The 115343-nt window shown below is 39.1% G+C and carries 79 protein-coding genes, 4 tRNA genes and 2 pseudogenes (2 of these 85 cut by a window edge); 32 read left to right on the top strand and 53 right to left on the bottom strand.

Features of this window, described 5'->3' with window-relative positions; translation table 11 throughout:
• A protein-coding gene (locus AAC388_RS04305) for a YaiI/YqxD family protein (protein WP_080649425.1) crosses the window boundary here: on the bottom strand, nt 1-118 show its start. Its footprint begins 371 nt before the window's first position; the window shows 118 of its 489 coding nt (coding positions 1-118); its start codon is at nt 116-118; its stop codon lies off the left edge, out of view.
• A 245-nt stretch (nt 119-363) separates the two neighbouring features.
• On the opposite strand from AAC388_RS04305, the gene AAC388_RS04300 reads away from it, so the two are divergent.
• Complete coding sequence (locus tag AAC388_RS04300; protein WP_002118998.1) at nt 364-1305, top strand: hypothetical protein; 942 nt, start codon at nt 364-366, stop codon at nt 1303-1305.
• A gap of 238 nt (nt 1306-1543) precedes the next feature.
• Here AAC388_RS04300 and serC read toward each other — a convergent pair whose 3' ends face one another.
• A complete protein-coding gene (gene serC / locus AAC388_RS04295; protein ID WP_005067728.1) occupies nt 1544-2623 on the bottom strand; it encodes a 3-phosphoserine/phosphohydroxythreonine transaminase in 1080 nt (359 codons plus the stop codon).
• 385 nt (nt 2624-3008) lie between these two features.
• Between serC and AAC388_RS04290 the strand changes: the two genes are divergently transcribed.
• From AAC388_RS04290 to AAC388_RS04275, 4 genes are read left to right on the top strand one after another with little or no spacing between them, the layout of a single operon-like run.
• Nucleotides 3009-4496, top strand: coding sequence for a TolC family protein (locus AAC388_RS04290; protein WP_327741833.1), 1488 nt, complete (start codon nt 3009-3011; stop codon nt 4494-4496).
• A gap of 12 nt (nt 4497-4508) precedes the next feature.
• Nucleotides 4509-5630 carry an efflux RND transporter periplasmic adaptor subunit gene (locus AAC388_RS04285; protein WP_342371244.1) on the top strand — a complete coding sequence of 374 codons (1122 nt, stop codon included), beginning with the start codon at nt 4509-4511 and terminating at the stop codon, nt 5628-5630.
• 3 nt (nt 5631-5633) lie between these two features.
• Entirely contained in the window at nt 5634-6764 is a 1131-nt protein-coding gene (locus tag AAC388_RS04280; protein WP_180752373.1) for an ABC transporter permease, read from the top strand.
• Nucleotides 6761-7858, top strand: a complete 1098-nt coding sequence (locus tag AAC388_RS04275; RefSeq protein ID WP_342371243.1) for an ABC transporter permease — start codon at nt 6761-6763, stop codon at nt 7856-7858. Before AAC388_RS04280 ends, AAC388_RS04275 begins: the two co-directional genes overlap by 4 nt.
• A gap of 44 nt (nt 7859-7902) precedes the next feature.
• Here the strand turns inward: AAC388_RS04275 and gyrA are convergent, their stop codons facing one another.
• The 4 genes from gyrA to xerA form a co-directional block, all read right to left on the bottom strand.
• Nucleotides 7903-10617, bottom strand: a complete 2715-nt coding sequence (gyrA, locus tag AAC388_RS04270) for a DNA gyrase subunit A (RefSeq protein WP_032007057.1) — start codon at nt 10615-10617, stop codon at nt 7903-7905.
• A 365-nt stretch (nt 10618-10982) separates the two neighbouring features.
• The gene (locus AAC388_RS04265) at nt 10983-11915 is read right to left on the bottom strand and encodes an FAD-binding protein (protein WP_002118921.1); all 933 of its coding nucleotides are present in this window, start codon (nt 11913-11915) and stop codon (nt 10983-10985) included.
• A 17-nt stretch (nt 11916-11932) separates the two neighbouring features.
• Nucleotides 11933-12682, bottom strand: coding sequence for an electron transfer flavoprotein subunit beta/FixA family protein (locus tag AAC388_RS04260; RefSeq protein ID WP_002118903.1), 750 nt, complete (start codon nt 12680-12682; stop codon nt 11933-11935).
• Between the two features lie 461 nt (nt 12683-13143).
• Nucleotides 13144-14031: a site-specific tyrosine recombinase/integron integrase gene (gene xerA, locus AAC388_RS04255; protein ID WP_080631163.1), complete on the bottom strand. Its 888-nt coding sequence runs from the start codon at nt 14029-14031 to the stop codon at nt 13144-13146.
• A gap of 165 nt (nt 14032-14196) precedes the next feature.
• On the opposite strand from xerA, the gene AAC388_RS04250 reads away from it, so the two are divergent.
• Nucleotides 14197-14820, top strand: a complete 624-nt coding sequence (locus tag AAC388_RS04250) for a LysE family translocator (RefSeq protein ID WP_342371242.1) — start codon at nt 14197-14199, stop codon at nt 14818-14820.
• Between the two features lie 45 nt (nt 14821-14865).
• On the opposite strand, the pseudogene AAC388_RS04245 reads toward AAC388_RS04250, so the two are convergent.
• The 6 genes and pseudogenes from AAC388_RS04245 to AAC388_RS04220 all read right to left on the bottom strand — a co-directional run bounded on the left by AAC388_RS04245 (nt 14866) and on the right by AAC388_RS04220 (nt 21272).
• A pseudogene (locus AAC388_RS04245) lies at nt 14866-15471 on the bottom strand (alpha/beta hydrolase).
• 101 nt (nt 15472-15572) lie between these two features.
• A complete protein-coding gene (gene dapF / locus AAC388_RS04240; protein WP_068930106.1) occupies nt 15573-16418 on the bottom strand; it encodes a diaminopimelate epimerase in 846 nt (281 codons plus the stop codon).
• Between the two features lie 5 nt (nt 16419-16423).
• Nucleotides 16424-17674, bottom strand: coding sequence for a diaminopimelate decarboxylase (gene lysA / locus AAC388_RS04235; RefSeq protein WP_032007053.1), 1251 nt, complete (start codon nt 17672-17674; stop codon nt 16424-16426).
• A 22-nt stretch (nt 17675-17696) separates the two neighbouring features.
• Nucleotides 17697-17918 carry a lipoprotein gene (locus AAC388_RS04230; protein ID WP_002118887.1) on the bottom strand — a complete coding sequence of 74 codons (222 nt, stop codon included), beginning with the start codon at nt 17916-17918 and terminating at the stop codon, nt 17697-17699.
• 140 nt (nt 17919-18058) lie between these two features.
• Entirely contained in the window at nt 18059-19465 is a 1407-nt protein-coding gene (locus AAC388_RS04225; protein WP_086376989.1) for an amino acid permease, read from the bottom strand.
• 313 nt (nt 19466-19778) lie between these two features.
• Nucleotides 19779-21272, bottom strand: coding sequence for an alanine/glycine:cation symporter family protein (locus tag AAC388_RS04220; protein WP_049069154.1), 1494 nt, complete (start codon nt 21270-21272; stop codon nt 19779-19781).
• A 342-nt stretch (nt 21273-21614) separates the two neighbouring features.
• Between AAC388_RS04220 and radA the strand changes: the two genes are divergently transcribed.
• Both radA and AAC388_RS04210 read left to right on the top strand, forming a co-directional pair.
• Nucleotides 21615-23003 carry a DNA repair protein RadA gene (gene radA / locus AAC388_RS04215; protein WP_005073053.1) on the top strand — a complete coding sequence of 463 codons (1389 nt, stop codon included), beginning with the start codon at nt 21615-21617 and terminating at the stop codon, nt 23001-23003.
• Between the two features lie 82 nt (nt 23004-23085).
• The gene (locus AAC388_RS04210) at nt 23086-24057 is read left to right on the top strand and encodes a Tim44-like domain-containing protein (protein ID WP_032007052.1); all 972 of its coding nucleotides are present in this window, start codon (nt 23086-23088) and stop codon (nt 24055-24057) included.
• 58 nt (nt 24058-24115) lie between these two features.
• Here AAC388_RS04210 and epmA read toward each other — a convergent pair whose 3' ends face one another.
• From epmA to AAC388_RS04185, 5 genes are all read right to left on the bottom strand, one after another.
• On the bottom strand, nt 24116-25090 hold the full coding sequence (gene epmA / locus AAC388_RS04205; protein WP_206218227.1) for an EF-P lysine aminoacylase EpmA: 975 nt from the start codon (nt 25088-25090) through the stop codon (nt 24116-24118).
• Entirely contained in the window at nt 25087-26154 is a 1068-nt protein-coding gene (locus AAC388_RS04200; protein ID WP_342371241.1) for a 4-phosphoerythronate dehydrogenase, read from the bottom strand. Before AAC388_RS04200 ends, epmA begins: the two co-directional genes overlap by 4 nt.
• A gap of 106 nt (nt 26155-26260) precedes the next feature.
• Nucleotides 26261-26653 (bottom strand): DUF1232 domain-containing protein, encoded by a 393-nt coding sequence (locus tag AAC388_RS04195; protein WP_342371240.1) that lies wholly within the window; start codon nt 26651-26653, stop codon nt 26261-26263.
• 119 nt (nt 26654-26772) lie between these two features.
• Nucleotides 26773-27564 (bottom strand): formate dehydrogenase accessory sulfurtransferase FdhD, encoded by a 792-nt coding sequence (gene fdhD / locus AAC388_RS04190; RefSeq protein WP_342371239.1) that lies wholly within the window; start codon nt 27562-27564, stop codon nt 26773-26775.
• 77 nt (nt 27565-27641) lie between these two features.
• Nucleotides 27642-30050 (bottom strand): FdhF/YdeP family oxidoreductase, encoded by a 2409-nt coding sequence (locus AAC388_RS04185; RefSeq protein WP_342371238.1) that lies wholly within the window; start codon nt 30048-30050, stop codon nt 27642-27644.
• A gap of 399 nt (nt 30051-30449) precedes the next feature.
• Here AAC388_RS04185 and AAC388_RS04180 point away from each other — a divergent pair, with 399 nt between their 5' ends.
• On the top strand, nt 30450-31607 hold the full coding sequence (locus tag AAC388_RS04180) for a glycerate kinase (protein ID WP_342371237.1): 1158 nt from the start codon (nt 30450-30452) through the stop codon (nt 31605-31607).
• On the opposite strand, the gene AAC388_RS04175 is transcribed toward AAC388_RS04180, so the two are convergent.
• On the bottom strand, nt 31604-32170 hold the full coding sequence (locus tag AAC388_RS04175; RefSeq protein ID WP_342371236.1) for a TetR/AcrR family transcriptional regulator: 567 nt from the start codon (nt 32168-32170) through the stop codon (nt 31604-31606). The two genes, AAC388_RS04180 and AAC388_RS04175, sit on opposite strands and share 4 nt — an antisense overlap.
• Nucleotides 32171-32292: 122 nt before the next feature.
• Between AAC388_RS04175 and AAC388_RS04170 the strand changes: the two genes are divergently transcribed.
• A complete protein-coding gene (locus AAC388_RS04170; RefSeq protein ID WP_342371235.1) occupies nt 32293-33075 on the top strand; it encodes an SDR family oxidoreductase in 783 nt (260 codons plus the stop codon).
• Between the two features lie 37 nt (nt 33076-33112).
• Nucleotides 33113-33718 (top strand): nitroreductase family protein, encoded by a 606-nt coding sequence (locus AAC388_RS04165; RefSeq protein WP_032057642.1) that lies wholly within the window; start codon nt 33113-33115, stop codon nt 33716-33718.
• Between the two features lie 100 nt (nt 33719-33818).
• On the opposite strand, the gene AAC388_RS04160 is transcribed toward AAC388_RS04165, so the two are convergent.
• The 6 genes from AAC388_RS04160 to greB form a co-directional block, all read right to left on the bottom strand.
• Nucleotides 33819-34373, bottom strand: coding sequence for a helix-turn-helix domain-containing protein (locus AAC388_RS04160; protein ID WP_342371234.1), 555 nt, complete (start codon nt 34371-34373; stop codon nt 33819-33821).
• 861 nt (nt 34374-35234) lie between these two features.
• Nucleotides 35235-37751, bottom strand: coding sequence for a hypothetical protein (locus AAC388_RS04155; protein ID WP_342371233.1), 2517 nt, complete (start codon nt 37749-37751; stop codon nt 35235-35237).
• A complete protein-coding gene (locus tag AAC388_RS04150; protein WP_342371232.1) occupies nt 37748-40708 on the bottom strand; it encodes a hypothetical protein in 2961 nt (986 codons plus the stop codon). Before AAC388_RS04150 ends, AAC388_RS04155 begins: the two co-directional genes overlap by 4 nt.
• Before the next feature lie 326 nt (nt 40709-41034).
• Nucleotides 41035-41913 (bottom strand): MetQ/NlpA family ABC transporter substrate-binding protein, encoded by an 879-nt coding sequence (locus AAC388_RS04145; RefSeq protein ID WP_002118503.1) that lies wholly within the window; start codon nt 41911-41913, stop codon nt 41035-41037.
• Nucleotides 41914-42359: 446 nt separating this feature from the next.
• A tRNA-Ser gene (locus AAC388_RS04140) sits at nt 42360-42449 on the bottom strand.
• Between the two features lie 89 nt (nt 42450-42538).
• Entirely contained in the window at nt 42539-43033 is a 495-nt protein-coding gene (gene greB, locus AAC388_RS04135) for a transcription elongation factor GreB (protein WP_002118865.1), read from the bottom strand.
• Nucleotides 43034-43404: 371 nt separating this feature from the next.
• Between greB and AAC388_RS04130 the strand changes: the two genes are divergently transcribed.
• Nucleotides 43405-44517 carry a transglycosylase SLT domain-containing protein gene (locus AAC388_RS04130; RefSeq protein ID WP_342371231.1) on the top strand — a complete coding sequence of 371 codons (1113 nt, stop codon included), beginning with the start codon at nt 43405-43407 and terminating at the stop codon, nt 44515-44517.
• A 90-nt stretch (nt 44518-44607) separates the two neighbouring features.
• Here AAC388_RS04130 and AAC388_RS04125 read toward each other — a convergent pair whose 3' ends face one another.
• Both AAC388_RS04125 and ttcA read right to left on the bottom strand, forming a co-directional pair.
• Nucleotides 44608-44991, bottom strand: a complete 384-nt coding sequence (locus AAC388_RS04125) for an SCP2 sterol-binding domain-containing protein (protein WP_002118641.1) — start codon at nt 44989-44991, stop codon at nt 44608-44610.
• A 204-nt stretch (nt 44992-45195) separates the two neighbouring features.
• On the bottom strand, nt 45196-46101 hold the full coding sequence (gene ttcA, locus AAC388_RS04120; RefSeq protein WP_002118895.1) for a tRNA 2-thiocytidine(32) synthetase TtcA: 906 nt from the start codon (nt 46099-46101) through the stop codon (nt 45196-45198).
• Between the two features lie 504 nt (nt 46102-46605).
• Between ttcA and AAC388_RS04115 the strand changes: the two genes are divergently transcribed.
• Entirely contained in the window at nt 46606-47466 is an 861-nt protein-coding gene (locus AAC388_RS04115; protein WP_032012689.1) for a lytic transglycosylase domain-containing protein, read from the top strand.
• A gap of 258 nt (nt 47467-47724) precedes the next feature.
• Nucleotides 47725-48630 (top strand): protease HtpX, encoded by a 906-nt coding sequence (gene htpX, locus AAC388_RS04110; protein WP_002118851.1) that lies wholly within the window; start codon nt 47725-47727, stop codon nt 48628-48630.
• A gap of 49 nt (nt 48631-48679) precedes the next feature.
• Here htpX and AAC388_RS04105 read toward each other — a convergent pair whose 3' ends face one another.
• Entirely contained in the window at nt 48680-49255 is a 576-nt protein-coding gene (locus tag AAC388_RS04105; RefSeq protein WP_342371230.1) for a DUF4112 domain-containing protein, read from the bottom strand.
• Between the two features lie 70 nt (nt 49256-49325).
• Nucleotides 49326-52421, bottom strand: a complete 3096-nt coding sequence (locus AAC388_RS04100) for a multidrug efflux RND transporter permease subunit (RefSeq protein WP_342371229.1) — start codon at nt 52419-52421, stop codon at nt 49326-49328.
• Nucleotides 52422-52684: 263 nt separating this feature from the next.
• Here AAC388_RS04100 and AAC388_RS04095 point away from each other — a divergent pair, with 263 nt between their 5' ends.
• Nucleotides 52685-53827 carry a glycerophosphodiester phosphodiesterase gene (locus tag AAC388_RS04095; RefSeq protein WP_017385784.1) on the top strand — a complete coding sequence of 381 codons (1143 nt, stop codon included), beginning with the start codon at nt 52685-52687 and terminating at the stop codon, nt 53825-53827.
• A gap of 44 nt (nt 53828-53871) precedes the next feature.
• Here AAC388_RS04095 and AAC388_RS04090 read toward each other — a convergent pair whose 3' ends face one another.
• On the bottom strand, nt 53872-54834 hold the full coding sequence (locus AAC388_RS04090; protein ID WP_342371228.1) for an MBL fold metallo-hydrolase: 963 nt from the start codon (nt 54832-54834) through the stop codon (nt 53872-53874).
• Nucleotides 54835-54940: 106 nt separating this feature from the next.
• Between AAC388_RS04090 and AAC388_RS04085 the strand changes: the two genes are divergently transcribed.
• Nucleotides 54941-55315 (top strand): diacylglycerol kinase, encoded by a 375-nt coding sequence (locus AAC388_RS04085; protein WP_002118962.1) that lies wholly within the window; start codon nt 54941-54943, stop codon nt 55313-55315.
• 174 nt (nt 55316-55489) lie between these two features.
• Here the strand turns inward: AAC388_RS04085 and groL are convergent, their stop codons facing one another.
• From groL to AAC388_RS04060, 5 genes are all read right to left on the bottom strand, one after another.
• Complete coding sequence (gene groL, locus AAC388_RS04080) at nt 55490-57124, bottom strand: chaperonin GroEL (RefSeq protein WP_002120607.1); 1635 nt, start codon at nt 57122-57124, stop codon at nt 55490-55492.
• A gap of 58 nt (nt 57125-57182) precedes the next feature.
• Nucleotides 57183-57473 (bottom strand): co-chaperone GroES, encoded by a 291-nt coding sequence (locus tag AAC388_RS04075; protein ID WP_002120604.1) that lies wholly within the window; start codon nt 57471-57473, stop codon nt 57183-57185.
• A 240-nt stretch (nt 57474-57713) separates the two neighbouring features.
• Nucleotides 57714-67616: a biofilm-associated Ig-like repeat protein Blp1 gene (gene blp1 / locus AAC388_RS04070; RefSeq protein ID WP_342371227.1), complete on the bottom strand. Its 9903-nt coding sequence runs from the start codon at nt 67614-67616 to the stop codon at nt 57714-57716.
• A 314-nt stretch (nt 67617-67930) separates the two neighbouring features.
• Entirely contained in the window at nt 67931-68689 is a 759-nt protein-coding gene (locus tag AAC388_RS04065) for a metallophosphoesterase family protein (RefSeq protein ID WP_342371226.1), read from the bottom strand.
• On the bottom strand, nt 68670-69608 hold the full coding sequence (locus tag AAC388_RS04060) for a diacylglycerol kinase family protein (protein WP_017480495.1): 939 nt from the start codon (nt 69606-69608) through the stop codon (nt 68670-68672). Before AAC388_RS04060 ends, AAC388_RS04065 begins: the two co-directional genes overlap by 20 nt.
• A gap of 391 nt (nt 69609-69999) precedes the next feature.
• On the opposite strand from AAC388_RS04060, the gene AAC388_RS04055 reads away from it, so the two are divergent.
• Nucleotides 70000-71832: a phosphoenolpyruvate carboxykinase (GTP) gene (locus AAC388_RS04055; protein WP_002115528.1), complete on the top strand. Its 1833-nt coding sequence runs from the start codon at nt 70000-70002 to the stop codon at nt 71830-71832.
• A 41-nt stretch (nt 71833-71873) separates the two neighbouring features.
• On the opposite strand, the gene glpD is transcribed toward AAC388_RS04055, so the two are convergent.
• The gene (glpD, locus tag AAC388_RS04050; protein WP_342371224.1) at nt 71874-73391 is read right to left on the bottom strand and encodes a glycerol-3-phosphate dehydrogenase; all 1518 of its coding nucleotides are present in this window, start codon (nt 73389-73391) and stop codon (nt 71874-71876) included.
• Nucleotides 73392-73545: 154 nt separating this feature from the next.
• Nucleotides 73546-75054, bottom strand: coding sequence for a glycerol kinase GlpK (gene glpK / locus AAC388_RS04045; RefSeq protein WP_017399637.1), 1509 nt, complete (start codon nt 75052-75054; stop codon nt 73546-73548).
• Nucleotides 75055-75426: 372 nt separating this feature from the next.
• On the opposite strand from glpK, the gene AAC388_RS04040 reads away from it, so the two are divergent.
• Together AAC388_RS04040 and AAC388_RS04035 are read left to right on the top strand one after the other, a co-directional pair.
• On the top strand, nt 75427-76758 hold the full coding sequence (locus AAC388_RS04040) for an MFS transporter (RefSeq protein ID WP_079284087.1): 1332 nt from the start codon (nt 75427-75429) through the stop codon (nt 76756-76758).
• A gap of 117 nt (nt 76759-76875) precedes the next feature.
• Nucleotides 76876-77298 (top strand): hypothetical protein, encoded by a 423-nt coding sequence (locus AAC388_RS04035; RefSeq protein WP_002115580.1) that lies wholly within the window; start codon nt 76876-76878, stop codon nt 77296-77298.
• Nucleotides 77299-77320: 22 nt separating this feature from the next.
• On the opposite strand, the gene AAC388_RS04030 is transcribed toward AAC388_RS04035, so the two are convergent.
• Together AAC388_RS04030 and folD are read right to left on the bottom strand one after the other, a co-directional pair.
• Nucleotides 77321-77989 carry a 50S ribosomal protein L11 methyltransferase gene (locus AAC388_RS04030; RefSeq protein ID WP_206260422.1) on the bottom strand — a complete coding sequence of 223 codons (669 nt, stop codon included), beginning with the start codon at nt 77987-77989 and terminating at the stop codon, nt 77321-77323.
• 271 nt (nt 77990-78260) lie between these two features.
• Nucleotides 78261-79109: a bifunctional methylenetetrahydrofolate dehydrogenase/methenyltetrahydrofolate cyclohydrolase FolD gene (gene folD / locus AAC388_RS04025; protein ID WP_002115552.1), complete on the bottom strand. Its 849-nt coding sequence runs from the start codon at nt 79107-79109 to the stop codon at nt 78261-78263.
• 152 nt (nt 79110-79261) lie between these two features.
• Between folD and AAC388_RS04020 the strand changes: the two genes are divergently transcribed.
• Both AAC388_RS04020 and AAC388_RS04015 read left to right on the top strand, forming a co-directional pair.
• Nucleotides 79262-79335 (top strand) — tRNA-Cys (locus AAC388_RS04020).
• 11 nt (nt 79336-79346) lie between these two features.
• Nucleotides 79347-79432 (top strand) — tRNA-Leu (locus AAC388_RS04015).
• A 105-nt stretch (nt 79433-79537) separates the two neighbouring features.
• Here AAC388_RS04015 and AAC388_RS04010 read toward each other — a convergent pair.
• On the bottom strand, nt 79538-81301 hold the full coding sequence (locus tag AAC388_RS04010) for an alkaline phosphatase D family protein (RefSeq protein WP_342371223.1): 1764 nt from the start codon (nt 81299-81301) through the stop codon (nt 79538-79540).
• Nucleotides 81302-81497: 196 nt separating this feature from the next.
• On the opposite strand from AAC388_RS04010, the gene AAC388_RS04005 reads away from it, so the two are divergent.
• Both AAC388_RS04005 and AAC388_RS04000 read left to right on the top strand, forming a co-directional pair.
• Nucleotides 81498-81583, top strand: a tRNA-Leu gene (locus AAC388_RS04005).
• Nucleotides 81584-81659: 76 nt separating this feature from the next.
• Nucleotides 81660-82001, top strand: a complete 342-nt coding sequence (locus AAC388_RS04000; RefSeq protein ID WP_199982841.1) for a hypothetical protein — start codon at nt 81660-81662, stop codon at nt 81999-82001.
• Here AAC388_RS04000 and AAC388_RS03995 read toward each other — a convergent pair whose 3' ends face one another.
• The 4 genes from AAC388_RS03995 to rlmE all read right to left on the bottom strand — a co-directional run bounded on the left by AAC388_RS03995 (nt 82002) and on the right by rlmE (nt 86119).
• The gene (locus tag AAC388_RS03995; protein WP_005067609.1) at nt 82002-82316 is read right to left on the bottom strand and encodes a DUF5713 family protein; all 315 of its coding nucleotides are present in this window, start codon (nt 82314-82316) and stop codon (nt 82002-82004) included. It lies immediately after the preceding gene.
• A 132-nt stretch (nt 82317-82448) separates the two neighbouring features.
• Nucleotides 82449-83303, bottom strand: a complete 855-nt coding sequence (gene folP, locus AAC388_RS03990; protein ID WP_342371222.1) for a dihydropteroate synthase — start codon at nt 83301-83303, stop codon at nt 82449-82451.
• A 136-nt stretch (nt 83304-83439) separates the two neighbouring features.
• A complete protein-coding gene (gene ftsH, locus AAC388_RS03985; protein WP_005803954.1) occupies nt 83440-85335 on the bottom strand; it encodes an ATP-dependent zinc metalloprotease FtsH in 1896 nt (631 codons plus the stop codon).
• A 133-nt stretch (nt 85336-85468) separates the two neighbouring features.
• Nucleotides 85469-86119 carry a 23S rRNA (uridine(2552)-2'-O)-methyltransferase RlmE gene (rlmE, locus tag AAC388_RS03980; protein WP_000235573.1) on the bottom strand — a complete coding sequence of 217 codons (651 nt, stop codon included), beginning with the start codon at nt 86117-86119 and terminating at the stop codon, nt 85469-85471.
• A gap of 199 nt (nt 86120-86318) precedes the next feature.
• Between rlmE and yhbY the strand changes: the two genes are divergently transcribed.
• Together yhbY and AAC388_RS03970 are read left to right on the top strand one after the other, a co-directional pair.
• Nucleotides 86319-86642, top strand: coding sequence for a ribosome assembly RNA-binding protein YhbY (gene yhbY / locus AAC388_RS03975; protein ID WP_002115576.1), 324 nt, complete (start codon nt 86319-86321; stop codon nt 86640-86642).
• 16 nt (nt 86643-86658) lie between these two features.
• Nucleotides 86659-87195, top strand: a complete 537-nt coding sequence (locus tag AAC388_RS03970) for a DOMON-like domain-containing protein (protein ID WP_002115550.1) — start codon at nt 86659-86661, stop codon at nt 87193-87195.
• A 60-nt stretch (nt 87196-87255) separates the two neighbouring features.
• On the opposite strand, the gene AAC388_RS03965 is transcribed toward AAC388_RS03970, so the two are convergent.
• A complete protein-coding gene (locus AAC388_RS03965; RefSeq protein WP_014207459.1) occupies nt 87256-87843 on the bottom strand; it encodes a hypothetical protein in 588 nt (195 codons plus the stop codon).
• A 29-nt stretch (nt 87844-87872) separates the two neighbouring features.
• Nucleotides 87873-88031: a hypothetical protein gene (locus AAC388_RS03960; RefSeq protein WP_002115567.1), complete on the bottom strand. Its 159-nt coding sequence runs from the start codon at nt 88029-88031 to the stop codon at nt 87873-87875.
• 124 nt (nt 88032-88155) lie between these two features.
• Between AAC388_RS03960 and carA the strand changes: the two genes are divergently transcribed.
• The 3 genes from carA to greA all read left to right on the top strand — a co-directional run bounded on the left by carA (nt 88156) and on the right by greA (nt 93105).
• On the top strand, nt 88156-89295 hold the full coding sequence (gene carA, locus AAC388_RS03955; protein ID WP_005067597.1) for a glutamine-hydrolyzing carbamoyl-phosphate synthase small subunit: 1140 nt from the start codon (nt 88156-88158) through the stop codon (nt 89293-89295).
• 14 nt (nt 89296-89309) lie between these two features.
• Nucleotides 89310-92540 (top strand): carbamoyl-phosphate synthase large subunit, encoded by a 3231-nt coding sequence (gene carB / locus AAC388_RS03950; protein ID WP_005067595.1) that lies wholly within the window; start codon nt 89310-89312, stop codon nt 92538-92540.
• 88 nt (nt 92541-92628) lie between these two features.
• Complete coding sequence (gene greA / locus AAC388_RS03945; protein ID WP_002115570.1) at nt 92629-93105, top strand: transcription elongation factor GreA; 477 nt, start codon at nt 92629-92631, stop codon at nt 93103-93105.
• Nucleotides 93106-93173: 68 nt separating this feature from the next.
• Here greA and AAC388_RS03940 read toward each other — a convergent pair whose 3' ends face one another.
• A complete protein-coding gene (locus AAC388_RS03940; protein WP_068531181.1) occupies nt 93174-93773 on the bottom strand; it encodes a TetR/AcrR family transcriptional regulator in 600 nt (199 codons plus the stop codon).
• Between the two features lie 138 nt (nt 93774-93911).
• Between AAC388_RS03940 and AAC388_RS03935 the strand changes: the two genes are divergently transcribed.
• Nucleotides 93912-94304: a RidA family protein gene (locus tag AAC388_RS03935; RefSeq protein WP_005067589.1), complete on the top strand. Its 393-nt coding sequence runs from the start codon at nt 93912-93914 to the stop codon at nt 94302-94304.
• A gap of 111 nt (nt 94305-94415) precedes the next feature.
• On the top strand, nt 94416-95045 hold the full coding sequence (locus AAC388_RS03930) for a CatB-related O-acetyltransferase (RefSeq protein WP_068531185.1): 630 nt from the start codon (nt 94416-94418) through the stop codon (nt 95043-95045).
• On the opposite strand, the gene AAC388_RS03925 is transcribed toward AAC388_RS03930, so the two are convergent.
• Together AAC388_RS03925 and AAC388_RS03920 are read right to left on the bottom strand one after the other, a co-directional pair.
• On the bottom strand, nt 95040-95735 hold the full coding sequence (locus tag AAC388_RS03925) for a hypothetical protein (protein ID WP_342371221.1): 696 nt from the start codon (nt 95733-95735) through the stop codon (nt 95040-95042). The genes AAC388_RS03930 and AAC388_RS03925 overlap by 6 nt on opposite strands.
• Entirely contained in the window at nt 95728-96471 is a 744-nt protein-coding gene (locus AAC388_RS03920) for a P-loop NTPase fold protein (RefSeq protein ID WP_342371220.1), read from the bottom strand. Before AAC388_RS03920 ends, AAC388_RS03925 begins: the two co-directional genes overlap by 8 nt.
• A gap of 188 nt (nt 96472-96659) precedes the next feature.
• On the opposite strand from AAC388_RS03920, the gene AAC388_RS03915 reads away from it, so the two are divergent.
• Nucleotides 96660-97097: a universal stress protein gene (locus tag AAC388_RS03915; RefSeq protein WP_017385767.1), complete on the top strand. Its 438-nt coding sequence runs from the start codon at nt 96660-96662 to the stop codon at nt 97095-97097.
• A 40-nt stretch (nt 97098-97137) separates the two neighbouring features.
• On the opposite strand, the gene AAC388_RS03910 is transcribed toward AAC388_RS03915, so the two are convergent.
• Nucleotides 97138-97887, bottom strand: coding sequence for a hypothetical protein (locus AAC388_RS03910; RefSeq protein WP_068531190.1), 750 nt, complete (start codon nt 97885-97887; stop codon nt 97138-97140).
• A gap of 25 nt (nt 97888-97912) precedes the next feature.
• Nucleotides 97913-98242 carry an MGMT family protein gene (locus tag AAC388_RS03905; RefSeq protein ID WP_206260429.1) on the bottom strand — a complete coding sequence of 110 codons (330 nt, stop codon included), beginning with the start codon at nt 98240-98242 and terminating at the stop codon, nt 97913-97915.
• 81 nt (nt 98243-98323) lie between these two features.
• On the opposite strand from AAC388_RS03905, the gene AAC388_RS03900 reads away from it, so the two are divergent.
• A complete protein-coding gene (locus tag AAC388_RS03900) occupies nt 98324-99040 on the top strand; it encodes a metalloprotease (RefSeq protein ID WP_342371219.1) in 717 nt (238 codons plus the stop codon).
• Here the strand turns inward: AAC388_RS03900 and AAC388_RS03895 are convergent.
• The 3 genes and pseudogenes from AAC388_RS03895 to AAC388_RS03885 all read right to left on the bottom strand — a co-directional run.
• The gene (locus tag AAC388_RS03895; protein WP_342371218.1) at nt 99037-100767 is read right to left on the bottom strand and encodes a CapA family protein; all 1731 of its coding nucleotides are present in this window, start codon (nt 100765-100767) and stop codon (nt 99037-99039) included. The two genes, AAC388_RS03900 and AAC388_RS03895, sit on opposite strands and share 4 nt — an antisense overlap.
• Nucleotides 100748-102430: a poly alpha-glucosyltransferase gene (locus tag AAC388_RS03890; RefSeq protein WP_342371217.1), complete on the bottom strand. Its 1683-nt coding sequence runs from the start codon at nt 102428-102430 to the stop codon at nt 100748-100750. Before AAC388_RS03890 ends, AAC388_RS03895 begins: the two co-directional genes overlap by 20 nt.
• A 145-nt stretch (nt 102431-102575) precedes the next feature.
• A pseudogene (locus AAC388_RS03885) lies at nt 102576-115343 on the bottom strand (BapA/Bap/LapF family large adhesin) (it continues 10891 nt past the right edge of the window).

The following is a 115343-nucleotide window of genomic DNA, read 5'->3' as shown; positions in this document are numbered from 1 at the left end:
AAATGACTTCTAATTGATAACGATCTGATGCGCGTAAAATCACTTCACGTAAAATTTTCGGTAAGGCGTCTGCGTCTACCCATAGCTTAAATGGCAGCACGTTATTCTCTATTTCCACTAAAAATATTAGTCTAACAGATGCTTTTCTAAGGTGAGTAGAAATAAACATTAAACTTATTTTTAATTTCAACATTGAAGTTTTTATAGATTAGGTTTGTTTTTAATTTATCAATAAAAGTAGCATTTCTCTTTAAATGACTAAATACGCGCTTTTACAAGAGAATTTACATATGGTGACTTGAAAAATAGCAAACACCCTCGATTTAATATAACAAGTAATGTGAACCCAACAGCATCGTGCTTATGAAAAATCAAAACAGTCCAGAAGTTATTAAAGTAAATGACCAAAATTTTGGTAGTCATGGAGAACATTGGAATCTATTGACGTCCCATCCCGAAACAGATGTACCAAAATGGTTAGGACTGGCACTTGATGCACCTGTAATGCCAATGGGTTTGTGTGAACATGAAGAAGACATGGATCAATCTTTTTGGCTCATTCAAGGTCCACAAGACCAAAAAGTTACCATCAATCAAATTATTGCTGTTGAAAATCAAAAACCTCGTGCTCTTAAAACAGCCTTCCCAAGTTTTGAAAGTCCATATCAATATAATGCGAAAATTGAACGCATCATTACTTGTGACTCTGCTACACAAGCCGTGTTGAGTTTAAGACTAAATAAAAATACAACCGTTTATGCATTTGATAATTTATTTAGTGTTAACTACTGTCAATATGACAAAAATCAAAACTATCAAGTCCAATTTAATGCATGGGCTTATGAATTAGAACCTGTTCCAGCAGGTGAAAAAATCATTGTTGATGACCCCGCTTCTATTAAACATCACCGTGCATTAAATGCAATTTTAACTGAACATAATGGTGTTGCTCCTGAAAACTTACAGGAACTCATTAATGAATGGCAACCAAAAACTCCAGAAGATCAAGAACCTGTAACCGTTGATTTTTCTAAAATGGTCGCTTATTTATATGGCGAAAATCTTGGTCAAGAAGATGAAGCATGGTTCCAAGGTAATATTGTTGGTAAAACTTCTATGACATTTATGGGGGCAGAATATACCCTTTATGATGTCACTTTGGTTTTAGAAGATGATCTTCCTGCCATATTAGTGCGCATTGCGACCAAAAACGATTTGTATAAAAACTTTAATATTGGCGAATATATTCGCGGTAATATCTGGATTCAGGCGACTATTTGTGCTAAAAAGGGTGAAACTAATTGAATTTCACTAATATTTTAATAATTAGGTTATTGAATGAAGATTATACCCGAACAAACTACCAGCCTCATTCAATCCAGTAGCCTGCGCGTAAAGGTCGATACTGGTGCGTTTTGCTTTTTTGTCTTGGGTATGTTCTTAGCTGCCATATTCATGCACCAGTTTGGTTTAGTGCCTTTTTAATTTATAACTTATTCAATAAATAAAGCCCTCCTTTGAGGGCTTTATTTATTTGATTTGCTTAACCATTACGCTTTGCAAAATCATCCATAAAGTTGATTAAAGCCTGTACGCCTTCTAATGGTACGGCATTATAAATACTTGCACGCATACCGCCGACAGAACGGTGGCCAGCTAAATTTAACAAGTGATTAGCTTCCGCTTCTTTTAAGAATTGCTTTTCTAAAGCTTCGTCTGCCAAGGTAAACGGTACATTCATAATTGAGCGGTTTGGAATTGCGATCGGGTTATTGTAGAAATCGCTTGAGTCGATATAACCATATAACAACTGAGCTTTTTCAAGGTTCACTTTATGAATAGCCTCTACCCCACCCTGCTCTAGCAACCATTCAAATACCAAACCAGACAAGTACCAGGCGTAAGTCGATGGTGTATTTACCATAGAACCATTTTTGGCTTGGTCGCCATATTTTAAAATACTTGGAATTTCTGGTTTAGCCTGATCAAGTAAGTCATCACGAATAATGACAATTGTTAAACCAGCAGGACCAATATTTTTTTGTGCGCCAGCATAGATTAAACCAAACTTAGTCACATCTAATGGAGCAGATAAAATACTTGATGAATAGTCACAAACAAGTGGAGCTTTTACATCAGGAATTCCCGCGAACTGTAAGCCGCCAATCGTTTCATTATCCGCATAATGTACATATGCTGCATCATCAGATAAATTCCATTCGCTTTGTTCAGAAATTGCGAACTTGCCATCTACTTTAATGCCAGCTTCTACAACATTAATATCGCCATAACGTTTTGCTTCTTTTAACGCTTTTTCAGACCAGATGCCGGTGTGAATATAATCGGCTTTACTGTTCTTACCTAAAAGGTTTAAAGGAATAGCAGAAAATTGTAATGACGCACCGCCTTGTAAAAACAGTACTTTATAGTTTTCTGGAATATTCATTAACTTGCGTAAATCTGCTTCAGCTTTTTCAGCCACAGCAACATAGTCAGCACTACGGTGACTCATTTCCATGATGGATAGACCTTTACCCTGCCAATCCAACAATTCTTGTTGAGCTTTTTCTAAAACGGCAGTAGGTAATGCAGCAGGACCAGCACAGAAATTGTACGCGCGCATGATTTTTCCCTTGTATAAAGTCAAACACAATAAAAATGGCATTTAACCACAGATTGCTTAAGCTTGCAGCAGCTTCTCAAGTAAATATTTCAATGCTGGACTGTATTTAGGTTTATTTTTTCAATTATTGTTGTCTTTATTTCTTTAGTTTTAATAATCAGCTTCCCCATTTAAAAAAATTTTTAAGTAAAAAGATCAACTTGACTTGTGATTATAATTTCACATACCTTGATAGCTATTACAAAAATATTGGCTTAGTAAATTCAATAATTAAAGGAGCTAAAAACCACCATGTTTTTATACAAATGTATAATAAACAAGATGATAATTGAATTTAATAACAAGAAATTTAAACTATAAGGGATGCCAAAAATTGTTATTTAAAATGCCAACACATCGATATAGACATTCTATTTTTCCCTTTTCATTTAAACCAAAACATCTTGCTTTGGCTTTAGGCTTTTTTTTCACTAATCATTTATACGCTGGAAGCTTAAGTTATGCCGAAGCAGAACAACAAGCTTTAAAAAGTTCATACAGTACTCAAGCCAACCAAGCATTACAGCAAGCATCTCAATTAGAAGCTGAAGCAGTAAAGGGCCTCGGATTACCTAGAGTTGATTTGAATGTCAGAGCCTACGCTTTTCATAGTGAAACAGATGTACCTCTTGGGGCTTTTAAACAAAAACTTGAAAATGATTTAAGCCAAGGACTCAACGATAAACTTTCACAGTGGAACAATGTCATTCCATCAGATGTGCTGGGACAAGTTCAAGAAGGCGCAAACCAAACCATACATGATGGTATAAATCGCTTTCCTGATTATGCGAATCTGACTATCGAAGATCAGGTGGTACGCCCTTCGATTTCAGTCGTAATGCCACTCTATACAGGCGGCTTAACCAGCAGCGCTAAAAAAATAGCTAATATACAAGCACAGCGCTCTGAGCTTTCAAGCCAACAACAGCAAGATATACAGCGATTTGAAGTAGTACAAAGTTACTTTAATGTGCAATTACAGCAGCAGCTGGTCGCAAGTAGCTTATTTAACTTTAATGCGATGCAAAAACATTACAGCAATGCCCTAAAGCTGGAACAACAAGGATTTATTAGTAAAGGGCAACGCATGCAGTTTGAAGTCGCGCGTAATAATGCAGAACGTACTTTACAAAATACTCAAGCCAACTTAAACGCCAGCCGCTTTAGCCTTAATAATCTTTTACATCAACAAAATAATGTCGATTTAAGTACACCGTTATTTGTAAATAACACTCCAAGCCAGCCTCTAGAATCACTTTTAACCAGTTATTCGCAAAAATCTAGCCTTGTACAAAAAATGCAGATGGATACTCAACTGGCTAATGTCAATATTCAAGCTCAACAAGCCGCAAAAAAACCAAGTCTATTTGCATTTGGTGAATATGCGCTTGATGAAAATGAAAACTGGATTGTCGGTGTAATGGCAAAATACAACCTATTTTCTGGGGTAGATAAAAATAAGAATATTCATGCTGCCGAATTAAAGCGCTACGCTTCTGAACTCATGACTGAACGAACTAAACAAGAGATTGAAGCACTTTTGAATAAATCATATAACGAGCTTAACTCTGCTCAACAAAGTCATCAGCTTTTACAAAGAAACGTAAATGCTGCTCAAGAAAACCTACGTATTCAAGAACTTTCTTTTCGTGAAGGAATGGGTACAGCAACCCAAGTGATTGATGCGCAAAATGCATTAAGTGCCTTAAAAACTGAAATGGCTTTAAATGCTTATAAATATGTCATGTCACTCGCGACTTTACTACAAAGTCACGGCTCAATTGACCAATTTAAAGCTTATGTCAATCAACCACATACCGACTATATTCGTTAATAGGAGTATAAAATGAATCAAGACTCAGCTCATTCAGAACAAGATTCTCCTGTTGCGGATACGGCAGAAACCAACCAAATTAAAAAAGATGATCAAGTTAGTGACCATCAAGAATCAAACACAAATAAAGATGATTCAAAACCACCTAAAAACTCTAAAATTAAACTGATTATTGGTGTAATTATTATTGCCCTATTAGGTTTAATTATTTTTGGTTTGTGGAAAAGCTATCAGCCGAAACCTATTGAACTTCAAGGCCGAGTTGAAGCTGAAACTATTCACGTAAGTACAAAAGTTCCAAGTCGTATTGAAGAAATTTATGTACAAGAAGGCCAGAAAATTTCCAAAGGTCAGCCCCTTGTTCGTTTGGTTAGCCCGGAAATAGAAGCTAAAAAGCAACAAGCCTTGGCTACCTTACAATCGGCTTTAGCATTTCAATCTACGGTAGATCGAGGTTCTCAACAAGAAAATATCGATACTCTCTATGCCAACTGGCAAAGCACGAAAGCTCAAGCAAACCTTGCAAAAACCACTTACCAACGCGGTGAAAATTTATATAGACAAGGCGTCATTTCACGTCAAAGACGAGATGAAATGCTTGCAGCACAAACCTCTGCTCAAGAATTAAGTGAAGCCTCTTATCAGCAATATGCTCGTGCAAAACGTGGCAGTACCAGCCAACAAAAATCTACAGCAGATGCACAGGTTGAAATTGCAAAAGCTGCAGTAGCTGAAGCAAAAGCTTTAGAGGAAGAGACACGCTTACTCTCTCCGATTTCAGGCACAGTTTCAAAAACTTATGGTAAGCCTTCTGAATTAGTCGCTATGGGCGTGCCTGTTGTCAGCATTTTAGAAGATGATGATTTATGGGTGAGTTTAAACGTGGGTGAAAATCAATATGCCTCTGTTTATAAAAATAAAACCCTTGAAGGATTCATACCTGCTCTTAATCAGAATGTGAATTTTAAAATCAAGAATATTGATGCTGAAGGTGAATTTGCCACCATTAAAACGACTCGCCAAACTGGAGGCTATGATATTCGTAGCTTCAAATTACATCTGGTACCTGAAAGTCCTGTAAAGGATTTAAAGGTTGGTATGAGTGTTCTATTTAAAATTAAAGAAGAAAAATAAAGCATGTTTGCCAGTATATTACGGGAACTAAACTATCTAAAAAGCAATAAATGGGATTTGTGTATGGTGACACTTATCCCTGCTTTTATCATTTTCATGTTTAGCAGCATGTTTTACGCAGGTAAAGCTGAACACTTACCAATTGCAATTATTGATCAGGACCAAAGTGAACTCAGCCGTAATATTGAAAAGTATCTTTCGTTGAATCATACAGTAGACATTAAAACAATTACGGCAAGTTCTGCTGAGGCTGAACAACTACTCAATGAAACCAAAATATGGGGGTATGTTTTTATTCCAGACGGTGCTGAAAAGCGCTTCGTTAAAGCACAAGATGCTCAAATCAGCATTGCATTTAATCAGTCTTTTTTTAGTGTCGGAAACACCATTTCTTCAGCAATGCTGGTCAGTACCCTCAATGCTTTAGCAGACTATGCTGGTCAAAGTTATCTTGTAAATAGTATTCCCTATTTAGATGTTCCTACGGCTCATGTAAAAATCTCAACGCTTTATAATCCAAGTATGAGCTATGAATTTTACTTAGAACCTTTCATGGTTCCTGCTGTATTGCACTTATTGTTATGTTGCTGTGTTGCCTTTGCTATTGGACAAGAACTTAAACGTGGCACATTAACAGCATGGGTAAACCGAGAAAGTTTTATTCAAGGCTTATTGGCCAAAAATCTGCTTTATAGCCTTATATTTTGTGCATGGACATGGGTATGGATGTTTTGGCTAGTCGAAATCCGTGGCTGGTTCGTAGCAGGTTCTCTTAGTTTATTGTTATGTGCACAGTTTTTACTTTATTTTGCCTATGCTTTGATTAGTAGCACCGTCATTCTTGCAACCAAAAATTTAAGTAAGACTTTTGGCTTTATCGCAGTATATGGCGGCTCTTCTTTAAGTTTCGCAGGCGTTACGTTACCTTTAAATAATGCCCCTATTTTCACCAAGTTTTGGTCACTCATTATTCCTTATACTCCTTATGCCAAGCTTCAAACCGAACAATGGGTGATCGGCAGTCCAGTTTTCATTTCAATGATTCCTTTTTTAATACTCATCGGTTATTGCCTGATTTACTTCTTTTTAAGTTGTCTATTGCTTAAAAAATTAGTTCGAGGGGCAACGCAATGAAAGAATTCTTTAGGGCTTATGGGCAAACATTTAAAGACATTGTAAGTAATAGCTCAGTTTTCACAACGCTAATTTTATCGGTCATTCTTTATAGCTTTTTTTATCCTACCGCCTATAAAGCTGAGCGTGCAGAATCTATTCCAATCGTGATTGTCGATGAAGAGCAAAGCCTCTTAACTTCTCAATTGATTGGCCAAAGTGCAAATAGCCCCCATGTTCATATCGTTACCGTTACCAGCAATTTTTTACAAGCTGAACAAATGGTACGTGAGCAAAAAGCTGATGGTATTTTACTTTTACCAAATAACTTAACCCAAAGCCTACGCCGCGGAGAAACAGGTGGAATAGGCTTATACTTAAGCACAACCAACTTTTTAAAAACTAAAGAAATTGGTTTAGGTCTGGCAACCTCGATAGAAGCTACATTAAAAGAATATATTGAAAAATTTGGACAACGCACACACTTCCAGCCAGCGCTTTCTATTCATCAAGTGCCGTTATTTAATCCCCTTTCAGGATATGGAAGTTATATTTTTCCGGCTGTTGCATCTTTAATTATTCATCAAACGATTGTGCTAGGTTTGGCAATGTTAATAGCTAGCTATCGGGAGCAACATGAAAAAATTACAGCTGTTCGTTTTGCTGGAATCTTCGCAAGTATATTTACCATTGGCTGTTTAGGATGTTTTTATCTTTTCGGTTTTACCTTGTGGTTCAATGACTACCCACACGGTGGAAACTTCACTGGTTTACTAGTTGCTGTTCCTATTTTTATTAGTTGTGTGATTGGATTAGGTATGTTGATCGGATCACTTTTGGATATGCCGGAACGTGCCGGACATATTATTGTGTTTAGCTCTGTACCTTTATTCTTACTAACTGGAGCTGCTTGGCCTCATCAAGCAATGCCTGAATGGCTACAATGGTTTGCGTGGTGTTTACCCTCAACACATGCGGTACAAATGTTTGTGCAACTTAATCAGATGGGTGTTCCATTAGCCACGGTTGTACCAAAACTGATTTTTCTTGGAACCCTTGGATTAATATTGGTGGGTTTATCTTATTATCGGCTTGTTAAAAAATCTTCTTCATAAAATAAAAAAGGAAGCTTATGCTTCCTTTTTTATTTAAGTTTTACTTAGTCTTCAGAAGCATCTTCATTATTTGATACAGCTTCTTCGCTATCAGTTTCAGTAGTATCTACTTCGCCTTCGAGAAACTCTTCTTCATCTTCGACAGCTTCAATAGACACAACGCCTACTAGAGTTTCTTCTTCGCTTAAGCGAATTAGACGTACACCTTGTGCATTACGACCAGTCATTGCAACTTCTGCTGCACGGGTACGAACTAATGTACCGCCATCAGAAATAAGTAATAATTCTTTGGTTTCGTCAATAGACACTGCACCAACAAGCTCACCGTTACGTTCGCTTGTCTTAATCGCAATGACACCCTTACCGCCACGTTTCTTGGTCGGGAAGTCATTTACTGGAGTACGCTTACCGTAACCATTGGCACTTGCACACAGTACTTCACCTGTTTCAGGTACAACTACAAGCGATACGATACGACTTACTAAATTTGAATCTGCTGAATCGTCATTGTCATCTGATTCATCATTTTCAACATCTGCATCTTCTTCACTTAAAGTACTGCTTGCAAAGCTCACGCGCATACCACGAACACCTTTTGCAGTACGACCCATTGCGCGTACGTCAGTCTCAGCAAAACGGATTGCCTTACCTTCGTTCGAGAACAACATGATTTGCTGATTACCATCAGTAATAGCAACACCAATTAAGGTATCTTCTTCATTGAGCTCAATTGCGCGTAAACCATTTGAACGGATGTTAGCAAATTGCTCTAAATCAACACGTTTAACCGTACCTGATGCTGTCGCCATAAATACGTAATGGTTTTCTGGGAACTCAGTCAAAGGCAAGATAGCTGTTACTGTTTCATTCGCATCTAAAGGTAACAAGTTCACAATCGGACGGCCTTTCGCACCACGTGATGCTTGAGGCACTTCAAACACACGAAGACGATATACTTTACCTACGTTGGTAAAGCACAGCACAGTCGCATGGTTTGAAGCTACAATGAGATGTTGAATAAAATCATCATCTTTCATTGAAGTTGCCGACTTACCACGACCACCACGGCGCTGAGCCTGATAGTCTGAAAGTGGTTGAGTTTTTGCATAACCTGTTTGTGAAACCGTTAATACAACTTGCTCTTCAGGAATTAAATCCTCACGACTAAAATCAATACGTGATTCAATAATTTCAGTGCGACGCCCATCACCATACTGTTGTAGTACCAGTGCCAACTCTTCGCGAATTACAGCCATCAATAAGTTGAAATCATTCAAAATCGCAGTAAGTTCAGCGATTTGACCTAAAATTTCAGTATATTCTGCATGTAATTTGTCTTGTTCAAGTCCTGTTAAACGATGTAAGCGTAATTCTAAAATTGCGCCTACTTGTGTTGGTGATAAACGATAAATCGATTCAGTTAAACCAAATGGACGATTTGGATCTTCACCTTCGATTTCATCTGGACGAACAGAAATTGCGCCAGCTTTTTCAAGCAATGAAACGACACCACCACCTGCCCACTCACCTGCAAGTAAACGCTCACGCGCTTCAGCAGGGTTAGCAGAAGTTTTAATAGTCTCGATAATTTCATCGATATTGGCTAAAGCAACGGTTAAGCCTTCTAAGATATGACCACGTTCACGTGCTTTACGCAGTTCGAACATGGTACGGCGTGTCACAACTTCTTGGCGGTGACGGATAAATGCCGCAATAATATCTTTCAGATTCATCAACTTTGGTTGTCCGTTATCAAGACAAACCATGTTGATGCTGAATGAGTTCTCAAGCTGGGTATTTAAGAATAAGTTATTTACAACGACTTCCGCGTTTTCACCACGCTTTAAGTCAATTGCAATACGCATACCTTCTTTGTCAGACTCATCACGAAGTTCTGAAATACCTTCAAGTTTTTTCTCTTTCACTAACTCAGCAATACGTTCAATCACTCTTGCTTTGTTTACTTGATATGGAATTTCAGTAAAGACAATCGTTGTACGGCCTGTCTTTTCATCTTCTTCGAAATGGTACTTACCACGAATATGTAAGCGGCCCTTACCTGTACGGTAAGCATCAACAATACCTGATTTACCGTAAATAATACCGCCTGTAGGGAAGTCAGGACCAGTAATATATTCCATCAATCCTTCAATCGAGATATTCGGATTGTCAGCATAGGCTAAGCACGCATTCACAACTTCTGTCATGTTATGCGGTGCCATGTTGGTTGCCATACCTACGGCAATACCAGCAGCACCATTAATTAACAAGTTAGGAACACGTGTCGGAAGTACTTCAGGAATACGCTCAGATCCGTCGTAGTTATCTTCCCAGTCAACCGTGTCTTTTTCTAGATCTGCAAGAAGCTCGTGTGCAAGTTTGGTCATACGGACTTCGGTATAACGCATTGCAGCTGCGCTATCGCCATCAATCGAACCGAAGTTACCCTGACCATCTACCAATAAATAACGTAAGCTAAAGTCCTGAGCCATACGTACAATGGTTTCATAAACAGCTGAGTCACCATGAGGGTGATATTTACCGATTACGTCCCCAACAACACGCGCAGATTTCTTGTAGGCTTTGTTATAGTCATTGCCCAATTCGTGCATGGCATAAAGCACACGACGGTGAACAGGTTTAAGACCGTCTCTCACATCCGGCAATGCACGAGATACGATTACACTCATCGCGTAATCTAAATATGAATGCTTGAGTTCGTCCTCAATGGCAATCGGTCGGATTTCCGATACGCTCATGCATACTCCTTCTTACAGATAGAAATTTCCATCTGCTTATATGTCTTGATCTTGCAAAAAATTTAGTTCCGGAAACTGAACTAAAATCGAAAAAAATATAGCTGTATACTATAGCATAAAAGCACTTTGTAATGTGCGGAATCTACACCGCTAATCTGGTGATATTTGTATAATTTAATTGCATATTATTCTTATCATATCGCTATAACTAGCACGTTCTATTCTTAATAAAACTATGTGATTTTTATTCTATAAAAATCAAACCTCAAATGAGATAAAATTCTCAGTTATACATTCCATGTCACTATCCACAATAAAAAACCCCTAGTAAAAACTAAGGGTTTTTTAACTTTAATCGGTAAAGATTAAAGTTTAGATACCAATTCTGGTACTACAGTGTTCAAATCACCAACTAACCAGTAGTCAGCAACACTGTTGATTGGTGCTTCTTCGTCTTTGTTGATTGCAACAATAACTTTAGAATCTTTCATACCAGCTAAATGCTGGATCGCACCAGAAATACCTACAGCAACATAAAGCTCAGGCGCAACGATTTTACCAGTTTGACCAACTTGGAAATCGTTAGGTACAAAGCCCGCATCAACTGCTGCACGTGAAGCACCTTGTGCTGCACCAAGCTTGTCAGCTAATGGATCAAGTACTTTATGATAGTTCTCACCAGAACCTACACCACGACCACCAGAAACTACGATACGAGCCGCAGTTAATTCTGGACGATCAAGCTTAACGATTTCTTCAGATACGAAGTGAGAAATACCCGCATCTTTTACTTCGCCAACTGTTTCAACAGCAGCTGAACCGCCTTCCGCAGCAACTGGATCAAATGCTGTACCACGAACGGTACCAACAATGATTGCTTCGTCAGATTGAACAGTTGCAATCGCGTTACCTGCATAGATAGGACGCTTGAATGTGTTCGCAGATTCAACAGAAATAATATCTGTGATCATGCTTACATCAAGAAGAGCAGCAACACGTGGAAGAATGTTCTTACCAGTCGTTGTAGAAGCAGCTAAAACGTATTTGTAACCTTTAGCCAAGTCAGCAACTAAGCCAGCTACGTTTTCAGCTAATTGGTTTGCATAAGCAGCGTTGTCAGCAAGTAAAACTTTGCTTACACCAGCAACTTTAGCAGCAGCATCAGCAACTGCTTGAGCACCAGAACCAGCAACTAATACAGTAATATCACCACCGATTTTTTGTGCTGCAGCAACAACGTTTAAAGTAGCACCGTTAAGTACTTGGTTGTTGTGGTCAGCGATAACTAAAATACTCATGATTTTATCCTTCCGTATTAGATCACTTTCGCTTCATTTTTCAATTTTTCAACAAGCTCATCTACAGATTTCACTTGTACGCCAGCTTTACGTTCTGCTGGAGCTTCAACTTTAACAGTTTTAAGCTTAGTACCAGCTGTAACGCCATAATCCGCAGGAGATTTTGTATCAAGTGGCTTCTTACGAGCTTTCATGATGTTAGGCAATGCTGCATAACGTGGCTCGTTCAAACGCAAGTCAGTCGTGATGATTGCAGGAAGTGTAAGTTCAACAGTTTGTAAACCACCGTCAACTTCACGAGTCACTTGTACTTTACCGCCATCAACTTTCACTTCAGAAGCGAATGTACCTTGACCAGCACCTAATAATGCACCAAGCATTTGACCTACTTGGTTAGAGTCATCATCAATTGCTTGTTTACCAAGAAGGATAAGTTCTGGTTTTTCAGCTTCAACAACACCTTTTAAAATTTTAGCAACTTCTAAAGCGCCAATTTCATCAGTAGTTTCAACCAAAATACCACGGTCTGCGCCTAGAGCCATTGCAGAACGGATTTGTTCTTGAGCTTCTTTAGGACCAACAGAAACAACGACGATTTCTGATACTGTTCCTTTTTCTTTTAAGCGAACCGCTTCTTCCACTGCGATTTCACAAAATGGGTTAATTGACATTTTTACGTTGGTAAGGTCAACCCCACTATTGTCCGGCTTAACACGAACTTTAACGTTGGCATCAACCACGCGTTTTACAGCAACAAGAGCCTTCATGTAATCCTCGGCTGTTCTAGCAAAAGTAAATGTTGAGAAAAGTATATTAACTCTTCAATTAAAATTTTTTAGGTACCCTATCTTGCAATGTGTTTGGCATTTCGGTCAAGTCACAATTTTCTGGAACAGCACAAAAAAAATGAAATCATCAGTTCATAAAAAAATTTTAGACTGCTATGAAGGCCTATTTTATTCTTTTTAAACTCTATTTTATACATTGATTTTTATTATCTTTTTATCTTATTTAGCATATTAGCTAGAAACATAAGATTACTTTTAAAAACCATAAATCCGACGTTTTTTAGACCCAGTCGTCCACAAAATACCCAAAGATCAAAATGGTCAATTTGGCTGTTTTGACTATTTCTCTTAAACAAATTTGTAAAAAAATACAAATGATCTCTACATTCACTTAAAACTTCTCAATTTAATTATCTATTTATTGAGTCTATTTTTAACTTTTAGCTTTTATGTGCCCTTGGATGAGCTTGATCATATACTTGTGCCAAATGATCGAAATCAATATGCGTATAAATTTGTGTCGTAGATAAATTACTATGGCCTAGCATTTCTTGTACTGAACGCAAATCACCGCTACTCGATAGCATATGGCTAGCAAAACAATGTCTGAGTAAATGTGGATGTAAATCGACATTTACACCTGCTCGTTGTGCTTGAAGCTTCACTCGTTTTTCAATTTGCCTTGGAGTGAGCGCTCCTCCTCGTAAGGAAATAAAAACAGAATCATTTTGATCAAAATGTCCTTTCCAAATTTTGTAAACTTTCAACCAATTCAATAGGCTTTCTTTTGCTTTTTTCCCAAATGGTACTATACGGGTTTTATTTCCTTTACCTGTAATACGAACAAGTTGGCGATTAAAATCTACATCCTTAACTGTTAAACCCTGTAATTCAGCCAAACGTAAACCACTTGAGTAAAGTAACTCGAGCATCGCTTTATCTCTTAACCACAATTGCTGATCAACCGGTTTTTCTGGCATAGGTTGATCCAAAATTTGATTAACTGTTTCTATGTCGATCATGCCAGGCAAAGGTCTAGGTTGGCGTTTTAACTTAAAATCGTCGGTAGGATTAATTTCTAGATATTTACCTTGTTCAGCCCACTTCATAAATTGACGAATTGAGGTGAGATGGCGTTGCATGCTACTTGAACTTAACTGGTCCTGTTCGACACGCTGCGCTAAGTACTCTCTTAAATCTGAAGCTTCAATATTTCTCAAATCTAGTTGTTTGTGCTCGCAGAACTCAAGAAAGCTTTTAACATCTCGTTCATAAGCAGTAATCGTGTGCTCAGATTGATTCTGTATTTTTCTTTCTTTTAACCACATTGAGAGCAGTTGTAATGCAAAATCCAAATTGCTCTCCATTTATTTGCTCATTTTTTTGAGTGTACCAAAAACTATGTGATCATGAAAATTTGATACCGCACAACCTAATGCTGATCTAATTTATATATTACAATTTAAACCAAGTATTCATTGGACCTTGCTGCCATGACCACCATACTCATCCCTTATTTAATTGCGATTACCTTACTTACACTGACCCCGGGTTTAGATACGACTTTAATTATTCGTACAGCAACACTTGAAGGTAAATCGAAAGCGTTTCAAGCAGCGGTCGGCATTAGCCTTGGCTGTATTGTATGGGGAATTATGGTTGCCTGTGGTCTAGGTGCTTTGCTCATGGCATCTGATCTCGCTTTTAATATTCTAAAATGGATGGGAGCAGCTTATCTAGCATGGTTAGGTTTAAATATGATTTTAAAACCACGTAGCCAACTTGCAGATATTCAAGAGAATAGTTCAAATACCTCTCCTTCACAAAATTGGTTTATTAAAGGCTTTTTGGGTAATTTACTTAATCCCAAAGTTGGTATTTTTTATATTTCATTTCTTCCACAGTTTATTCCACCACAAGCATCAGCAGTTACTTGGGTGATGGGACTGGTAATGATTCATGTCGTCATTGGAATGTTATGGTCAACTTTATTAATTTTGGCTATGCAGCCACTGTCACGTTATCTTAAGCAACCCAAATTTATGAAATATATGGATCGGATTACTGGCAGTATTTTTGTGTTGTTTGCTTTGAAATTAGCTTTGAGTAAAAGATAAATTTTTAAAAGCGTGCTAACACAGCACGCTTCCGTTTTTAAAAACTTACTTCATCTTTTTTAAATAATCTTTAATTTGTGTGGCCACTTCATCAGCATGTTTTTCTGCCAACTGATGATCTCCACCTTTAACAATATGCAGCCTTGAATTTTTAAATATCTGATTTAATTATGTTCCCACTTCAACTGGACTCACCGGATCGTTATCGCCCCAGATTAATATAGTTTCAATGTTTATATCTGATAAAAACTCTTCGTAGTTAACATTGGTAGTAATAAACCAATCAGGATATTTTAAAAATGCTTGGCGGTATGCTTCACGCCAGTCTTGCACATTAAATCGTTTAAGGTTGATTCCACCAGAAGTAGCAATTAAGACCAGCCCTTTCACCAAATGAGGTTTTTTTAGCGCTGCGGCAACGGCAAAAATCCCACCCATTGATTGAGCAACAATTACAGATTCTTCATTAATTTGATTGACCACATAATTTGTTAGGTCTTCAAAACTTTTGACTTCTAAGGATTCTGGTGTATCTCCAAAACCCGGATAACCAATAATTTTTGTACGATACTGCTGAGGTAATTTTTCAATTAAGGGATGCCAAAATGTCGTACTGCCTGATGCACCGGGTAAGAAAATTAAATTATTTATATTTTTATAAAGTAATAAAATTAAAAAATTATTGTACATATAAAAGAAAGCCTCTTTTATCACTTTAGCTGATGAAAGAGGCTTCTATTTAGGTAATGCTATTAGCCTTGGAAATAACGTAAATCCAAACGTCCATCATAAACATGAGTTGTTGGACCAGTCATCCAGACCACATCGCCTTCTTGCCATTCAATTTGTAACTTACCGCCAGCAAGCTCAACTTCAACTGAGTTCGCAAGTAAGCCACGGCGCATACCACTTACCGCAGCAGCACATGCCCCTGTACCACAAGCTAATGTTTCACCAACACCACGTTCAAATACACGTAAGCGAACATGTTTTTCATCAATTACTTGCATAAAGCCAGCATTAACACGCTCAGGGAAACGTTTATGTGACTCGACTTGTGGGCCAATGCCAGCAACATCTGCAGTTAATACATCTGGAACAATAGTGACAGCGTGAGGATTGCCCATATTGACCACATCAATATTAATGTTCTGGTCGTTAGCTAACTCAAGTGTATATAAAGCTTCTGCTTGTTCTGCAACGAATGGAATTTCATTCGGCAAGAACTTTGGGTAGCCCATATTGACGCGAACCCAACCATTTTGTCCCAATTCAGGTTTTACAATACCTGCTTTGGTTTGGACAGTAATACTCGTTTTGGTTGTTAAATGACGCTCATGTACAAAGCGAGCAAAACAGCGTACACCGTTACCACATTGTTCAACTTCAGAACCATCAGCATTAAAAATACGATATTTAAAATCTGCTTCCGGTAAATCTGGTGGTTCAACAATTAAAAGTTGATCAAAACCGATGCCAAAATGACGATCGGCTAAACGTTGAATTGTTTCTGTATCCAAATAGGCTCGTTGGCTAATCAGATCAACCACCATAAAGTCATTGCCTAGGCCATGCATTTTAGTAAATTCTAACAACATTTCATTTACTCCTCAGGCAACAAGCGTTCATTTTCCCACAGGGATTCAACCGTTTCACGCTCACGAATCAAATGGGCTTTATCGCCTGATACCATCACTTCTGCGGCACGTCCACGTGTATTGTAATTTGAACTCATTACAAAACCATAAGCGCCAGCGCCAAGAACAGCTAACAAGTCATTTTCTTTTAAAGCCAATGAACGATCTTTACCAATGAAGTCACCTGTTTCACAGATTGCACCCACAAGATCCCAAGTTTTTTCTTCAGTATCAGAACTTGGCACTACAGGTTGGATATCCATCCACGCTTCATATAAAGCAGGACGAATTAAATCATTCATTGCAGCATCAATAATGGCAAAGTTACGGTGGCTCGTTGGCTTGAGCAAATCAACTTTTGTTAAAAGCACACCTGCATTTGCACTAATGCTACGACCCGGCTCCATATAAACCTTGAGACCTAACTTTTCTAAAGCAGGTTTCATTGAGTTGGCATATTCTTCAACACTTGGCGGTGTTTCATCTTTATAACAAACACCTAAACCACCACCGATATCAATATGTTTAAGATTGATACCAAGTTTTTTCAATTCTTCGATCATCAACATGACACGATCTAAAGCGTCAACAAACGGTTTAGTCTCGGTCAATTGCGAACCGATGTGACAGTCAATTCCAATGATTTCAAGGTTTGGCAAAGATGCAGCATATTGATAAGTTTCATAAACGGTATCACTTGGGATACCAAATTTATTTTCTTTTAAACCAGTTGAAATATAAGGATGAGTTTTTGCATCTACATCTGGATTTACACGTAAAGAAATTGGCGCTTTTTTGCCTAGACGAGCTGCAACTTTTTGAAGGCGGTCTAGTTCTGCATAAGACTCTACGTTAAAACAAGCAATGCCTACATTTAACGATGTTTCGATATCGGCTTCAGTTTTACCTAACCCAGAAAAAACAACTTTAGATGCATCTCCACCTGCTTTTAAAACGCGTGCAAGTTCACCACCTGATACGATATCAAAACCAGCACCAAGTTTTGCCAACACATTCAGAACAGCTATATTTGAGTTAGATTTCACCGCAAAACAGATTTGATGATCAATAAAATCAAAAGCACGGTCCATATCTAAGTAATGTTTTTCAAAAGCTGCTTTTGAATAAACATACAAAGGGGTGCCAAATTGCTGCGCAAGCTGCTCCATAGAACATTGCTCTGCATGCAATACTCCATTAATGCGAGTGAAACTCATGAATGTGTCCTTATTTCAAAGCTTAAGGTGAAGTTGTTTGGGTTGGGGCTGATGATTCAACTGGCTGTTCAGCCTGCTCATCCTGTTGAACAACTTGTTTCTGTTCTTTATTACGGTAGAGCAAGTATTTCGCACGTTTGTCATAATTCGGATCAGAAGGTAGCTGTAATGCTCCTGACTGACCGCAAGCGCTTAGCAAAATACTGCTGCTCAATAAACTGATGAGGCAAATGACACGACGCATCTGAGCACCTGATTTAAACAATTCGATGCAGTATACCGTGATCATGCAGACGGCTAAAGAGTAAACTTAAAGAGAAAAACAATATGCATAAAAAACGCCAGCTTTTCAGCCAGCGTTTGATCATAAACAAATAAATTTAATTACTTTTTATGACGTGGTTTATAGAAGAAGAAATAACCAATGATCAAGATAACAAACCAAATTGGGCTGACTTTAAGCGCTTTGAACGTATCTGGTTCCAACGACAACACGTAAATCATACCAATAAAGAAAATAATCGTGATCCAACATGTAAATAGACCGCCCGGTAATTTAAATGTTGATTTGGCATGCAGCTCAGGACGCGTAGTGTAATAACGGATATAACTCCAGATAATAAGTAACCACACGCAAATGAACAGAATCGTTGAAAGTGTCGTTGCAAGCGTAAATGCTTCAACTGTATTTGGTACAAAATACTGTAATGCTGCACCTAACAATAAACAGGCAGCAGAGAAATACAAGGCATTTGCTGGTACTGCACGTTTGTTTAATTTACCAAAAGCTTTTGGTCCTTGATCTTCACGAGATAAACCAAATAACATACGGCTTGTTGAGAAGACCCCACTGTTCATTGACGACATCACTGATGACAATACAACCAAGTTCATCAAGATCGCAGCTGCTGCCACGCCTGCTTGACTAAACAAGTTTACAAATGGGCTGATTGCTGGATCAATTTTATTCCATGGCGTTACAGACATCACAATCAATAATGCCAATACGTAGAAAATAATGATACGGATTGGAATTGAGTTAATTGCTTTTGGTAAGTTACGTGCTGGATCTTTCGTTTCCGCAGCCGTTGTTCCCACAAGTTCCACACCAACGAAGGCAAAGATTGCGATTTGGAAGCCTGCCAAGAAGCCATGCACTCCTGTTGGGAAGAAACCACCATTCGCCCAAAGATGAGTAAATGAAGCAACTTCACCTGTACTTGAGGTAAAGCCTGTAAAGATCATCCATAGGCCCACAGCGATTAAAATAATAATCGCAAGAATCTTAATGAGCGCAAACCAGAACTCTAACTCACCAAACAAGCGAACTGTTAACAGGTTTAAACCCATAATAAATACAATCGCGGCAACACTGATCATCGCCCCTTCGACTGGCGAGAAAGGCAGACCATTATTGAAGAATTGTAAGTAGTAGATAATTGCAGAAAGGTCAGCGATACCAATGGTGATCCAACATAACCAGTATGTCCATCCCACAAAGTAACCCGCCCATGGACCGATTAAATCTGTGGTGAAGTCAATAAATGATTTATAGGCAAGATTTGAAAGAAGTAATTCACCAAGCGCACGCATGACAAAAAACACCATCACACCAATAATCAGGTAAATGAATAAGATTGATGGACCAGCAAGGCTAATTGTTTTACCTGATCCCATGAATAATCCGGTACCAATTGCACCGCCAATCGCGATCAGCTGTAAATGCCGATTTGAGAGGCTTCGATGGAGCTCACCTTGTTCATGAGGCTCGCTCAGATTTTGATTCGACATTTTATAAATACACTCCAGTAATTTTTTTAGTCCGTTAGCTAAATTCAAATCAAAAAGACGATATCGCACCATTTGCAGGTATCTTTTAAATGTATATTTTTTGACAACTTTTCAGCTAACCAATTTGTCTGTATTGCTGATGATTCCAAGCTACATACAATTAAATCCGATAATACGCACAAGCCTTTTGCAATACAACGGACTCTCAAGTCAACTTTTGCCGTACTTGTTTAACTTCCGCATATATAAAAAGACTACCAGTAAGGTAGTCTTTTCGATTAAGGATCAGGAAATAAATTTATATTTTGAAAATTTACTTTTGCTTATTCTTCAGTTTTTCTTCCCAGAATGTCGCATTTTTAATTCCTAATTTCACAGGGTCAAATGTGTACTCTTTTACTCCAGCTTTTTGCTGTGCTTCATAATCTTTCAGCGCTTTAATCGTTGGCTTCCATACAAAATATGTCACGATAATACCAACGATATTAATCCACGCCATTAAGCCCACACCGATATCACCAATTCCCCATATATAGCCAGTTGCACTTAATACTCCATAAGACACAGATAGAATAATAAAGCACTTCGTCACAAACAATAATGATGGAGATTTTGTAATATAACTTAGATAAGTAATGTTAGTTTCAGCAATATAGTAATACGCAACAATCGTTGTGAAGGCAAAGAAGAACACAGCTAAGGCAACAAAAATTTGGCCAAAATTACCAAACATTGTACTTACTGCCATTTGAGTAAATGCAGGAGAGCCAATTTCAACAGTAGCCCCAACATTCTGTACAATAAATTGGCCTGCTTCTAATGTACCTTGTACGTTATACATACCTGTAATTAAAATCATGAATGCTGTTGCAGAGCAGACGAATAATGTATCGACATAAATCGAGAATGCCTGCACAAAACCTTGTTGAGCCGGATGTTGAACTTCCGCTGCGGCAGCTGCGTGTGGCCCTGTTCCTTGCCCCGCCTCATTTGAATAAACACCACGTTTTACCCCCCAACCGATCGCTGCACCAAGACCCGCCATAGGAGAAAAAGCATCTTCAAAAATTAATTTGATTACTCCAGGTAATTCATGAATATTCGCAATAACAATCACAACAGCCATTAGGATATAACCAGCTGCCATAAAAGGAACAACGAATTCAGCAAAGCGTGCAATCCGTTTAATTCCACCAAAAATAATGATGGCGAGTAAACCCACAATCACTACAAGTGCTACAAGTTTAAATAAACCAATATCACCAAAAATAATTGCCCCTTCGCCTGTAATCTGGGTAAATGCCTTACCTACCGCATTTGCTTGAATGCCTGGTAAAAACAAACCACAGGCTACAATTGCTGAAATTGCAAATAAAACCCCTAACCAACGCTGACCTAAACCTCTATCAAAATAAAATGCTGGGCCACCGCGATATTGTCCTTGATACTCAACTTTATAGATTTGACCTAAAGTTGATTCTACATATGCCGTGCTTGCTCCTAAAAATGCAACCAACCACATCCAAAAGACAGCACCTGGTCCACCAAAACCAATTGCTGCCGCCACCCCTGCAATATTACCGACCCCAACTCGACCTGATAATGAAACGGCTAAAGCCTGAAAAGATGAAATCCCTTGTTCAGAAGAAGTACCTTTTATTAATAGTCTGGCCATTTCCTTCATTTGACGTACTTGAACAAACCTTGTCAAAATAGAAAAAAATAAACCCGCGCCTAAGCACAGGTAAATAAGTCCTTTACTCCAGATTATGCTATTTATCCAATCAACAATTTCTGCTGCACTCATAGATATCAACCTTTTGTATTTTTAAAATACAATACTCATATTATTTTGTTCGTTTTTCACTTCAGCAATATCTATGCCATATCAATAATAAACAGTTAGATACATACCTCAGTAAAAACACCTTCCTTGGGGATAGCTTAGATTTTTTATATCCACTGAAAACAAACTCTATCTGACTTGTAAAAATCCTATATCGTGTTATTTTTGGTGTCTTTCCCTTATTAGTTCCTTAGAAGCTCCCTTCAAATTCCTCATTATCTCTTATGAAAATTTTAGGAAACAAGAATGAAGAACTTCCTAAGAACTATATTTATATAATATCGAGCAAAATTTCAATTTTTTATGAGCAAAGTCAAAACTGTTTACCGTTGCGAGCAATGTGGTGCCGATCATCTTAAATGGGCTGGTCAGTGCTCAGAGTGTGGTGAATGGAATTCTCTGACTGAAGTTAAACTTGAGCCAACCACTGCTCACCGTGCACGCCCTAAAATTGGTGGCTATGCGGGTCAAGTTGCTAATATTACAACGCTAAATAAAGTTTCAGTTTCGCATGAAACCCGTTTACCTACAGGCATTAGCGAATTTGACCGAGTGCTTGGCGGCGGTTTGGTGACAGGTTCTGTGGTGCTGATTGGTGGTGACCCCGGTATTGGTAAATCAACCATTCTTTTGCAAACTGCGACCCATATGGCAAGCGCAAAAAGCTCCGCGCTTTATATTACCGGTGAAGAATCTTTATCTCAGGTAGCGCTTCGTGCGCAACGTCTTGATCTACCAACTGACCAATTAAAAGTCATGGCTGAAACCTGTGTAGAACGCATTTGTGAGGTTTTAGAACAAGAAAAACCTGTAGTCGCTATTCTAGATTCGATTCAAACACTTTATACAGAAACCCTCCAGTCAGCTCCGGGTGGTGTTTCACAAATTCGTGAATCAGCTGCTTTATTAACCCGTTATGCAAAAAATAGTGGCACAGCGCTATTCATTGTTGGCCATGTGACCAAAGAAGGTGCACTGGCAGGTCCGCGTGTTTTAGAGCATATGGTGGACTGCGTACTTTACTTTGAAGGTCAATCAGACTCTCGCTATCGCATGATTCGTGCTGTTAAAAACCGTTTTGGCGCCGTCAATGAACTTGGCGTATTTGGCATGACTGATAAAGGCTTACGTGAAGTTGCTAACCCTTCTGCTATTTTCTTAAGTCGTTACGATGAAGCGATTCCCGGTTCAATTGTCATGATTAGCCGTGAAGGAACTCGCCCTCTTTTGGTCGAAGTGCAAGCTTTAGTTGATGATGCTCAAGGACAACCACGACGTGTTGCACTTGGTCTGGAACAAAACCGTTTGAACATGCTGCTTGCTGTAATGCATCGTCATGGCGGCGTGCAAACCACTGGACAAGATGTATACGTCAACATTGTAGGTGGCTTAAAAATTACCGAAACAGGTTCTGATTTGGCTGTCTTATTAGCCTGTGCTTCAAGTTTACGTACTAAAGCATTACCTCAACAACTTGCAGTTTTTGGTGAAGTTGGTCTCTCAGGTGAAATTCGTCCTGTTCCTAATGGTCAAGAGCGCTTAAAAGAAGCAGCAAAACATGGCTTTAAATATGTCATTTTACCAAGAGGAAACGCCCCTCAAAAGGCAATTCCGGGCGTACAAGTCATTGCTGTTGCTCGATTGCATGAAGCCTTGACCGAAGCCATGCAACTCAGCGATGAATTGACATAAAAAAACATACTTTTAAGGTTGAAATTTAAGGTAAATACCTGCATAAATACTATTTTAAATTAACTTTAAACAGGAATTTCCTATGGAAGTACACCAGCGTGGCTTGATTACCGGTATTTTAATGGCTGCTTTAGCAATTTCGCCTCTTGCTGAAGCTAAACGTGCAGGTGGTGGTAAAAGCCACGGTATGGCACGATCTACCACTTCAAGCCAGTCTTATCAACAACCTCGTCAAGTGACTCCAGTTCAACAAACTACTACAGCGCCTCAGAAATCTGGTCCAGGCGTTGGTTCAATGGTTGCAGCTGGTGTGGCTGGTGCTGCCGTAGGTGCTGTTGCAGCAAATGCTTTAGCTGATGACAAACCAACATCTACTGAACAACAAGCAACACAGGCGCAAGCACAAGAAGAGAAAAAAGGTGGTATTCCAAGTTGGATTTGGGTATTACTTGCAGCAGCTCTAGCTTTCTTTGTATTCCGTAAATTGGGATCAAAAAAAAAATTAGCAGCTAATAATCCTTACGCACCAAATAATGGCGGTCAAAACCCATTTGGCCGTTCTGCTGCACCACAAGCAACTCCACGTAATGCTGGCGATAATACAAATATCTTTGGTCAATCTGTGGGTGGCGGTGCAGCAACGCAAGCGCCTTTTGGCGGTGTTACAACGAGCAATGGCAATCAACTTCCAGATGGTAGTGAACCAGCTGCGTTCTTACGTATTGCACGTCAACGTTTTAATCACATCCAATCGATGAATACTGCAAGTAACATTGAAGAAATTCGCCGTTACTTAACACCTGAACTTTATAGTTCTATGTATAACGACATCATGGCAAACCAAGATCAGGATGTTGCTGAATTTAGTAACTTGAATGCGATGGTTGTAGACAGCGCGACTGAAAATGGTCAATACGTAGTAAGCGTACGTTTTACTGGTACAGTAAGTGAAGACTTAAACAGCTTGCCACAACCGTTTACCGAAATCTGGCACTTTGTTAAACCTGCTGGCTCTCAGCAAGACTGGGTTGTTGCAGGTATTCAACAAGCTTAAGCTAAATAAATCCTAAATAAAAAAGCCACAATATTGTGGCTTTTTTATTTGTCAGCGTTTAAGCAATTTCTGCTGGAAAGGTCACTACTTTTTCAATTTTGACCTGATCCATTGCAACCATGAGTAAACGGTCTACACCTAAAGCGATACCTGAGCATTCCGGCATATGAGGCAACGCTGCTAACAGATGCTCATCTAAAGGCATAACATGAAGCCCCTGCTTAGCCCGCTCTGCATTATCTGCTTCAAAGCGTGAACGTAACACATCCGCATCGAGCAATTCATCGTAGGCATTGGCTAGCTCTAAGCCTTCAATATAAACCTCGAAACGCGCCGCGACCTCTTCCCCATCTTCATCTACTTTCACTTTTGCCAAAGATGCCATTTCTGGTGGAAAGTCAGTTAAAAAAACTGGAGCATCAAATCCTAAACTAGGTTCAACAAAATGAGAAAATAACAAATCCATGTAAGCTAGACGATCATCGCCCAAATCAAGATTTAACCCCACACGATTTGCCGTATCTTTGAGTTGTTTCAAAGTTGCCTGCAAAGGGTTGATATCTAAACGGTCTTGAAAGGCATGTTTATAACTTAGAATAAACGGACGAACTTCGCCAAAACGATGCTGCAAACAGGTTTGTAATAAGTCTGCTGTTTCATGCATCAACGCTTTTAAGTCCAGACCCGGACGATACCATTCAAGCATGGTAAATTCACTATTGTGTTTACGCCCGTGCTCATCATCTCGAAAAACTTTACAAATTTGATAAATCGGCCCACTACCACTCGCCAATAAACGCTTCATGGCAAACTCTGGTGAAGTCTGTAAATATTGCGTTTTCAATTTGCCATTAATATGGCGCAAAGCCTGAACCGAAGCTAAATGCACATCGGTGACACCTGCTTGTGAAACGATCGGTGTCTCGACTTCCATGACACCACGTTCAGCAAAAAACTGACGAATTTGGGTATAGAGCTTGGCACGTGCTTTTAAGGCATCAATTGAACAAGTAGGTTGATAACTTAAACTCATGCCTGTGGTCCCCCATGTGCTGCCCATTCACGGCGCAGCGGATAATTCTTACGTAATAAATCAAATGCTTTTTGCTCTACTTTTCCGTCTTTAATACAGGCACGAATGTTGGCATCATCTTGAGCAATATCATAAATTTGAGATAGTTTTTGCTTTAATACAGCTTTTAAATCATGTCCCGAAAAATAGTCTTCGCATGCAGGTAGCTGAGTTTCAAAACACTTATTAATGTCGTATCCAAATTTTTGGCAAAACGCTTCATAAATCATTTGTGTACCGCGGGCTTTTCCTTCAAGGCTATAACCAGCAATATGCGGTGTTGCTAAAGCCAACATGTCTATGAGTTCTTCTGATATGACGGGTTCATGCTCAAATACATCAAGCACTACTTTACGCTGTGTACGTTGAATATCTTCCATTAAAGCGGCTTCTTTCACGACTGGACCACGTGCACTATTAATTAAAATCGTGTCAGGTTGAAGCGCTGTAAAAGCTTTTTCATCAAACAAATGATATGTCGGATGTTGACCGTTTTTTGTAAGCGGCACATGAATTGAAATGGCATTGGCTTGTTGCAACAGAGTTTCTAAGCTTACATTTTCAATTGTGTCTAGTTTCACATATGGGTCAAAGCCAATTACATTCCAGCCAAGTAACTGAGCCATATAAGCCAAGCGCTTACCAACGTTGCCAAGGCCAACAATACCTAGGGTAAATTTTTCTTGTTGTTCTAAAAGGTTTGCATCTAAATGAAGTAAAGCAGTAATGACATATTCAGCAACCGCTTGCGCATTACAACCAGCCGCATTTGCCCATGTAATTCCTTGTTTTTCTAACGCCGCAATATCTAAATGATCGGTCCCGATTGTGGCACTGCCCACATATTTTAATGCTGTGTTTTCAATTAAACTTGCGTTAACTGCAGTAACCGAACGAACCAATAAAGCTTCAGCATCTTTTACATCTGCATGGGTTAAAGTGCGCCCTGCTTTGTGTTGAATATCGCCAAACTCAGAAAAAAAGTAATCGGTAAATGCCAAGTTTTCATCTGCGACGATTTTCATTGTCTGCAACTCATAGCTTATAAAAACGTTATTATCCTTTGAGTTGTAGCAAAGCACAATGTTAAGGCCTTTAAATTCACGATTCTAAACTTTGACGGTTTGCAAATTACAAGCCACCACCAAAGTAGAAATAGGCCATCAAGGCCAGTGTGATCCAAACTAGAATAATCAACACAGCAACCAAATAATTTTGAGGTCGACGCTCCTGTTGATCTAGCCATTCTTCAGCTTGTTGTTCCGCATCTAAAATGACTTGTTGAGGTGTAAAATGAACAGCTAACCAAATCAGCATCGGTAGAATGATGGCCTCATCTAAAAGGCCTAAAATAGGAATAAAATCTGGAATTAAATCGATTGGACTAAAGGCATAAGCCACAGCCACCACAGCAATAACTTTTGGGAACCATGGCATTTGAGGATGCTTTGACGCAAACCAAAGCATAATAATTTGTTTTTTTAGACGTTTTGCCCATTCTTTTAGTGATTGTAACCAAGACATTTGGACAGACTCTGAACCTTTAGAGTTTTATAATAATCCATAAAACCTATCCTTAGCTTAAAAGCCAAAGAAATGTCAGATGAGCTCTATTTTAGGTTCATCATCTTGAACAATATATTTTAAATTTCTGTATATAAAACAAATCTATCTCCCCTACAAAAACTCGCCAAAGTCAGGCCAGATTGTTTGGCTAATTGAATAGCCATACTGGTAGGTGCTGAAATTGAAGCAAGCAAGCTAATATTTAGCTGGGCACATTTTCGTATCAGCTCATAACTTGCCCGGCTGGTCATCACCACAAAACCTAAACTGGTGTCGTAGTTTTCTTGCGCTAAATAACCTATTAATTTATCTAAAGCATTATGGCGGCCGACATCTTCAAATAAAGCGGCGATATGACCATCAACCACCCAAGCTGCGGCATGTGCGCCACCCGTTAAAGCGGTAATTTCCTGTTGGGCTTTTAAGTGAGAAATGGCACTCGGAATTTGCTCAAGCCATATTTTTGATGCATGCGTTGTAATTTTAGGAACATCTAACTGAAACTGCTCTAAGCTTTCAATTCCACATAAACCACAGCCTGTACGACCGATCATCATTCGGCGATGTTCCTTTAAGGCAGCAAACGCTCTAGATGAAATGGTCATTTCCACCGTAATACCCAATTCATTTTGATGTACATCAAGCGCATATAGCTCTTTTAAGCTTGTTAAAATTCCTTCCGAGAGACTAAAACCTTTAGCAAATAAATCAACATCAGTCGGTGTCGCCATCATCACCGCATGCGAAATACCGTTATACACCAAGGCGATTGGGTACTCTTGCACAATATGATCTAAAACATTTTCAGAGTCGGTTTTGTTAAACCGCTGTACTAGTAATGTTTCAACCCCATAAGAATGTGGTGTCAAAATTATTTCCTTTATTTCAAAATGGCGCTTGTTTAGAGCGCCATTTGTTTGGATGATATTTTTAATATTGCCTTTGATTAAAGGTTGCTTACTTTCTTATCGGCATCTTCAGGGGCTACTGCCGTTGCCAAGTTAAAATGCTCTGGCGCATTTCCGGGATGCAAAATCACAGGAACACTTTTTGAAGCAGGAATCTTGGCATATTTATCATGACTGCTTAATGCCACCAAAGGATTAGTTTCCGGATAGTAAGCGGCTAAACTGCCTCGCGGAATGTTGTACGGCACAATACGGAAACTATGCACGATACGTTTTACACCGTCCGAGAAAACACTTTCAATATCAACCCATTGGTTTGCTTCAAAACCAGCCTCATCAATATCAGCTTGGTTCATAAACAACACACGGCGCTGACCGAACACTCCACGGTAACGGTCATCTAGACCATATAGAGTAGTGTTGTATTGGTCATGAGAACGAGTGGTCATTAAGGTATAAACCTTACTGTCCGTATATGCGGCAGCGTACTGATTTTCTTTATCGGCATAGACTTCACTCAGCGGTGTAATCATAAACTGCGCTTTACCACTTTTTGTATTCCAGATGTGCTGATTGGCTGGATGTTCGAGGTGGAAGCCACCCGGCTTATAGACACGTAAATTAAAGTCATGGAACTCATCAAAGACATCGGCAATAGAGTCACGAATACGGTCATAGCTTTCGATATACCATTTCCATTTAATCTGACTGTCTGGAAGCACTGCTTCGGCCATTCGGGCGACGATATCTGGTTCAGACAAAATATTGTCAGAAATTGGAGCGTTACGTCCTGCTGACAAATGAATATTACTCATCGAATCTTCGACTGAAATTGCCTGTGGGCCATGAAGCTGCTCATCAATTTCGGTACGGCCTAAACATGGCAAAATAAGAGCATCTTTACCACACACTAAATGGCTACGGTTTAACTTAGTTGCGACATGAACAGTTAAATTACACTTTCTAAGTGCTTCTTGGGTATACGGCGTATCTGGCGTTGCAACTGCAAAGTTCCCACCTAAACCAATAAAGACTTTGACCTCGCCTTCAGCCATGGCTTTAATGGTTTCAACGACACCATGTCCATTTTTTCTCGGTGATTTAATTCCAAACACGCGATCAATGTTGTCGAGTAATTTAGGGCTAGGCAGTTCATTAATGCCCATGGTTCGGTCGCCTTGCACATTACTATGCCCGCGAACTGGACATAACCCTGCACCTGGCCTGCCAATTTGACCACGTGCCAACAATAAATTTGCCAGCATGTGTACGTTAGCAGTTCCGTGACGATGCTGGGTAATACCCATTCCCCAACAGAAAATTGAACGCTCTGATTCTAAAAAAAGTTTGGCGAGTTTTTCTAAATGTTCAGGCGATAGGCCTGAGTGTTTATAAAGATCTGCCCATTCAGTTCTTTCAACCTCAGCAATCATTTCATCAAAACCAACGGTATTAACCGCAATAAAGTTTCGGTCAAAAACGCTTGGTTTACCTGAGGCAAGTGCTTTTTTATCCCACTCATTTAAGTGTTTTAACATACCCAACATGAGTGCATAGTCACCACCAATTTTAGGTTGGAAATAATAGCGACTAATTGGTGTACTGCCGTTAGTCATCATTTCAAGCGGTGCTTGCGGGTCTTGGAAACGCTCAAGACCTCTTTCTTTAATTGGGTTAATCGCAATAATGTTACCGCCGCGTTTAGATACTTCACGTAAAGTACCTAACATACGTGGATGGTTGGTGCCGGGGTTGTGCCCAAAACTAAAAATTGCATCGGCTACGTCAAAGTCTTCTAGAGTGAGTGTACCCTTTCCTAAACCAATCGAGTCAAGTAAGCCAACACTTGTGGTTTCATGACACATGTTCGAGCAGTCTGGAAAGTTATTGGTACCAAAGCTCCGCACAAATAATTGATATAAAAATGCAGCTTCGTTACTGGCACGGCCAGAGGTATAAAATGCAGCTTGGTCTGGGTTGTCTAGCGCATGTAAATGTTGAGCAATGAGTTTAAATGCACCGTCCCATGAAATAGGCACATATTTATCGGTTGCAGCATCATAGCGAACTGGGTCTGTTAAGCGGCCTAAGTCTTCGAGGAAAAAGTCACTTTGTTCTGATAACCAACTGACGGTATGTCCTGCGAAATATTCAGGAGTCACTGTTTTACTGGTTGCTTCAAAGGCAACTGCTTTTGCACCATTTTCACAGAAGTTAAAGGCATGAGCATCTTTCTTTTCTGGCCATGCACAGCCGGGACAGTCAAAACCTGTAGGCTGGTTAATATTGAGTAAGGTAATTGAACCTTTACCTAAAATATCTTGTCGCTTTAAGTTTCGAGCAACACTTAGCAGTGCGCCCCACCCGCCAGCAGGATGAGTGTATGGCTCAATTCGCGCAAAACCGTTATTTTCCTGTATATGCTTTTGTTCTTCTGAATTATCCACTTTTTCATCCTCTTATTTCTTCTTAGGCATTCAACAGATCCAATAAAACCACAATTTAATTATGCTTATATTAAGAATCGCTGCTGTCTATCTTATGGGCAGAGTCCGCTTGGTATGTTATTCACCATATTTTAAAAAGCTGGCTCAACTGTTCTTATAATATGTGCCATATTTTTTACAATTACAATCATTTAGGCCAACGGCGCTATTTATAGAAAAACATATAAAACAATGAGTTAAAAAGATAGAAACTCCGCCTTTTACAGATCAAAACATTATTGGCTTTTATTTTTAACAGATTGAAAGCCTTTTAAAATTGATGTTTACATGTCTTTATCTATGTTTTTTTCGCATTAAACAGTATAAAACAATTAAAAATCTATCCATATTAGAGCATTTATGAAGGTTGTGATCGCCCCTGATTCATTTAAAGACAGCTTATCTGCTTTAAACGTAGCTCAGGCCATTGCCAAAGGATGGCAAGAAGTTTTTCCTCATGCAGAAACGATTTTATGCCCGATGGCCGATGGCGGCGAAGGAACTATTGAAGCAGTGTTAGAGGTCTGTGAAGGTGAATGGCGTGAAAAAACTGTAGTCGGGCCATTAGGTCAGCCTGTTCAAGCCAAATGGGGATGGTTAGAAAAACCAAAAATCGCCATCATTGAAATGGCTCAAGCGAGCGGCATACAGTTAGTCCCACCGTCAGAACGTGATGCTTGCCACAGCACAACGTTTGGAACAGGTCAGCTCATTCTGGATGCTTTAGATGCAGGCGCAAAAGACATTATTTTAACTGTGGGTGGTAGTGCTACTAATGATGGCGGCACAGGATTACTGAGTGCTTTAGGTGCTGTTTTGCTCGATGCCAACCAAAAGGTTTTACCCACAGGTGGCCTCGCTCTAGGCAACCTATCAAAAATTGATTTAACACATTTCGACTCTCGTATTCAGCACACGCGGTTTTTACTAGCTGCCGATGTGACCAATCCACTTTGCGGTCCAAACGGCGCATCTCATATTTTTGGCCCACAAAAAGGGGCTTCCCCTGCTCAAGTACAACTGCTTGATGCAGCGCTTGCTCATTTTGCCGATGTCTCTGCGCAACTTTTAGGTTTCGACAAACGAAATGAAGCAGGTTCTGGTGCTGCTGGTGGTTTGGGCTTTGCAGCCAAAAGTTATTTAGATGCAGATTTTAAAGCTGGCGTTAAAGTCGTGGCGGAGCTGAATCAGCTTGAGCATAAAATTTCTAACGCAGATTGGGTCATTACAGGCGAAGGTAAATTTGACCAGCAAACCTTAAGCGGTAAAACCGTTTTTGGGGTAAGCCAAATTGCAAAAGCTCATGGCATCCCTGTCATTGTGATTGCAGGAACTTTAGGCCAAGGCTATCAAGCACTTTATGAGCACGGCGTTACGGCTGCATTTTCACTAGCAAATGGCCCCATCACATTAGAACAAGCCTGCGAACATGCGGCAGAACTCATTTATGAGAGAACAGTGGATATTGCGAGGTTAATTCAGTTTAGCCAAACCAGCTTAAATGATAAAAAAGTTTAATCGGCTAACTTTAAAAGACTCTCTCTACAGCTTTCCAAGATTTCATCGCTAAGCACAGATTGGTCTGGGCATGCGCGAGACAAGGCAATTGCCCCTACAGACTGAGCAAGAATATTAATGGCTTGCTTTCTTAACTCTGGTGTTTCCAAAGAAACTTGTTTTGCTCGTTCATTCATAATGAACTGGATAAGTTGCTCAATGCCCTCTTCAAATTCGACTTTTACTTCGTCTGGCTGTCTTGCGGCATCACAAGATAATGCTGTTAGTGTGCAGCCCAAATCTCGGTTATCTCGATGGGTACGGGATACATAAAGTTGAATAAATTGAGCTAAATTTAAACCTTCTATTCTTTTTAAAACCTGCTCAAGCCCATGTTTAACAGTAATTGAGACAAGGTCTGTTTTCGAACTGAAATGTTTATAAAACCCACCATGAGTAAAGCCTGCGCTAGACATTAATTCAGCAATGCCGACACCGTCGTAGCCTTTGTTACGAAACAGTTGAGTCGCCTTTTCAACAATTTTATCTCGGTTTTCTTTTACCTGAGTTTTACTGACTTTCATGTTGGCCTACCCACTTTTACTCACCCTACTCGTCATAATTATACATTGATTATGATTGACATCAAAAATTATATATTTTAGATTATGATCATCATCTAAAAATTAAAGCGTGGAGAGATCACATGTCAGCTCAATCAAAAGTACTTATTACAGGAGCTTCGTCAGGAATTGGTTCTGTCTATGCAGACCGATTTGCTCAACGTGGCCATAACTTAATCTTGGTTGCACGAGACACAAACCGCCTAGATAAAATCTCAAAAGATCTTCAAGAAAAATACGGTGTACAAGTTGAGTTCATTCAAGCCGATCTATCAAACGATCAAGACATCAGTAAAATTGAAGATGTACTCAAAAACGATGCTGATATTGAAATTTTGGTAAATAACGCTGGTATCGCACTAAACGGAACCTTTTTAACTCAAGATATTAAAGATATTGAAAAACTCATTAGTTTAAATATGACTGCGGTTGTTCGTTTGTCTCATGCAATTTCGCAATCACTTATACATAAAGGTAAAGGTGCCATTATTAATTTAGGCTCCGTGCTTGGATTAGCTCCTGAATTAGGTTCTACCATTTATGGCGCAAGTAAATCTTTCATCCAATTTTTTAGCCAAGGCTTATATTTAGAATTAAAAGATCATGGCGTGCACGTTCAAGCCGTATTGCCTTCTGCTACTAAAACCGAAATTTGGGAACGTTCAGGCATCGACTTAAGCCAAGTTCCACCATTAATGGATGTCAATGATTTGGTCGATGCCGCTCTGATTGGCTTTGACCGTAAAGAAACAATCACAATTCCTGTGCTGAAAGACGAAAATCAATGGAATAATTTTGAAAAATCACGTATCACATTACTACCAAACTTTTCTTCGGCTGATGTAGCCCAACGTTATAAAAACTAACGAGTACCGCTACCCAACTCTTAAGTAGGAAAATCTTATGAATGTTATTGATGCCATCCGTAACCGCCGCGCAGTTAAACGCTTCGACCCTGCTTTTCAACTCTCTGACGATAACAAAAAGCAGTTATTACAAGAAGTTTTAGCAAATGCGCCAAGCGCTTTTAACTTACAACATTGGCGTCCAGTCATCATTGAAGATACTGAGTTAAGACAAAAAATTCGCACCATTGCTTGGGATCAACCACAAGTTACAGAATCATCATTACTGATTGTGTTGTGTGCAAAAGTAAATACATGGGAAGTTGATGCTAAGCGTGTGTGGGATGGCGCGACTCCAGAAGTACAAAATATTATGGCTGGCGCAATTGACCAATATTACCGTGACCGTCCACAAACCCAACGTGACGAAGTTATGCGTAGTGCTGGTATTTTTGCTCAAACCTTGATGCTTCTTGCTCAAGAGCATGGTTTAGACAGTTGCCCTATGGATGGTTTTGACTTTGACGCGATGGCGAAGCTCATTAACTTACCTGAAGACCATGTGGTGTGTTTAATGATTGCGGTTGGTAAGTCGGCTTCCGAGCCGTACCCACGCGTGGGCAAACTTCCTTACGACGATGTCATTATTCAAAATACATTCTAAGTTTTTAGTCAGATTTTAGGCTTTCATACTATTTGTTCTTTTTTTATAAATAGATGGAAGCCTTTAATTTGGCATGCATTTTAAATGCGGACTTTGAATCCTATTTAAACTGCTTCAAAAAACATTCTAATATCATTTCTCTATCCCCTACTTGAGCCGAGCTTAAAAGCTGAATAATGGTTCCTTCAATCATATATAAAAATAATTTGGCGTCCTGAAAGGAAACATCTTTTTTTAGTTTTATTAACTGACTATAGATTTCATTAAGCAACCATGTTCTATATCTCATTGCGGTGATATAAGCTTTTGGATAGGTCAGTTTGATTTCAAAAATTGCTTTAAATAATAGATAGTAAAGCCCCTCCAAATCGGTGTGTAAGGCATAAATTTTCTTAAGTTTATCCACCACACTTGTTTGACTGGTGTACTCAACCATTGAAACTACTTTTTCTTTTAAACGTTCTTTTTGCACGATCATGCAGATTTCAATGAACCGTTCTTTAGAGTGAAAATAATGATAAAAAGTCGCTTTTGGAATTTGAGACTCTTTCACGATTCTGTCGATTCCAACCGTATGAAATCCGTGATGGTGAAACAGATCAATTGATTTATTTACGACTTGGATGGCACGTGGGGAGATCACTAAATTTGGCATAGTTTTACCGTTATAAAAATTCTTGTTGTATGTAAACGAGATACTTTTTTGGGAGAAAAAAAGGCATAGCAAAGCCGTTAAGACTGTGTTTTGCACATCTCAAGTTTTATTGTTGATTAAGTTTTTGGTCGCGACGAATTAAAGCCTGAAAGCGCTAATCGCTATCAAGCTGCGTATAAATTTAAGTCGTGTCGATATAGACTTTGGCAAAGGCTGCCAAGAAATTAAGAATGTGCAAAGCCAACTCCTTTTTATTGGGAGTTCTGCCAGACATTTATAGAATTATGGTGGCAGAACGAAAGGGGGTTAGCAGACTGGCTCAAGACCCAGCACACCCGAAGGTGTCCCCCTTCCGTCCTACCGCTACAAAAAGGGAGACGAACGGGTCTACATCAAAAAAATGAATTTTTTCAATGTTCTTGAGCACGGTCTGCTAAAACCGGCTGGCAATGTGGCCAGCAGGCAAAGAATAGTGCCCTGTTCTATTGCAGTCAAGCACACAAAATGACATTTGTTTTAATTTAGACCATTAAAAAGTAAGGATAAATAATGAGATGATTATTGTTTAAGTGGGGTTTATAAAAGGGGGTTTAATTTCGGTTATTCAGAATAGATCAGTGCTTAATTAAGACACTATTAAAATGGGTAAAGCAGCTTACATACATAAAACCTATCCTACCAACATATAGAAATGATAATAATTTGAAGGAAGTGTTGGAATATCTAAAGTAACACTTTCAAACTTGTCAAAGTGTAGATACTGCTCTATATAAAACAACAAAGACAACTATACAATTTATATGTCAGATCTCATCTCAAATATTTAAATAAATTTTTTTATAAACATAATTACAGCTCATATTATCCAAACAATTCTGGATCATGAAATCGATATAATTTGCCACGTTCATTAACCTCGCGAAGTTTTTGAATGGCTTCACAATCACTCAACCCTTTCTCTACCAATACCGCATATAAGTGATAAAAATCACTAACTATATCATTAGAAAATATACCTGGATCATCAGAACCCAAAGAAACAGCAATTGTAGGATCATTTGGCTTTTGAAAGCCTTCAACTCTCATCCAACGTAATGCGTGATGATCTCTATAATGTTGGTATTGACTGATGCGAACGTTACTTGTAGGTAGTGTCTCTATTACAATACGTGCTTCTGCAAGCCTACGCAGTGTGGACTGCTGTAATAAGATTAATGTTTCTATATCTAAATAATTTGTATCAACATTAATATGTTCTTTACTCTTCATAATTACATTAGGATCACGCCACCATTTGACTAAAATATCTAACTTATTTTTTTTCAAAACTTTTGCAACAAGGTATGCTTCTTGTCTCCAAACATCATTAAATGTTGATGTTTGCCAACACCACTCATCTTTATTATCAATAGCATTAAATACATATTCAGGAAGTAATCCACGATATTGCATTTGCATTAATAGTGTTTCAGGCTTGATCTCCATATCATGCTGAAATATATCACTAATAAGAATATTGATGTCCTTAGTTATCTTTTGTGTTGCTTCATAGCACTCAGGTTTTGATTTTAAAATATCCCAGATTACCAGCAAATCAAGAAGCCATTCCCCACGTTGAATGACAATTTGTGAAGGCATACTATTTATCCATATCTCAGGATCCATACCTATAGCCGTGCCATGACCTATACGATCCCCCACCTGAAAATCAAGTAAGTCCATAACATCAATAATCTGTCGAATACCACTAATTAAATGAGGAAAATCTTCACCTACATGATAACTTCTATGTAATATTCCATATTGCTTAGCCGCCCTATAGAATGGTGCAAATATTTCTGGTGGGGCATGTAATTCATTTGAAGCAGCGTCAATGCCACGAATCCATTGAGAGAGCCGAGGCCAGCGTTCTAAAGTTTTTTGTAAAATATCACATTGGTTTTTTAGTTTTAACCTTAATTTTTTATGTCGATAATCTTGTTTTCCAATTTCATATTTACATTCTTCTTTAATAAAATGTACGACTAAAGTTAATTTAAAATATTTTCTCGAACCTAGTGGACATGCGAGTTTTACTTGATCATTAAGTTTTTCAAGTATCTGTGAAAGTTCCCAGTGCTGATAGTCATTTTCAATACTTGATGAAAGATAAAAAAGATAGCCTTTTAATATACTACTTAGTATTTTTTCATTCTTTTTCAATTCATTCTTAGGGGCAAAACGTCCTTCAAGCCAATTTATATTACTTCTCTGTGGGTTTGCTCCGCTCAATTGCAGGAAACGATAAAGATATTTTTTTTCAGATGCTTCCCTTAAGTCAGTAAAAGTATATTTTTGAAACTGATCAAATCCATACATATCTTCACGTTGTACAACTAATTGTAAATACTGATTTTGAATTAATATATACAAATGAAGTAACCGATCTGTTAATTTGGAAGGTTTATCATTAAGTTGCTTAATAACTTCATATAACCATTGAACTTCTTGTTCAATCAAAGAATTAATATTCCCAAATAAAGGAGGTGAACTATCGAAAAATGGAAAATCACGATCTGATAATAGTAGACTCGATATATCATGAGGCAATGAAATATTTTTATAAACAGAATCTAAATTTTGTTTTATTTTTTTTGAATATAATTCTGCACGTCCATCAGCAATTGCTATTAACCAACAACGTAACAATCTAGCTATTTTTAACCACTGATTTAAAGAGCTAGGATTTAAATCAGGATTAATTGAATGACAAAGTTCTCTCACTAAATGATTTTTTTTATATTGATCACAAAATTCATTTAATTCTTTTTTTGGATTATATAAGGCTCTTAACCAACACCATTCAGCACTTGTAGTACCATTTAAGTGTAAATGAGTTTCATGTAATCCTTCATCTGAAATATAAGAGTCTACTACTGGTTCATAAGGATAAATAGGTGTAAAGATTCCCTTATAGTTAGATAATGGCACTTGCCTCATACGATTTTTAACTGAAGGTATTGAATAAGCAGCAATACGAATTGGTAGAGCTGAAATACGACTTAATAAATTCTGCCAATCGCCAAATAATGAGAGTTCAACATGAATTTTATCACCGCGAAAATATATGTATTGGTCAGATAACAGCTTTAAGGAGCTATATATCCAACCTTTACCACTAGATTTTTTTTCTTGTTTTACTAAAGACCAATGTGATCTAAATACATGGTCTGGATAAGAGGTGCGCCAAGGCTGATAAGCTAAATAAATTACCTCTTCAAGACCTTTTTCATTAATCTCATTTACAAAAGGTAATTTCTCTAATTTTTTAAGTAAATGTGTATTAGCAAGAAAAAATGGCGATAAAATTGTATTAGGTTTTGGGTATTTTTGAATCACGTTATTCTCTCATTACTTTTTAATTCTCTAATTTTAGAGGTCAATTCACGAATTTCTGAATTTATACTACGCATTGAAGAGTTTAAATCTTTCAATATTTCATTATCCATTTCCATATCTTTCTTAAGACTTTCTTTATTTTTTTCAAGGTTAATTAATTCTTGTTCTCTATTTTTAATTTGATCTCTAATTTTATTTACCTTACCAATAGAATCCACTTCAGAATTTAACTCAAGTAGATTACTCTTTAAAGACTCCAATTCCTTGATAACAATATTTATTTTATCTTCATTTTCTGCCATCATTTCATTAGCTAGATGCAATCTAGTTTTTCTCAGATGTATTAAACTTTCAAGATTTTTACGATTAGTTTGTAAATTAGTTCTAGACTCACTTAATATCCTTATTTTATTATCTTCTTCACTATTTATATCGACACCAGAAATCGATACATTACTAATAATAGGAGGAAGCCTAGAAACAAAAGTACTTTCATTAATATAGTCATCCTTACTTTTCATTATTAATCCTTGAATTATAGGACAGCTAGCAATCATTTTAGTTAATGGAAAATATTCAAAATCAATATTTTTTAATTGCTTTAATTTATCATTTACTGGTTTAAGAGCAGTTTTAGGATTTTGTCTACTCATTCTTTTTGTTGGCAATACTCCTTCGTTAAATGCAGAAGCTTTAAAGTGATGATCCTCCTCTTCCACCAAGAATGCATTTATTAAACAATGAGTATATAAAGAAATAATACTCCCTAAATTATTCCAATTATCCTTACTTTCAGCTACGCTAATTAAGCTAAAATATAATCTAATCCATACTTTACCAAGAAATATAGAGGAAGGTTGTATTTTCACCAGATCTTTATGAGAAATAATTAGCCATTTACAAATCGCAGAAACCCATTCATCAATATATTCTTTATCAATATTATCAATTTCTTTATCTTCTAATTCAGAAGACATATCATTTGAAAAATCTGACCAATTTGGAGCAGAGATACCTAGCGTAGTTTCTAGTTTTCGCAAACAATTAGTCACATTCTCTCGCAATTTTGGTGCTACTTCTGATATATCAATATTCTCATCAATTTTATTAGGAATTTTAGATGCATCAATAAAATTTTCACCGATTTTAAGTAATCTTGTCATTACGCCCAACACGTTAAAAATTGAAAAATATAATTGTTTTTTACTCCCTACTATCTCAATTAATCCTAAATTAAAAGGCAACGATACAGCTCTATTTTTCTTGATAAATTCATATGCTGTAATATTTCTTGAATCTTTTTCACTTCTTATTGGCGTTGATTTAAGTTTAATAATACCAGCTTTAATAGAAGCAGAGGATTTTTTTGAAATTAGAACGGCAGTTGCATGCCATGCCCAATTTAATGCATCTTCATGTTGGCCAATACCACAATAACGTTTAAATTGTAATAATTGTAAAGACTCGTCTGAATGGTATCTTTTTAACTCATCCTTTATATAATAAAATAAACTAACGCTTCCAGAACATTGCAACATATAATTAATCGCAGATGAAGCCTTACCATGTGTAAATTCAGCAACACTAGCGGCTAATGCTACAAATGAATTTCGTAAATTATCTTCAATAGCCTGAGGTCTAAGATAACATCCTGTATCTTGTCCACCATCTTGGGTAACTGTATCAAATACACTTTCAATTAAAGTATTTTCATCACCATTATTTAACTTCTCTACCTCTACTTTTGCAGCATAGAGACTGCTTAAAAAAGTATCTCTAAAGCTCTGTGCAACTTGCGGAGTAAATTTAAATAAATTCTCATAATTAACTTCTTTAGAATAAATTTCCGAACTTGATTGCAATAATTGTAGAACCGAACGCAAAGGCTGTTGTAGTAAAAAATCACGATAAGTTTGAATATTAGAAGAACCCTCAACATGAAAACCAAATTGGATTAACTTATCAATAGAATCCTCTATATTTATAGTTATATTATTATCTTCTGTATTCTCAGAACTAGAAAAGCTAACTTTGTAATCTGCCTCTTTAACGAGCTTATTTAAAGGATTAAGTGAAATTCTATTTTGTATAGGAAATATTTTTTTTAAATATTGATCTTCCATATGATCTAATAAATCACTTCGCTCTCTAGTACGATTTTGATCATACTTATACAAATTTTCACTCATATTACCCAAATATAATCCTCTCACTACATTTGAATAAAGTTTTAAATCTCCAGCCATCATGACAATAATTTGAGGAATATCTAAATAACGTCTTACCATTTCTAAGACTTGTTCACCTTTTTTAAAATGAGTATCAGCATCATCTATTAATATAATTAAGGCATTTTTGTTAAGAATTTTACATGCATGTTGGATCAAATCTACAAAAGCTGAATGCAATTGCATTGCATCCTCTGCTCGATCTAGGCCCCAGTCCAAGAAAACGTCATCATCAATTAAATCATAAGGATTCTTACCGCTATTAAGTAATCTTAAGCCCCCAGCTAGTTTTTTTAATTTTTTTCGCCATAATTCATATTCTGCATCCATATCATCAGAATGGTGAATATGCATATTCCTTCTACTTTTTATTACTGTTTGGTTTAATTGAGCTATCAAAGTCAGAAAAATATGCTCATTCAACTCAATTTTACTAGGGTCAATATAAATTAACTTTTCCAATTTATATTGATTTATAGTGATCAACTCTTTAACTATATTTTTTAAAAATGTGCTTTTTCCTGCTCCACGAGTACCATCAATAAATATAGAAAGATTTGAAGTATTTGTAGATGGATATTTTTCAATTTTCTTAAGATGCTCCCAAACTATTTTTTCAACTTTTCCATAAGCTTGGTAGTGGATGAGCTCCTTTTTACCTAACTGAATATGATCACCATTACTATTAGATAAATCTATTATAATTTCTTGATGTAAACGCTCAATCATTTCAAAATATTCCTTAACGTACTTTTAAAATTTACTGTGTTAAATAAAGTAATTTTTTGTATCTTTAAAAAAATTAAATAATGCCAATTAATTAGAATAATTTCCAGTATAAGTTTACAAATTTTTAGATCATATTTTATGTACTAAACTTCAATTTCCACTTTTAGATATTTCATTTTCGAAGTCTTATTTCTCTCTACTGATCTTTAAATAAGAGCTCTGAGAGTTAAAAGATAATTTAAATAAAAAACTGGCTCAATAAAAAAGCTAAGCCCCGATTACCGAGACTTAGCTTTGAAAAAATAACTTTTAAATTAAAAAATTATTTATTTGATGTCTGCAAATTCAGAAACAGGCTTGTTCACTTCAACTTTTGTGCCACCGAATTTTTCGCTCACAAACTTTTGAACTTTAGGTAAGTGGTAAAGTTCACCAAGTTTTGTATAGATCGGGTCGTTTTTGTTCGCTTCAGCAACACCTAACAAATTCACATAAAGCTTCGTAGACTGATCAATAGGCTCACGGAAGATAGAATCTTTCATTACATTGAGGCCACCCTCAAGTGCTAATGTATTACCCAACACAATCGCGTCTACATCGTTTTTAACACGAACTGCTGTAGTCATTTGAATTGGTTTTAATTGCAAGTTTTTAGGGTTTTCAACGACGTCATTGGTCGTCCCTTTTACAGGGTCAAAGTCTGGTTTGAGTTTAATCAGTTTAGCAGACTGTAATAATGTTAAAGCGCGCGCTTCGTTAGCAGTATCGTTTGGAATCGCGATAGTCGCGCCTTGTGGGAATTCTTCAACAGATTTAACTTTATTTGCATAAATACCCATTGGCTCTAGATAAGTTGTCGCAACAGCAGCAACTTTAGCTGTATTTGAAGAGTTATAAGCTGCCAAATAGTTAAATGACTGGAACGCATTTACGTCTTGTTCGCCACTTGCTACAGATGTATTCAATACAACATAGTCAGTCAGGTTAGTCACTTCGAGTTTAATGCCCGCTTGAGCAGTTTCAGGAAGCGTTGCAACGTATTTCCATACGTCAGTGTCTGAACCTGTTGAAACCAATTTAATAGTTCGAACTGACTCAGTTTTATCTTTAGCTGATGCTGTATTTTCAGTTTTTGCAGGTTCTTTATTACATGCAGTCAGTGTTAGAACAGATGCGCTGAACAGAACACTAAATAATTTTTTCATAGATACATCCTAAAATAGGAAACGCCTATCTTACAAAAGAGTCAGGCATTGCCAACCAATGGGTCAAAATACAATTTTGGGGCGGAAATAATTTCCAGATATCGGGTTTAGAAAACTGAATTCAGCATCATTCCTTCCTTGAACTTGCTCGCTGAACAATAGAATTATGTTTTGAAACAGTTTCTAAATATTGGCTCATCATATATCAATAAATGAATATTCTACAAATAACTTGTTCGATTCTGTTATATAGAAGCTTAATTGATAAGATGTTGAAAATAAAAAATATATTATATAAATATAATAATTTTGATTAAAATATATACTTGTTTGATTTATATGAAATTTTCAGGATTTATTAGCAGTATTTAAGCTAAATCTTACTGTAATGTAGACATTAGGCATAAAAAAAAGCCCTTGTCATTAACAAGGGCTTTTTAAGAATCTGGCGGAAGCGGTGAGATTCGAACTCACGGAGGACTCACACCCTCGTCGGTTTTCAAGACCGGTGCATTAAACCGCTCTGCCACGCTTCCAACGAGCGCTATAATATAAATAAAAATTGAAGTTGGCAAATCTTTTATTTAATTTTTAATTCAACCGCTCAAAATAAACACAAATCTATTTAAATTTCTGAGTTTTCTGTCTTTTCATAGCGAATTGTATTGATATACCACAGCTTTTTTCCTGATGGCGTGTGTACTTCAATCTCATCATCGACTTCTTTGCCGAGCAATGCGCGAGCCATAGGTGACTCAATCGAGATATGTTGAGGGTGATGATCATAAATTTCATCAATTCCCACAATACGTAAAGTTTTTTGCTCACCTTCTTCGTTTTCAATCTCGACCCAAGCACCAAAGTAAACTTTGCCGTCTTGCTCAGGTGAGTAATCAACGATTTTTAATTCTTCTAAGCGTTTTCCTAAATAACGTACACGTCGATCAATTTTTCTGAGGAGCTGCTTATTATATTGATAATCCGCGTTTTCACTGCGGTCACCTAAGCTTGCAGCCCAGTTTACTTTTTTGGTAATTTCCGGTCGTTCTTCATGCCAAAGTTGTTTTAATTCAGCAACTAATTTGTCATGCCCTGACCGAGTGATTAAGTTAGATTTCATGATAAAAAACCACTGTTCAACAACATATCGCTTACAAGATGTAGCATTTTATACCCTATTTTCTCACATCAGAAGTGTATAAATTTTCTTCCTTAAGAAATTCATGTGTTTATGATGATATATCGAAGTTTTAATTGTACAAAATTTGACATTACTTTTTTTCAATATTATGATGCGCGCAGTTTAAATGTTGAGCATTTTTTAACCCACTCGAAAACTATGTAGATTTTCTACACAGTTTGTTTTTTCATTTCATGTCATTTTGAATGACGTCATGACTGCCCACCCCTTATTGAATTTATCAACTTTTAGAAGTTATGGCAGCTTTTTGTCTGACTTTTAGGGCATAAATTATCTGTAGCGGAGACAACATGCACAGTAATTCAAGTTCTGGGTCGAGGCTTTGCCTTAACTCTTTATTTTCTTCTCTCCCGTTAAAAGCTCTTGCACTCAGTACTATACTTCTCCCATTTCATAGTCTTAATGCAGGAAAAACCCTACAGTACAATACTGTAGTTAACACAAACACTTTAACTGTTGTTGCGGTAGAAAGTCCGACAACCGTTTTCAAAGAGGATCAGTTTTTACACGGTTTTGGTTACGACTTAGCACGTAACTATGCACAGAACCTAAATGTAAAGCTGGACTTTAAAATCGTGGCAGACAATGCCACTGCACTTAGATGGGTTCAGCAAGGTAAAGCAAACTTTGCGATGACTACAGCAGGTTTAAGCACAATCGAAAACAAAGGTTTAATGTCGTTTTCTGCAAGTTGTGGTGACACAGCAAATTTGCAAAAAAATGGCTTAAATCCTGAGTTGAGTTGGGTATTTAAACAGGCTGATGACCCACTCACACAGACCGCCAGCGGCTTTGTATGCCAAAGTAAGCAAAATGGTGTGACTGAGCAGCTTGCCTCTTTTTATAACCGCAATGTTGTGAAACCAGAAGCATGGTCAACCATTCAACGTGACTTAAGCACACGTTTACCGATTTACAAAGCGAGCTTTAAGCAAAGCGCAGCGAAGTATGATCTAGATTGGCATTTACTTGCTGCAATTGGTTATCAAGAATCATATTTAAAGCCAGAATCTGTTTCTCCCACAGGTGTTCGCGGCTTAATGATGTTAACCAATAGCACTGCTCGAGCAATGGGTGTAAGCAATCGTAGCGATCCTGCTCAGAGTATTCAGGGCGGCGCGAAGTATTACGATCTGATGCTAACTGAATTTGATAATATTCCGTTCCCTGATCGGAACTGGTATGCGCTTGTGGCCTATAACATGGGACCGGGTGCGGTAAGTCAGATTCAAAAGCGCTTGCAGTCTCAAGGGAAAGATCCGAACAAATGGGTCAATCTCTATGACTATTTGCAAAGTAATAAAACGCGAAATGGTCGATATAAGCAAGCAGTTCAATATGTCACTCGTATCCGTGCTTATCTTGAACATATCAAAACGGCGCAAACACGAATCAATATCTAATTTTTATTTTTAAAAGTTGATAAATTCATTGTTTGTACATATAAAAAGCTTACCTCTTTGGGTAAGCTTTTTATATGAATTCTTTTAAGTTTAAGCAGTATGCTCTAATACTTTCTTAAACAAATCTTTTTGTTCTTGGCTTGGCTTAGCTGTTTGTAAAGCCATTAATTGAGACATGTCGCCTTGAACTTTAATTTTACCAGTCATGAATGCCTGCATAGCAGCAGCCATATCAAACTCTAAGAACACTTTACGTAAAGTCTCAGCATCCATATTTAAAGTTGTTTTGGCATTTGAAGACAAACCTTTTTGGATTTTACCCCCATCTAAAGCTAATTCGGTATTTCCAGAAGCATCTGTAACTACTAAATTAATTGCCAAGTTCGCAAGAGCGGGCGGCAAATTAAGATCACCTGCTTCAGCAGTTAATTTTTCGACAGTCGCAAACCAATCTTCAGTTAAAAATGCAGGCATGATTCTTCCTCAAATTTATTTGTTCAATTTCTCTGGTTGTCTATCCAGACAACATCATGTGAAGCAATTCTGCTTGTGGCTTGTTATAGCATGTAATTTAAATTTTGGGCTATGACTTTTTGTACGGAACATTCATTTTTTAGTATTTTGATACATTAAAGGCACTTGTTTATAAAGTGCCTTTAACATTTTTTATGCTAGCGTTTATTCAGCAGCAAAGCTTAAGTTCACGACATCTAAACGGTTCTTAAGCTCTTCCGGATCTTTAATATCCAACTCGCGCTGAGAATCTAGGGCCTCGAAGTCAAACAATTCGCGGTCTGCTAACTGAGACGGAGATACGTTTTGTAATGCCCCGAAAATGCTGTGTAAGCGCTTCGGATATTGTTTATCCCATTCACGTAGCATTTCATTAAGCATGGCACGCTGTAGGTTTTCCTGCGAACCACAAAGATTACATGGAATGATTGGGAACTGACGAATCTCGGCATATTTAATAATGTCTTTTTCTTCAACATATGCCAAAGGACGAATCAAAATGTTCTTTTTATCTGACGATAAAAGCTTTGGAGGCATCGCCTTTAAGCTACCGCCATGGAACAAATTCAAGAAGAACGTTGCAATGATGTCATCACGATGATGACCTAAAGCAACTTTAGTCGCACCAATCTCTTGTGCAAATCCATATAAAGAACCACGGCGTAAACGTGAACACACTGCACAGTAGGTTTTACCTTCAGGTGTTAAGCGTTTAGTAATGGTATAGGTGTCTTTTTCTAAAATGTAATATGGAATGTTGTTCTCTTCCATATAACGAGGCAAAACATCTTCAGGAAAGCCTGGTTGTTTTTGGTCGAGGTTAACCGCAACCACCTCAAAATTGATTGGTGCAATACGCTTAAACTGCAACAAAATATCGAGCAAGGTATAACTGTCTTTACCACCAGACACACACACCATGACCTTATCGCCATCTTCAATCATATTGAAGTCACGAATAGCATGCCCAACTTGACGGCGAAGCTTCTTGAGCAAACGGTAATAGGCCGAGCTTGTTGGAAGTTCAGGCTTAAAATTAAATCCCTGATTGGACTCAACTGGCGCGTACATAGACGAGATATACCCATAAATAAAAATACCGCGCAATTTTATATGATTCAGAAGAGAATCGCATCAAAAGAATAGTTTCAATTCTTGAAGTCGTCACATTGCTCGTGCATGATGCAAAACACATGCTCTATTTTGACTGAAGCGTTCAAAATTTGTGCAAAATGCTTACTTTTTGGACTTTTCCACAGTTTTCCACAAAACCTGTGGATAAAATTGTGGATTTCTTCGTACTTGACAAACTGTTTTGGCCTTCTGTTAAGGGTTTTCTTTAAATTGATCATTTTTTAACCAATGTTTTTTATTATTAACAATCAACAAGTTAACCATGTCAATAGAATCATTTTAAAAAAATTTTTTAATTTTTTTTGATGAGCATTCGAACAAATCAGCTTGATTTTTTGAAAGAGTCGAAATAAAAAAAATTACACAAATCTTCTTTAAGTAATATTTTTTGATAAACTCTTTTCCAAGTTTTGAGTACCTAAAAATTGTGAATAACATAAAATGAAAAATTCGGTTCAATTTCTTGTTTCTTGTTTGCTGGGGATGACCACTTTTACGGTCGGTACAACTTCGAGTTCAGCGGGTCAAATGTATATTTACCAAGATAAAAACGGTAGTACATTACTCACCAACCGAAAAAGCTATGACCACTCTCTTAAAAAAGTAAAAGTGACCTATTATCCTGATAGTAATATTCACAGTTATACAAACTGGGGAGCATCAGAAGCTTCTGTTCTGCCAAGCTACAATAAAAATAAGAATGCTTTCGACCACATTATTAGACAAGCTGCACAACAACATGGTGTTTCAGAAGGTTTAATTAAAGCCGTTATGCACACCGAGTCAGGATTTAACGTAAGAGCTCGTTCGCCAGTAGGTGCTCAAGGCTTAATGCAGTTAATGCCTGCGACTGCACGTCGTTTTAATGTCTCTAACGCCTATGACCCGCAACAAAATATTTTTGCAGGCGCTAAATATTTAAGCTGGTTACTCAAGCGTTTTAATGGAAACACACAAATGGCGCTTGCGGCTTACAATGCCGGTGAAGGTAATGTCGACAAATATGGCGGTATTCCCCCTTTTCGTGAAACACAAGATTATGTGCGCCGTGTAACAAGTCGATACCAAAACCTATATGCATCGGGTTCAGGTTTTTCATCTTTTACTAATGCTTCAGTACAAACCGTTTCACATCCTTCTAATTTGGCAGAAAACACAACAGCTCAAATTACGACTCAATCACCTAAATATTCATCTTCTCGTCAAATCGTGACTTTATCTGACGGTACCTATACCGATGCACCAACAGGCACTTATGTCACCAATAATGCCACCGCAATTGCCCATATACGAATTGAATAAACAGTAAAGAAGAACGGCGGCTCGCAGTTCTATTTAGGTAAGTTCAGATGTTTTAAATTGTAATGATCTATTACCTGATCTTTACCATTTTGACGAATTTAGCCAATTATTCTTTAAATTTAGGCACATTCTGCTAAATGAAAGAATGTATCAATTCCTTATTTTTTTCTTGAATTTTTCCCCCAAGCCCCGCATATTAGCTTCATGATTTCGAATTTGTAAATCAGATAACATTTTATTTATAAGAGGATTTTCTCAATGATGCGGATTGGTTTGTTTTTGCTTACCAACCTCGCGGTACTGGTTGTAGCTGGCATTATTTTGTCACTCTTCGGTGTCGGTAGTTACCATGGCGCGGGTGGCTTGAATCTAGGCAACCTTTTAGTGATCTGTTTTGTGTTTGGTATGGTGGGATCTTTAATCTCGTTATTCATGTCAAAATGGATGGCTAAGAAAACGACCGGTACAGAACTGATCGACCCGAATGCTCCTCGTAACCAAGCTGAAAGCTGGTTATTGCAAACAGTCGCTGAACTTTCTCAACGTGCTGGTATCAACATGCCAGAGGTTGGTATTTTTCCATCATATCAATCCAATGCCTTTGCAACAGGCTGGAACAAAAATGATGCCTTAGTTGCCGTTTCATCTGGTCTACTTGAACGTATGAACAAAGATGAGCTACGTGCTGTGCTTGCGCACGAGATTGGTCACGTTGCGAATGGTGACATGGTTACCCTAGCGCTCATCCAAGGTGTTGTGAACGCCTTTGTTATGTTCTTTGCTCGTGTAGTTGGTGACTTTATCGACCGTAATGTCTTTGGTCGTCAAGACGATGAAGCCCCGGGTATGGGTTACTTCATTATTACCATGGTATTGGATATCGTCTTTGGTATTCTCGCTTCTGCCATTGTGATGTGGTTCTCTCGTTATCGTGAATACCGTGCTGATGAAGCAGGTGCACGTTTAGCAGGTAAACAAGCAATGATTTCTGCATTATTACGTCTCCAAGCTGAGACGGAAATGCCAGATCAAATGCCAAAAGAAATGAAAGCCTTCGCAATTGCGGAAGGTAAAGAACAAGGTTTCAGCTTAGCTGCTTTGTTCCAAACCCACCCAACAATTGAACAGCGTGTGGCAGCTTTACATCAATTAGATTGCCCATAAAACATTTAATGTAAAAATAAAGCCTCCAAATGGAGGCTTTATTTTTACATTAAATGGTTTGATAGAAACTCCAAAGATAGCTTGCGCCCCACCAAACAGCTAATCCAATTAAAAGCAGTACAAGCGCACCTACTAAATCGGGAATATGCAACCATAACCAACTGACAACAGGATTTCGCCAGAAAGCTGAGTTCTGCTGCTTCTTTTCGAGCTTTTCATGTAAGTATGGATGAACGACATGAATATCACTCTGAATCGCATATTCTTCGCGTATATGCGTATGAACTACATCTAGTGCTTTTCGACTGGGTCTTATAAAAATATCAAAAATAGTCCCAGCCACAGGAACAAAGCCTACTACAGCATCTACAACAGCGAGTTTGATGACTGGAGTCAACTTATGTTGAGGCACACCAATTTGTTTAGCTTTATAGATGGCATAACAGGTCAATGCAAAACCAGCGACATCACCGGCAAACGGAATAGTACTCAGTGCAGCATCGGCACCAATGCCCTGCTTTGTAAAAGGAATGCGAACCGCACTGTCCATCATGGTTGCAAACTTGGCCAGATCTCGTTCTAGTGCGATGACCTGTTGCTCTGTTAATTTTTTTTCTTGAGGCATTTAAATCAAATATATGAAGAGTAGTTAATCTTAATATACTTGATTTAATACCTGTTTTTAAATTATTTACTTAACGAGTAGCTTTCGATCTAAACAAGGAACGCAGCAACACGTACATGACTGGAATAAAGAAAAGAACCAGTACTGTACCAAACATTACGCCACCTAAAATACTAATACCGATTTCTTGACGGCTTACAGCCCCTGCCCCTTGCGCAAAGACAAGAGGAATCACACCTGCACCAAAAGCCAAAGAAGTCATTAAAATCGGTCTTAAACGTAAGCTCGCGCCTTCTAAAGCTGCTTCAATTGCATTCTTCCCTTTTTCTTGAGCCAAGGCGGCGAACTCAACAATTAAAATTGCATTTTTACAAGACAATCCAATTGTGGTTAACAGTGCAATTTGGAAATACACATCATTTGGGAGGCCAAAAATATAAGAGAAAATGACACTTCCTCCGACCCCTAGCGGAATAGAGGTCATCACGGCTGCAGGAATGCTTAAGCTTTCATAGAGTGCGGCTAAACATAGGAAAATAAAGCCTGCCGAAATTAAATATAACCAGACGGCCTGATTTGTCGACTTCTGTTCTTCAAAAGATAAACCTGTCCATGCCAAGCCAACATCCTTTTGCTGATTTACGAGTTGTTCAATATCTTTCATTGCCTGACCTGAACTGCTGCCACTTGCAACATCTGCTTGAAGCTGTAAGGCACTATACCCCATATAACGTTTTACAATTTCAGGAGCACCGCCCCAACTGAAGTTAGCAAATGAGCTAAAAGGTACCATTTCATTTTGGTTATTACGTACAGACCAATTATATAAATCTTCCGGTTTTGATCTGAACTGGGCATCACCTTGGATCATGACACGCTTGATACGACCACGGTCAATAAAGTCATTCACATACGTTCCACCCCACGCACTCGACAAAGTGTTGTTAATCGCAGGAAGCTCTAATCCATTTGCTAATGCTTGTTTCTGGTCAATTTTGATATTGAGGTTTGCTTTACTGTTAGTAGATTGCTTATCAAAGTTTTCAAAACTTGAATAGTTTTTGCTCTGTGTTTGCAACTGGCGGAAGGTGTTATCTAGAAAATCTTGCCCTTGACCATTTAAATCTTGAATCCATAAATCCAGACCATCTGTTTGACCCAAACCATTGACCGAAGCAGGTAATGTCACATTAATTTGTGCATTCCTAAATTGACTAAAATATTTCATCGCACGCTTTTGTATAGCGTCAGCTGAATTTTCTTTTCCAGTACGCACATCCCAAGGTTTTAAGGCAATAAAGCCTTGAGCCAAGTTTTGGCCTGTACCAGAATAATTTCGGCCATAGCGGATCAAAACCAAATCCACATTCTTATCTTCTTGAGTTAAGAAATATTGGCGGACTTGTTCTCCAATTTTTTGACTTTGTGAGATCGGGGCACTATCAACAAGCTTAATTTGAACACTTAAAATGCCTTGGTCTTCTTTAGGAATAAATCCACTTTTTAAACCACTATAGAACAGTGCAAAAACAGCAATCAAAGCCACAAAAATCACGATAACCGATTTACTGTATCGAATGCTTGTCTGGACGATTTTTATATATTGATTTTTAAGTTGATCAATTTTTTTGTTAAACCAAATTGCCCAGCGCATAGGCTCTGGATTCGGTTTTAAAATTAAGGCACATAAAGCGGGTGTTAATACTAATGCTACCACGAGTGATAACGCCATAGCGGCAACTAAAGTAATGGAAAACTGACGGTAAATCACGCCAATTGAACCACCTAAAAACGACATTGGAATAAAAACAGCAGTTAAAACCAATGTAATTCCGACTAAGGCACCACTAATTTCTCCCATCGACTCAATGGCTGCTTCTTTCGGCGTTAAATGCTGTTCATGCATGAGCCGTTCAACATTCTCAACGACCACAATCGCATCATCTACTAGCAAACCAATGGCGAGCACCAATGCAAACAGCGTCAAGGTGTTAATACTAAAACCGAGCACATATAAAACAGCAAAAGTTCCTAAAATAACAACAGGAACGGTAATACTCGGAATGAGTGTAGCGCGCCAGCTTTGCAAGAATAGGAACATCACCAAAATAACTAAAATAATGGCTTCAATAAGCGTCTTTACAACTTCTTTAATAGACTCTTGAACAAACGGCGTATTATCTCGTGGATAAACAATTTTATAGCCAGCAGGTAGCTTGGTTGTAAGCTGATCTAGAGTTTGATGGATGAGTTTAGAGGTCTGAATCGCGTTTGCACCAGAAGATAGTGAAATGCCTAAACCAGCGGCCGGATAGCCATTAATAGTGTTAAAAGACTGATAATTTTCTGCACCCAACTCGACTCTAGCAATATCTTTTAAGTAGACATAGCTCGCTGTTTGATTTGCTTTCACTACAATATTTTTAAAATCTTCGACTGTTTTTAGTCGAGATCCTGCGGTGACTTTCGTATTTAAATATTGTCCATCAATGACAGGTAAATCACCGATTGCACCTGCGGCAACTTGTGTATTTTGAGCAGTGATTGCATTCGCTACATCACTTGGCATTAAATTATATTGTTTTAATTTCTCTGGATTTAGCCAAATTCGCATCGCATATTGCGAACCGAAAACATCAGACTCACCCACCCCTTCAATACGGTTCAGGTCATCTACCACATGCGTAGTTAAATAGTCCGATAGCTCAATATTGCCCGATTTACCAGTTGAGTCATATAAGCCTACCACCATAAAAGTATCGCCGAGTGACTTACTCACGGTCACCCCTTGGCGTTGTACTTCATCGGGTAAACGTCTTATGACCCCACTAATACTATTTTGTACTTGGACCTGTGCTGTATCTGGATTTGTTCCATTATCAAAACTAATGGTAATTCGGCTACGTCCTGATGAATCACTGGTAGAGCTGAAATAAAGTAAATTATCAATACCTTGTATTTGTTGTTCTAAAATCTGAGTAACACTTTGCTCAACCGTTTGTGCATCCGCACCACTATAACTTGCCGAGACTGTAATTTTAGGAGGGGCAATATCAGGATAGCGCTCTACGGGTAAATTCAGCACCGAGAAAATACCAAATGCCATAACAATAATTGCGAGTACACTGGCAAAAATGGGACGCTGAATAAAAAATTTAGATAGCATGGCTGCTCAGAATTAGGTCGTCAATTAACAAATGGCAATACCAAATTTGCCCTCTTGATCATCAACGAGCGATATAAAAAAGACAAGTAGAATTAACACAATAAATGCAATTAGAACAAAAACAAAGCAAGAACTGGCATTTCCTACAAACCCATAAACAAGGTTTTAACAAGTGTCACTGAAAATTCATGAATTCTTCATGATCACGTCAAGTTCAATCATCAGACTAAATACGTTTCAACTAAAACAATATGAGTAGAATTATGTTTAAAAGAGCACTTTTATGCTTAAGTTTAATTAGCTTGGTTGGTTGTAATGATGACGATAAAACTGAAAACTCACCAACCACACCAGAATATCAACTTCCTAAAATTTTAGTGGTAGGACATCGCGGCGCGAGCGCTTTGCGTCCTGAACACACATTAGCTTCATATCAAAAAGCGATTGATGATGGCGCAGATTTCATTGAACCTGATCTAGTCTCTACAAAAGATGGCGTATTGGTTACTCGCCATGAAAATGAGATTGGTGGAACAACCAATGTAAGCACTTTAAGCCAGTTTGCAGATCGTAAAACAACAAAAAATATTGATGGTAAAGACTTAACAGGCTGGTTTACAGAAGACTTCACTTTAAGTGAATTACAGCAGCTTAAAGCGCGTGAACGCATTCCAGAGTTCCGTCCAGCAAACACAGCCTATAATGACCTTTACCCTGTTCCGACGCTAGAGCAAGTGATTGAACTGGCTGAAGCAAATTATAAGAAAACGGGAAAAATTATTGGTTTATATATTGAAACCAAACATCCGACTTACTTTAAAAATCAGAAACTGGCAATGGAAGATACCCTTCTTAAAACCTTAGCCAAATACGAATATACACGTGATATTGCACCTGTCTATTTACAGTCTTTTGAAGTGAGTAATCTAAAATATTTAAAAGATCAGCTCGACCTTCATAAAACGATTAAACATGCACAAATCATTCAATTATATGACGCTAAAACCTCTCAACCAGCCGACTTCGTTGAATCTGGCGAAACTAAAACTTATGCCGATTTAGCCACAGCACAAGGCTTAAAAGACGTGGCTAAATATGCAAACGGTGTAGGGCCAAGCAAAGGCTATATTCTTAACTTTAATGACAGTGGCTCAGTTCAAACAACTTCGTTTATCACTGATGCACATACAGCTGGGTTAAAAGTACATCCTTATACTTTCCGCCCAGAAAATTATTATTTACCAACGCATTTAAAGTGCAGTCAAGATAAACCAGCGGAGCGCTGTCCATCTGGTGCTTTAAAAGAGTTTGAAGCCTATTTTAAAGCTGGTGTTGATGGTGTCTTTACAGATGACCCAGCACTTGGCCGTGAAGCCGTTATTAATTTTGAAAAAGCTGCAAAATAAATAAAGTTTCTAACAAAAAACAGGGCAATAAATGCCCTGTTTTTTTATTTCTCTACAACATTATCAAAATAAAGTGGGATCCACTGATATTGCTCAGCATTTACTTTATAAACATGGCCAATGCCCGGAAATGGTAAATGTGGTGCGGCAACCCATTGTTGCTTATTTGAAATTTCAGCAAACATTTTTAAACGTGTATTAATCGCCTGCTCAGAATTCACATCAAAATCTACCCCAGTTTTTGGAGCATCAAATTGCAATGAATGTGAGTGGACAATGTCTCCAACAAAAATGATTTGCTGATCATTACTTTTTAAGCGGAAGCTATGATGACCTGGTGTATGACCACGAGTATCGATTACCTCAAAACCTTGAATGACATCGCCGTCTTTAAATGTCTTGAATGCTTTTTTTGCTTGGTATGGAGCAAGAGCAGTTTTTACGTTTTTAACAGTACCCAAATAATTTTCTTTTTTGTCTGCTGGTACTGTTTTTTCAGAAGCTGGATTTAACCAGTAATCAGCTTCACGCTCATGTGCATATACAGTTGCATTTGAAAATACGGCTTTTCCATTTTGAGCAATACCGCACACATGGTCTGGGTGTAGATGAGTAAGTAAAACAGTTTTTACATCAGCAAGCTTATAACCAGCCAATTCAATATTTTTTGCAATCGAGCCAAGTTGCGGGCCAAAACAACTTGCTGCACCACTGTCTACAAGCGTTAAGCTTTTTCCATCATCAACTAAAAATGCATTTACCGAGGTTTGAATCCCTTTCTCATTAACAGCAGCATATTTCGTTAAGATTTTAGTTTTCTGAGCCTGATTTAAGTTTTTGAATAAATCAGGATTTAAATAAATCGTACCATCAAGCAAAGAAGTTACGCGGTAGTTTCCAAATTGATGGTGATAATATCCTGGTACTTGCGGGGTTGCTGTTGGCTCAGCATAACTTGCATGGATGCTTCCAATTGCAAGGCCCAACGCTACACATAATTTTTTCATCTTTTCTTCTCTATTGAGTTATAAAGTCGAAATCTTTAAAAAAGATTTAATAATTTTTTAAGACCCAAATTATATAATGCATGAAAAGTGTCAGAAATATAAGTATATGAATAGCTATTCTCCCTATAAGGGTAAAAGCGGTCTTAAGCGCATATTAAATGCAACGGGCTACTCTATTTCAGGATTTAAAGCAGCTTATAAAAATGAGGCAGCTTTTCGCCAAATTGTTTTGATTAATATTATTTTGATTCCGGTTAGTTTTTTTCTTGATGTGAGCCGTAGTGAGCATGTGTTACTGATTATTGTATGTCTTTTTGCAATGATCGTTGAGCTATTCAACTCGGCTATTGAGGCTGTGGTTGACCGAGTCTCACTTGAAAAACATCAGCTTTCTAAAAATGCAAAAGATATGGGAAGTGCTGCCCAATTTGTTGCACTCTCTATCATTGCTATTACATGGTTAATTATTTTATTAGGCTAAAAAAAACCATGCCTACAAGTAAATAAGCATGGTTGTAACAAAAGAGGAACTTCTAGCTGCTGTTCCTGTTTTTAATATAAATAATGGAACTTAATTATTTCTTAAAATTATGTGAAAAATAAAAAAAATCCCTGCATAAGCAGGGATTTTTTTGGTTAAAGCGTTGATGCGTTATTACATCATGCCGCCCATACCACCCATACCGCCCATATCTGGAACAGCTGGTTTATCTTCAGGAATGTCAGTAATCATACATTCTGTAGTTAACATTAAGCCAGCAACAGAAGCTGCATGCTCAAGTGCAGAGCGAGTTACTTTAGCTGGGTCAAGGATACCCATTTCTAACATATCGCCATATTCACCAGTTGCAGCGTTGTAACCAAAGTTACCTTCACCACCTTTAACTGCATTGATCACTACAGATGGCTCATCACCAGCGTTTGCAACGATTTGACGAAGTGGAGCTTCGATCGCACGACGTAAAATGTTGATACCTGCTGTTTGGTCTTCATTAGCGCCTTTTAAGCCATCTAATGCATTAACCGCACGTACTAGAGCAACACCACCACCAGCAACAACACCTTCTTCAACTGCTGCACGAGTTGCATGAAGCGCATCGTCTACACGGTCTTTCTTCTCTTTCATTTCAACTTCAGTTGCTGCACCGATTTTAATTACAGCAACACCGCCTGCTAATTTAGCAACGCGTTCTTGTAATTTTTCACGGTCATATTCTGAAGTAGATTCTTCAATTTGAGCACGAATTTGTTGAACACGCTCAGCAATACCAGCAGCATCACCAGCACCATCAACAATAACAGTGTTTTCTTTAGAAACAGTGATTTTGTGCGCAGTACCTAAATCTTGAAGAGTTGCTTGCTCTAAAGACATACCAACTTCTTCAGAAATAACAGTTGCACCAGTCAAGATTGCGATGTCTTGAAGCATTGCTTTACGACGGTCACCGAAACCAGGAGCTTTAACAGCACATACTTTGATAATACCGCGCATGTTGTTTACAACAAGTGTAGCAAGCGCTTCACCTTCAACATCTTCAGCGATGATAAGAAGTGGTTTACCAGTTTTTGCAACTGCTTCTAAAACAGAAATCAATTCACGGATGTTGCTGATTTTCTTGTCTACAAGAAGAATGAACGGGTTTTCAAGTTCAGCAGTTAAAGTATCTTGTTTGTTTGCGAAGTACGGAGAGATATAACCGCGGTCAAACTGCATACCTTCTACAACGTCTAACGCATCTTCGAAGCCAGAACCTTCTTCTACAGTAATTACGCCTTCTTTACCTACTTTTTCCATCGCTTGAGCGATAAGTTTACCAACAGTAGTATCAGAGTTAGCAGAGATAGAACCTACTTGCTCGATCGCTTTAAAATCATCAGCAGGTTTTGCATTTGAACGGATATTTTCAACTACAGTTTTTACTGCGATATCGATACCACGTTTTAAATCCATTGGGTTCATGCCTGCAGTTACAGATTTGATCCCTTCATTTAAAATTGCTTGAGCAAGTACAGTTGCAGTTGTAGTACCGTCACCAGCGATATCGTTAGTTTTGCTAGAAACTTCACGAACAAGTTGAGCACCCATGTTTTCAAACTTGTCTTTTAATGAAATTTCTTTAGCAACAGTTACGCCGTCTTTAGTGATGTGCGGAGCACCGAAAGAACGGTCAATAACTACGTTACGACCTTTAGGGCCTAAAGTCACTTTAACCGCATCTGCAAGTACGTTTACGCCTGCAATCATTTTTGAGCGAGCTGAATCACCAAATTTTACGTCTTTAGCTGACATATTAAACTCCGAATCTTTTTAAATACTGAATCTGATAATGAATTGAGTTATGGATTGATTAGCCTTCCAACACAGCTAAAATGTCTGACTCTTTCATGATTAAGAGTTCTTCACCACTTACTTTCACTGTTGTACCTGCATAAGTACCAAACAATACTTTGTCACCAACTTTAACATCCAAAGCACGTACGCCATTCTCAGTGATTTGACCATTACCTACTGCAATTACTTCACCTTGAGATGGTTTTTCAGCAGCAGAACCTGGAAGTAAAATACCGCCAGCAGTTTTGGTTTCTTCTTCTACGCGACGAATTACAACGCGATCATGTAATGGACGAATGTTGCTCATAATTAACTCCATCAGACTAAGTCTTTTTGATTAATCGTTATTGCTTTAATCCAGAGCAATAACAAAATATTTAGATGTCACTTTTGTGGGGATGAAAAAAAAGGCTTCAAGGGGAAAATGAAAAAAAACTTATCTTTTTTGGTCATTTTTTAACAGGTTGTGAAGAGTTTTTATTAAATTTAAAGCACAAAATAAAAGAGGCTATTTTCATAGCCTCTTTTATAAAAATAAATTTTAATGTTAAACAAAGAGTTGCTGATTATTCAACAATTCATCTAATGTTGTATTTACCTGATTTAAAGTTATCAATGACACACTACTAAACATTGTACCTTCACCATCTCGGTCAAGACTAATAGTCGTGTTTCCAGCATCTTGTTCTACGCTAATAAATTTCGCTAATGTGCTCACATCTTTAGAATAGTCAATTAATAGTTCACTTAAATCAATTTTGTCAGCTTGAGCATCGGTTCCTACTTCACCTAAAGTAAAATCTAACACCGTGTCATGTCCATTTCCGCCAGTCGCATCTTGGCTATTTAACAATTGGAACAGAATGGTATCAGTACCTTCATTGGTGATATAAGTATCGTTACCTTCACGCCCATTCAAAACGTTATTCCCAGAGTTACCTGTTAAAAGATTATCTAAAGCATTGCCTGTTGCATTTAGATGAGCAGAGCCAACTAACTCCAAGTCTTCAACATAACGACCACTTTCTATATTTGTCGACCAATCAGAATATCCAACCAGACTATAACTCACAGAGCTAATTATTTTATCGTGTCCACCAAAATCCGTATCTTTAAGTTCAGACCCAACTATTTGTGTTTCCGAATAACCACTTTGAACCCAAACACTTTCGTAATGACTCGTATCTACCCAAGCCTCTTCATTATGACCATCAAACACATATTGTTGCTCATAATAACCTTGTTCAATCCATTGAGATTCATAGTGCCCATCTTGAACGAGTTGTTGTTCAAGATGTCCAACCTCTAGAGTATTAGGACCTGATAGTTCATATCCTGACTGCCATTGATTTAAATTATAATCATAGTACGTATTCACATATTGATTATACGAACCATCATCTGAATAGTAATTTATGCCATTTGAGTCCATGTAGACGTCTATTACGCCATCAACGACCCATGTATCTTGATAATAGCTTGTATCAATCCAAATATCTTGGGAGTAACTTGTGTCAATCCAAACATTTTCAAAATGGCTTGTATCTACCCATATATTATCAGTATAACCAGAAGCTACCCATTGCTCCTCATAATGACTTGTATCTATCCAGACATCCTGAAATACATTAACAGTAGCAACGCCATATTCTTGAACAAAATCACTTATATGATCAACTACATACGTATTATCCGTAGCATCACCTTTAAACTGATCAACAGTGATTGTAGTTAAATCATTAATTGCTTTACTGATAGTTTCACTACGATTTCCAGCACGATCAATAACGGTAAGGTCAAATGACGTTGCAGTCCCATACACATAAGTAGAGAAAGTTCCATCTGCCATGACCGTAGTACTCGTTACAGAAGGTTCTTGATCAGCAAAATAATAAGTGACTTCAACAGTAGCATTACTTTCGGCTTGCCCTACCAGCCAATTACCCCATTCATTTATGGCAAGCTGGGTGACCACTTTCGGTGCTGTTGTATCATTTGTAGCAATAATCGTTGTACCTACACTCACATTTTGATTGGCATCAACTACTTTTACCGTCAATGTTTCTCCATGCCAATATTGTGACCATAATTGTGTTAAGAAACTACCTTCACTTCCGACAGTAGTCTGACCAACTAAATTATTATTAGCATCAAAAATATTAACTGTTGAATATGCTTCCGCTTGTCCTGAAAGTACATTTCCATCTTCTAAGACAAGCTGAGTTGCTGCATTTGGCGCGACGATGTCTATAGGCGCGGTAATTTCGGTGTAAGCGCTTTGATAGCCATTTTGCTCCACAACAACGCGTAAAGTTTGCCCATTCGCCTGAGGTGAATATAACTGGATATTAAAATGCTCTGTTTCGTCTACAAAACCACCGCCAATATAATTACTATACACATCATAAATACGCACCACACTATTTGGTAAAGCAGTTCCCTCAATAAACAAACCATTTTCAGATACCACAACATGATTTGCTGAAGGTGGTGCATTAATATCTGCATTAAAAGTAATATTAAATGGGGTACTTATATTTTTGGCTAAATCTGTTGCCGTGATAAATAACTGCTCTCCACGTAATAGTGGTGGATAAATACTAGCATTGAAATATCCTAATTCATCCGATTGAGATTCTGCTCTTAAATTCCCATCCGCATCCATTACCTGAATGATTGCTTTTGAATCAGTGTATCCAGTAATGCTATAACCATCATTGTTAATTACCACATCATTAATTATTGGAGCAATATTGTCTAAAGGCGCAATAATTTCAGAGATTAGGCTATATTGATTCGTATTCTGATCATAAACTCGAACTTGTAATGTCTGTCCCTGTAGATAGTAATCATTTAACTGAATAGCAAAACTACCATCTTCATTCACAGCATTATTCCACCCTCCGTTAATGGTCTGACCATCAGTAGATGTAACAACAACCGACATTCCTACTGTCGCCTTACCTGTCAGAATATGGCCATCTATATCCAGTTTTAGCTCTGTTGCAGCAATTGGTGAATTCGAAAATACAGGTACTAACTGATGAGCAACTTCGCTTCGGTTACCTGCAATATCTTTGACAACAATACTCAAATTTTGTGTCTGGTATTGACTCAGATTAATCCATTGATAAAATTTTCCATCATATCCAACATAAGTTGTTGTGATTACTGCACCATATTGATCAATAATTTCAACAGTTGAGTTTGGCTCCGCCTCACCAAAAAGCAATCCGTCTGAGGTTAATGTAATATTTGCTGCAGCTGGCGGTGCGTCATCATCAATTAAAGCATTTTGCTTAACTTCAACACTTCGGTTACCAGCTATATCTACAACGATGAAAGTTAATTCCTCTCCATGTAAATAAACCTGATTGAAATAACCTATCACGTTACCTTGGCTATCAACATATCCCCAACCAGCGCGGTTGCCAAATTGATCTAGTACTTCAATTCGAGTATCTGCTTCAGCACGCCCCGTAAAGTACTGACCATTTACATCAAAAACAATATTCTCAATTTGATTTGGCGCAATATCATCAATCAAAGCATTCTGCTTGACCTCTGTACTGCGGTTACCTGCTCGGTCAACTACAACAAAAGTAAGCTCTTCTCCATGTAAATAGACTTGATTAAAAGAACCTGACACATTACCAATACTATCTACATAACCAGAACCTACGACCTCACCCGCAGTATTTTTAACTTCGATTCGGCTATCGGCTTCTGCTTGCGCTGTAAAGTTTTGACCATTTTCATTTAAGACGATGTTTTCAATCGGATTTGGTGCAATATCATCAGTTAAAGCATTTTGCTTAAATTCAATACTTTGATTACCTGCTTTATCTATAACAATAAAAGTGAGTTCCTCACCTTTTAAATAAACCTGATTGAAGTGACCTGACACATTACCAGTGCTATCGACATAACCATAACCGACAAACTCACCCGCAGCATTTTTGACACCAATAAAACTATTGGCTTCTGCTTGTGCCGTAAAATTTTGCCCATTTTCGTCAAAGATGATGTTTTCAATCGGATCTGGCGTAATGGTATCCACTAAAGCATTTAACTTAAGTTTGATACTGCGGTTACCTACTCGGTCTATAACAACGAATGTTAATTCTTCTCCATGTAAATACACTTGATAGAAGTAACCTGTCACATTACCAGTGCTATCTGCATAACCATATCCTATAGATTCACCAGCAGCATTTGTGATTTCTATCCGACTATTTGCTTCCGCTTGTGCTGTAAAGTTTTGACCGTTCGTATCAAGTACAATATTTTTAATCGGATTTGGCGCAATATCATCAAATGGAGCCTTAACTGAAACAGCTTCACTCACATTTCCAGCTCGGTCTTTAACAGTGACTGTGAACTCTTCACCATGTAAATTGTAAGTACCGAAAGAAATAGTGAATGTACCATCAGCGTTTACACTATAATCCCACGTATTCATCTGCTGACCATTTTGATCAAAAATCTGGATGAAGGTATTCGGCTCAGCCACACCAGAAAGGGACGAACCATCTTCATTGAATGTAAGATTACTTGCAGCCGCGGGAGCAATATCATCAAGCGGTGCTTTTACAGTAACCCCACTACTCATATTACCTGCTCGATCTACTACAACCACTTTAAACTCTTCACCATGCAAGTAGTTACTGTCTAAAGAGATGTTAAATGTTCCATCCCAATTAACATTATTATTCCAAAGATTTAATAATTGACCATTCTGATCAAATATTTGAATCGTAGCATTTGGCTCTGCCATACCAGTTAGATATGAACCATCTTCGCTAAATATTAAATTAGTCGCATTTTCCGGTGCGGTATTATCAAGAAAGGCTGTTTGTTTTACTTCAACGCTGCGATTGCCGGCTTGATCAATCACAACAAAAGTGAGCTCCTCACCTTTTAAATAAACTTGATTCAAGTAACCCGAGACATTACCAGCACCATCCACATAACCAAAACCTACAACCTCACCCACAGTATTTTTAACTTCAACTTTGCTATTTGCTTCTGCTTGCGCCGTAAAGTTTTGACCATTTTCATTAAAGATAATGTTTTCAATCACATTCGGAGCAATGTCATCAATCAAGGCATTCTGCTTGACCTCTGTACTGCGGTTCCCCGCTTTGTCAACTACAACAAAAGTGAGTTCTTCACCATGTAAATAGACCTGATAGAAGTAACCTGAAACATTCCCCATGCTATCGGTTGAGCCAGATCCTATGACTTCACCAGCAGCATTTTTGACTTCAATTTGAGTGTTTGCTTCTGCCTGAGCTGTAAAGTACTGTCCGTTCGCATCAAGTACAATATTTTCAATTGGATTTGGTGCAATATCATCAGTTAAAGCGTTTTGCTTAACTTCTGTACTACGGTTACCAGCTCGGTCAACGACAACAAAAGTGAGTTCTTCTCCATGTAAATAGACTTGATATAAATAACCTGACACATTACCAGCACCATCTACATAACCTGAACCTATGGCCTCACCCATTGCATTTTTGACTTCAATTTGAGTGTTTGCTTCTGCTTGCGCCGTAAAGTTCTGTCCGTTTGAGTCGAATACAATATTTTCAATTGGATTTGGTGCAATCTCATCAATCAAAGCATTCTGCTTAACTTCTGTACTACGGTTACCCGCTCGGTCAACGACAACAAAAGTAAGCTCTTCGCCATGTAAATAGACCTGATACAAGTAACCAGAAACATTGCCTGTGCTATCTGCTGATCCATAACCAATAATGTCACCATTGGTATTTTTAATTTCAATCTGACTATTTGCTTCAGCCTGAGCTGTAAAGCTCTGTCCATTGATATCTAATGCAATATTTTCAATCGGATTTGGTGCGATATCATCAGTTAAAGCACTCTGCTTGACCTCTGCACTACGGTTACCCGCTCGGTCAACTACAACAAAAGTAAGTTCCTCACCATGTAAGTAAACTTGCGGGAAATAACCAAATACATTACCTAAACTATCGGTATAACTAGTAGTAATCTTATTTCCAGCCTGATCTAATATTTCAATAGAGCTTCCAGCTTCTGCCTGAGCTGTAAAGCTTTGGCCATCTTCGTTGAAGATGATATTTGCAATCGGATTTGGTGCAATGGTATCAATTAAAGCATTTTGCTTAAATTCGATACTACGGTTACCAACTCGATCTATGACAACAAAAGTAAGCTCTTCACCATGTAAATAGATTTGATTGAAAAAGCCTGAGACATTACCAGCACTATCTGTAGAGCCCCAACCCGTCTGATTACCTAATGAATCAAAAACTTCAATCTGACTATTTGCTTCTGCTTGTGCTGTAAAGTTTTGACCGTTTGCATCAAGTAAAATATTTTTAATTGGATCCGGTGCAATATCATCAAGTGGAGCATTTATTGAAACAGCTTCACTCACATTTCCAGCTTGGTCTTTAACTGTGACCGTGAATGCCTCTCCATGTAAATTATTGCTACCTAAGAAAATAGTAAATGTACCATCTGAGTTTATGGTGTTATTCCATATATTCACGAGCTGACCATTATGATCAAAAACCTGAATCGTAGTATTCAGTTCTGCTACGCCTGTAAGATATGAACCATCTTCTGAGAAAACTAAATTGCTGGCTGGTGTAGGAGCAACCGTATCAGCGGTAATTACAGTATCGGTGCTTACTTGCCCACGAGCATCCTTAATTGATAAGAAAAACTGCTCACCATTAACAAGAGGGCGGTCAAGCTGGAGTTTAAAATAACTTGATCCATTCCAACCGTTATCTTCACCGACTTTAATTTCAGCTACGACTTCACCTTTGGCATCTTTAACAATAAGAGTACTATTATTTTCAGCTTGTCCACTTATCACTCCGTCCGAAGTAAAGCTATCTACATGGGGGGCAAAAGCATAATTAGGCGCCTGTATCTGCGCTGCTAAACTTACATTTCCATTCACATCGGTAGCCGTGACATAAACCGTCTCAGCATTAGTTAAAAACATACCTAGTTCTATCGAAAAACTTCCACTCTCATCAGTCCAGTTATTCCAGAACCATTTATTAAGAATGTTTCCTTGCCCATCTTTAACTAAAATTTCAGAGAAAGGTTCTGCATGGCCATAAACTAAATCACCAGCATCATTGAAATTTAAATCTGTTGGAACAGGTGGAGGAGTCAGATCTACAATGATATTCTGCTCAGGACTCATCAACCCTTTATTATCAATAATTTGAACGGAAATTTGCTCTCCATCAATTAAAGGTCGGTTTACACTCAAGCTAAAATGACTAAATTCATTCCAACTATTGTCATCACCTAATGTAACCTTTCCTAATTCATTACCGTCAGCATCACGCACGATTACTGTACTATTATCTTCAGCAAACCCAGAAATTAAGCCTTCTTGTGTAATACGTTCAACATATGGAATATAAGCAAAGTTTGGAACTTCGATTAGGGCTTCACTCGTATTTTGATTTTTATCTACTACTTGTACGGTAACCGATTCACCTTCTTTTAAAAATTGGAACACCTGTAAACTTGCAAAGCCTTGTTCATCGGTAAAACCTGTAGCAATTAAATTGCCCTCTCCAGAAAATGCACGAATAAAGCTGTTCGGCTCATTAACATGTACTGATAAAGTTTCACCACTGATATCAAACTGTGGAGTTTCTAAAAATACTGCGGGCGTATAGTCTGCAGTAATATATTGTGGATGGCCTGAAATATTATCTTTATCTGTAGAAATAATAATTTGAGTACCTTCCTCCAAAGGTTGGTCGAGAGACAAAGTAAATGGTCTGACTTCACCTAATGCCATTGCATTAAAAGGCGTAATACCTGAACCCTCAAATGCAATGGAGTTAAACTCTTGCAGAATATTTCCATTCTGATCTTTTACAATAAAATGACTGCCTTCGGTCGCATAACCAGTGATCACACCTTCTGGACTAATTCTTGTAATACTAATTGCAGGAACTTCAGTAACTTGGCCAATTGACGAATTTTCACTGCTGTATCCATTATAAGTAGCGACAGCATAAACTTCTTGATTTGAGTTAATTGAAAGGTCTTGTAAAGTAAATTTACCTTCGTCATTAGTTATGGTACTTGCAAGCCAATCACCACTTTTATTGTAAATATCAACTTTACTTCCTTTATATGCGCTACCTGAAATGATAGCTCCATCTATATTATTGAAAGTTAGTGAATCTAGAGTTGGCGAATTTGGAGTATGATCTACATTATAATTTTGGGTCTGTTTAATAATGGCTGTATTGCCAGCTTGATCAGTAAGACTAATATCAATTGATATATTGGTTTGCGATTCTTCTGACCACAAAAACTCTGCTGGAATTTCAGTAACCCACTCTTGGGTAACTTCATCAAAATGAAAGTTATACACAACATCGTTTAGAGTCGTATTTACTGATGTCAGTGAGCTATTTAAATCTGTTGGTAGATTATCTACTTCCAGTCTTATAGAAATAACTTGATCTTTTTCAGCTAGGCTTATTGTATTGTCTTCAGTAATCGACTTTACAGTTACTGTAGTTGATTCAATATTTAAAGAATTATCTATAATTACCTTTTCCACACCAGTTTCTGATGTGTTGCCTGCAAGATCCGTTACTACGGCTTTATAGAGATAACTACCATCAGCTAAATCTTTTTGTTCAGCTGTTGTCTCCTGCCAAGTTTTTCCTTCATCGGTAGAGACTTCATAGTGGTCTAATAAAGCAGCTTGCTCTCCGATTACAATCGGTTGAGCTAGCTTCAAAGTAAAATTATTATCTTGCGTAATTTGATCGGTTGCTGAAACACCTGTATCACTCAAATCAGATAAAGTTAGTTCACCTGCTTGTGGTGCGGTAGTATCTACAACGACTTTTTGTATAGCGGTTTCTGATGTATTACCTGCAATATCTGTAACTATAGCTTTATATTGGTAAACACCATCGGTTAAATCTTTTTGAGCTACTGTTGTTTCCTGCCACGTCTTTCCATCATCTTTCGATATCCAATAAGTGATTTGGCTATTTACTTCTTGTCCGCTAATCTTTAAATCAAAAATTTTATCTTGCGTAATCTGATCGGTTGCCGAAACACCTGTATCACTTAAATCAGATAAACTCAGTTCACCTGCTTGCGGCGCTGTTGTATCCACAACGACTTTTTGTATAGCGGTTTCTGATTTATTTCCCGCAACGTCGGTTATTACAGCTTTAAATTGATAAATACCATCAGTCAAATCTTTTTGAGCAACTGTTGTTTCCTGCCATGTCTTTCCTTCATCTTTAGATATCCAGTAAGTGATTTGGCTATTTACTTCTTGTCCGCTAATCTTTAAATCAAAAGTTTTATCTTGCGTAATCTGATCGGTTGCCGAAATGCCCGTATCAGCCAAAGCAGATAAAGTCAGTTCGCCTGCTTGCGGTGCTGTTGTATCGACAACAACTTTTTGTATAGCGGTTTCTGATGTATTTCCCGCAACGTCGGTTATTACAGCTTTAAATTGATAAATACCATCAGTCAAATCTTTTTGAGCAACTGTTGTTTCCTGCCAAGTTTTTCCATCATCGATAGAAACTAAATACGTTACTCGGCTGCCACTTTCCTGTCCTTCAAGCTTTAAATTGAAGTTTTTATCTTGCGTAATTTGATCGGTTGCTGAAACACCTGTATCAGTCAAATCGGATAAAATCAGTTCACCTGCTTGTGGTGCGGTAGTATCTACAACGACTTTTTGTATAGCAGTTTCCGATGCATTTCCCGCTCGGTCCGTTACTACAGCTTTGTAGAGATAAACACCATCGGTTAAATCTTTTTGAGTTACTGTTGTTTCTTGCCAAGTCCTACCATCATCGGTAGAGACCAAATACGTTACTCGGCTGCCACTTTCCTGTCCCTCAATCTTTAAAGTGAAGTTTTTATCTTGAGTGATCTGGTCTATTGTATAAGAACCTGAATCCAAAAGATTTTTTAGATTCAAAGTACCTGGCTCAGGAGGCGTCGTATCTTTAGAATCGTTCCGAGACAATAAAGCAATTGTTCCTGCTCCTGCTAAAGCGCTGACTACCCACGACCAGAGGGGCACAGAAGATGAACTATCAATAAGCTTTGGCGTATCTTTTAATTCTAAATAATTAACAGTGGTCTGTCCGCTAGCATCTTCTCCCAGATTAGCAGCCCAATAATTCTGCCCTTCATTTAAAAGAATTTGCGGGTTTTCGCTAATAAAATAGTTTTCTAAAACAATTTCAGTTCCATCTTTTAGATGAACAATTGCACTGTTTCCTTCTCTTGTTATTGAAGAAATTTTTTCTGGATTTATATCGATTTTTGCGACTTCTTTAGGATTTACTACAATATTTCTTGTCTGGCCTACATTAATATCAACTGTATTATTTTTTGAAGCATTATTTGCCATTAATGATACTTGTACCATTTTTCCACCATGAAATTTTAAATATTATTAAGTTATTCTAAAATATTAAGATAAATAGATACTCATTTTAATTAAATATTATTAACTATCATAAAACACTAAACCCTTATTGTAGCTACTTTAAATCGCGGCTTTTTATATAGTTAAAAATTTTTTATGTATCCATTAATATTATTTTTAAAATGATAAAACATTTAGAATGTTTTCCTATTCCCCATATATAGAATTTAAAGCTTAGGCATTGTAATGGATAAAATTTTATCAATCTACTCTTAAGTTAAATGTCTTATAGAATTTTTATAAATTAAATTAAATTAAATTAATTGAAAAATCTTTAAATCGTAATTAAACCAATAATGATTAATTTTTCCTTCATTTGAAATGACATTAAAACTATTCGGAACATGATAATGCAAACGGCTAGAAGTCGCTGTTCCTGCATGAATATCATAAATAGGATGATCTATCTTTAACTGATAAATTTGCGTTAAATCATATACAGCGGTTTTATGTAAATGCCCATGTAACATTCCAAATAGTCCTGTTGTACTCCATTTTTCGAGTGCCATTTTTCCTAATACAGGACAATCTTTAATACCATGCTCATCATCAGGTGGAGTATAAAAAGGCTGATGGAAAACAACTAATTTGGTTTTATCAGCTGGCCCTTGCTGTAATCGCTCATATGTAGTTTGAATTTGCTCAATCGAAATATGTCCACGAGTATGATAACGACGACGAATACTATTCACACCAACAATATAAAAATGTTCAGTTTCTAAAGTGGGTTCAAGCTGGCCAAAAAAATATTGGTAGCGAGTAAATGGTGAGAAAAAACGGTTCCAGACATGGTACAACGGAATATCGTGATTACCAGGCACAACAAGATAAGGAATATTAAGGCTATCTAAAAACTGACGGCATTTATAAAACTGTTGATATCGGGCACGTTGAGTAATATCACCACTCACCACAATGACTTCAGGTTTATGTTGAGTGCAAAAAAGTCGGATTGCATCTAAACATGCCTCAACTTCTGTTCCAAAATGCAGATCAGATAGGTGTAACAACATTTGGCACCATAATATTTAAAGCATTCTTTTCTACAGAGAAATTTAAAGGTGCTTTCATCTCTAATATTTCACCATCTAAAGCTACTGTAAGTTTTGACCTTTTTGCACAATCTACCACCACATGATCTGCACAAAAACTATAAACATCTTGTGTCTCTTCTACTTTACCTTGAATCCACTGCCACAACATGTTTAATAAACTAAGCCTATCACTTTTCGTAATGACCACTCCAGCGACCCGACCTTGTGCAGCACATTCGGCAATTCTTAGTTTCATATCACACAACTGCAACTGGTTATTACCAAAGAAAATTAGAGGGGTTTTGACTGGATATTTCTTCCCATCAACTGTGACGGAAAGTTTCATGGATTTATTTTCTCTTAATAAAACATCCAGAGCTGAGGTATAGGCATGTAAAGGTAAGCGTCCTAAATATTTATTATAAAGCTCACGTTTCTTTATAAATAATGGATAAAGTCCTAGACTCGCATTATTTAAATAAACATGGTCATTAATTGTCGCAATATGTACAGAGCGTGGTGTACCTGTAGCGATGACTTCAGCAGCTTCTAACAAATCTAAGGGAATATCTAAAACTTTAGCGACATAATTAAAAGTTCCCAAAGGTAAAATTCCCATAGGGATATGAGTATGTCTAAGTTTTGATGCTACCGCATTTAATGTTCCATCCCCACCCGCTGCAACAACAACACCTAAGTTTGCATTTTGGCTATGCCGATGAATCACTTGACTCATCAAATCATCAAAAGAAACATCTTCCGCTAATTCAAAAACTTGTATTTCAAAACCAAATTCGGTGAACACGGTCATTAACTGTTCATACATATCTTCATGTTTTGACGCATGAAAACCCGACTTTTGGTTATAAATGATAGAGAGAGGTTTTAAAGTCCGCATTTTTATTATCTTAGAGGGATTCATCCTGAATATTGTATATAAAAACGCCTAATAAAAGTCTCTTTATGTAAATTTTGAATGAAGATCATTTGTTTAATCAATAATAATTCTCAAGAAAAAAATAAGAATCAAGTTATTGATTTTTAAGGAAATAAATAATATAAATAACATACATACAACATAAAAATATTGAGAATAAGATATTGTAAAAAACTACAAGTTAATGATTTAAATGAGAAAAATATATAAAAGTAAAATATCTATTTCTTAGTCTTTAGTCTTATTTTTTTTATGATTTTGTGCTTTAATACAGCCACTTTTTTATTTGATCTTTCATTGTACCTCTCAATGAATGACTTGTACGTTGTACATATTTTGAATAGGCCTCACCATGACCACAGTGAACGCACCAGAATTCGTTCGTCATCCTAAGCTTATCGCATGGGTTGAAGAAATTGCAAACTTAACCAAACCAGCAAAAATCGAATGGTGTGACGGAAGCGAAGAAGAGTATCAACGTCTAATCGACTTGATGATCGCTAACGGCACCATGCAGAAATTAAACCAAGAAAAACATCCTGGTTCTTATCTTGCAAATTCTGACCCATCTGACGTTGCACGTGTTGAAGACCGTACTTACATCTGCTCTCAAAATAAAGAAGATGCTGGTGCGACAAACAACTGGGAAAACCCAGCTGTTATGCGTGAAAAATTAAATGGTTTATTTGAAGGCTCAATGGAAGGCCGTACAATGTACGTTGTCCCTTTCTCAATGGGTCCTTTAGGTAGCCATATTGCTCATATCGGTATTGAGTTAACTGACTCTCCTTACGTTGCTGTTAGCATGCGTAAAATGGCACGTATGGGTAAAGCAGTTTATGACGTATTAGGTACAGACGGCGAGTTCGTTCCTTGCGTACATACAGTAGGTGCTCCACTTGCTGAAGGTCAACAAGACGTTGCTTGGCCATGTAACCCTGAAAAATATATCGTTCATTACCCAGAAACTCGTGAAATCTGGTCTTTCGGTTCTGGTTACGGCGGTAACGCATTACTTGGCAAAAAATGTTTAGCTCTTCGTATCGCTTCTGTCATGGGACGCGAACAAGGTTGGTTAGCTGAACACATGCTTATTCTTGGTGTAACTAACCCTCAAGGTGAAAAACACTACATCGCTGCAGCATTCCCGTCTGCATGTGGTAAAACAAACTTTGCTATGTTAATTCCGCCAGCAGGTTATGAAGGTTGGAAAATCGAAACTGTAGGTGACGATATTGCTTGGATCAAACCAGGTGAAGATGGTCGTTTATATGCGATTAACCCTGAAGCTGGTTTCTTCGGTGTAGCTCCTGGTACAAATACCAAGACTAACCCGAACTGTATGGCAACTCTTCACAAAGATGTTATCTATACAAACGTAGCAGTAACTGAAGATGGTCAAGTATGGTGGGAAGGTCTTTCTAAAGAAGTTCCAACAAACTTAACTAACTGGAAAGGTCAACCTCATGTAAATGGTGAAAAAGCAGCGCATCCAAATGCTCGCTTCACTGTTGCAGCTGGTCAATGCCCTTCTATCGATGCTGACTGGGAAAATCCAGCAGGCGTTCCAATTTCTGCATTTATCTTCGGCGGTCGCCGTGCAGATACGGTTCCTTTAGTTTCTGAAGCTTTCGATTGGGTTGACGGTGTATATAAAGCGGCAACTATGGGTTCTGAAACTACTGCTGCTGCTGTTGGTCAACAAGGTATCGTTCGTCGTGACCCATTCGCGATGCTTCCATTTGCTGGCTATAACATGGCTGACTACTTTGATCACTGGTTAAGCCTTGGTCAACAAGTAAGTACAAAAGCTGAAGCAGCTGGTAATAAATTACCAAAAATCTTTAATGTAAACTGGTTCCGTCGTGATGCTGAAGGCAACTTCGTATGGCCTGGTTTCGGTCAAAACATGCGTGTTCTTGAGTGGATCATTGATCGTTGTGAAGGTCGTGCAAACGCTGTTGAAACACCAATTGGTCTTGTTCCAACATATGACGACTTGAACTGGGAAGGTACTGAATTCTCTAAAGAAGAATTTGACCTAATCACAGCTCAAGATAAAGATCAGTGGATTACTGAAATTGAAAGCCACACTGATTTATTTAATAAACTCGGTGATCGCTTACCGAAAGCATTAAAAGAACGTCAAGCAGCTTTACTTGAAGCTGTAAAAACTGGCTTCTAATTGCTATATATAAAAAAGGTCGCTATATGCGACCTTTTTTATTATGCGGCATCATCTTTTTGTCGACGCTCAGATAAATAAACTTCTAATACTTTTATTTGTTTTTCATCAAATGCCAGACCTAGTTTTGTTCTACGCCACAATATATCCTCAGCAGTAGTTGCCCATTCATATTCACATAAGTATTTGACTTCGCATTCAAATAAATCATGTCCAAAATTCTGGCCTAATTGCTCTATTGTATTTCTCTCTCGAACCATATTCCAGACTCTTGTGCCGTATGCATGCGCCCAACGGTTGGTAAGTGACTCAGGAACTCCACTTACACGTGAATGAATCTGATGCGTTAAATCATCTAATGTTGTCCAGTTTTCAGCGCCAGGTAATGGCTCATCTGCAGTCCACTCTTCTGCCATATCATTAAAAAATGCAGACAGATGATCTAAAGCAGCTTCGGCTAATTTTCGGTAAGTTGTGATCTTGCCACCAAACACAGATAACAAAGGTACTTTTTTATGTTCAGCCTGTAATGCCAAGGTATAGTCACGTGTAATCACTGAAGGATTATCAGACTCATCATCACATAAAGCACGTACACCCGAGTATTGACTTACAATATCAGCTCGAGTTAACTGCTTTTTAAAATGTGAATTGGCCACTGTTAAGAGGTAATCAATTTCTACCTCTGTGATCTCTACCTTTTGTGGATCACCTATATATTCCTGATCTGTCGTACCAATCAGTGTATATTTTTCTAAATAAGGAATGGCAAACACGATGCGTCGATCTTCGTTTTGCATAATGAAGGCTTTATGACAGTCATATAATTTTGGCACAACAATATGACTTCCTTGGATCAGCCGAATTCGATAGGGCGATTTTAGCTTCAGATTTTCACTAATAATTTCTTCAACCCAAGGACCAGCTGCATTCACTAAAGCTCTTGCACGTACCTGATAAAACTCTGCTCCGCTCTGTAACTCCAGATGCCACAGCTCTTGTTCCCTATAAGCTTTAATACAACGCGTACGTGTTGCGACTTTGGCACCTTTCTCTTTGGCCTGTAATGCATTTAACACTACAAGACGTGCATCATCTACAGTACAGTCAGAATATTCAAAGCCACGTGTGATGGCTGGTTTTAAAGGACTATCTTCTTTGAAGTAAATAAGATTTGATCCTAATAGTTTTTCTCGTTTTCCCAAATGATCATAAAAAAACAAGCCCGCCCGAATTAACCACGCAGGACGTAAATGTGGTCGATGAGGCATAATAAAGCGCATTGGTTTAATAATATGTGGAGCTTTAGCCAACAACACTTCACGCTCTGCTAGAGCTTCTCTAACCAATCTAAATTCTTTATGCTCTAAATAGCGTAGACCACCATGAATTAATTTACTGCTAGCAGATGAGGTGTGACTAGCTAAATCATCTTTTTCACATAAAAATACCGATAGTCCACGGCCTGCAGCATCATTAGCAATACCAACACCATTAATACCGCCACCGATCACGGCAATGTCATATATTTTTGAATAATCATTAGGCTGTATTTTCATTTCTCATTTTCTTTTTATTGTTGATCTTATAAAAATTAAAACATCAAATTGATGAAACAACAATCAAAAAAGTAGAATAATCAATTTTAAATAACTAAGTGTTTAACCGTTAATTGATTACCCTACTAGTGAATTCAACCAGTTAAAGAACGAACTAATCCTCAGCCCAACTTTGACTACGTTTAACTGCCTTGAGCCAACCCTTATAAATCATCTCAGATTGCTCAGAAGACATTTTTGGCTCAAATACCTTTTCTATGGCAGATTTATTTCTTAACTCATGTAGATCTTGCCAGAAACCCGTCGCCAGCCCAGCAAGGAAAGCTGCACCCAAAGCAGTAGTTTCTTTCATTATTGGACGTTCTACTGGTGTCGCTAAAATATCAGCCTGAAATTGCATTAAGAAATTATTTTCCGTTACTCCCCCATCAACCCGGAGTGTACGGAGCTCTTCTTCTGCATCTTGCTGCATTGCATCTAAAACATCTCGGGTTTGAAAAGCAATAGACTCTAAAGTTGCACGAATGATATGTTCAATACTAGCCCCACGAGTAAGTCCAAAAATAGCTCCACGCGCTGTTGGGTCCCAATATGGTGCGCCTAACCCTGTAAAAGCAGGTACAACATATACACCGTTACTGTCTTTCACACGTGTTGCATAAAGCTCAGAGTCTTTAGCATTCTTAATGACCTTTAATTCATCGCGTAACCACTGCACGCAAGAACCACCATTAAACACGGCGCCCTCTAAGGCATAGTTCACCTCACCACTCGCACCACATGCAATAGTAGTTAGTAATCCATGTTCTGACCGGACAATCTTCTTACCTGTGTTCATTAATAGAAAACAGCCTGTGCCGTAGGTATTTTTTGCCTGACCAGACTCAACACACATTTGACCAAACAGTGCGGCTTGTTGATCACCTGCGATTCCTGCAATGGGGATACCAACTTCTTGCCCACTGATGGTATGTGTATATCCATAAACCTCAGATGAGCTACGCACTTCGGGTAGCATTACTCGAGGAATATCTAAAACTTGTAAAAGTTTTTCATCCCATTCAAGTTTTTCGATATCAAAAAGCATAGTTCTTGAAGCATTGGTAAAATCAGTGACATGGACTGCGCCATTGGTTAGTTTCCAGATTAACCAAGTGTCCACCGTACCGAACAATAATTCACCTCGCTCAGCACGTTCACGACTTCCTTCAACATGGTCTAATATCCATTTAATTTTTGTGGCCGAAAAATACGGATCAATCACCAAACCCGTTGTTTTACGTATGTATTCTTGCAATCCTGCTTTATGTAGTTGATTGCATATCTCAGTCGTTTGTCGACTTTGCCAAACAATCGCATTGTAAATCGGCTTGCCCGTTTTTTTATCCCAAACAACTGTGGTTTCCCGCTGATTGGTAATCCCAATTGCTGCAACTTGTTCACTCTTAATGCCTGCTTGAGCTAATGCTTCTACCCAAACAGCACTTTGCGTAGCCCAAATTTCCATAGGGTCATGCTCAACCCAGCCAGGCTGAGGATAAATCTGAGTAAATTCTTTTTGAGCAATACTTACAACGTTAGCATCATGGTCTAAAACAATTGCTCTTGAGCTTGTTGTTCCCTGATCAAAAGCAACAATATATTTTTTCGGGCAATTTGACATCTGAATGTCCCTTTCATTATTCACATACATCTAGTCCACAATGCCAAGACATCATGCCTAACTATATTTACTTAAAATTTTCTTTGGAATATATCATTATTTTTAAGGGGTATAGGTTTTCTTCGCCCAAACTCTACTCATTCTTTATCAATTTTTACTACTTGGAAAAAATAATATACCAAAGATCCCAACAATATTATAAACGTGAGCTGATCGGCTAATTTGAAATCACATAAATATTCAACTTATTCCTTTGCTTAAATAATAAACATTGTTTTACAGACATAAAAAAAATAAAGTGAAATACTCCTCTAGAAAATATGTAAAAACGGAATAAACCTTCTCTTTTTTAGCATTCAACCCAAGCGAAACATGGAGCGACTCATGGTTGATCAACCTTCTACCGCAACAACTCCACATTCTAATTTAGATACAAAAACTCGTCTAAAATCAATTTTGGGCGGTTCTGCCGGTAACCTTGTCGAATGGTACGACTGGTATGTATATGCCGCATTTACGCTCTATTTTGCTCATGCTTTTTTTCCAAAAGGTAGCCAGACGGCTCAGCTCCTTCAAGCGGCCGCAATTTTTGCTGTAGGCTTTTTAATGCGCCCGATCGGTGCATGGATTATGGGTATCTATTCCGACCGTAAAGGACGTAAGGCGGGTCTTACCCTTTCCGTCACTTTAATGTGTATAGGTTCTCTTCTTATTGCCGTGACACCAAGTTATGAAAGTATTGGTGTATTTGCCCCTCTTCTTTTAGTTGTCGCTCGTTTAATTCAAGGCTTAAGTGTAGGAGGAGAATATGGAGCTAGTGCTACCTATTTAAGTGAAATGGCTGAAAGAAATCGACGTGGTTTTTTCTCTAGCTTCCAATATGTAACATTGATTGCTGGTCAGCTCACAGCCCTATGTGTTCTATTAATATTACAAATGGTATTAACTGAAGAACAATTACATGATTGGGGATGGCGTATCCCATTCTTTATCGGGGCTTTACTCGCGATTGTAGTTTTCCGTATTCGACGTGGCCTACTAGAAACCCAATCTTTTAAAAATGCTCAAACTGAAACAGACCAGCCTAAATCAGGCATGTTTGCTTTATTTAAACATTATCCGAAAGAAGCGTTCACAGTATTGTTTTTAACAGCTGGCGGGACTTTAGCTTTCTATACTTACACGACTTATCTGCAAAAATATTTAGTGAATACTTCTGGATTTACTAAACCTGAAGCTACCCAAATTACAACTTTAGCGCTATTTATTTTTATGTGTCTACAGCCGGTAGCGGGAGCTCTGTCGGATCGCATTGGTCGAAAACCGCTTATGATTTTCTTCGGAATAACAGGTGTTTTATTCACTTACGTTTTATTTGATGCACTCGCAAATACACATAACTACTGGACAGCTTTCTGGTTATGTTTTGGCGGTCTTGTAATGGTGACTGGTTATACTTCAATTAATGCCGTAGTTAAAGCTGAGCTTTTCCCTGCACACATTCGCGCTTTAGGTGTTGCATTACCTTACGCAATTGCTAATACGTTATTTGGCGGAACAGCAGAGTTCTTTGCTTTAAGTTTTAAAGAAGCTGGGCATGAATCTTGGTACTTTATTTATGTAAGTATTATGATCTTCATTTCTCTCATTATTTATATTTTTATGAAAGATACCAAGCATCATTCAAAAATCAAAGAACATTAATACTTTACTAATAAGGGCTAATATCGTTCGCCGATGTTAGCTCAAATCATGAGATTAAGCCCTAACAACCTTTGTATTTTATGAGATACTAGCTATAAGAAAATAAGGACGATACTGATGAATAGAAGTATTTTATGCTTGGCATTAAGTAGTATGTTTGTTTTAACTGCTTGTCAGACTACCCCTCGACAATATAATGGTTCAACTGGATACCAGATTGAAAACCAAACAAAAACTTCGGCGACTTTAGCTTACACTTTAGCGGGTCGTAATAACCAGCAACTCGATGAACGTAAATTACAACGCGCTTGTCAGAATGTGCTAGGTGCTCAGAAAGTTTATAAATTATCAATTTTGAGTATCAATGAAATTCCTAATCCAGCGAAAGATGAGCATTATGGAATTCAACTCGGCGAAACTCGTGCTTCTTTTGGCTTATCAAATACACCTAGCTTAAATAATGGTGAAGACTATGCGACTCGCCAAGCGCTTGAAGCACGTCCAAGCACACTAAAAGTTGTTCGTTATACTTGTTCATAAAATAAAAAAAGACGCTGTTCTTTTACAGCGTCTTATAAAAACTTACATTTCTAAACTCTTTAGCTTCATCCAGATCAGGCCATGTAGAAGCACTTCTTTCATCAATCTTTTGATATTTGGGATGACTAAAGTTTTTAACACGACTATCAGCCACCCAGACTTCTGGTGCAAACTTTAAAAATTCATCTAAGAAAAAGCGGTTACATTGATCATATAAAACATCAGCTGCTAGCAAAACATCAACTTGCTCAGCTTTATATAAATCATCTAAATATTCTAGCTCAACATTATTAAGTAAAGCGTTTTCTCGGCAAGCATTCAAACTAACTTGATCGATATCACAGCAGATGACTCGTTTCGCTCCTGCCATTTTTGCTGCTATTGCAACAACACCAGAACCTGCTCCGAAATCTAACACCACTTTATCTTTAACATGGTGCGGCTCTGCAAGTAACCACTGTGCCATTGCTAAACCCGATGCCCAACAAAAAATCCAATACGGCGTGTCATTCCAAATACGGCGAATAACTTCATCATCTAAGCGATCAGTTGGAAAAACTGGTGGAATCAACCATAAAGAAATAGGCGTTTCAGGCAACTGTTGTGCCATCAATTCACAATTGGGAATAACTTCATTTAGTGCTTGAAGTAATTGTTCAGGGGCTTTAGACAGTTGAAAAGTGCAGCTCATCAGATTTCTTTTAATTCATTTTTATAACAAGCATAACAGAGTCATTCCATTATGATTTGAATTTTTAGAATAACCTTTGGTTGGACCTGAGAAGCCCTGCTTCGCAAGGCTTTCGTGAAAATGAAGTCCAACCATTGTCATCCGCAAAACTCGGCAGATACTCTCTAGAATCGAAAGCATCGCAGAAACATTAAATTTTTAACGTATTTCTGCCTCAAACAATTGCGGATGACGGTTACGCGTATCAAATAACAGCCTAGCGTTAATTAAATTAACCTAAAGCTTTTTCAGCAGCTTCTACAGTTTGACGAATCAAAGTTGTAATAGTCATTGGACCAACACCACCCGGTACTGGTGTGTAAGCAGAAGCAATTTCTTCAATACCTTGTAGTTGAATATCACCTACACCACCGCCATCACGAGGATGAAAACCAGCATCTACAACCACTGCACCTTGTTTAATCCAATCTTTTTGGATAAGTTCAGCTTTACCAACTGCACCCACAATAATGTCAGCTTGCTTCACAAGCTCAGGTAAGTTTTGTGTGCGTGAATGGCAAATCGTTACTGTTGCATTGGCTTGCAAAAGCATCATTGCCATTGGTTTGCCTAAAATTGCTGAACGACCAACCACAACCGCATGTTTACCAGCAATTTCGATATTGTTTTCTTTTAAAATGGTCATGATGCCCGCAGGAGTTGCTGAACCATAGGCAGCTTCGCCCATAGCCATACGGCCAAAACCAAGACAAGTTACACCATCAACATCTTTAGCTAATGAGATAGCATCGAAACATGCACGCTCATCAATTTGCTCTGGAACTGGATGTTGTAAAAGAATGCCGTGTACATCTGGGTTAGCATTAAGTTTTTCAATTTCAGCTAATAATTGTTCTGTTGTCGTTTCTTGTGGCAATTCAATTTTTAAAGAGTCCATGCCTACTCGACGGCAAGCATTTCCTTTCATGCGTACATAAGTTGCAGATGCACCATCATCCCCAACTAAAATAGTCGCCAAAATTGGGGTACGACCTGTTTTAGCTTTTAAAGCTTCAACACGTACTGACAAATTTTCTTCAATTTGCTTTGCTAATGCGCGACCGTCTAAAACCAATGCCACAGCACATCTCCAAGGTAGACATGAATTTAATGTGCCAATAATACATGATTATTTGGACAAATTTATTCTAGATGTTGCTTTTATGTTCATCTTATCTCAAAACAGTATTGTTTTTTTTGTAAAGGTTGCTAATATGTGCATCACCAAATGTAGGCGGGGTGGCAGAGTGGTCATGCAGCGGACTGCAACTCCGTGGACGCCGGTTCGATTCCGACCTCCGCCTCCAAATTTGGTAAAGCCCGGGTGGTGAAATAGGTAGACACAGGGGATTTAAAATCCCCCGCCCACAAAGCGTGCCGGTTCGAGTCCGGCCCCGGGCACCATTTTCTAGTACAGAAATTGGTGTCATAAAGAATCCAGCGAAAGCTGGTTTTTTTATGTCTAAAAAAAAAGGATACTTATTAGCATCCCTTTCTCGCCCCATATATTTAAGCAGTTTTTTGCTTATCTTTTTCAGGTGTTAAATTCGCATCTAACACCAATTGATAACCTCGACTAGAATCTACTTTATATTCTGCATTTTTAATTGAATCTACAAAAATCCAATCCGACAGCACCTGCTTATCATCTAGTGTAACCATCAAATAACCCCGCTGATTTAAATTACAATATGCCAATTCATCAATAAGCGTAGTAAAGGCAAATTCAAATTGCTGCAACTGAGCTAGCGGAATACTTAAATATTTTTCAAGACCTGGTGAAGAAACCGAACTTGTCGCCAGTTCAACACCGACATATTCACCCTTTTGGCTATATAAGTAAGATGTCCACGCATTATGGGTATCGCCTGCCAAAACAATAATTTTCTTATTAAACTCTGCCAATTTAGTGTAAAAAAACTCTCGCTCAGCATAGTAACCATCCCAAGCATCAAGGTTATATGGAACTAAAGTTGTGACTCGAGCTTTTTCTTGAATAGTCAAAGTTGGATCGCCCTGCTCTAATCGTAATTTTAATGTGACTAATTCTGTAATTTGCGCATTCATTTTAGCTAAAGTATCAGGTGAAGTTCCGCCTGAAGTAATTTGCCCCAGCGATGCCAATAACTCAGCTGGAATCCACATTTTACTCATTAAGACTTGCTGACCAATCACATTCCATGTTGCTGTAGATTGCTTTAATTTATCGACCAGCCAATCCCTTTGCGTATATCCCATTAAAGTACGCTTTGGATCTGTTAAATCAGCCTGAAACTTTTGAGCATCTAAACCTGAAGATGTAATGTAGTCTGTATATTCGAGCTGTTTATCTCGCGCAATAATACGTGTATCCAACATGGTTAATTGAACCAGCGAACCAAAGTTAAACTGACGATAAATATTTAGATGATCTGTGTTAGAAACAGGGCGAATTGGCATCCATTCAAAATAAGCCTGTAGAGCAGCTAATTTACGCTCCAAGAAATGGCCTTCATTACTTTGATGATTCTCTGCACCTTCGCGCCAAGTATCATTCGCTAACTCATGGTCATCCCAAACTACAATAAAAGGATGACGCTGATGAACCGTCTGCAAGTCTTTATCTTGACGATAGAGCGCATAACGTTTGCGATAATCATCTAATTTAATAATTTCTTTATTATTATCGGACGGTAAAGTACGGCCCAGCTTTGCAGCATCTTCTGTCGCATAGCCATCAGCCCCATATTCATAAATATAATCGCCCAAATGAATGACTACATCCACATTCTGTTTTGCCATTTCACGATAAACGTAAAAATAACCCGCAGGATAATTAGAACAAGAACATACTGCGAAGCTGACCTTATTGGTAGTTACAGGTAATGTTTTTGTTTGCCCTACTGGCGAGACTTTGCTACCAAATCGAAAGCGATAATAATAAGTCGTACCCGCTTGTAGACCTGTTGCATCCACCTTCACGGTAAAATCGTCAGTTTTAGTCGTTTCAACCGTACCAGTCTTTAAATTCTGCTTGAACTGATCATCGGCAGCAATTTCCCAAGTCACCTTAAGAGGTGCACTAAAGTCTACTGGTGTTAACCGTGTCCATAAAATTACTTTATCTTGCAATGGGTCGCCGCTCGCAACTCCATGTAAAAAATCTGCTTGTATTTCTGAACTCTCCTCATCGGAACCATCATTACACCCCGTAAAAGCTACAGGCAAAGATAGCGCCCCAAAACCGAACAGACTTTTTTGAATTAATTCTCGGCGTGAAATTTTCTCTGACATAAAATTACCTAAGTTTTAAGCAATGAGTGTCTTAAATTTAGGTAGATAAGATGAACAACTGATCTCAGTTTAATGAACAAATCATGACACAAATTGGTTAATTTATATAAATACCAATAAGAACTGATTGAAAATAAAGCAAACTCTCTGATTTTCTCTTGCCAATCGCGCACTTGTCCTCTATTATTGCGCACATGCCCGGGTGGTGAAATAGGTAGACACAGGGGATTTAAAATCCCCCGCCCACAAAGCGTGCCGGTTCGAGTCCGGCCCCGGGCACCATTTTCAAATATTGAATTTGGTGCTACAAAGAATCCAGCGTATGCTGGTTTTTTTATGCCTAATCAAAATGAATTTTATGATAAGAATATTATTACTCGTTTACACTACCCTTTTTATAACAAAGGTTTACGCCACAGATCTTTTCTCTGGTACCCTTTCTTTCAAAGACAACCATTGGTATTTTTCACGTTGCTCTATTACCAAAGATGATTATTTAGTTAAAGCACCCGAACAGATAATAGATAAATTTAAAACGCTGGAACAAAAAAGAGAAACTTATTGGGTCAGTTTGTTAGCGGACGCAGATTATCAAGAGAATGGTGTTTTAGTTTTAAAAGTTAAAGAAATAGACGAAATACATTTAAAGGCATCTTGCCACTTGTTAGATGTATTTGAAGATATTGAAAATCGAGAGTAATCACCACTCTCGATTCATCACCAGCTCTTCCATTTCTAGATCTAAATATCCAGCTTCCTGTGCTACCATCATCATTGCTTCAGCAATATAGTCAGCAGCACTATCATCTAACGAAGAATCTAGATCTTCGAACTGAGGTTTCATTTCATTAATTTCAATCACAGTCTGATGAGCATATCGATAGATATCCTGCTCAGCTAAGGCAGGCTTCTGAACTTTTTTAGCAAATTGTTCAATGAGCTGCTTGAGTTCAGCGACCAAAATATCTGGATAATATTCATCATCAAACATCGGGAGAAGTAAGTCTTCGAACATACAAAAGTTTACACAACAGCAAAAACTTGCCGCTTATAACATATTTTCAAAAGAATAACGATATTTTTCCCTGACTCAATCATCTAGCTCATTAAATTAAGGAGTTACTACCTGATTTTTATAAAGCCTACTTTATTCAGCTTGTATCATCGCCTTCCAAACTAGAATTGCATCGGTCATTGCTTTCACGTCATGTGCTCTGACAATGGATGCTCCTTGCTGAATACTAAGTAAATGCCCCGCAACGCTTCCTATTGCGCGCTGATCTGCAGTTGCACCTTTTAATGCTTCACCAATAAAACGTTTACGAGAAAGGCCAGATAAAATTGGATAACCCATTTCACCAAGCTTCCAAAATTCTTTTAGTAATCTTAAATTTTGCTGCGCATTTTTTGCAAAACCAAACCCAGGATCAATAATAATATTATGTTTTTTCACACCTGCATTTAAAGCTTCATTCACGCGCTGCTGGAGCTCCGCTATAACATCTAAGGTTACGTCCGTATATTGGTCTAACTGATTCATTGTAGTCGGCTCACCACGCATATGCATGATCACTACGGGTATATCCAGATCTGCTGCCGTTTTTAAAGCATTGGGACGAGTAAGCGCACGTACATCATTCCAAATATGTGCTCCTGCTTCTTTCGCTGCACGAATAACATCAGGCTGACTTGTATCAATTGATAGAACAATATTATGTTTAGCTAAAGCTTCAACTACGGGCACAACTCTTCGTATTTCTTCTTCTACGCTTACTTCAGATGCTCCTGGACGGGTAGACTCACCACCAATATCAATAATGGTAGCACCTTGCTCTACCATGGCTAGTGCATAAGCAATCGCTTGATCTACTTGATTATGCTTTCCACCATCACTAAAAGAATCTGGTGTGACATTTAATATGCCCATAACGTGAGGCTGTGATAGATCTAACTGAAGCTGTCCACACTGTAAAATCTGTTGAGGCAAAGGCATTAGTTGCATAAAAAGCTCCAGTTTAAAATCAGGCTGTATTTTAGCAATTATCATCTATATATAGTGTTGATTTGTTTTTAGCTTTTAACAAATTCAAATCCATAAAAAAAGCCACATGACTGTGGCTTTTTTAATTAACTAATTATTAGTTCATTGCTGGCAATGGTGGTGGTGTAGATGGACCATCTTTTGGTGGTTCAAATGCAGCCACTGGATTTTCAGCAACATATACTTTAGGCGGCTGTGGCTCACGGCCTTCCATAATGTCACGGATTTGATCACGATCAATAGTTTCCCATTCCATCAAAGCTTTTACCATCGCATGTGCAATATCTTTATTACCTTCCAAGATATTACGTGCAACTTTATATTGCTCATCAAGAATACGACGTACTTCTTCATCAACTAACTGTTGAGTTGCTTCAGAAATCGTACGGCTTCCCACATTACCAAAGAAACCATTTTGGTTTTCATCTTCGTAAACCATTACACCCATTTTGTCAGACATACCGTACTTCGTAACCATTGCACGTGCCATTTTAGTAGCTCGCTCAAAGTCATTTGAAGCACCAGTAGATTGCTGTTGGATAAATACTTCTTCAGCAATACGACCACCAAACAAAATTGCAATTTCGTTTAGCATCTTGTCTTTATAGTGGCTAATTTGGTCTTGTTCAGGTAACTGCCAAGTTACACCTAAAGCCCAACCACGCGGCATAATCGTTACTTTATGAACAGGATCTGTACCCGGTAAAATCTCGGCAACAATCGCATGACCAGCTTCATGATAAGCAGTTGCACGACGTTCTTCTTCACGTAAAACCATCGATTTACGCTCTGGTCCCATGTAGATTTTGTCTTTTGCATCTTCAAAGTCATGCATGTCAACAGTGTTCTTATTACGGCGTGCAGCAAATAATGCAGCTTCGTTAACGAGGTTTGCCAACTGTGCACCAGAGAAACCTGGGGTACCACGAGATAGAACTTTAACATCTACACCCGTAACTGAAGGTAATTTTTTCAAATGTACATTCAGAATCTGCTCACGACCACGAATGTCAGGCAAACCTACCATTACTTGACGGTCAAAACGACCTGGACGTAATAATGCTTTATCCAAGACATCAACACGGTTCGTCGCAGCAATTACGATTACACCTTCGTTACCTTCAAAACCATCCATTTCTACGAGCATTTGGTTTAAGGTTTGCTCACGTTCATCATGACCACCACCTGTACCTGAACCACGGTGACGACCTACTGCATCAATCTCGTCAATAAAGATAATACAAGGCGCATGACGCTTCGCTTGCTCGAACATATCACGGACACGGGACGCACCCACACCCACGAACATTTCGACAAAGTCAGAACCTGAAATGCTGAAGAAAGGAACTTTAGCTTCACCAGCAATTGCTTTGGCTAATAACGTTTTACCAGTACCCGGAGGACCAACCATAAGTACGCCACGAGGAATAGTAGCGCCCAAACGTTTGAATTTTGCAGGGTCTTTTAAGAAATCTACAATTTCAACAACTTCTTGTTTTGCTTCATCACAGCCGGCAACGTCAGAAAAATTAACTTTGATTTGGTCTTCAGAAAGCATTTTTGCTTTCGACTTACCAAAGCTCATCGGTCCATTTTTTCCGCCTGCACCACCACCCATGTTACGCATAAAGAACATGAATAACAGAATGATTAACAGTACAGGGAAACTAGCAATGAGAAGTTGCATCAAAATGCCTTGACGTTGAGGAGCTGTTCCCTCTACAACAACATTTTGCTTATTTAAGCTCGGCATAAGCTCAGTGTCTTCAACTTGCGGACGAACAGTTTCAAACTGTGATCCGTTAGTTTTTTCACCATTAATATTTAAACCGTCAATTGTGACTTGCTTAATTTGGCCAGCATTCACCGCTGCAACGAAATCTGAGTATTTCATCGCAGTAGGCTTATTGCGGTCACTGATATTACTGAAAATTAAAATCAGAACACCAAGTATTATTAGCCACAATACGGCATTCTTGAAGTAATCGCTCAAAGCTTTATTCCCATATCGATCTAATTTGATCATGCCCAATCTTGGCTGATCGTCATAAAAACAGCAACTGTATTGCTTGCGGATAACCTAAAAGTACAAAATGCACAATTTTTAGGAGCTTGGCAAGTAAACTTTATTGCAATGCTTTCTTACGCCCTTGTCCAACCAAAAAAACTTCTTTAGAGCGCGCCCGAGAAGCTGCTGGTTTTGCTGTCTTTAACACATCAAAACTATCAACCACTTGTTTACGAAACTCATCGAATCCTGCGCCTTGGAACACTTTAACCACAAACTGTCCATTAGGACCAAGAACCTTTTGAGCAAAATCTAAAGCCAGTTCACATAAGTAAATCTGTCTAGGTTGATCAACAGCCCTATTACCTGATGTATTGGGGGCCATATCAGAAATTACAATGTCTACTTGTCGCCCATTTAAAATATTTAACAATTTTTCAAATACAGCTTCTTCTCTAAAGTCGCCTTGTAAGAAAGTGACATCAGGCAAAGCATCCATGGGCAAAATATCGGAAGCAATCACTAAACCTTTGCTACCCACAAGTTTTCCAGCAATTTGAGACCAGCTACCAGGAGCTGCACCCAAATCGACTACCGTCATGCCTGGCTTGATCAACTTATATTTTTCTTGGATTTCAAGAAGTTTATATGCTGCTCGCGCACGATACCCTTCCTTTTGTGCTTTTTTTACAAAAGGATCGTCTAGATGTTCCCTCATCCACGCACGACTACTTTTCGACAATTTCTGGTTTGTAATGCGTGTTGCCATAACTCACTAAATATCAAAAAAACTTCTGATCGTTCATTGTACGTGAAAATTACTCTCATTACAGTACGGATGTAGCGTAATCTCACCAAGTTTTACAGTTTTTTTCCAATAATGTTGATCGATTATTTATACAGTTTTTCGTACATCTGAATTTAAGTTTTTTGCTATACTAAGTCGTTTTTAAAATCAGGTATTTTTAATGGCCGCTTTATCTATCCATGAACGTAAACGTTTACGTCAAATTGGTCATGTGCTTAATCCGGTTGTCATGATTGGTGGACAAGGCTTAACAGATGCTGTTATCGAAGAAACTCTTCGTGCTTTAAACGACCACGAACTTATCAAAGTTAAAGTTGCTGGTGAAGACCGTGAAGCACGTACTGCTGTAATTGATGCAATTGTAGAAGCGACTGGCGCAGAAGCTGTGCAAAAGATTGGTAAAATTGTTTTACTTTACAAAAAAGCAGCTAAGCAAAACCAGCATTTGTCTAATCTTGTTCGCCACGCTCATTTAGCAAACTAAGTTGATTTGACAAACTATGGCAAGTTACGAACTTTCAGCTTTTGATCGTTTTCATGCTGTTTCTGTTGTTGGCGCAATTGAACAGCAAGCACCGCACACCTTAAATGTCGGTTTTTGGATTCGTGATCCAAATCAACTCATTGTCTGGCCCCAAGAAGTCGCGGCTCATCCTCGTCAGGATTTTTTGTGGGAAGAAACTTGTTTCGAAATTTTTGTTGGCGTGCATGATGAAGATTATTATCGGGAAATTAACCTTTCCCCTTCTCAAGCATGGCAGTCTTATCAGTTTGAAGAATATCGCTATCCAGAAAGTATGCCTCCCCTTGCTGCTTACGATATTGAACTGAACCATCTCAAGCGTACTCATTATGGCTTAAATGTTAGTCTTGATTTGGGACAATTTATGCAACAGCATCGCTTGAAATGGGCAAACCTTTATTTAGGTTTAACTGCAGTTTTAAAAACCAAAGAAGGTATGCAGTACTATGCAATGCAGCATAGTGGAAAAAGTGCAGATTTCCATAATAAGCGTGACTGGTTACATCAGTTTTAAAAGTAAAAAAGCGAGAAATTAATTCTCGCTTTTTTTATAGCTGGCTAAAAGCTAAGATGATTAGTTATCTCGTGCTTTATTCCAGGCTTCAACTGCATTATTTTTAGTACGCTTAATACTTTCACTTAAAGAATCTTTGTGCTTCAAAGAAATCTGGCTAATATCACCTTTAAGTTCTTTACTGACTTTAGTCAAATCTTCGATAAGTGCGTTAATTTCTGCTTTCAAAGCATTTTTAAGTTCAGATAGTCCTTCTTGTGAGGTGCTAAACTGAGCTTTAATCACATCAAGACGTTGTAGAATATCTTGTTTAATTTGAACAAATTGATTTTGAATATTCTTGTTTAACTCATGAGTTTCAGCTTCAATTTTTTCTTGAGTTTCACTTAAAACTTCTTTGACCTGCTCTTGAGTTTCAGTGATAGCTTCTTTCACCTGAGTTTTCGCTTCTGTAGCAACTTCTTTAATCTGCTCAGTTTTCCCGGCAACACTTTCTTTTACTTGCGCAGTTTTAGCAGTTACTGTTCTTTTCGCTTTAGTTGTAGTAGCAGCTACGGTTTCTTTCACTTCATTCACCTCAGCTTTTACCGAATCAACAACTGCTTGAGCTTTCTCGCTCACATCTTTTGAAACTTGATCATTACTCATGCTATTTCCTCATATTGTTTATTTTTTAACTAGCAATACAATAAATCCAGTTCTAAAAATTCAGCCAGCAAATTGTTAGACAATTTATCAAAAGTAACTGATTCGGATGAGCGGATAATTTTTTTGTAAAAATCAAGCAATGAATTATGTTTTTTAGCAGAAAATAAATAGACTTTTTGAGGTTCCATGCGTATAATGCGCTGTTAAGTTACAAGCGAGCAGACCGATAGGGAGGGGCATGTTTTATCACAACATCGCCTATCTTTTTTGGGTCTACTCGCTTTTTTACAGCCGAAATTCAGGAGCTTTGGTTTGAGCACCCCCGCCATTTTAGCCCTCGCAGATGGAACGATCTTTAAAGGAACGTCAATCGGCGCAACGGGAAGTACGACTGGAGAAGTCGTTTTTAACACAGCCATGACAGGCTATCAAGAAATTTTGACTGACCCAAGTTATGCACAACAAATTGTGACATTAACTTACCCTCATATCGGAAACACTGGCTGCAACGCAGAAGACGTTGAATCTGGTCGTATCCATAAAGTATGGGCGAATGGTTTAATTATTCGTGACCTTCCTCTACTACACAGTAACTTCCGTGCTGAGCAGTCTTTGAGTGAATATTTGCAAGAACACAATGTTGTTGCAATCGCGGATATTGATACACGTAAATTAACACGTATTTTGCGTGACAAAGGTGCACAAAATGGTTGCATCCTTGCTGGCGAAAATATTACTGAAGAAGAAGCAATTGCCAAAGCTCGTGCTTTTGGTGGCTTAAACGGTTTAGACCTTGCAAAAGAATGTTGCGATCCAACTGGTTTTGAATGGTCTGAAGGTTCATGGACTCTAGGCCAAGGCTTCTCTCAACCTGAATTAAAATATCATGTAGTTGCATACGATTACGGTGTCAAAACCAACATCTTGCGTATGCTTGCAGACCGCGGTTGCAAATTAACCGTTGTACCTGCAGAAACTCCGGCTGAAAAAGTATTGGCACTTAATCCGGATGGCGTATTCCTTTCAAATGGCCCTGGCGATCCAGCTGCTTGTGATTATGCAATCGAAGCTGTAAAAACTATTGTTGAAACCACAACATTACCTGTATTTGGTATTTGCTTAGGCCACCAAATCTTGGCACTCGCTTCTGGTGCAAAAACTGTAAAAATGAATCATGGTCACCACGGTGCTAACCACCCTGTACAAAATCTTGAAGATGGTACAGTGATGATTACTTCACAAAACCATGGTTTCGCTGTAGATGCTGAAACTTTACCGGCTAACTTAAAAGCAACGCATAAATCATTGTTCGATGGCACCTTACAAGGGATTCACCGTACAGACAAACCAGCTTTCAGCTTCCAAGGTCACCCTGAAGCAAGCCCAGGTCCACATGATTGTGCCCCATTGTTCGATCATTTTATCGAACTTATTGAAGCATCTAAACAGTAATTAAGGAGCGAATAATGCCTAAACGTACGGATATTAAAAGCATCTTAATTATTGGTGCTGGCCCGATTGTGATTGGTCAGGCATGTGAGTTTGACTACTCAGGTGCTCAAGCGTGTAAAGCACTTCGTGAAGAAGGCTACCGTGTTATTTTGGTTAACTCTAACCCAGCAACCATTATGACAGACCCTTCAATGGCTGATGCAACTTATATTGAGCCAATTACTTGGCAAACAGTTGCACAGATTATTGAAAAAGAACGTCCAGATGCAGTATTGCCAACTATGGGTGGCCAAACTGCGTTGAACTGTGCTCTTGCACTTGATGAGCACGGCGTTCTTGAGAAATATAATGTTGAATTAATTGGTGCAACTAAAGACGCAATTGAGAAAGCCGAAGATCGTAAACTCTTCGATATCGCTATGCGTAAAATTGGCTTGGAATGTCCAAAAGCTGCCATTGCCGAAACAATGGAAGAAGCTTTAGAAATCCAGTCACGCTTTGGTTTCCCGGTAATTATCCGTCCATCATTCACAATGGGTGGTTCGGGTGGCGGTATCGCATATAACCGCGAAGAATTCCTTGAGATTTGTGAACGTGGTTTTGATCTCTCTCCTACTCACCAGTTATTGATCGATGAATCTTTAATTGGTTGGAAAGAGTACGAAATGGAAGTTGTTCGTGACAAAAATGACAACTGTATTATCGTATGTGCGATCGAAAACTTCGACCCAATGGGCGTACACACTGGTGACTCAATCACTGTAGCACCAGCTCAAACATTAACTGACAAAGAATACCAATTGATGCGTAACGCTTCGGTTGCAGTTCTTCGTGAAATTGGTGTTGAGACAGGTGGTTCTAACGTTCAGTTCGGTATTAACCCGAAAGACGGCCGTATGGTTGTTATCGAGATGAACCCTCGTGTATCTCGTTCATCTGCTCTTGCTTCTAAAGCAACAGGTTTCCCGATTGCTAAAATCGCAGCAAAACTTGCTGTTGGTTATACTCTTGATGAATTGAAAAATGACATCACTGGTGGCGTGACTCCTGCAAGCTTCGAACCATCAATTGACTATGTTGTAACGAAGATTCCTCGTTTTAACTTCGAGAAATTCCCGCAAGCTGAACCAGTTCTTACCACTCAGATGAAATCTGTTGGTGAAGTGATGGCAATTGGCCGTAACTTCCAAGAATCTGTACAAAAAGCATTACGTGGTCTTGAAGTTGGTGTAAGCGGTTTTGATGAAAAAATCGAAGCCGGTGCAACAAATGCAAAAGAAATTATTCTAAAAGAACTTAAAGTTCCGGGTCCTGAGCGTATCTGGTATGTAGCGGACGCTTTCCGTCATGGTTTCTCTTTAGATGAAGTTTTTGAAGCGACTAAGATTGACCGCTGGTTCCTTATCCAGATTCAAGACATCGTTAAAACTGAAGCTCAAGTGAAAACTTTAGGTTTTGGTGACTTAAACGCTGACAACATCCGCTCGTTCAAGCGTAAAGGTTTATCTGACCTTCGTATTGCTCACCTCATGGGCATTTCACAAAAGCAATTCCGTAAACAACGTTGGAACTTGGGTGTTTATCCAGTTTACAAACGCGTTGATACATGTGCAGCAGAGTTTGAATCTGGTACTGCATACATGTATTCAACTTACGATGAAGAATGTGAAGCAAATCCATCAAACCGTGACAAGATCATGGTCATTGGTGGTGGTCCAAACCGTATTGGTCAAGGTATCGAATTTGACTACTGCTGTGTACACGCTGCATTAGCTATGCGTGAAGACGGTTACGAAACAATCATGGTGAACTGTAACCCTGAAACTGTTTCTACCGACTATGACACATCTGACCGTCTATACTTCGAGCCTGTAACACTTGAAGATGTACTTGAAATCGTACGTACAGAGAAGCCTAAAGGCGTAATCGTACAGTACGGTGGTCAAACTCCGCTTAAATTGGCACGTGCTTTAGAAGAAGCAGGTACTCCAATTATCGGTACATCACCAGATGCGATTGACCGTGCTGAAGACCGTGAACGTTTCCAACAAATGATTCAACGTTTACAGCTTCGTCAACCAAACAACAGCATTGTAAAATCTGCTGAAGAAGGTATCTCTGAAGCTGCAAAAGTAGGTTATCCGCTTGTTGTTCGCCCATCTTATGTATTAGGTGGTCGTGCAATGGAAATCGTATATAACGAAGAAGAACTTAAACGTTACCTTCGTGAAGCAGTTCAAGCATCTAATGAAGCCCCTGTTCTTCTTGACCGTTTCCTAGATGACGCAACTGAAGTTGATGTTGACTGTGTATCTGACGGTAAAGACGTTGTGATCGGCGGTATCATGCAGCATATTGAACAAGCAGGTATTCACTCAGGTGACTCTGCATGTTCGATTCCTCCTTATTCTTTATCTAAAGAAATTCAGGATGAAATGCGTCGTCAAACGATTGCGATGGCAAAAGAACTTGGCGTTGTTGGCTTAATGAACGTTCAGTTCGCTGTAAAAGGTGACGATATTTACGTTCTAGAAGTTAACCCACGTGCTTCACGTACAGTTCCATTCGTATCGAAGTGTATTGGTGATTCTTTAGCGAAAGTTGCTGCGCGTTGTATGGCAGGTCAATCTCTTGAGTCTCAAGGGTTTACTAAAGAAATCATTCCAACTCACTTTGCTGTGAAGGAAGCCGTTTTCCCATTCGCTAAATTCCAAGGCGTAGACCCTATGCTTGGACCTGAGATGAAATCTACAGGTGAAGTGATGGGCGTAGGTAAAACATTTGGTGAAGCATTCTATAAAGCTGTTTTAGGCTCAAATGAACGCTTACCTGGTTTACCAACTGAAGGCGAAGTAAAACATGCTTTCTTATCAGTACGTGAATCTGACAAGAAATACATCGCTGATATCGCTAAGAAATTAGTTGAATATGGCTTCAAGCTTGTTGCAACAGGTGGTACTTACCAAGTGCTTAAAGAAGCAGGTTTAGAATGCGAATCTGTAAATAAAGTTACTGAAGGTCGTCCACATATTGTTGACCGCTTGAAAAATGGTGAAATACACCTTATTGTCAATACCACTGAAGGTAAACAGGCTCAATATGACTCTGCAATGATTCGTCGTGCTGCCCTACAAGGCAAAGTGTATTACACAACGACCATCAATGGCGCAGAAGCTGTTTGCCAAGCCTTTGCTGTGAAATTGCCAATGGATGTATACCGCTTGCAAGATTTAACTGTAGGTTAATTTTTTTACCGATAAGTCCCGTCACCTTATCGGTGGCGGGATTTTTTCATTTTTTTAACTGTGTTTTCTCAACTTAAGAGGGACCGAAATGCAACGTTATCCAATGACCCCTGAAGGTAAAATCGCCTTAGAGAAAGAATTACAACATCTGAAATCTGTTGAACGTCCACGTATTACTCAAGCAATTGCTGAAGCACGTGAACATGGGGACTTAAAAGAAAATGCAGAATACCATGCTGCTCGTGAACAGCAAGGTTTCTGTGAAGGACGCATCCAAGATATCGAAGGAAAATTGGGTGCTTCACAAGTCATCGATGTTAAGGACTTAGAACAAAACGGTCGTGTTGTATTCGGTGTTACGGTAACGATTGAAAACCTTGATACTGAAGAACGCAAGACTTATAAAATTGTTGGTGATGATGAAGCTGATTTTAAAATCAATAAAATCTCAGTGAACTCACCAATCGCACGTGGCCTTTTGAGCAAGAGTGAAGGTGATGAAGTAAAAATCGTTACTCCTCAAGGCGAAGTGGAATATGAAATCGTAAGTGTAGAATATCTTTAATTTATAAATAGATATACTTAAACTATAAAACCCCTCAATTGAGGGGTTTTTTATATTTCAAACAATTATTAAAAAAGTTCACTATGCATTTTTAAAAAGCCTGATGCAAAGATTTTAAAAGCATTTAATGCTTCAGGAAGTACCTGTTCAGGATATTCACTTGAAGCTACCCATAATGCTGCGTTCATGGCAGCGCCATTTAAAAGCACTGCTGCCGCTTCTGGGTCTACAATTTTAATTTGTTCTGCTGTCAATAGCTGTTCAACGCACTTACGGGTAGACTGCAGACATCTGTTTTGACTTGGCCAATGCGCTGGATCACCTAGCACTGCAGGTCCGTCACGTAACACAATACGCTGAAACTCAGGATTTAAAGCATTTTGAATATAGGTCTGCCCTTCAAGTAGCAATCCTTCCCAAAGATCATCAGGCTGCTCTAGATGATGCTGGGCGTATTCTGCCATTTGTGAATCAATTTGATCGACGACTGCAGCAAATAAACCACGCTTATCGCCAAAATGATGGTACAGCGCCCCCCGGGTCAACCCTGCTTCTGCCGTGAGTTTATCCATTGAAGTATCTGCATAGCCATATTCAGCAAATGCACGACGTGCTACTTCAATCAGTTTCTTGCGGGTTTCCGCCATCTTTTGTTCACGAACAGACATGTATTTCACCAGCTAATCATCACAAAAAATTTTATTGACATACACCTCGTATGTCAATTATGTTTACATACGAGGCGTATGTGAAACCTGAGCGACATTTACTGATTGGTATTTAAATACTGAAGGAGAGCAAACCTGATGAGAACTGCAATATTTCCTAAAGACCGCCATGCCTTATATGAACAGCATGGTTATTCAGCCGCAATTCAATCGAAAGATTTACTCTTTGTTTCAGGACAGGTTGGTAGCCTTGAAGATGGCTCACCTGTACCTGATTTTGAAAAACAGGTGATCCAAGCTTTTAAGAACTTAGCAGAGACACTGAAAGCAGCTGGTTGTACTTTCGATGATATTATTGATGTCACCACCTTTCATACCGATCCAGAACGGCAGTTTGAAAGTATTATGAAAGTTAAAAATCAGATCTTTACACAAAAACCTTATCCCAACTGGACCGCTGTGGGCGTAACCTGGCTAGCGGGTTTTGATTTTGAGATTAAAGTTATTGCACGTATTCCTCATAATAATTAGTTCAAATTAGCACTTACTTTAATATTCGATTCATTGGCTGAGCTGAGATTATTGGTTCAGCTTGAATCGCAATTCGGTATAATGGTGTATTGCCTTTTTTATATCTCCATTATGGCTGAAAAGTTAATTAGCTCCCCTGTTCGTCATTGGTGCGAATTTGAGTTTATTTCCAAAACTGTGAAAAATCCCAATATCCATATTAAAGGAAATTATTCTTATTATTCAGCTTATTGGGATCAAGGCTTTGAACGTTGTGTAGTACGTTATTTACATGACAAAGCTTCAACCCCAGAAAAACCGATTGACCAACTTTATATTGGTAATTTTGTTTGTTTTGGTGCTGAGTGCGTGATCATGATGGGTGGCAATCAGCTTCATAGACCCGACTGGATTTCAACTTTTCCTTTTGATACTCGTAGTTTTTTGGCGGCTGGTGATACTATTATTGCTGATGGCTGCTGGGTTGGTAGCCGTGCCATGATTATGCAAGGTGTCAAACTAGGTGAAGGCGCAGTGGTCGCCACTGGAGCCGTAGTAACTAAAGATGTTCCTCCCTATGCAATTGTAGGTGGAGTGCCTGCGAAAATTATTAAATATCGCTTTCCTCAAGAACAAATCGACAAACTACTTGCTTTAAAACTTTATGATTTAGATGAGAAGCAAATTTTGAAAATACGTGAATATCTTCAAACTGATGATATATCTAGTCTATATGAATATATGGAAATTCAAGAATTATAGCCCTTCTTTAATATATGATTTCCAATCTTCCTCAAAACGATTTGAGTGATCAATGTTATAAATAGCTAAATCTTTAAGGAAATTTCTTAAAGTATATTCTCTTGAAGAACTATCACTACTACGTCTAGCTTGATCATATGCTTGCATTAATTTATCAATAATAGTTCCCTTTACTTGATAATCATATTCGAGAATAATTCTATACCACTCCGCATCTGAAATATTTTCCATACCATGCATACCTGCACTCAAATGATGCTTGCTTAGAAATTCTCGCTTATTTTTACATAGATAAGAAATTAATTTGTTAATAACTTTCTCTATATAAATTTGATGATTTGCAAATGGCTCTCCCCCCATGATATAGCTTAGTAAAATCAAATTTTTATTAGGATTATCAGTTCGTAACAATGCAAATTGATTAATTTTTCTTATAAATGCACGCGCATTGAGTTTTTTTTCAAGCTGTAAGGCCAAAGTAAAAAAATATAGTTCATTCACTTCATCTAAACTTGTTAATTCTCCGACTCTAAACAATTGTTCTTTAATTATATTTTCATAATGATAATCTGCAATATTAGATGGAAACTGAATTGTAAAATCTACAAACTTTTCTAAATAGTCACCTTGTATTTCCGAATCATATCCATAAAAAGTTTTTATTGATTGAAGTAATTGCGTTTTATTCATTACTAGAACAAAAAACAATTTTTGGAGTATCAAAAAAATGCTTAATTCGTTCAATCAAACGGATAGCAAAATCAGGACGGCAGCGATCTAATTCATCTATTATAAAAACTAATGGCTTGTCCAACTTACTAACTGTCTCAGTTAAATATTTTTTGAAATCATTTAGTGTTTTCTTTTCAGCCTCATGCCTTGCAATTTTTTCTTGAATGCTTTCCTTAATACGATCACTTGCTTCCTCAGTTAGACTTTCTACTTCATCTTTTGCATTTTCGTAACCTTGCTGTAAAAGTCCACCTAAAAAACCAGCTCCAATTAAATGTAAGCCCATAGTAAGTGCTACTTTAGGCAAAGATGGTAATAGAGCTGTTCCAATAGATGCCGACAATTCGATTAGATTTTCCACATTTTTCTTAGTTTTTTTGTCTTTACTTAAGATATTTGTAATTTCTGAAGTTATTAATAAAAAAGGGTCATCTAAGTAATCATTAGCAAAAGCATCTAAATAAATTACATTATGGTCAGTATGCTCAAGGTGCTTTTGCCAATGTTTAACAAACCATGTTTTTCCCTCTCCCCAACGTGCATCTAAAGTAAGAACAGCTCCACACTGTAACCGATCAACATAGTTAGTTAATCTTTCTCCCAAATATTTTCGCCCCCAAAGGTCTCCCTCCCAAGCATTCTCAATATTATCTAAGTTTGTATTATTCCAATTAAGTTGGTGTAATTCGCTCATTGTATTAATTAGATAAAAGTAAAATTTATTACTCCAATATAGCATTTAGAATGATTGAACTAAAAACAAATAATTTAGATTGTTCTACTAGGTTTTTTTAAGTATTTAATGGGTTTAATATAGGGAAATAGCTATTATTTAAAGAAAGATTTAAGTCTAACTGAAATAAAATGATAAGGAAAATACTCATGTTATATCAACATATTCTAGTACCAATTGACGGTTCTGAAACTTCTATGGTCGCCATGAAAGAGGCCATTAAGCTGGGAAAAGCGTTAAATAGTAAAATTACAGTTGTACAAGTGATGGCACTTGACCCATTTATTGCTGATGTCTACGTAAAAACTGGCCAAACTAATGAGTTGATTGAACGTACAAGAACTTATTTGCTCGACATTTTAGAAAAAGCAAAACAAGAATTTGCCAACGAAGGCATTACTGTTGAAGCCAAACTGTTAGAAGGGTTTGTTGTACATGAGGAAATCATTCAAGCTGCTCAAGACTTAAATGCAGATCTGATTGTCATGGGTTCTCATGGCCGCACGGGAGTCCGAAAACTCGTGTTGGGAAGTGTTGCACAAAAAGTTTTAGGAGAAAGCCATATTCCCGTGTTAATTGTTCGCTAAAGTGAGACGCCTGTCTGGCTAAAGTGAGCTAGATAGGCTTCTATTTCTTAAAAGGCATAACCTCTTCACGCGATTGCTCAACCATTATTGTTTTTTTACTTTTGAAAGCTTCCCAAGAATAATTTTTATAATTTAATTGCCATAAATAATATGGTTGTCCCACATCTTTAAATTGAATGTTTAGTATCATCCATGCCTCATCATGACAATGGGGCGATTTTTTATAATCTTGTTCTGAAAAACATGCCCGAATCATTTCTCGTGAAGAAAAAGCAATATCTTTTAGTGCAACTTGATACTTCCCATGAGGTTTGAGCTTAATAAAATCAGCATTTTCCTCAAAACGCCCTCCTCCTGAGTAACCCGTAAACCATTTATTAACTACTGCGATTGCATACTCATTTTTATTTAATGGATATAAAGCTGGAAAGATTTGTAATCCATCTGGTCCCAAATCATCGGTATGAGGCTCTTTATTATGATGTTGATAATCTTTAAAGTCCCATTGATCAACTACTTTATATTGATTATTTTGCTTCTTAACCTGAACAATTTGTGGACTTTCATCTATTAGGTAATAAATCGAATCTTGCGTATTTTTTCCCTTCCACAGGATAGCTTCACCACTGCATTTCTGTCTCAGTTGCTTGCATATCAAATCTATGTCTTGCTGAGAAGCCTTTATATTTGCAAAAGGTTGAGTTGAAATATCCTTTTCAGCATAACTCATCTGTGCCATCAAACTTAAAAGTAATACTGCTCCACTACACCATTTATTATTCTTTTGCATGTATATTTACTCTCTAACATAAATATTAAGGCTGCCAAGCAAACTGCTTTAAGTCAACTTTACCATTTAACAAATAGACACCTTCAGCTTCCAATTTTAATTGCTGAATATTTTCACCTTTTTTATTAAACTTACTTAGGCTAATTTTGCCTTGAGAATTAATTACACGATACCAAGGAACTTGATGATCAGCTTCAAGATGTTTCAAAACATAGCCGACTAATCTTGCATGTTTTGGTAATCCTGCCATACGAGCCACTTGTCCATAGGTTGCAACTTTTCCATAAGGAATCAAAGCAATGACTTCTAAAATTTGCCGATGTAGTTCATACTGAGTTGTCAAAATGGACTCCATAAAAATTGACATCATTCATATCATATAAAAAATTTTGAACAAAACTAAATGCAATCCAAGGTGGGCTTGAGGGAAATCTGCATGAAAAAAACATTACTGGTGATTACTGGCACTTTACTATGCGTTTCTTGTACTACACGCCCTCCTCTTCCTTTAGGAGAAACACCTAAAGTCTCCACAGATGGCCGCCCTATTATTCCGGTCACTTTTGTTTTTACAACCAACTCTCCAGAAGCTACAAAGTTTGATAATTATCAACAGATGCGTAAGGAAATTAAAATATTAAATAAATACTATGTAGATGATAAAAATAATAAAATTTTTAAATTTAAGCTACATCGTTATATTCCTTATGAAGAGTTTTCAAAATTACATTGTGATTTAAAACAACAGATTAATCAGCCCTACCCAATTACGATTGAAACCATTCCTGCCAGTGTAAATACGTGTTTTCCGAAACGAACTGCAAGTAAAGAAGTGATTGTTTTTATTTATGATGCCTATTCAACGAAATGGAAATTTGAAGATGTAACAAGTAGAGCGTTTCGCAATAATGGCAAACCTTTTATTTTATTAGACTGGAACCGACTTAATTATAATATTCAGGCTGGTAGCGTGCATGAAATGGGACATGTGTTTGGTCTAAAACATGTTTGTGCGCCAAAAGCTACAAAACGTACTCCCACCAACATCATGGCAAGCGCCGAATGTAAATTAGGCAGTGGTGGCTTAAGAAATTTAGGATTTACGCCAGTACAACTTCAAAATATTTTATCGACATACAAACAATATCCCTAAAATTTAATTTCAATATATGGCCCTAAGTTATCTTGGGTAGCGATGTAATTTTCAGGGGCCAATGAAGATGTCATGTAAGTACTAGCTTTTAAGAAATCTTCAGCATTGACTGGATACGGCTGCCAAAATGTTTTCAAATTATTGGTGTAAATTGGATAAAGGCGAAGTAAGTCTTTTGATAAATCTAACCTTGCTATACAGCCAAATGGTAAAGCATTGTGTTTTTCATATTCGCCATTGCTATTAAACACAGCATTGCCAATACCAAATACGACTGGCTTTTGGTTGATGATCTGGACAGGTTGAATAGTATGAGCACCATGGCCAATGATCAGGTCAGCGCCAGCTTGAGTAAGAATCGTAGCAAGCTTACTCTGTTCTTTTGCAATTGGCTTAAAGTCGACACCCCAATGGCAAATAACAATAATTTTATGTTCAGGATGAATCAGCCTATAGCGACCTATTTGTTCAAGCAAAACACCATTTAAACACGCAACCCCACTCTTATAACCTAAAGCATAAAAATCATAATCGAGATAGGCAGTGTCTCTGTGCCAGTATCCGTTAAAAATAGCATAATGCTTATTTTCAAAAGAGAGCTCAAAGTAATTATGAGCATCTTTTTGGTTTACACCTGCCCCAATATAAGAAATGTTAGCCTGATCCAACTGTTGTAATGTATAGGTCAGCCCACGATCCCCATAGTCTTTTAGATGGTTATTTGCCAACACCACATGATTAAGGTGAATATTTTTGAATTCTGCTAATGTTTGTTCAGCATCAGCTTTAAGAATAAAAGGCTTTTTATGATCTAAAGGAGATTGGTTTTCTAAAGAAAATACCGCTTCAAAGTTAGCAATATTTAAGTCATGTTCACCTAAAAAAGCTTTTATTTTTTTAAAAGAATAGCCATATCCATACTGTTGCAGAGCATCTATTTGCCCTCTAGCCTTACGTTTTTCAGTGTAGATTTCCCCAAAGTAGGTATCGCCTAAAATATTAATAATGCCACTTGGAGTTGAGCAAACTTTAGGTTTTACATTCTGTGCTTGGAAACAATGATAGTAAGGAATCAAGTGCTCAGCACGATGAATATCATCTAAGAATAAAAAGAAACCTATCGTTTGGTTTTCTTCAAAGAACGTCAGATAAATTTTTCTAAAAGAATTTATAAGATATAAGACCTCTACTACATTCTGTCCCATTAATGGTGTCTGAAGGAGATAAATCTTTCCTTGAAAATTCAGCTCCTTTATAAAGAATAGTTCTTTTATATCATTGGGATAGCTATAAATTTTTCTGATCAATAAAAACAAATGCTTTAGTTGATTTTGGGTAACTTCATTTTTTAAAGTTAAGTTATAGGTAGCGGCTCTTTTAGAGAAAATTAAAGATGCTTGCTCATTTGTACCACAGAGCATCTTACTTAAAGCATCTTTTACATCTGCTGCTTGAGTAAAAATTAAGAACTGCAATAACTCGGTAAATGTATAACTTTCTGATGTTTTTAAACCTAAGTTTTGTTGTCCAATGTGCTTACTCATATTTTGTGGCACAACATAGACATCTTGAGCTTGTACATTTTTTTGCTGAAATTGTTCTAATGCGTAGTCGATTAGAAGTAGTGTTGAAATATCATCGTCAAATTCGAATTGCCATAAAGCTTCATCGAAACTTGTAGTGTCGATATGAGCTAATAATTTGATCTCAACGGGTTGATATTTCATGGTTCATATCCTTGTAATCTTTAACGTAAGCGATATAACCCGATAAGTTATGCTCTTGGTCATCAATCCGTACTCGGAAACGATCATGGCGAATATAAAAAGCATGTAAAATTTTATCTGGCCGTGCCATATACATCGCCATTTCCGGATAAAAAAAGCCTGTCGTTTGAAAATCAGCCCTAAACTCAATTAATTTTTGAAGCTCAGGCATATACGCCTGCTCAAAAAGTGCTGTACGTCCCTGCTCTTTTAAGCGGCTTACCATTTTATAAGCAGCCATTAACATTTCTAGTAAAGTCGCATAAGTCGTTTTTCGATTACGAATAAAAATAAAATGTTTTAAATAATTATTTAAACCAAAAATAAAATATTTATCTTCAGGGCATATTTTAGTGAGTTCATTTGTACAATAACTTAACCAATGATCATGGTATTTTTCATATCTCTTTTCAATAAAATATTCAAACATTAATTTAACAGTTTCTAATAATCTATAATCTTGGTTAATTTGATATAACCTTAATAAAGCTAAAGCAGCTTCACCATCATAATAAATAATTCTGAATTTTTCTTTTAAATCATAATCTGGATAACTTAATACGTGAGTTGTTGAGCCATTTGAATCTATTAATTTTAAAATACTATTTGCAAGTTTCTCTGCATATTTTTGATAATTAGTTTTTTGAGTAATTTCTTGATATTTAGTTAACATTAAAATAGCAGCCGCATTGGCACCTAATTTAATTTCAAATTCCCCTTCTTTACCATCAATCATGAAAGCAGTTTCTGAATCTTTTTCTTTATAAAAGTTGGTCAATGCATATTGGATAGCAGCATGTATCTTGGGCCAATATTCTGGTTTACTCTGCACTTCAAATGTTTCCAGCAACGCATACACCGAGGTACAGTGGCGTACCGTATTGTAGTTACGAATATCTCGATCATAGGCAGAAAAATAGCCATAGATAAATTTGCCATTTTCTTGAATTTGATCATGCAAAAATGCCGAATTTTTTTCAATTAACGACTGAAAATGCTGTTTCTTATTGCTCGAAATCGCCCTAATACCATTCGCATGATTACCGCTCGCTAAATTAATGAATTGCCCATTTTCATAAAATGCTGCGTAGGTATCAAAAGTCCAAATGTCTTGTAGCTCTTGTAGTTTAATCTGTGGTTTAATCTGTGGTTTAGTCGCGTTATATTTTTGCTTAATTGCATAATTCAGATTTGTTTCATCAAAAAAGTTGGGTTTGTCATAGCTCAAACCTCGAATGATTGCTTTTCCATAAATCTCTTGCTCAAGAAAAGCCACTGAACAGTGTTCATCAAACCCAATACCTTTACGGTAGTGGTTATTGTGAAATTGATGATGGACTTGCTGCTCTACTACTTTCCAAGTTTGTTTCGTTAAATTATATGCAACATCAATTTTTATATAATCAACAAGTGACTCATGTGCAAACTGGTCATTAATGAAGGCTAATAATTGTATTTTTGCTTGTGAAAAGCTTGTTTTTTCACTATGCCAGACATTACATCTTTGGTCTTTAGGCCCATAAGATATAAATAAAATCGTCTTCTTTTGAAGATCTGAAACATGGGGAGCGATATGTTCTAACCAAAGGTTCAGTTGTCTTTGGAAGTTTAAAAATGCTGTCACTCGAAATCAGTCCCTATCCGTTATTTGTTGTTCTATAAAGTTTTCAATGCATCATAACATGAGCATGTAAAAAGCTAAGTTAACGTATTGTTTAAAGATAAAAAAAGAGCCCGAAGGCTCTTTTTTCTATAAGTCGATTGTCAGATTAGAAAATGATTTGACCATTGTTGATCAAGTCATTCAATGTGACTGGACCAGTAAGGTTAGTCAATTGAAGCAATGGTGTTTCAGTGTAAGTACCTTCTACAAGTAATCCACCATCACGGTCTACGCTGATTGTCGCAGTTTGAGTACCAGCATCGTAGCTTACTGACACATATTGACCGATTGTTAAGTTAGTTTGAGAACCAATTAACAAGTTACTTAAGTCAATCTTATCAGCCTGATCATCCGTTGCAGTATTACCTACATGGAAGTCAGTCCATACATCTACACCACCACCTGTTGTGTTACCACCAGTTGCGTTAGTTACGCTTGCAGCAGTTAATGTGTTGTAGATCAAGGTATCAGAGCCGTTACCAAGAGCAAATGTATCATTTGCCGCAGTACTTACTGCAAGGCTATTCAACTCTTGACTCAAGTTAATCGTCAATGTAGAGGTGTATTCACTACCATCGATCACTGAAACTAACTTGTAATCAATCACATCAACTGTCGCATTTGCAGCGCTGTCTAATGGTTTGTAGAAGTAAGAACCATCATTGTATAGATACAACGTACCTTCACCTGTATTGACTCCTTGACCAGCAGCTAGTTCATAAGTACCAGTTGTTGAGTTCATTACATAGAGCTGTGTACCTTCTACGACATCGTTAGTAAGAACGTTACCAGTAATCCAGTCGGTTTGACCATCTGGTGTGTATTGGTCTAGATGAGTCGCTGTGGTTGTAATTACTGTATCTAAAGTAACTTGGCCAATAGCAACTAGAGCACTAATGTTGAATACGATTTGGTACGTACCTGCAGACAGATGTGGGACATCTGTCGAGTAGGCTGGAGCACCCAACACGCCAGCTAAAGCCGTCGCTGAACCTGAATAAACCGTATCTACCCATACACCGCCTACAAACTGCTGAATCTTATAAGCTACAGTTGGTAATGCCGATAAGCTTAATGATGCAGTGTAGTTCAACTGTATATGAACATCACTAACAGTGTTCGCACCAATTACAAATTGGCTAGAAGTGACTGTACCCGTAGTACCGTAGATCGGAGTACCAACAATTGGAACAGTACCAATCTGAGCAAATTGTAAGTCACCACTCGCCACTGAAGCGGCAGGATCTACCACTGGTTCCATACTGATTGTTGCATCATCTGTATCAGCTGTTACAGATGGTGTTGGAAGCGTAGCATCTGCCGAAGGATCTGCTGTATTCCAAGTGACATCAACATCTGGCGAACCAACTTGAACATGTAATGTAGCGGTATCAGTTCTGCCAGTCACTGGATCTGTCACTGTGTAAGTGAAGCTATCAACTTTACCTACATTCGCCATATCCGCAGTTGCCTGATAACTATAAGTACCATCTGCGTTAATAGTCAGAGTTCCGTATACCCCAATAACCGTTGCTGGAGTACCCGCTACAACTGTAGTTGTATTACCATTTTCAGCTGTAACAGCAGTTACTACTGAAGTTGTCGTAATGTAGTCCGGCACATAGTTTGTACCGTAAACCGCAGAGTTATCATCAGCAAGTACATTACCAGTTACAGGATCAACAACCAGTACAGGCGGTTGAGTGATATCACCGTGATTCAGCGTAATATCCGCAGTCACACTACCTAAAGCTGTAAGTAATGTGTTGCTTTCCATGAACAACTCATAAGTACCGGCACTTAAGTTATCAATCTTGAATTGAACTTCAGAACCAAAGATACCTAACAAATCGATCACGCCAGTATCAGAGCTATCTGCAACTACAGTACGAGTGCCATCTGGATTTAATCGTGTTAATACCACATGTAAACCGTCGACAACCGTAGCAACCGAACCAAAGTTCACTGCAATAATCGCATCAGTCAGATTACCTGGATCAACTGTAAATGTCGCTGTACCTTCTTTAGAACCGATAACGATACCACCGACACCGAGTAACCAGTTGTAGCTAATCGCGTTATCAAGTACCTCAGTCGTTACTGGATAAACCATGTCTATTTCAGCTGAAGCAACGTTATCCATTGCATCTACTGGAAGCGGACTAGTAATTACAGCTGGTTGAGATGGATCTGCATCGTTCCAAGTCATATCTACACTGTCACTATCGAGACGAACGTAAAGTGTTGCCTCAGAAGTATTACCCGTTACAGGATCAAGCAAGGTGTAGGTAAATTGATCTACCTGACCTAGGTTTGCTCCGTCTACAGTTGGGGTATAAGTGTAGTTACCGTCTTGGTCGATCACCAATGTACCGTATGTACCAGTGATTGTTGCACCAGCAACTGGATCAACCGCAATACCATTCACTTGAGAGATCACAGCACTGCTGCTTGCTGCATCAACTTCACCAGTGAGGCTCGCATCTTTGATGACATTGCCAGAGATCGGCTCAACAGAGTAACTAGCCACGATGTATGGATTGTAGACATCCATCGTACCAGTTAATGTTCCGCCTAAACCTACACCTAGCAAGCCTTCATATCCGATGAATGCGCGGTACTGACCAGCATCCAATCCTTCAAGAACTGCTGTTGGTGTTCCACCGACAAGCGTTAGATCGATGAGTGATGCTTCTGGGTTAGTACCACCAATTGATACCCATTGTCCTGTTGCTTCATCAAATTTCTGAACAACGATTGCATAATCGCTGAGTAAATCTGCTGTGATGATCGCATCGAATGTGAACGTTGCTGTACCTTCGCGGTTTGGATCAACAGTAAACTCAATTGCGTCGTTACCAAGCAATTGTAAGTCCAGACCAGCCAACGATACTGCTGCAAGGTAAGTTGAACTACCTAGAGCAACATCATCTGCAACTAGCAACGGTTCTGGGTTGATCTCTGCAGTTACAACATTATCCACTGCTTTCACAGAGCTCAATTGAATATTGAGGTTTGCTTCAGCCGTATCACCAGTTACAGGATCAGTTAATGTGTAGACAAATACATCTGTTTGACCTACACCTGCTGCACTTGCAGTAGGCGTATAAGTGTATGTACCGTCTGGATCGATTACCAACGTACCATACAACCCATTAATCACAGTATCTACCGCTGTAACAGGCTGACCATTTACCGCTGTAACTACAGTCGTAGCGGTTACAACGTCTGTTTCACCACTGGTATTGATATCAGTAATCACATTCCCATCAGCAACTTCAGTGTAATATCCACCTACTTGTGTTGTATCATAAACATCCATTGTGCCAGTTAAGGTACCCAGTAAACCGATACCTAGAAGACCGTTGTAAGTCATGAATGCACGGTATTGTCCTTCTTCTAGACCATCAAGAACCACACCAGGAGTTGAACCTAGTAAAGTAAGATCAAGAATATCAGCCTCACCACCACCATAGACCGAAGTCCATTGGCCTGTTACTGGGTCAAGTTTCTGAACTACTAGAGAGTAATCAGATAATGCATCTACTCCAATTAAAGCGCTGTAAGTAAAGGTCGCATTGCCTTCTTGACCAGCAGCTACTGTAAAGCCGATTGACTCTGATCCTAACTGCAAATCAAGTCCAGCAAGTGATACAAGTGCTAGATAAGTGTTGCTTCCTAGTGCTGCATCATCTTGTACAAGCAATGGTTGAGGAGCAAGTACAGCTGTATCAGTGTTATCGAAAGCAATGATAGAGCTTGCAAGAGTATAAGTTTGCGTATCTTGAAGTGTACTAACGTTTCCTGCGAGGTCTGTGAATGTCGCAGTAGCATCAACAGTTAAGTCTGAATCTGCTGCAAGACCACTACCAGCTACATCAACTGTCCAAGTACCTGCTACGGCATCAACTGTGGCTGTATAGTCAACACCATTTACAGTAACCACAACACCTGTTGTTACTGCATCTGTAGGGATGTTGGTCAATGTACCTGTTAAGGTCACTGATCCACCAGCTTCTGTCGCATCCAAGATGTTATCAGCAGTAACTGGGTCAATTGCTAACACAGTTGTAGTGATATCAGGTGGAGTAACATCTAGAGTTACCGTTACGTCTGCATCAGCAACATCAAGGTTACCTTGTGCATCTACAGCCTCAGCATGAATCACAATCTGACCAGTCACAGGATCTGCTGCTGTTGCGGCAAGAGTCGCTGTAATGAAGCCGTTTGCAAGGTCAGCCGCAGTCACGGTGTAGTTAGTACCGTTAACATTCACCACTGTGCCATCGATTGCATCAGGTCCCAACGCCACTTGTGCATTGAAGGTACCGTCTGTACCAAGCTCGTCTGCATTCAAGATACCGTCGCCATTTAAGTCTTCAGGAACCGTAATCGCTGTAATCAGATCTTGTGGAGTTGTATCAATTGTTAAGGTTACATCTGCATCAGCAACATCTACGTTACCTTGTGCATCTACAGCCTCAGCATGAATCACAATCTGACCAGTCACAGGATCTGCTGCTGTTGCATCCAGAGTTGCTGTGATGAAGCCGTTTGCAAGGTCAGCTGCAGTCACGGTGTAGTTAGTACCGTTAACATTCACCACTGTGCCATCGATTGCATCAGGTCCCAATGCCACTTGTGCATTGAAGGTGCCGTCTGTACCAAGTTCTGCAGCATTCAAGATACCGTCGCCATTTAAGTCTTCAGGAACCGTAATCGCTGTAATCAGATCTTGTGGGGTTGTATCAATTGTTAAGGTTACATCTGCATCAGCAACATCTACGTTACCTTGTGCATCTACAGCCTCAGCATGAATCACAATCTGACCAGTCACAGGATCTGCTGCTGTTGCATCCAGAGTTGCAGTGATGAAGCCGTTTGCAAGGTCAGCTGCAGTCACGGTGTAGTTAGTACCGTTAACATTCACCACTGTGCCATCGATTGCATCAGGTCCCAACGCCACTTGTGCATTGAAGGTGCCGTCTGTACCAAGTTCTGCAGCATTCAAGATACCGTCGCCATTTAAGTCTTCAGGAACCGTAATCGCTGTAATCAGATCTTGTGGAGTTGTATCAATTGTTAAGGTTACATCTGCATCAGCAACATCTACGTTACCTTGTGCATCTACAGCCTCAGCATGAATCACAATCTGACCAGTCACAGGATCTGCTGCTGTTGCATCCAGAGTTGCTGTGATGAAGCCGTTTGCAAGGTCAGCTGCAGTCACGGTGTAGTTAGTACCGTTCACATTCACCACTGTGCCATCGATTGCATCTGGTCCCAACGCCACTTGTGCATTGAAGGTACCGTCTGTACCAAGTTCTGCAGCATTCAAGATACCGTCGCCATTTAAGTCTTCAGGAACCGTAATCGCTGTAATCAGATCTTGTGGAGTTGTATCAATTGTTAAGGTTACATCTGCATCTGCAACATCTACGTTACCTTGTGCATCTACAGCCTCAGCATGAATCACAATCTGACCAGTCACAGGATCTGCTGCTGTTGCATCCAGAGTTGCTGTGATGAAGCCATTTGCAAGGTCAGCTGCTGTCACGGTGTAGTTAGTACCGTTCACATTCACTACTGTGCCGTCGATTGCATCTGGTCCCAACGCCACTTGTGCATTGAAGGTACCGTCTGTGCCTAGCTCGTCTGCATTCAAGATACCGTCGCCATTTAAGTCTTCAGGAATCGTGATCGCACCAATCAGGTCTGCAGGCAAGGTATCTACAGTCACGGTGACATCTGCATCTGCAACATCAAGGTTACCTTGTGCATCCACTGCTTCTGCATGGATGGTCACAGGGCCTTCGCCTGTGACAGGAATCGCTGCGGTGATGAAGCCATTCGCCAGGTCAGCTGCTGTCACGGTGTAGTTAGTACCGTTAACATTCACTACTGTGCCATCGATTGCATCTGGTCCCAACGCCACTTGTGCATTGAAGGTACCGTCTGTGCCTAGCTCGTCTGCATTCAAGATACCGTCGCCATTTAAGTCTTCAGGAATCGTGATCGCACCGATCAGGTCTGCAGGTAAGGTATCTACAGTCACGGTGATATCTGCATCTGCAACATCAAGGTTACCTTGTGCATCCACTGCTTCTGCATGGATGGTCACTGGGCCTTCGCCTGTGACAGGAATCGCTGCAGTGATGAAGCCGTTTGCAAGGTCAGCTGCTGTCACGGTGTAGTTGGTACCGTTCACATTCACTATTGTGCCATCGATTGCATCAGGTCCCAACGCCACTTGTGCATTGAAGGTACCGTCTGTACCAAGTTCTGCAGCATTCAAGATACCGTCGCCATTTAAGTCTTCAGGAATCGTGATCGCACCGATCAGGTCTGCAGGTAAGGTATCTACAGTCACGGTGACGTCTGCATCTGCAACATCAAGGTTACCTTGTGCATCCACTGCTTCTGCATGGATGGTCACAGGGCCTTCGCCTGTGACAGGAATCGCTGCAGTGATGAAGCCGTTTGCAAGGTCAGCTGCTGTCACGGTGTAGTTGGTACCGTTCACATTCACCACTGTGCCGTCAAGCGCATCAGGTCCCAACGCCACTTGTGCATTGAAGGTGCCGTCTGTGCCTAGCTCGTCTGCATTCAAGATACCGTCGCCATTCAAGTCTTCAGGAATCGTGATCGCACCGATCAGGTCTGCAGGCAAGGTGTCTACAGTCACGGTGACGTCTGCATCAGCAACATCAAGGTTACCTTGTGCATCCACTGCTTCTGCATGGATGGTCACTGGGCCTTCGCCTGTGACAGGAATCGCTGCGGTGATGAAGCCGTTTGCAAGGTCAGCCGCTGTCACGGTGTAGTTGGTACCGTTCACATTCACTATTGTGCCGTCGATTGCATCAGGTCCCAACGCCACTTGTGCATTGAAGGTACCGTCTGTGCCTAGCTCGTCTGCATTCAAGATACCGTCGCCATTTAAGTCTTCAGGAATCGTGATCGCACCAATCAGGTCTGCAGGCAAGGTATCTACAGTCACGGTGATATCTGCATCTGCAACATCAAGGTTACCTTGTGCATCCACTGCTTCTGCATGGATGGTTACAGGGCCTTCGCCTGTGACAGGAATCGCTGCTGTGATGAAGCCGTTTGCAAGGTCAGCTGCTGTCACGGTGTAGTTAGTACCGTTCACATTCACTACTGTGCCGTCGATTGCATCTGGTCCCAACGCCACTTGTGCATTGAAGGTACCGTCTGTGCCTAGCTCGTCTGCATTCAAGATACCGTCGCCATTCAAGTCTTCAGGAATCGTGATCGCACCGATCAGGTCTGCAGGCAAGGTATCTACAGTCACGGTGACGTCTGCATCTGCAACATCAAGGTTACCTTGTGCATCCACCGCTTCTGCATGGATGGTCACTGGGCCTTCGCCTGTGACAGGAATCGCTGCGGTGATGAAGCCGTTTGCAAGGTCAGCTGCTGTCACGGTGTAGTTGGTACCGTTAACATTCACTATTGTGCCGTCGATTGCATCAGGTCCCAACGCCACTTGTGCATTGAAGGTACCGTCTGTGCCTAGCTCGTCTGCATTCAAGATACCGTCGCCATTCAAGTCTTCAGGAATCGTGATCGCACCGATCAGGTCTGCAGGTAAGGTATCTACAGTCACGGTGACGTCTGCATCTGCAACATCAAGGTTACCTTGTGCATCCACTGCTTCTGCATGGATGGTCACTGGGCCTTCGCCTGTGACAGGAATCGCTGCGGTGATGAAGCCGTTTGCAAGGTCAGCTGCTGTCACGGTGTAGTTGGTACCGTTCACATTCACTACCGTGCCGTCGATTGCATCTGGTCCCAACGCCACTTGTGCATTGAAGGTGCCGTCTGTGCCTAGCTCGTCTGCATTCAAGATACCGTCGCCATTCAAGTCTTCAGGAATCGTGATCGCACCGATCAGGTCTGCAGGCAAGGTATCTACAGTCACGGTGACGTCTGCATCTGCAACATCAAGGTTACCTTGTGCATCCACTGCTTCTGCATGGATGGTCACTGGGCCTTCGCCTGTGACAGGAATCGCTGCGGTGATGAAGCCGTTTGCAAGGTCAGCCGCTGTCACGGTGTAGTTGGTACCGTTCACATTCACCACTGTGCCATCGATTGCATCAGGTCCCAACGCCACTTGTGCATTGAAGGTACCGTCTGTGCCTAGCTCGTCTGCATTCAAGATACCGTCGCCATTTAAGTCTTCAGGAATCGTGATCGCACCAATCAGGTCTGCAGGCAAGGTATCTACAGTCACGGTGATATCTGCATCTGCAACATCAAGGTTACCTTGTGCATCCACTGCTTCTGCATGGATGGTCACTGGGCCTTCGCCTGTGACAGGAATCGCTGCTGTGATGAAGCCGTTTGCAAGGTCAGCTGCTGTCACGGTGTAGTTGGTACCGTTCACATTCACTACTGTGCCGTCGATTGCATCAGGTCCCAACGCCACTTGTGCATTGAAGGTGCCGTCTGTGCCTAGCTCGTCTGCATTCAAGATACCGTCGCCATTCAAGTCTTCAGGAATCGTGATCGCACCGATCAGGTCTGCAGGCAAGGTATCTACAGTCACGGTGACGTCTGCATCAGCAACATCAAGGTTACCTTGTGCATCCACTGCTTCTGCATGGATGGTCACTGGGCCTTCGCCTGTGACAGGAATCGCTGCGGTGATGAAGCCGTTTGCAAGGTCAGCCGCTGTCACGGTGTAGTTGGTACCGTTCACATTCACCACTGTGCCATCGATTGCATCAGGTCCCAACGCCACTTGTGCATTGAAGGTACCGTCTGTGCCTAGCTCGTCTGCATTCAAGATACCGTCGCCATTTAAGTCTTCAGGAATCGTGATCGCACCAATCAGGTCTGCAGGCAAGGTATCTACAGTCACGGTGATATCTGCATCTGCAACATCAAGGTTACCTTGTGCATCCACTGCTTCTGCATGGATGGTTACAGGGCCTTCGCCTGTGACAGGAATCGCTGCTGTGATGAAGCCGTTTGCAAGGTCAGCTGCTGTCACGGTGTAGTTGGTACCGTTCACATTCACTACTGTGCCGTCGATTGCATCAGGTCCCAACGCCACTTGTGCATTGAAGGTACCGTCTGTGCCTAGCTCGTCTGCATTCAAGATACCGTCGCCATTTAAGTCTTCAGGAATCGTGATCGCACCGATCAGGTCTGCAGGTAAGGTATCTACAGTCACGGTGATATCTGCATCTGCAACATCAAGGTTACCTTGTGCATCCACCGCTTCTGCATGGATGGTTACAGGGCCTTCGCCTGTTACAGGAATCGCTGCGGTGATGAAGCCGTTTGCAAGGTCAGCTGCTGTCACGGTGTAGTTGGTACCGTTCACATTCACTATTGTGCCATCGATTGCATCAGGTCCCAACGCCACTTGTGCATTGAAGGTGCCGTCTGTGCCTAGCTCGTCTGCATTCAAGATACCGTCGCCATTTAAGTCTTCAGGAATCGTGATCGCACCGATCAGGTCTGCAGGCAAGGTATCTACAGTCACGGTGACGTCTGCATCTGCAACATCAAGGTTACCTTGTGCATCCACTGCTTCTGCATGGATGGTCACAGGGCCTTCGCCTGTGACAGGAATCGCTGCAGTGATGAAGCCGTTTGCAAGGTCAGCTGCTGTCACGGTGTAGTTGGTACCGTTCACATTCACCACTGTGCCGTCAAGCGCATCAGGTCCCAACGCCACTTGTGCATTGAAGGTGCCGTCTGTGCCTAGCTCGTCTGCATTCAAGATACCGTCGCCATTTAAGTCTTCAGGAATCGTGATCGCACCGATCAGGTCTGCAGGCAAGGTATCTACAGTCACGGTGATATCTGCATCTGCAACATCAAGGTTACCTTGTGCATCCACTGCTTCTGCATGGATGGTCACAGGGCCTTCGCCTGTGACAGGAATCGCTGCTGTGATGAAGCCGTTTGCAAGGTCAGCTGCTGTCACGGTGTAGTTGGTACCGTTCACATTCACTACTGTGCCGTCGATTGCATCTGGTCCCAACGCCACTTGTGCATTGAAGGTACCGTCTGTGCCTAGCTCGTCTGCATTCAAGATACCGTCGCCATTTAAGTCTTCAGGAATCGTGATCGCACCAATCAGGTCTGCAGGCAAGGTATCTACAGTCACGGTGATATCTGCATCTGCAACATCAAGGTTACCTTGTGCATCCACTGCTTCTGCATGGATGGTCACAGGGCCTTCGCCTGTGACAGGAATCGCTGCGGTGATGAAGCCATTCGCCAGGTCAGCTGCTGTCACGGTGTAGTTGGTACCGTTAACATTCACTACTGTGCCATCGATTGCATCTGGTCCCAACGCCACTTGTGCATTGAAGGTACCGTCTGTGCCTAGCTCGTCTGCATTCAAGATACCGTCGCCATTTAAGTCTTCAGGAATCGTGATCGCACCGATCAGGTCTGCAGGTAAGGTATCTACAGTCACGGTGATATCTGCATCTGCAACATCAAGGTTACCTTGTGCATCCACTGCTTCTGCATGGATGGTCACAGGGCCTTCGCCTGTGACAGGAATCGCTGCAGTGATGAAGCCGTTTGCAAGGTCAGCTGCTGTCACGGTGTAGTTGGTACCGTTCACATTCACTATTGTGCCGTCGATTGCATCAGGTCCCAACGCCACTTGTGCATTGAAGGTGCCGTCTGTGCCTAGCTCGTCTGCATTCAAGATACCGTCGCCATTTAAGTCTTCAGGAATCGTGATCGCACCGATCAGGTCTGCAGGCAAGGTATCTACAGTCACGGTGACGTCTGCATCTGCAACATCAAGGTTACCTTGTGCATCCACTGCTTCTGCATGGATGGTCACAGGGCCTTCGCCTGTGACAGGAATCGCTGCAGTGATGAAGCCGTTTGCAAGGTCAGCTGCTGTCACGGTGTAGTTGGTACCGTTCACATTCACCACTGTGCCGTCAAGCGCATCAGGTCCCAACGCCACTTGTGCATTGAAGGTGCCGTCTGTGCCTAGCTCGTCTGCATTCAAGATACCGTCGCCATTCAAGTCTTCAGGAATCGTGATCGCACCGATCAGGTCTGCAGGTAAGGTATCTACAGTCACGGTGACGTCTGCATCAGCAACATCAAGGTTACCTTGTGCATCCACTGCTTCTGCATGGATGGTCACTGGGCCTTCGCCTGTGACAGGAATCGCTGCGGTGATGAAGCCGTTTGCAAGGTCAGCCGCTGTCACGGTGTAGTTGGTACCGTTCACATTCACTATTGTGCCGTCGATTGCATCAGGTCCCAACGCCACTTGTGCATTGAAGGTACCGTCTGTGCCTAGCTCGTCTGCATTCAAGATACCGTCGCCATTTAAGTCTTCAGGAATCGTGATCGCACCAATCAGGTCTGCAGGCAAGGTATCTACAGTCACGGTGATATCTGCATCTGCAACATCAAGGTTACCTTGTGCATCCACTGCTTCTGCATGGATGGTTACAGGGCCTTCGCCTGTGACAGGAATCGCTGCTGTGATGAAGCCGTTTGCAAGGTCAGCTGCTGTCACGGTGTAGTTGGTACCGTTCACATTCACTACTGTGCCGTCGATTGCATCAGGTCCCAACGCCACTTGTGCATTGAAGGTACCGTCTGTGCCTAGCTCGTCTGCATTCAAGATACCGTCGCCATTCAAGTCTTCAGGAATCGTGATCGCACCGATCAGGTCTGCAGGCAAGGTATCTACAGTCACGGTGACGTCTGCATCTGCAACATCAAGGTTACCTTGTGCATCCACCGCTTCTGCATGGATGGTCACAGGGCCTTCGCCTGTGACAGGAATCGCTGCGGTGATGAAGCCGTTTGCAAGGTCAGCTGCTGTCACGGTGTAGTTGGTACCGTTCACATTCACCACTGTGCCGTCAAGCGCATCAGGTCCCAACGCCACTTGTGCATTGAAGGTACCGTCTGTGCCTAGCTCGTCTGCATTCAAGATACCGTCGCCATTTAAGTCTTCAGGAATCGTGATCGCACCGATCAGGTCTGCAGGCAAGGTGTCTACAGTCACGGTGACGTCTGCATCTGCAACATCAAGGTTACCTTGTGCATCCACTGCTTCTGCATGGATGGTCACAGGGCCTTCGCCTGTTACAGGAATCGCTGCAGTGATGAAGCCGTTTGCAAGGTCAGCTGCTGTCACGGTGTAGTTGGTACCGTTCACATTCACCACTGTGCCGTCAAGCGCATCAGGTCCCAACGCCACTTGTGCATTGAAGGTACCGTCTGTGCCTAGCTCGTCTGCATTCAAGATACCGTCGCCATTTAAGTCTTCAGGAATCGTGATCGCACCGATCAGGTCTGCAGGCAAGGTGTCTACAGTCACGATGACGTCTGCATCAGCAACATCAAGGTTACCTTGTGCATCCACTGCTTCTGCATGGATGGTCACTGGGCCTTCGCCTGTGACAGGAATCGCTGCGGTGATGAAGCCGTTTGCAAGGTCAGCTGCTGTCACGGTGTAGTTGGTACCGTTCACATTCACTACTGTGCCATCGATTGCATCTGGTCCCAACGCCACTTGTGCATTGAAGGTACCGTCTGTGCCTAGCTCGTCTGCATTCAAGATACCGTCGCCATTCAAGTCTTCAGGAATCGTGATCGCACCGATCAGGTCTGCAGGCAAGGTGTCTACAGTCACGGTGACGTCTGCATCTGCAACATCAAGGTTACCTTGTGCATCCACTGCTTCTGCATGGATGGTCACAGGGCCTTCGCCTGTTACAGGAATCGCTGCAGTGATGAAGCCGTTTGCAAGGTCAGCTGCTGTCACGGTGTAGTTGGTACCGTTAACATTCACCACTGTGCCATCGATTGCATCTGGTCCCAACGCCACTTGTGCATT

The organism is Acinetobacter sp. D009, assembly GCF_038562025.1.
Taxonomy (GTDB): Bacteria; Pseudomonadota; Gammaproteobacteria; order Pseudomonadales; family Moraxellaceae; genus Acinetobacter; species Acinetobacter pittii.
Note: the sequence above shows the minus strand (reverse complement) of the source record. Positions and strands in the feature narration are given on the sequence as shown.

What these genes read in the sequence shown, in the direction of transcription:
- greB (WP_002118865.1), bottom strand. Translation starts at nt 43,033, where the DNA reads ATGAAATCTAACTTAATCACTCGGTCAGGGCATGACAAATTAGTTGCT.
- rlmE (WP_000235573.1), bottom strand. Translation starts at nt 86,119, where the DNA reads ATGGCAACACGCATTACAAACCAGAAATTGTCGAAAAGTAGTCGTGCG.
- AAC388_RS04125 (WP_002118641.1), bottom strand. Translation starts at nt 44,991, where the DNA reads ATGCCTGCATTTTTAACTGAAGATTGGTTTGCGACTGTCGAAAAATTA.
- AAC388_RS03960 (WP_002115567.1), bottom strand. Translation starts at nt 88,031, where the DNA reads ATGGAACCTCAAAAAGTCTATTTATTTTCTGCTAAAAAACATAATTCA.
- AAC388_RS04090 (WP_342371228.1), bottom strand. Translation starts at nt 54,834, where the DNA reads ATGAAAAAATTATGTGTAGCGTTGGGCCTTGCAATTGGAAGCATCCAT.
- AAC388_RS04210 (WP_032007052.1), top strand. Translation starts at nt 23,086, where the DNA reads ATGGAAGTACACCAGCGTGGCTTGATTACCGGTATTTTAATGGCTGCT.
- AAC388_RS04145 (WP_002118503.1), bottom strand. Translation starts at nt 41,913, where the DNA reads ATGAAAAAATTATTTAGTGTTCTGTTCAGCGCATCTGTTCTAACACTG.
- blp1 (WP_342371227.1), bottom strand. Translation starts at nt 67,616, where the DNA reads ATGGTACAAGTATCATTAATGGCAAATAATGCTTCAAAAAATAATACA.
- AAC388_RS04260 (WP_002118903.1), bottom strand. Translation starts at nt 12,682, where the DNA reads ATGAAGGCTCTTGTTGCTGTAAAACGCGTGGTTGATGCCAACGTTAAA.
- xerA (WP_080631163.1), bottom strand. Translation starts at nt 14,031, where the DNA reads ATGTGGTTAAAAGAAAGAAAAATACAGAATCAATCTGAGCACACGATT.
- yhbY (WP_002115576.1), top strand. Translation starts at nt 86,319, where the DNA reads ATGGCCGCTTTATCTATCCATGAACGTAAACGTTTACGTCAAATTGGT.
- serC (WP_005067728.1), bottom strand. Translation starts at nt 2,623, where the DNA reads ATGCGCGCGTACAATTTCTGTGCTGGTCCTGCTGCATTACCTACTGCC.
- AAC388_RS03905 (WP_206260429.1), bottom strand. Translation starts at nt 98,242, where the DNA reads ATGGAGTCCATTTTGACAACTCAGTATGAACTACATCGGCAAATTTTA.
- AAC388_RS03900 (WP_342371219.1), top strand. Translation starts at nt 98,324, where the DNA reads ATGAAAAAAACATTACTGGTGATTACTGGCACTTTACTATGCGTTTCT.
- dapF (WP_068930106.1), bottom strand. Translation starts at nt 16,418, where the DNA reads ATGTTGTTAGAATTTACTAAAATGCATGGCCTAGGCAATGACTTTATG.
- AAC388_RS04165 (WP_032057642.1), top strand. Translation starts at nt 33,113, where the DNA reads ATGAATGTTATTGATGCCATCCGTAACCGCCGCGCAGTTAAACGCTTC.
- AAC388_RS04225 (WP_086376989.1), bottom strand. Translation starts at nt 19,465, where the DNA reads ATGTCGAATCAAAATCTGAGCGAGCCTCATGAACAAGGTGAGCTCCAT.
- AAC388_RS04285 (WP_342371244.1), top strand. Translation starts at nt 4,509, where the DNA reads ATGAATCAAGACTCAGCTCATTCAGAACAAGATTCTCCTGTTGCGGAT.
- AAC388_RS04220 (WP_049069154.1), bottom strand. Translation starts at nt 21,272, where the DNA reads ATGAGTGCAGCAGAAATTGTTGATTGGATAAATAGCATAATCTGGAGT.
- AAC388_RS04160 (WP_342371234.1), bottom strand. Translation starts at nt 34,373, where the DNA reads ATGCCAAATTTAGTGATCTCCCCACGTGCCATCCAAGTCGTAAATAAA.
- glpK (WP_017399637.1), bottom strand. Translation starts at nt 75,054, where the DNA reads ATGTCAAATTGCCCGAAAAAATATATTGTTGCTTTTGATCAGGGAACA.
- AAC388_RS04175 (WP_342371236.1), bottom strand. Translation starts at nt 32,170, where the DNA reads ATGAAAGTCAGTAAAACTCAGGTAAAAGAAAACCGAGATAAAATTGTT.
- AAC388_RS04300 (WP_002118998.1), top strand. Translation starts at nt 364, where the DNA reads ATGAAAAATCAAAACAGTCCAGAAGTTATTAAAGTAAATGACCAAAAT.
- AAC388_RS04130 (WP_342371231.1), top strand. Translation starts at nt 43,405, where the DNA reads ATGCACAGTAATTCAAGTTCTGGGTCGAGGCTTTGCCTTAACTCTTTA.
- AAC388_RS04085 (WP_002118962.1), top strand. Translation starts at nt 54,941, where the DNA reads ATGAATAGCTATTCTCCCTATAAGGGTAAAAGCGGTCTTAAGCGCATA.
- AAC388_RS04010 (WP_342371223.1), bottom strand. Translation starts at nt 81,301, where the DNA reads ATGTCAGAGAAAATTTCACGCCGAGAATTAATTCAAAAAAGTCTGTTC.
- AAC388_RS04195 (WP_342371240.1), bottom strand. Translation starts at nt 26,653, where the DNA reads ATGTCTTGGTTACAATCACTAAAAGAATGGGCAAAACGTCTAAAAAAA.
- AAC388_RS04280 (WP_180752373.1), top strand. Translation starts at nt 5,634, where the DNA reads ATGTTTGCCAGTATATTACGGGAACTAAACTATCTAAAAAGCAATAAA.
- AAC388_RS04250 (WP_342371242.1), top strand. Translation starts at nt 14,197, where the DNA reads ATGACCACCATACTCATCCCTTATTTAATTGCGATTACCTTACTTACA.
- AAC388_RS04055 (WP_002115528.1), top strand. Translation starts at nt 70,000, where the DNA reads ATGACCACAGTGAACGCACCAGAATTCGTTCGTCATCCTAAGCTTATC.
- AAC388_RS04105 (WP_342371230.1), bottom strand. Translation starts at nt 49,255, where the DNA reads ATGCCTCAAGAAAAAAAATTAACAGAGCAACAGGTCATCGCACTAGAA.
- groL (WP_002120607.1), bottom strand. Translation starts at nt 57,124, where the DNA reads ATGTCAGCTAAAGACGTAAAATTTGGTGATTCAGCTCGCTCAAAAATG.
- AAC388_RS03940 (WP_068531181.1), bottom strand. Translation starts at nt 93,773, where the DNA reads ATGTCTGTTCGTGAACAAAAGATGGCGGAAACCCGCAAGAAACTGATT.
- AAC388_RS04115 (WP_032012689.1), top strand. Translation starts at nt 46,606, where the DNA reads ATGAAAAATTCGGTTCAATTTCTTGTTTCTTGTTTGCTGGGGATGACC.
- glpD (WP_342371224.1), bottom strand. Translation starts at nt 73,391, where the DNA reads ATGAAAATACAGCCTAATGATTATTCAAAAATATATGACATTGCCGTG.
- AAC388_RS04180 (WP_342371237.1), top strand. Translation starts at nt 30,450, where the DNA reads ATGAAGGTTGTGATCGCCCCTGATTCATTTAAAGACAGCTTATCTGCT.
- lysA (WP_032007053.1), bottom strand. Translation starts at nt 17,674, where the DNA reads ATGAGTTTCACTCGCATTAATGGAGTATTGCATGCAGAGCAATGTTCT.
- AAC388_RS04060 (WP_017480495.1), bottom strand. Translation starts at nt 69,608, where the DNA reads ATGCGGACTTTAAAACCTCTCTCTATCATTTATAACCAAAAGTCGGGT.
- AAC388_RS04290 (WP_327741833.1), top strand. Translation starts at nt 3,009, where the DNA reads ATGCCAACACATCGATATAGACATTCTATTTTTCCCTTTTCATTTAAA.
- AAC388_RS04150 (WP_342371232.1), bottom strand. Translation starts at nt 40,708, where the DNA reads ATGATTGAGCGTTTACATCAAGAAATTATAATAGATTTATCTAATAGT.
- folP (WP_342371222.1), bottom strand. Translation starts at nt 83,303, where the DNA reads ATGCAACTAATGCCTTTGCCTCAACAGATTTTACAGTGTGGACAGCTT.
- AAC388_RS04100 (WP_342371229.1), bottom strand. Translation starts at nt 52,421, where the DNA reads ATGCTATCTAAATTTTTTATTCAGCGTCCCATTTTTGCCAGTGTACTC.
- AAC388_RS03970 (WP_002115550.1), top strand. Translation starts at nt 86,659, where the DNA reads ATGGCAAGTTACGAACTTTCAGCTTTTGATCGTTTTCATGCTGTTTCT.
- epmA (WP_206218227.1), bottom strand. Translation starts at nt 25,090, where the DNA reads ATGAGTTTAAGTTATCAACCTACTTGTTCAATTGATGCCTTAAAAGCA.
- AAC388_RS04065 (WP_342371226.1), bottom strand. Translation starts at nt 68,689, where the DNA reads ATGTTGTTACACCTATCTGATCTGCATTTTGGAACAGAAGTTGAGGCA.
- AAC388_RS03965 (WP_014207459.1), bottom strand. Translation starts at nt 87,843, where the DNA reads ATGAGTAATGATCAAGTTTCAAAAGATGTGAGCGAGAAAGCTCAAGCA.
- AAC388_RS03920 (WP_342371220.1), bottom strand. Translation starts at nt 96,471, where the DNA reads ATGAGCGAATTACACCAACTTAATTGGAATAATACAAACTTAGATAAT.
- greA (WP_002115570.1), top strand. Translation starts at nt 92,629, where the DNA reads ATGCAACGTTATCCAATGACCCCTGAAGGTAAAATCGCCTTAGAGAAA.
- AAC388_RS03895 (WP_342371218.1), bottom strand. Translation starts at nt 100,767, where the DNA reads ATGAAATATCAACCCGTTGAGATCAAATTATTAGCTCATATCGACACT.
- AAC388_RS04000 (WP_199982841.1), top strand. Translation starts at nt 81,660, where the DNA reads ATGATAAGAATATTATTACTCGTTTACACTACCCTTTTTATAACAAAG.
- AAC388_RS04095 (WP_017385784.1), top strand. Translation starts at nt 52,685, where the DNA reads ATGTTTAAAAGAGCACTTTTATGCTTAAGTTTAATTAGCTTGGTTGGT.
- AAC388_RS03930 (WP_068531185.1), top strand. Translation starts at nt 94,416, where the DNA reads ATGGCTGAAAAGTTAATTAGCTCCCCTGTTCGTCATTGGTGCGAATTT.
- AAC388_RS04200 (WP_342371241.1), bottom strand. Translation starts at nt 26,154, where the DNA reads ATGAAAATCGTCGCAGATGAAAACTTGGCATTTACCGATTACTTTTTT.
- AAC388_RS04075 (WP_002120604.1), bottom strand. Translation starts at nt 57,473, where the DNA reads ATGAGCAACATTCGTCCATTACATGATCGCGTTGTAATTCGTCGCGTA.
- AAC388_RS04170 (WP_342371235.1), top strand. Translation starts at nt 32,293, where the DNA reads ATGTCAGCTCAATCAAAAGTACTTATTACAGGAGCTTCGTCAGGAATT.
- AAC388_RS03910 (WP_068531190.1), bottom strand. Translation starts at nt 97,887, where the DNA reads ATGCAAAAGAATAATAAATGGTGTAGTGGAGCAGTATTACTTTTAAGT.
- AAC388_RS04265 (WP_002118921.1), bottom strand. Translation starts at nt 11,915, where the DNA reads ATGAGTATTTTAGTTATCGCTGACCACAACAACCAAGTACTTAACGGT.
- htpX (WP_002118851.1), top strand. Translation starts at nt 47,725, where the DNA reads ATGATGCGGATTGGTTTGTTTTTGCTTACCAACCTCGCGGTACTGGTT.
- AAC388_RS03995 (WP_005067609.1), bottom strand. Translation starts at nt 82,316, where the DNA reads ATGTTCGAAGACTTACTTCTCCCGATGTTTGATGATGAATATTATCCA.
- radA (WP_005073053.1), top strand. Translation starts at nt 21,615, where the DNA reads ATGAGCAAAGTCAAAACTGTTTACCGTTGCGAGCAATGTGGTGCCGAT.
- AAC388_RS03915 (WP_017385767.1), top strand. Translation starts at nt 96,660, where the DNA reads ATGTTATATCAACATATTCTAGTACCAATTGACGGTTCTGAAACTTCT.
- AAC388_RS04035 (WP_002115580.1), top strand. Translation starts at nt 76,876, where the DNA reads ATGAATAGAAGTATTTTATGCTTGGCATTAAGTAGTATGTTTGTTTTA.
- AAC388_RS04230 (WP_002118887.1), bottom strand. Translation starts at nt 17,918, where the DNA reads ATGCGTCGTGTCATTTGCCTCATCAGTTTATTGAGCAGCAGTATTTTG.
- carB (WP_005067595.1), top strand. Translation starts at nt 89,310, where the DNA reads ATGCCTAAACGTACGGATATTAAAAGCATCTTAATTATTGGTGCTGGC.
- AAC388_RS03935 (WP_005067589.1), top strand. Translation starts at nt 93,912, where the DNA reads ATGAGAACTGCAATATTTCCTAAAGACCGCCATGCCTTATATGAACAG.
- AAC388_RS03925 (WP_342371221.1), bottom strand. Translation starts at nt 95,735, where the DNA reads ATGAATAAAACGCAATTACTTCAATCAATAAAAACTTTTTATGGATAT.
- AAC388_RS04275 (WP_342371243.1), top strand. Translation starts at nt 6,761, where the DNA reads ATGAAAGAATTCTTTAGGGCTTATGGGCAAACATTTAAAGACATTGTA.
- AAC388_RS04030 (WP_206260422.1), bottom strand. Translation starts at nt 77,989, where the DNA reads ATGAGCTGCACTTTTCAACTGTCTAAAGCCCCTGAACAATTACTTCAA.
- gyrA (WP_032007057.1), bottom strand. Translation starts at nt 10,617, where the DNA reads ATGAGCGTATCGGAAATCCGACCGATTGCCATTGAGGACGAACTCAAG.
- AAC388_RS04040 (WP_079284087.1), top strand. Translation starts at nt 75,427, where the DNA reads ATGGAGCGACTCATGGTTGATCAACCTTCTACCGCAACAACTCCACAT.
- ttcA (WP_002118895.1), bottom strand. Translation starts at nt 46,101, where the DNA reads ATGTACGCGCCAGTTGAGTCCAATCAGGGATTTAATTTTAAGCCTGAA.